This window comes from Pseudomonas sp., from assembly GCF_046581935.1.
Classification (GTDB): domain Bacteria; phylum Pseudomonadota; class Gammaproteobacteria; order Pseudomonadales; family Pseudomonadaceae; genus Aquipseudomonas.
Window position 1 is genome coordinate 459179 of sequence record NZ_JAYGFK010000012.1, and the last position, 115343, is coordinate 574521.

The 115343-nt window shown below is 58.7% G+C and carries 93 protein-coding genes (2 of these 93 running past the window's edge); 57 read left to right on the forward strand and 36 right to left on the reverse strand.

Annotated features, from left to right (window positions below; genetic code table 11):
* The 10 genes from algG to VCA57_RS10020 form a co-directional block, all read left to right on the forward strand.
* Nucleotides 1-308, forward strand: partial view of a mannuronan 5-epimerase AlgG gene (gene algG / locus VCA57_RS09975; RefSeq protein WP_411184836.1) — the final stretch only. Its footprint begins 1282 nt before the window's first position; 308 of the gene's 1590 nt are visible here — the last part of the coding sequence; its start codon lies beyond the left edge, outside the window; the stop codon is at nucleotides 306-308.
* Between the two features lie 11 nt (nucleotides 309-319).
* Nucleotides 320-1747, forward strand: coding sequence for an alginate O-acetyltransferase (locus tag VCA57_RS09980; RefSeq protein WP_411184837.1), 1428 nt, complete (start codon nucleotides 320-322; stop codon nucleotides 1745-1747).
* A gap of 17 nt (nucleotides 1748-1764) precedes the next feature.
* Nucleotides 1765-2865: a mannuronate-specific alginate lyase gene (locus VCA57_RS09985; RefSeq protein ID WP_411184838.1), complete on the forward strand. Its 1101-nt coding sequence runs from the start codon at nucleotides 1765-1767 to the stop codon at nucleotides 2863-2865.
* Nucleotides 2866-3008: 143 nt separating this feature from the next.
* Nucleotides 3009-4496 carry an MBOAT family O-acyltransferase gene (locus tag VCA57_RS09990; protein WP_411184839.1) on the forward strand — a complete coding sequence of 496 codons (1488 nt, stop codon included), beginning with the start codon at nucleotides 3009-3011 and terminating at the stop codon, nucleotides 4494-4496.
* A gap of 11 nt (nucleotides 4497-4507) precedes the next feature.
* Nucleotides 4508-5647: an alginate O-acetyltransferase gene (locus VCA57_RS09995; protein WP_411184840.1), complete on the forward strand. Its 1140-nt coding sequence runs from the start codon at nucleotides 4508-4510 to the stop codon at nucleotides 5645-5647.
* A 96-nt stretch (nucleotides 5648-5743) separates the two neighbouring features.
* Complete coding sequence (locus VCA57_RS10000) at nucleotides 5744-6361, forward strand: alginate O-acetyltransferase AlgF (protein ID WP_411184954.1); 618 nt, start codon at nucleotides 5744-5746, stop codon at nucleotides 6359-6361.
* A gap of 166 nt (nucleotides 6362-6527) precedes the next feature.
* A complete protein-coding gene (locus VCA57_RS10005) occupies nucleotides 6528-7967 on the forward strand; it encodes a mannose-1-phosphate guanylyltransferase/mannose-6-phosphate isomerase (RefSeq protein ID WP_411184841.1) in 1440 nt (479 codons plus the stop codon).
* A gap of 109 nt (nucleotides 7968-8076) precedes the next feature.
* Nucleotides 8077-8541, forward strand: coding sequence for a multidrug transporter (locus tag VCA57_RS10010; RefSeq protein ID WP_411184842.1), 465 nt, complete (start codon nucleotides 8077-8079; stop codon nucleotides 8539-8541).
* A 30-nt stretch (nucleotides 8542-8571) separates the two neighbouring features.
* Nucleotides 8572-9402 carry an SDR family oxidoreductase gene (locus VCA57_RS10015; protein WP_411184843.1) on the forward strand — a complete coding sequence of 277 codons (831 nt, stop codon included), beginning with the start codon at nucleotides 8572-8574 and terminating at the stop codon, nucleotides 9400-9402.
* Between the two features lie 10 nt (nucleotides 9403-9412).
* Nucleotides 9413-9799, forward strand: a complete 387-nt coding sequence (locus tag VCA57_RS10020; protein ID WP_411184844.1) for a hypothetical protein — start codon at nucleotides 9413-9415, stop codon at nucleotides 9797-9799.
* Between the two features lie 25 nt (nucleotides 9800-9824).
* On the opposite strand, the gene bchE is transcribed toward VCA57_RS10020, so the two are convergent.
* Both bchE and VCA57_RS10030 read right to left on the reverse strand, forming a co-directional pair.
* Complete coding sequence (gene bchE / locus VCA57_RS10025) at nucleotides 9825-11402, reverse strand: magnesium-protoporphyrin IX monomethyl ester anaerobic oxidative cyclase (protein WP_411184845.1); 1578 nt, start codon at nucleotides 11400-11402, stop codon at nucleotides 9825-9827.
* Between the two features lie 230 nt (nucleotides 11403-11632).
* On the reverse strand, nucleotides 11633-13630 hold the full coding sequence (locus tag VCA57_RS10030; RefSeq protein ID WP_411184955.1) for a peptidase U32 family protein: 1998 nt from the start codon (nucleotides 13628-13630) through the stop codon (nucleotides 11633-11635).
* Between the two features lie 416 nt (nucleotides 13631-14046).
* Between VCA57_RS10030 and VCA57_RS10035 the strand changes: the two genes are divergently transcribed.
* Entirely contained in the window at nucleotides 14047-16410 is a 2364-nt protein-coding gene (locus VCA57_RS10035; protein WP_411184846.1) for a DNA polymerase II, read from the forward strand.
* Between the two features lie 265 nt (nucleotides 16411-16675).
* Nucleotides 16676-17857, forward strand: a complete 1182-nt coding sequence (locus VCA57_RS10040) for an AAA family ATPase (protein WP_411184847.1) — start codon at nucleotides 16676-16678, stop codon at nucleotides 17855-17857.
* On the opposite strand, the gene VCA57_RS10045 is transcribed toward VCA57_RS10040, so the two are convergent.
* From VCA57_RS10045 to VCA57_RS10065, 5 genes are all read right to left on the reverse strand, one after another.
* Nucleotides 17854-18759 carry a DMT family transporter gene (locus VCA57_RS10045; protein WP_411184848.1) on the reverse strand — a complete coding sequence of 302 codons (906 nt, stop codon included), beginning with the start codon at nucleotides 18757-18759 and terminating at the stop codon, nucleotides 17854-17856. The genes VCA57_RS10040 and VCA57_RS10045 overlap by 4 nt on opposite strands.
* A 195-nt stretch (nucleotides 18760-18954) precedes the next feature.
* Nucleotides 18955-20181 (reverse strand): organoarsenical effux MFS transporter ArsJ, encoded by a 1227-nt coding sequence (gene arsJ / locus VCA57_RS10050; RefSeq protein WP_411184849.1) that lies wholly within the window; start codon nucleotides 20179-20181, stop codon nucleotides 18955-18957.
* 139 nt (nucleotides 20182-20320) lie between these two features.
* Nucleotides 20321-21325 carry an ArsJ-associated glyceraldehyde-3-phosphate dehydrogenase gene (locus VCA57_RS10055; RefSeq protein ID WP_411184850.1) on the reverse strand — a complete coding sequence of 335 codons (1005 nt, stop codon included), beginning with the start codon at nucleotides 21323-21325 and terminating at the stop codon, nucleotides 20321-20323.
* Between the two features lie 22 nt (nucleotides 21326-21347).
* Nucleotides 21348-21674 carry a YnfA family protein gene (locus tag VCA57_RS10060; protein WP_411184851.1) on the reverse strand — a complete coding sequence of 109 codons (327 nt, stop codon included), beginning with the start codon at nucleotides 21672-21674 and terminating at the stop codon, nucleotides 21348-21350.
* Nucleotides 21675-21731: 57 nt separating this feature from the next.
* Nucleotides 21732-22088, reverse strand: a complete 357-nt coding sequence (locus VCA57_RS10065; protein WP_411184852.1) for a metalloregulator ArsR/SmtB family transcription factor — start codon at nucleotides 22086-22088, stop codon at nucleotides 21732-21734.
* A gap of 139 nt (nucleotides 22089-22227) precedes the next feature.
* Between VCA57_RS10065 and VCA57_RS10070 the strand changes: the two genes are divergently transcribed.
* The 4 genes from VCA57_RS10070 to VCA57_RS10085 all read left to right on the forward strand — a co-directional run bounded on the left by VCA57_RS10070 (nucleotide 22228) and on the right by VCA57_RS10085 (nucleotide 27255).
* Complete coding sequence (locus VCA57_RS10070; RefSeq protein ID WP_411184853.1) at nucleotides 22228-23232, forward strand: permease; 1005 nt, start codon at nucleotides 22228-22230, stop codon at nucleotides 23230-23232.
* Nucleotides 23233-23247: 15 nt separating this feature from the next.
* Entirely contained in the window at nucleotides 23248-23481 is a 234-nt protein-coding gene (locus VCA57_RS10075; RefSeq protein ID WP_411184854.1) for a thioredoxin family protein, read from the forward strand.
* A 92-nt stretch (nucleotides 23482-23573) separates the two neighbouring features.
* Nucleotides 23574-24467 carry a helix-turn-helix domain-containing protein gene (locus tag VCA57_RS10080; protein ID WP_411184855.1) on the forward strand — a complete coding sequence of 298 codons (894 nt, stop codon included), beginning with the start codon at nucleotides 23574-23576 and terminating at the stop codon, nucleotides 24465-24467.
* A gap of 151 nt (nucleotides 24468-24618) precedes the next feature.
* Complete coding sequence (locus VCA57_RS10085; protein ID WP_411184856.1) at nucleotides 24619-27255, forward strand: DEAD/DEAH box helicase; 2637 nt, start codon at nucleotides 24619-24621, stop codon at nucleotides 27253-27255.
* A 6-nt stretch (nucleotides 27256-27261) separates the two neighbouring features.
* Here the strand turns inward: VCA57_RS10085 and VCA57_RS10090 are convergent, their stop codons facing one another.
* Nucleotides 27262-27768, reverse strand: coding sequence for a phosphate-starvation-inducible protein PsiE (locus VCA57_RS10090; protein WP_411184857.1), 507 nt, complete (start codon nucleotides 27766-27768; stop codon nucleotides 27262-27264).
* Between the two features lie 271 nt (nucleotides 27769-28039).
* On the opposite strand from VCA57_RS10090, the gene VCA57_RS10095 reads away from it, so the two are divergent.
* Nucleotides 28040-29041 carry an MBL fold metallo-hydrolase gene (locus tag VCA57_RS10095; protein WP_411184858.1) on the forward strand — a complete coding sequence of 334 codons (1002 nt, stop codon included), beginning with the start codon at nucleotides 28040-28042 and terminating at the stop codon, nucleotides 29039-29041.
* Nucleotides 29042-29234: 193 nt separating this feature from the next.
* On the forward strand, nucleotides 29235-29495 hold the full coding sequence (locus VCA57_RS10100) for a YebG family protein (protein WP_411184859.1): 261 nt from the start codon (nucleotides 29235-29237) through the stop codon (nucleotides 29493-29495).
* Between the two features lie 195 nt (nucleotides 29496-29690).
* On the opposite strand, the gene VCA57_RS10105 is transcribed toward VCA57_RS10100, so the two are convergent.
* Complete coding sequence (locus VCA57_RS10105) at nucleotides 29691-30710, reverse strand: Leu/Phe/Val dehydrogenase (RefSeq protein WP_411184860.1); 1020 nt, start codon at nucleotides 30708-30710, stop codon at nucleotides 29691-29693.
* Between the two features lie 176 nt (nucleotides 30711-30886).
* Here VCA57_RS10105 and VCA57_RS10110 point away from each other — a divergent pair, with 176 nt between their 5' ends.
* Nucleotides 30887-31690, forward strand: a complete 804-nt coding sequence (locus tag VCA57_RS10110; protein WP_411184861.1) for a SirB1 family protein — start codon at nucleotides 30887-30889, stop codon at nucleotides 31688-31690.
* A gap of 1 nt (nucleotide 31691) precedes the next feature.
* Here the strand turns inward: VCA57_RS10110 and VCA57_RS10115 are convergent, their stop codons facing one another.
* The 3 genes from VCA57_RS10115 to VCA57_RS10125 form a co-directional block, all read right to left on the reverse strand.
* On the reverse strand, nucleotides 31692-34229 hold the full coding sequence (locus VCA57_RS10115; RefSeq protein ID WP_411184863.1) for a LuxR C-terminal-related transcriptional regulator: 2538 nt from the start codon (nucleotides 34227-34229) through the stop codon (nucleotides 31692-31694).
* Between the two features lie 153 nt (nucleotides 34230-34382).
* Complete coding sequence (locus VCA57_RS10120) at nucleotides 34383-35753, reverse strand: DUF1329 domain-containing protein (protein ID WP_411184864.1); 1371 nt, start codon at nucleotides 35751-35753, stop codon at nucleotides 34383-34385.
* A 29-nt stretch (nucleotides 35754-35782) separates the two neighbouring features.
* Nucleotides 35783-37555, reverse strand: a complete 1773-nt coding sequence (locus VCA57_RS10125; RefSeq protein WP_411184865.1) for a DUF1302 domain-containing protein — start codon at nucleotides 37553-37555, stop codon at nucleotides 35783-35785.
* 540 nt (nucleotides 37556-38095) lie between these two features.
* Between VCA57_RS10125 and gcvH the strand changes: the two genes are divergently transcribed.
* From gcvH to gcvT, 4 genes are all read left to right on the forward strand, one after another.
* Nucleotides 38096-38479, forward strand: a complete 384-nt coding sequence (gene gcvH / locus VCA57_RS10130; protein ID WP_411184866.1) for a glycine cleavage system protein GcvH — start codon at nucleotides 38096-38098, stop codon at nucleotides 38477-38479.
* 9 nt (nucleotides 38480-38488) lie between these two features.
* Complete coding sequence (gene gcvP / locus VCA57_RS10135) at nucleotides 38489-41341, forward strand: aminomethyl-transferring glycine dehydrogenase (RefSeq protein WP_411184867.1); 2853 nt, start codon at nucleotides 38489-38491, stop codon at nucleotides 41339-41341.
* Nucleotides 41342-41675: 334 nt separating this feature from the next.
* A complete protein-coding gene (locus VCA57_RS10140) occupies nucleotides 41676-43052 on the forward strand; it encodes an L-serine ammonia-lyase (RefSeq protein WP_411184868.1) in 1377 nt (458 codons plus the stop codon).
* Nucleotides 43053-43160: 108 nt separating this feature from the next.
* Complete coding sequence (gene gcvT / locus VCA57_RS10145) at nucleotides 43161-44285, forward strand: glycine cleavage system aminomethyltransferase GcvT (protein ID WP_411184869.1); 1125 nt, start codon at nucleotides 43161-43163, stop codon at nucleotides 44283-44285.
* Between the two features lie 103 nt (nucleotides 44286-44388).
* Here gcvT and VCA57_RS10150 read toward each other — a convergent pair whose 3' ends face one another.
* Nucleotides 44389-44745 carry a 5-carboxymethyl-2-hydroxymuconate Delta-isomerase gene (locus VCA57_RS10150; protein WP_411184870.1) on the reverse strand — a complete coding sequence of 119 codons (357 nt, stop codon included), beginning with the start codon at nucleotides 44743-44745 and terminating at the stop codon, nucleotides 44389-44391.
* A gap of 603 nt (nucleotides 44746-45348) precedes the next feature.
* On the opposite strand from VCA57_RS10150, the gene VCA57_RS10155 reads away from it, so the two are divergent.
* Both VCA57_RS10155 and VCA57_RS10160 read left to right on the forward strand, forming a co-directional pair.
* On the forward strand, nucleotides 45349-46635 hold the full coding sequence (locus VCA57_RS10155; RefSeq protein WP_411184871.1) for an OprD family porin: 1287 nt from the start codon (nucleotides 45349-45351) through the stop codon (nucleotides 46633-46635).
* A gap of 190 nt (nucleotides 46636-46825) precedes the next feature.
* Complete coding sequence (locus VCA57_RS10160; RefSeq protein WP_411184872.1) at nucleotides 46826-47221, forward strand: GFA family protein; 396 nt, start codon at nucleotides 46826-46828, stop codon at nucleotides 47219-47221.
* Nucleotides 47222-47243: 22 nt separating this feature from the next.
* On the opposite strand, the gene VCA57_RS10165 is transcribed toward VCA57_RS10160, so the two are convergent.
* Nucleotides 47244-48374 carry a M14-type cytosolic carboxypeptidase gene (locus VCA57_RS10165; RefSeq protein WP_411184873.1) on the reverse strand — a complete coding sequence of 377 codons (1131 nt, stop codon included), beginning with the start codon at nucleotides 48372-48374 and terminating at the stop codon, nucleotides 47244-47246.
* Nucleotides 48375-48592: 218 nt separating this feature from the next.
* Between VCA57_RS10165 and VCA57_RS10170 the strand changes: the two genes are divergently transcribed.
* Complete coding sequence (locus VCA57_RS10170; protein ID WP_411184874.1) at nucleotides 48593-49138, forward strand: tetratricopeptide repeat protein; 546 nt, start codon at nucleotides 48593-48595, stop codon at nucleotides 49136-49138.
* 208 nt (nucleotides 49139-49346) lie between these two features.
* Here VCA57_RS10170 and VCA57_RS10175 read toward each other — a convergent pair whose 3' ends face one another.
* The 7 genes from VCA57_RS10175 to kdgD form a co-directional block, all read right to left on the reverse strand.
* Nucleotides 49347-50285 carry a 2-hydroxyacid dehydrogenase gene (locus VCA57_RS10175; protein ID WP_411184875.1) on the reverse strand — a complete coding sequence of 313 codons (939 nt, stop codon included), beginning with the start codon at nucleotides 50283-50285 and terminating at the stop codon, nucleotides 49347-49349.
* A 21-nt stretch (nucleotides 50286-50306) separates the two neighbouring features.
* Complete coding sequence (locus VCA57_RS10180; protein WP_411184876.1) at nucleotides 50307-51725, reverse strand: FAD-binding oxidoreductase; 1419 nt, start codon at nucleotides 51723-51725, stop codon at nucleotides 50307-50309.
* Between the two features lies 1 nt (nucleotide 51726).
* Entirely contained in the window at nucleotides 51727-53283 is a 1557-nt protein-coding gene (garD, locus tag VCA57_RS10185) for a galactarate dehydratase (RefSeq protein WP_411184877.1), read from the reverse strand.
* A gap of 24 nt (nucleotides 53284-53307) precedes the next feature.
* Entirely contained in the window at nucleotides 53308-54654 is a 1347-nt protein-coding gene (locus VCA57_RS10190) for an MFS transporter (RefSeq protein WP_411184878.1), read from the reverse strand.
* Nucleotides 54655-54735: 81 nt separating this feature from the next.
* The gene (gene gudD / locus VCA57_RS10195; RefSeq protein WP_411184879.1) at nucleotides 54736-56082 is read right to left on the reverse strand and encodes a glucarate dehydratase; all 1347 of its coding nucleotides are present in this window, start codon (nucleotides 56080-56082) and stop codon (nucleotides 54736-54738) included.
* A gap of 385 nt (nucleotides 56083-56467) precedes the next feature.
* Nucleotides 56468-57910: an aldehyde dehydrogenase family protein gene (locus VCA57_RS10200; RefSeq protein WP_411184880.1), complete on the reverse strand. Its 1443-nt coding sequence runs from the start codon at nucleotides 57908-57910 to the stop codon at nucleotides 56468-56470.
* Between the two features lie 56 nt (nucleotides 57911-57966).
* Entirely contained in the window at nucleotides 57967-58878 is a 912-nt protein-coding gene (kdgD, locus tag VCA57_RS10205) for a 5-dehydro-4-deoxyglucarate dehydratase (RefSeq protein WP_411184881.1), read from the reverse strand.
* 538 nt (nucleotides 58879-59416) lie between these two features.
* Here kdgD and VCA57_RS10210 point away from each other — a divergent pair.
* The 4 genes from VCA57_RS10210 (at nucleotide 59417) to VCA57_RS10225 (ending at nucleotide 63909) form a co-directional block, all read left to right on the forward strand.
* The gene (locus tag VCA57_RS10210) at nucleotides 59417-60814 is read left to right on the forward strand and encodes an enolase C-terminal domain-like protein (RefSeq protein WP_411184882.1); all 1398 of its coding nucleotides are present in this window, start codon (nucleotides 59417-59419) and stop codon (nucleotides 60812-60814) included.
* A 28-nt stretch (nucleotides 60815-60842) separates the two neighbouring features.
* Nucleotides 60843-61823 carry a tripartite tricarboxylate transporter substrate binding protein gene (locus VCA57_RS10215; protein ID WP_411184883.1) on the forward strand — a complete coding sequence of 327 codons (981 nt, stop codon included), beginning with the start codon at nucleotides 60843-60845 and terminating at the stop codon, nucleotides 61821-61823.
* A gap of 61 nt (nucleotides 61824-61884) precedes the next feature.
* Nucleotides 61885-62376, forward strand: a complete 492-nt coding sequence (locus VCA57_RS10220) for a tripartite tricarboxylate transporter TctB family protein (RefSeq protein WP_411184884.1) — start codon at nucleotides 61885-61887, stop codon at nucleotides 62374-62376.
* Between the two features lie 12 nt (nucleotides 62377-62388).
* A complete protein-coding gene (locus VCA57_RS10225; protein ID WP_411184885.1) occupies nucleotides 62389-63909 on the forward strand; it encodes a tripartite tricarboxylate transporter permease in 1521 nt (506 codons plus the stop codon).
* 112 nt (nucleotides 63910-64021) lie between these two features.
* On the opposite strand, the gene VCA57_RS10230 is transcribed toward VCA57_RS10225, so the two are convergent.
* Nucleotides 64022-64717 (reverse strand): tRNA (adenine(22)-N(1))-methyltransferase, encoded by a 696-nt coding sequence (locus tag VCA57_RS10230; protein ID WP_411184886.1) that lies wholly within the window; start codon nucleotides 64715-64717, stop codon nucleotides 64022-64024.
* A 1201-nt stretch (nucleotides 64718-65918) separates the two neighbouring features.
* Here VCA57_RS10230 and VCA57_RS10235 point away from each other — a divergent pair.
* The 6 genes from VCA57_RS10235 to VCA57_RS10260 all read left to right on the forward strand — a co-directional run bounded on the left by VCA57_RS10235 (nucleotide 65919) and on the right by VCA57_RS10260 (nucleotide 71580).
* Entirely contained in the window at nucleotides 65919-66737 is an 819-nt protein-coding gene (locus VCA57_RS10235) for an NAD-dependent epimerase/dehydratase family protein (protein ID WP_411184887.1), read from the forward strand.
* Between the two features lie 57 nt (nucleotides 66738-66794).
* Nucleotides 66795-67685 (forward strand): glucurono-1,5-lactonase, encoded by an 891-nt coding sequence (locus VCA57_RS10240; RefSeq protein WP_411184888.1) that lies wholly within the window; start codon nucleotides 66795-66797, stop codon nucleotides 67683-67685.
* Nucleotides 67686-67753: 68 nt separating this feature from the next.
* A complete protein-coding gene (locus VCA57_RS10245) occupies nucleotides 67754-68728 on the forward strand; it encodes a TRAP transporter substrate-binding protein (protein WP_411184889.1) in 975 nt (324 codons plus the stop codon).
* Nucleotides 68729-68793: 65 nt separating this feature from the next.
* Nucleotides 68794-69321 carry a TRAP transporter small permease gene (locus VCA57_RS10250; RefSeq protein ID WP_411184890.1) on the forward strand — a complete coding sequence of 176 codons (528 nt, stop codon included), beginning with the start codon at nucleotides 68794-68796 and terminating at the stop codon, nucleotides 69319-69321.
* Nucleotides 69322-70602 carry a TRAP transporter large permease gene (locus tag VCA57_RS10255; RefSeq protein ID WP_411184891.1) on the forward strand — a complete coding sequence of 427 codons (1281 nt, stop codon included), beginning with the start codon at nucleotides 69322-69324 and terminating at the stop codon, nucleotides 70600-70602.
* 69 nt (nucleotides 70603-70671) lie between these two features.
* Nucleotides 70672-71580 (forward strand): EamA family transporter, encoded by a 909-nt coding sequence (locus VCA57_RS10260; protein ID WP_411184892.1) that lies wholly within the window; start codon nucleotides 70672-70674, stop codon nucleotides 71578-71580.
* A 21-nt stretch (nucleotides 71581-71601) separates the two neighbouring features.
* Here VCA57_RS10260 and VCA57_RS10265 read toward each other — a convergent pair whose 3' ends face one another.
* Nucleotides 71602-72357 (reverse strand): FadR/GntR family transcriptional regulator, encoded by a 756-nt coding sequence (locus VCA57_RS10265; protein WP_411184893.1) that lies wholly within the window; start codon nucleotides 72355-72357, stop codon nucleotides 71602-71604.
* A 139-nt stretch (nucleotides 72358-72496) separates the two neighbouring features.
* Here VCA57_RS10265 and VCA57_RS10270 point away from each other — a divergent pair, with 139 nt between their 5' ends.
* The gene (locus VCA57_RS10270; RefSeq protein ID WP_411184894.1) at nucleotides 72497-73375 is read left to right on the forward strand and encodes an aldose 1-epimerase; all 879 of its coding nucleotides are present in this window, start codon (nucleotides 72497-72499) and stop codon (nucleotides 73373-73375) included.
* 181 nt (nucleotides 73376-73556) lie between these two features.
* On the opposite strand, the gene VCA57_RS10275 is transcribed toward VCA57_RS10270, so the two are convergent.
* Entirely contained in the window at nucleotides 73557-74318 is a 762-nt protein-coding gene (locus VCA57_RS10275) for a 3-oxoacyl-ACP reductase family protein (RefSeq protein WP_411184895.1), read from the reverse strand.
* Nucleotides 74319-74438: 120 nt separating this feature from the next.
* Here VCA57_RS10275 and VCA57_RS10280 point away from each other — a divergent pair, with 120 nt between their 5' ends.
* Both VCA57_RS10280 and VCA57_RS10285 read left to right on the forward strand, forming a co-directional pair.
* Nucleotides 74439-75365, forward strand: a complete 927-nt coding sequence (locus VCA57_RS10280; RefSeq protein ID WP_411184896.1) for a LysR family transcriptional regulator — start codon at nucleotides 74439-74441, stop codon at nucleotides 75363-75365.
* 405 nt (nucleotides 75366-75770) lie between these two features.
* Complete coding sequence (locus VCA57_RS10285) at nucleotides 75771-75983, forward strand: hypothetical protein (protein ID WP_411184956.1); 213 nt, start codon at nucleotides 75771-75773, stop codon at nucleotides 75981-75983.
* Nucleotides 75984-76031: 48 nt separating this feature from the next.
* On the opposite strand, the gene VCA57_RS10290 is transcribed toward VCA57_RS10285, so the two are convergent.
* The 4 genes from VCA57_RS10290 to purU all read right to left on the reverse strand — a co-directional run bounded on the left by VCA57_RS10290 (nucleotide 76032) and on the right by purU (nucleotide 79177).
* A complete protein-coding gene (locus tag VCA57_RS10290) occupies nucleotides 76032-77513 on the reverse strand; it encodes a helicase HerA-like domain-containing protein (RefSeq protein ID WP_411184897.1) in 1482 nt (493 codons plus the stop codon).
* Nucleotides 77514-77671: 158 nt separating this feature from the next.
* Nucleotides 77672-77842, reverse strand: a complete 171-nt coding sequence (locus VCA57_RS10295) for a hypothetical protein (RefSeq protein WP_411184898.1) — start codon at nucleotides 77840-77842, stop codon at nucleotides 77672-77674.
* A gap of 11 nt (nucleotides 77843-77853) precedes the next feature.
* Complete coding sequence (locus VCA57_RS10300) at nucleotides 77854-78279, reverse strand: CBS domain-containing protein (RefSeq protein WP_411184899.1); 426 nt, start codon at nucleotides 78277-78279, stop codon at nucleotides 77854-77856.
* 46 nt (nucleotides 78280-78325) lie between these two features.
* Complete coding sequence (purU, locus tag VCA57_RS10305; protein ID WP_411184900.1) at nucleotides 78326-79177, reverse strand: formyltetrahydrofolate deformylase; 852 nt, start codon at nucleotides 79175-79177, stop codon at nucleotides 78326-78328.
* Between the two features lie 304 nt (nucleotides 79178-79481).
* Between purU and mvaT the strand changes: the two genes are divergently transcribed.
* Nucleotides 79482-79856: a histone-like nucleoid-structuring protein MvaT gene (gene mvaT, locus VCA57_RS10310; protein WP_411184901.1), complete on the forward strand. Its 375-nt coding sequence runs from the start codon at nucleotides 79482-79484 to the stop codon at nucleotides 79854-79856.
* Nucleotides 79857-79954: 98 nt separating this feature from the next.
* On the opposite strand, the gene sbcB is transcribed toward mvaT, so the two are convergent.
* On the reverse strand, nucleotides 79955-81388 hold the full coding sequence (gene sbcB, locus VCA57_RS10315; protein ID WP_411184902.1) for an exodeoxyribonuclease I: 1434 nt from the start codon (nucleotides 81386-81388) through the stop codon (nucleotides 79955-79957).
* Nucleotides 81389-81560: 172 nt separating this feature from the next.
* Between sbcB and VCA57_RS10320 the strand changes: the two genes are divergently transcribed.
* The 7 genes from VCA57_RS10320 to VCA57_RS10350 all read left to right on the forward strand — a co-directional run bounded on the left by VCA57_RS10320 (nucleotide 81561) and on the right by VCA57_RS10350 (nucleotide 89383).
* Entirely contained in the window at nucleotides 81561-82322 is a 762-nt protein-coding gene (locus VCA57_RS10320; protein ID WP_411184903.1) for a hypothetical protein, read from the forward strand.
* 90 nt (nucleotides 82323-82412) lie between these two features.
* Nucleotides 82413-83135: an RDD family protein gene (locus VCA57_RS10325; RefSeq protein ID WP_411184905.1), complete on the forward strand. Its 723-nt coding sequence runs from the start codon at nucleotides 82413-82415 to the stop codon at nucleotides 83133-83135.
* Nucleotides 83132-84112: a stage II sporulation protein M gene (locus tag VCA57_RS10330; protein WP_411184906.1), complete on the forward strand. Its 981-nt coding sequence runs from the start codon at nucleotides 83132-83134 to the stop codon at nucleotides 84110-84112. Before VCA57_RS10325 ends, VCA57_RS10330 begins: the two co-directional genes overlap by 4 nt.
* Nucleotides 84099-85670: a DUF4129 domain-containing protein gene (locus tag VCA57_RS10335; RefSeq protein ID WP_411184907.1), complete on the forward strand. Its 1572-nt coding sequence runs from the start codon at nucleotides 84099-84101 to the stop codon at nucleotides 85668-85670. Before VCA57_RS10330 ends, VCA57_RS10335 begins: the two co-directional genes overlap by 14 nt.
* Nucleotides 85667-86920, forward strand: coding sequence for a DUF4350 domain-containing protein (locus VCA57_RS10340; protein WP_411184908.1), 1254 nt, complete (start codon nucleotides 85667-85669; stop codon nucleotides 86918-86920). The genes VCA57_RS10335 and VCA57_RS10340 overlap by 4 nt, the downstream gene beginning before the upstream one ends.
* Nucleotides 86917-88011 carry an AAA family ATPase gene (locus VCA57_RS10345; RefSeq protein ID WP_411184909.1) on the forward strand — a complete coding sequence of 365 codons (1095 nt, stop codon included), beginning with the start codon at nucleotides 86917-86919 and terminating at the stop codon, nucleotides 88009-88011. Before VCA57_RS10340 ends, VCA57_RS10345 begins: the two co-directional genes overlap by 4 nt.
* A 40-nt stretch (nucleotides 88012-88051) precedes the next feature.
* Nucleotides 88052-89383 carry a DUF58 domain-containing protein gene (locus tag VCA57_RS10350; RefSeq protein ID WP_411184910.1) on the forward strand — a complete coding sequence of 444 codons (1332 nt, stop codon included), beginning with the start codon at nucleotides 88052-88054 and terminating at the stop codon, nucleotides 89381-89383.
* 57 nt (nucleotides 89384-89440) lie between these two features.
* Here VCA57_RS10350 and VCA57_RS10355 read toward each other — a convergent pair whose 3' ends face one another.
* The 3 genes from VCA57_RS10355 to VCA57_RS10365 all read right to left on the reverse strand — a co-directional run bounded on the left by VCA57_RS10355 (nucleotide 89441) and on the right by VCA57_RS10365 (nucleotide 91598).
* Entirely contained in the window at nucleotides 89441-90178 is a 738-nt protein-coding gene (locus VCA57_RS10355) for a nitroreductase family protein (RefSeq protein ID WP_411184911.1), read from the reverse strand.
* Between the two features lie 228 nt (nucleotides 90179-90406).
* Entirely contained in the window at nucleotides 90407-90889 is a 483-nt protein-coding gene (locus VCA57_RS10360; RefSeq protein ID WP_411184912.1) for a glutathione peroxidase, read from the reverse strand.
* Between the two features lie 223 nt (nucleotides 90890-91112).
* On the reverse strand, nucleotides 91113-91598 hold the full coding sequence (locus tag VCA57_RS10365; protein WP_411184913.1) for an FKBP-type peptidyl-prolyl cis-trans isomerase: 486 nt from the start codon (nucleotides 91596-91598) through the stop codon (nucleotides 91113-91115).
* Here VCA57_RS10365 and VCA57_RS10370 point away from each other — a divergent pair.
* From VCA57_RS10370 to VCA57_RS10385, 4 genes are all read left to right on the forward strand, one after another.
* Nucleotides 91567-91893, forward strand: a complete 327-nt coding sequence (locus VCA57_RS10370; RefSeq protein WP_411184914.1) for a DUF3565 domain-containing protein — start codon at nucleotides 91567-91569, stop codon at nucleotides 91891-91893. The two genes, VCA57_RS10365 and VCA57_RS10370, sit on opposite strands and share 32 nt — an antisense overlap.
* Before the next feature lie 48 nt (nucleotides 91894-91941).
* Nucleotides 91942-93129 (forward strand): acetate kinase, encoded by a 1188-nt coding sequence (locus tag VCA57_RS10375; protein ID WP_411184915.1) that lies wholly within the window; start codon nucleotides 91942-91944, stop codon nucleotides 93127-93129.
* Nucleotides 93130-93148: 19 nt separating this feature from the next.
* The gene (gene pta, locus VCA57_RS10380) at nucleotides 93149-95275 is read left to right on the forward strand and encodes a phosphate acetyltransferase (RefSeq protein ID WP_411184916.1); all 2127 of its coding nucleotides are present in this window, start codon (nucleotides 93149-93151) and stop codon (nucleotides 95273-95275) included.
* A 150-nt stretch (nucleotides 95276-95425) separates the two neighbouring features.
* Complete coding sequence (locus VCA57_RS10385) at nucleotides 95426-96331, forward strand: acyltransferase (protein ID WP_411184917.1); 906 nt, start codon at nucleotides 95426-95428, stop codon at nucleotides 96329-96331.
* Nucleotides 96332-96352: 21 nt separating this feature from the next.
* On the opposite strand, the gene VCA57_RS10390 is transcribed toward VCA57_RS10385, so the two are convergent.
* The 4 genes from VCA57_RS10390 to VCA57_RS10405 all read right to left on the reverse strand — a co-directional run bounded on the left by VCA57_RS10390 (nucleotide 96353) and on the right by VCA57_RS10405 (nucleotide 104022).
* Nucleotides 96353-98497 (reverse strand): putative bifunctional diguanylate cyclase/phosphodiesterase, encoded by a 2145-nt coding sequence (locus VCA57_RS10390; RefSeq protein ID WP_411184918.1) that lies wholly within the window; start codon nucleotides 98495-98497, stop codon nucleotides 96353-96355.
* 88 nt (nucleotides 98498-98585) lie between these two features.
* On the reverse strand, nucleotides 98586-102296 hold the full coding sequence (locus VCA57_RS10395; protein ID WP_411184919.1) for a response regulator: 3711 nt from the start codon (nucleotides 102294-102296) through the stop codon (nucleotides 98586-98588).
* A gap of 317 nt (nucleotides 102297-102613) precedes the next feature.
* Complete coding sequence (locus VCA57_RS10400) at nucleotides 102614-103270, reverse strand: OmpA family protein (protein ID WP_411184920.1); 657 nt, start codon at nucleotides 103268-103270, stop codon at nucleotides 102614-102616.
* A gap of 104 nt (nucleotides 103271-103374) precedes the next feature.
* Entirely contained in the window at nucleotides 103375-104022 is a 648-nt protein-coding gene (locus VCA57_RS10405) for an MBL fold metallo-hydrolase (protein ID WP_411184921.1), read from the reverse strand.
* Nucleotides 104023-104189: 167 nt separating this feature from the next.
* On the opposite strand from VCA57_RS10405, the gene VCA57_RS10410 reads away from it, so the two are divergent.
* The 6 genes from VCA57_RS10410 to VCA57_RS10435 form a co-directional block, all read left to right on the forward strand.
* Nucleotides 104190-105185 (forward strand): tyrosine-type recombinase/integrase, encoded by a 996-nt coding sequence (locus VCA57_RS10410; protein ID WP_411184922.1) that lies wholly within the window; start codon nucleotides 104190-104192, stop codon nucleotides 105183-105185.
* A 293-nt stretch (nucleotides 105186-105478) separates the two neighbouring features.
* A complete protein-coding gene (locus VCA57_RS10415; RefSeq protein WP_411184923.1) occupies nucleotides 105479-107560 on the forward strand; it encodes an N-6 DNA methylase in 2082 nt (693 codons plus the stop codon).
* Entirely contained in the window at nucleotides 107557-108717 is a 1161-nt protein-coding gene (locus VCA57_RS10420; protein ID WP_411184924.1) for a restriction endonuclease subunit S, read from the forward strand. Before VCA57_RS10415 ends, VCA57_RS10420 begins: the two co-directional genes overlap by 4 nt.
* Nucleotides 108718-108735: 18 nt before the next feature.
* On the forward strand, nucleotides 108736-110445 hold the full coding sequence (locus VCA57_RS10425; protein WP_411184925.1) for a DUF262 domain-containing protein: 1710 nt from the start codon (nucleotides 108736-108738) through the stop codon (nucleotides 110443-110445).
* On the forward strand, nucleotides 110442-112088 hold the full coding sequence (locus tag VCA57_RS10430) for an ATP-binding protein (protein ID WP_411184926.1): 1647 nt from the start codon (nucleotides 110442-110444) through the stop codon (nucleotides 112086-112088). Before VCA57_RS10425 ends, VCA57_RS10430 begins: the two co-directional genes overlap by 4 nt.
* Nucleotides 112089-112419: 331 nt before the next feature.
* Nucleotides 112420-115343 carry the 5' portion of a type I restriction endonuclease subunit R gene (locus VCA57_RS10435; RefSeq protein ID WP_411184927.1) on the forward strand. 262 nt of this gene lie beyond the right edge of the window, so 2924 of the gene's 3186 nt are visible here — the first part of the coding sequence; its start codon is at nucleotides 112420-112422; its stop codon lies beyond the right edge, outside the window.

The following is a 115343-nucleotide window of genomic DNA, read 5'->3' on the forward strand; positions in this document are numbered from 1 at the left end:
TGTACGGGCACATCAAGGATCTCTCCAACACCGACCGCGACATGCAGCTCGACCCCTTCGACGCCGAAGTGTCGATGATTGTGGTCGGCGGCACCCTCGCGGCCAATGGCTCTGGGCCGCTGTCCATCGACTCGCCACTCTCGGTTGAGCTGTATCGCGTGGACATGCTCGCACCGAGCAAAAGCACCGGTATCAGCTTCAGCGGCATCCTCGGCGAAAAGCAGGAAGAAATCCTCGACCTGATGGTACGCCGCGAGCTGGCGGTGCTGATTTCTCCCGCAGAAAGCCAAGCCGAACTCCAGGATTAAGGAACGACAACGTGAGCACATTGCCCTTTAATTTTCGTCACCTGGCCCTCGCTGGCTCCCTGCTGGCCGCCGCTGCTAGCACGCAGGCGGCAGAGCCGCAGTATCAGGTGCAACGGGTCGGCCCGCTGTGCCCCGCCGCGCAGGACCCAAGCCAGTACAACACCAAATACCTGAGCTTTTTCACCGCCTTGGTGCAAGGCCAAGGTGACTGGTTGTTCCGCAGCCGGTATGACCTGCGCACCGACTTTGGCACCACTGCCGAGGGCTTGCGCCAGTTCAAACGGCTGCGCGATGCGCTCAAGCGCAAAGGCGTGGAACTGCTGATCGTCTATCAACCGACGCGCGGCCTGGTCAACCGCGAAAAACTCACCGCTGAAGAGAAAGCCTCGTTCAACTTCGACCTGGCCAAACAGAACTACCTAAAGGCCATCAATGACTTTCGCCAGGCAGGGATCTGGACCACCGACCTGTCACCGCTGTTTGATGAGCAAGGCCAGGATATCGATTACTACTTCAAAGCCGACCACCACTGGACGCCCGCCGGTGCCGAACGCACCGCCAAACTGGTGGCGCAGACGCTCAAGGAAATCCCCGCCTTCGCCGAGATTCCTCAGCAGGAGTTTGAAAGCAGCGTCACCGGCCTGCTGCCCAAGGCCGGCACATTGCACAAAACCGCGGCTAACTTCTGCGGCACCAGCTATGCCACGCAATATGTCCCGCGTGTAGAAACCAGCCTGAAGGGTGAGGCCGATAGCGACAGCCTGTTCGGTGATGAAGCCGACCCGCAGGTTGCCCTGGTTGGCACCAGTAACAGCGGCCCGGCTTATAACTTCGCCGGTTTTCTGCAGCAGTACAGCCATGCCGAAGTGCTCAACCGCTCGGTCAGCGGCGGTGGTTTCGACAGCGCCTTGCTGCAGTACATGAGCAGCCAGGACTTCCACGACAACCCGCCGAAAGTGCTCATCTGGGAGTTCGCCACCCACTACGACCTGGCGCAAGCCAGCTTCTACCGCCAAGCCGTGCCCTTGGTAGACAACGGCTGCGACGGTCGCCCGGCCGTGCTGCACAACAAGGTGAAGCTAAAACCGGGAGCCAATCAGGTGCTGGTTAACGGTGAAAAAAGCCCCGTGCGCGACCTGCGCGGCGGCGACTACCTGGTCGACCTGACTTTTAGCGACGCCAGCGTACATCAGGCCCAAGCCACCGTTTGGTACCTCACGGGCCGCCGCGAAAACTTCAAGCTGGAACAGAGCGACCGCGCGCCAACCGACGGCCGCTATGTCTTTGAGTTGCGCAACGACGCCGACTGGATCGACCTCAACGTACTGGGCCTGGACATCCACAGCCCGGAGCAGATGCCCGCCAACCTCAGTGTCGAAGCCACCCTGTGCAAGCGCCCTGCCCCTGCGGGTAAAGCCCTCACGGCGCAAACCAACTGAGCGCACAAGGAGCCGCCATGAAACGCCACATCTGGATACTCAGCCCCCTGCTACTCGGCTCAGCCTTACTCGTCCAGCCCGTGCTGGCCAGCAATCTGCTGCCGCCAGCAGGTTACTTTGCCGCCGCCCACACAGAAACCGCCAAGCCGCGCAGTTGCGCAGCGCCGCCCAAGCCGTACACCGCCAAGCTGGAATTTCGCAGTAAATACGAAGGCTCGGACAAAGCCCGCGCCACCCTTAACACCCGTGCGGAAAAAGCCTTCCGTGACAGCACCGCCGATATCACCGAACTGGAGCGCGGAGTAAACCAGCAAGTGATGCGTTACATGCAGGACGGCGACCGCCAGCAGCTTGATTGCGCGCTGAACTGGCTAACTACCTGGGCCAAAGCCGATGCCTTGCTCAGCGAGGAGTACAACCACACCGGCAAATCGATCCGCAAATGGGCGCTGGGCAGCCTGTCATCGGCCTACCTACGGCTGAAATTTTCCGCGTCGCAGCCACTGGCAGCCTATCCGCAGCAAGCGCAAGTGATCGAAGCCTGGTTCAGCAAGTTGGCCGAGCACACCGTGCACGACTGGAGCAATCTGCCGCTGAAAAAAATCAACAACCACAGCTATTGGTCAGCCTGGTCGGTGATGGCCACCGCTGTGGTCACCAATCGCCGCGACCTGTTCGACTGGTCGGTTAAGCAGTTCCGCGTGGCGGCTAATCAAGTCGATCAAGACGGCTACCTGCCCAATGAACTGAAGCGCCGCCAGCGCGCCCTGGCCTACCACAACTACAGCCTGCCGCCGCTGGCGATGATCGCCGCCTTCGCCCAAGCCAACGGCGTCGACCTGCGTGCGGAAAACCATGGTGCCCTGCAACGCCTGGCCGAACGTGTATTGCGCGGGGCGGATAACCCCAGCGACTTCCGCAGTAAAACCGGCAACAAACAAGACATGGGCGAGCTTGCAAAACCCAGCAAATACGCCTGGCTCGCGCCCTACTGCTCACTCTACAGCTGCTCAGCCAGCACCCAGGCGCTGCAGAAAAACATGGGCCCGTTCAAAACCTTCCGCCTCGGCGGCGATGTGAGCCAGGTGTTCGAGGGTAAAGACAAGCAAGGCAGTTAATTCGCAGTACTTAGCGTCACTCGCAGGCCTGCAGCAGTGCCTGCAACAACCGTCTACGGACGTGTGCAACAACCGCCCGCTTGCGGGGGGGTAAGGGGGGGCTGTGAGCCCCGGAAGAGTTGCTACTCAACGGAGATCTACGGATGGTGTTTTCATCCAACGTATTCCTGTTCTTGTTTCTGCCGATATTTCTCGGTTTGTATTACTTGAGCAGTAATCGCTATCGCAACCTGCTGATCCTGATTGGCAGCTACACCTTCTACGCGTGGTGGCGGGTGGATTTCCTCCTGTTATTCGTCGCCGTCACCCTGTGGAACTACATCTTCGGCCTGCGCATTTATCAGGCAGGGGTTAAGTCAAAACTCGCGCAACGCTGGGTGCTCTGGGGCGTGGTCGGCAACCTGGCGACCCTGGGTTATTTCAAGTACGCCAACTTCGGCATGGCGAACCTCAACAAAGCACTGGAAAGCGCCGGACTTGAGCCGTTCCTGCTGACCCAGGTGATCCTGCCGATTGGCATTTCCTTTTACATATTCCAGTCACTCAGCTACCTGATTGACGTGTATCGCGGCGACACCAAACCCACGGAAAACCTGATCAACTTTGCCGCGTTTATTGCCCTGTTCCCGCAACTGATTGCCGGCCCGGTGCTGCGTTATAAAGACCTGGCCGACCAGTTCACCGAACGCAGCCACAGCCTCGACAAGTTCAGCGAGGGCGCTACGCGCTTTATGCAGGGCTTCGTCAAAAAGGTGTTTATCGCTGACAGCCTGGCACCGCTGGTTGACCACATCTTCGCCCTGCAAAACCCCAGCACCGGTGACGCCTGGCTGGGCATGCTGGCCTATACCGCGCAGCTGTATTTTGACTTCTCCGGTTACAGCGACATGGCCATCGGCCTGGGCCTGATGATGGGTTTCCGCTTTATGGAAAACTTCAACCAGCCCTATATCAGCCAGTCGATCACCGAATTCTGGCGGCGCTGGCACATCAGCCTGTCCACCTGGCTGCGCGACTACCTGTATGTGCCACTGGGCGGCAACCGCAAAGGCACCTTCAACACCTACCGCAACCTGTTTTTGACCATGCTGCTGGGCGGCTTCTGGCACGGCGCGAACTGGACCTTTCTGGTCTGGGGGGCGTGGCATGGCACCTGGCTGGCCATCGAGCGGGCTTGTGGAGTAAATGCCGCGCCGAAGGTGATCAACCCGCTGAAATGGGCCTTTACCTTCCTCCTGGTCATGCTCGGCTGGGTGATCTTCCGCGCCGAGAACCTCGACGTGGCCTGGCGCATGTACAGCGCCATGTTCAGCCCGGCGCTGTTCAGCAGCCAAGGCTGGGCGTTGAGTGAGCTGAACCGCGCGAGCATCAGCAACCTGCAAATCGCCACCCTGTTGCTGGCCTACGCGGTAATGGCCTTCTGCGGCATGCGCCAGTTCTACCGGCAGCGTGCGACAACCGCTGGTCCTGGGCTGTTCCCCAACAGCGCGGCACTGCTGATGTCCCCTACCAGCGCCAGCATCGCCCTGCCCCGCTACCTGGTGCGCGGCGCATTGCTGCTGTTGTTCTGCGCCTCAATCCTCAAGCTCTCGGCACAAAGCTACTCGCCGTTTCTCTACTTCCAGTTTTAAGGAGGACGACCATGACGCGCCCGTTACGCACACTCTATGTCGCCTTGTTTATTGGCGTGCTGAGCCTGTTGTTTGCCTGGTCCATGCGCGGGGTGCTGAGTTATCAGCTGCCCAAGCAATTCAGCGTTATTGATGGCGGCCTGGCCAAGACCTTTGAAAGCCACTACGACGAAAACTTCCCCGTCAAAACCCTCGGCACCAGCCTGTGGGCCGGTCTGGATTACCTGCTGTTCAATGAAGGCCGCCCCGGCGTGCTGATTGGCGAGCACGATTGGTTGTTCTCCAACGAGGAGTTCAAAGCCGAAGTCGACGGCCCACAACAGGTGCGCGAGAACCTGGCGTTGATCAAGGGCATCCGCGATCAGTTGGCGCAGCACAACGTACAGCTGCTGATGGCCGTGGTGCCAAGCAAGTCGCGCCTGTACCCGGAGTTTGTCGGCGACAACACGACCAGCCAGCTGCGTCAGGGGCTTTACCAGCGCTTTCTGGATGAACTGCACAACGCCGAGATCAGTGCACCGGATCTGCTCAGCACCTTGCGCAAGGGTAAAGCCAACACGGCCATGTTCCTGCGCACCGATACGCACTGGACACCAGAGGGCGCAGACCTGGCCGCTCAACAACTGAGCAACAGCCTCACCGACGGCACTCTGGATGGTGAACCACAGCGCTATATCACCACGCCAGGTGTAGCCAAACCCTACACCGGCGACCTCACGCGCTTTCTGCCGCTGGAACCGTTGTTCGGCTACCTGCTGCCGCCGCCCGACCAGTTGCGCCGCAACCAAACCCAGGCGGCCGAGCAGGTGATTGGTGACGACGCGTTGTTCGGTGACAGCGACATGCCCGTGGCCCTGGTCGGCACCAGCTACAGCGCCAACCCAGCGTGGAATTTTGCCGGCGCGCTGCGCCAACACCTGCAACGCGACCTCAGCAACCACGCCGAAGATGGCCAAGGGCCGCTGATACCCATGCTCAAGTACCTGCAAAGCGACGAGTTCAAGAACGCGCCGCCGCAACTGGTGATCTGGGAATTCCCCGAGCGTTACCTGCCCATGGCCAGCGACCTCAGCGACTTCGATGCGCAGTGGCTGAGCGCGCTTAAACAGCCTAACGACAACCGCCATTTCGCGGCTAACGCCAGGCCCTGAGCCTGACGCCGCAACCGCTGTATGACCTGGTCAAGAGACCGTTTTGCTAACCCATTGGGAGTTCTAACCATGCCTCAAGTAACCACCAAACGCTGGATGTCCTACGCCTGCACGGTCGCCCTGAGTCTGACCTGCCTCAACGCCACAGCCGGTGAAGGCGGCCTGTATGCGCCAACCGCGCCGAAGGGTTCGACCTTTATTCGCGGCTACAACGCCAGTAACAGCGAGCTTAGTTTCAGCGTCGGCAACACCGAACTCAGCGACATTGCCCCGCTGGCATCGAGTGACTTCAGCTTTCTCCCGGCCGGCAGTTACAGCGCCCAAGTCGGCAACCAGCACCTGCCGGTAAAACTCGAAGCGGAACACTTCTACACCCTAGTCAGCCAGGCCGGCCAAGACCCCAAGCTGGTGGCCGAAGCGCCCTTTAACAACAAGCGCAAAGCGCTGCTGCGGGTACAGAACCTCTCCGACAGCACCCTTAGCCTGAAAACCGCCGACGGCAAACCGGTGGTCGACGCCGTAGCGCCAGACGCCAACGGTCAGCGTGAAGTCAATCCGGTCAAGGTCAGCCTGGCGCTGTTCGACGGCTCACGCAAAGTCAGCGACCTCAAACCCGTGAGTCTGGCCCGTGGCGAAGTGGTCTCGCTGTACATCACCGGCAGCGGCAATGCGCTCTCGCCGGTCTGGGTCAAGCGCCCAGCACAAACCGAATAACCCCAAACAATTAAACGTGCTGGCACTGACCAGCACGAAGAAGCAGCGTCTTCAGTAGACGTTTTGGAGTGATACCCCCAGTGCACTAAACGCCTGGGTAACAGGGCATATCCGGCCTGATGGCGGCAACCCAACCAAACCAAACGTGCTTTAGGAGTACAACGCAATGATTCCAGTAATTCTTTCCGGCGGTAGCGGTTCGCGACTCTGGCCCCTCTCGCGCAAACAGTACCCCAAGCAGTTCCTCGCCCTCACCGGCAGCGACACGTTGTTCCAGCAAACCATCAAGCGCCTGCGCTTCGCCGGTATGCAGCCGCCCGTATTGGTGTGCAACCTGGAGCACCGCTTTATCGTGCAGGAGCAACTGAACAGCCAACAGCTGGAAACACAAACCCTGCTGCTGGAGCCCTTTGGCCGCAACACTGCACCAGCGGTGGCCATTGCCGCCATGCAGCTACTCGCCGAAGGCCGCGACGAACTGCTGCTGATTCTCCCTGCCGACCACGTTATCAGCGACCAGCAGGCCTTCCAGACAGCCTTGCAACTGGCTAGCCATGCGGCGGAAAAGGGTGAAATGGTGCTGTTTGGCATCCCGGCCAGCCGCCCAGAAACAGGCTACGGCTACATCAAGTCGGCAGCCGACGACAGCCTGCCCGCCGGCATTATTCGCGTGGCGCAGTTCGTGGAAAAACCCGACGAGGCTCGTGCCCGCGAATTCGTCGCCAGCGGTGACTATTACTGGAACAGTGGCATGTTCCTGTTCCGCGCCAGCCGTTACCTCGAAGAGCTGAAAAAACATGACGCAGACATCTATGACACCTGCCTGCTGGCGCTAGAGCGCAGCCAGATCGACGGCAGCCAGATCAACATTGATGCCGCCACCTTCTCCTGCTGCCCGGACAACTCCATCGACTACAGCGTGATGGAGAAAACCACCCGCGCCTGCGTGGTGCCGCTGGATGCCGGCTGGAACGATGTGGGCAGCTGGTCATCGATCTGGGACGTGCACCCCAAGGACAAAAACGGCAACGTACTCTCCGGCGACGTGGTGGTGCACGACAGCCATAACTGTCTGATACACGGCAACGGCAAGCTGGTCTCGGTGATCGGGGTTGAAGACCTGGTCGTGGTGGAAACCAAAGACGCCACCATGATCACCCACAAAGACCGCGTGCAAGACGTCAAGGCCATGGTCAATCAGCTCGATGCCGAAGGCCGTAGCGAAACCCAAAACCACTGCCAGGTTTATCGCCCGTGGGGCTCGTATGACTCGGTGGACATGGGCGGGCGCTTCCAGGTTAAACACATCACGGTCAACCCCGGCGCCACCCTCTCCCTGCAGATGCACCACCACCGCGCCGAACACTGGATCGTGGTGTCCGGCACCGCCGAAGTGACCTGTGATGACAAGGTCTTCCTGCTCACCGAAAACCAGTCCACCTACATCCCCATGACCGCCGTGCATCGCCTGAGCAACCCGGGCAAGATTCCTCTGGAAATCATCGAGGTGCAATCGGGCAGCTACCTGGGTGAAGACGACATTCAGCGTCTGGATGATGTCTACGGCCGCAGCGAAGCCACAACACTCAGCCTCACCGCCGGTTGACGCAAAAACCGCCAGTCCCAACCCCGGGGCTGGCGGCCAAAGCATGTACCCCGCCACCCGGCCTTGTGTAGGATGAACGTCTGTTTATCGACCAAGGCCATCTTCCCCCATGCTATTCGGCGCAATCCTGGTACTGAGCTGGCTGATCCTGCTGATCCGCTACCCGAGCAAAGCGCTGCCAATTTCCCTCGCCGCCCTGATCGGCCTCGGCCTGGTGTCCAGCTGGGTACTCTGGGAAGAAAGCCGCGAAAACCGCCACCTGGCGCATCTAGAGCTGCGCATCGACTACGCGCCCAATAGCTGCCCGGCGGACCTCCCGTTGGCCATAAACCTAAAAAACAACAGCGAAGCCGTGCTGCTTGAGCTGCAATGGCAAATCGCTGCCTACCGCCCTGGCGACCGCATCAACCTGGCCGAGCGCCTGTATGAAACCCCGCGCTACAGCGGCCCCGGTGATTTACAGCCGGGTGCCGAATGGCAAACCTGCCTGCCACTGCCGACCCTGCGCAGCGGCTACCGCGCCAGTACCCTGGAATTCCGCGCCGAGCGCCTGCAAGGCAGCTTTAGCCATTAAGACCGTTCATATAACAACAAGGAATCCTGCATGACCCAGCCCAGCGTATTGATCACTGGATGTTCCAGCGGCATTGGCCGCGCCCTGGCCGAGGTGTTCCAGCAGGCCGGCTATCAGGTCTGGGCCACTGCGCGCAAAGCAGAAGACCTCGCCGCGCTGAGCGAAGCCGGCTTTCATGCCGTGCAGCTGGACGTCAACGATGGCCTGGCCTTGGGCCAACTGGCCGAGCGTCTGAAGGGCGAAATCGGCGGCCTCGACGTACTGATCAACAACGCCGGCTACGGGGCCATGGGGCCGCTGCTCGATGGCGGCGTTGAAGCCATGCGCAAGCAATTCGAAACCAACGTGTTCTCGCTCATCGGCGTCACCCGCGCGCTGTTCCCGCTACTGCGGCAGAACAAAGGCATGGTGGTGAATATCGGCAGCGTCTCCGGCGTGCTGGTCACGCCTTTCGCCGGTGCGTACTGCGCCTCCAAAGCCGCCGTGCATGCACTGACCGACGCCCTGCGCTTGGAACTGGCTCCCTTTGCCATCGAGGTAATGGAAGTGCAGCCCGGCGCGATTGCCTCCAGCTTCGGTGCCAATGCCAGCCAACAGGCCGAACAACTGATCGACGAAGCCTCACCCTGGTGGCCGATTCGCGAAGGCATCCGCGCCCGCGCCAACGCCTCACAAGACAACCCCACCCCCACCAGCCACTTCGCCCGTAACCTGCTGGCCGCCGTACAGAGCAAATCCCGACCGAATCTGCTGCGCTTAGGCAACGGTAGCCACAGCATGCCGCTAATCGCCGCCCTGGTGCCCAAGCGCCTGCTGGAAAGCGTGCTGAAAAAACGCTTCGGCCTCAATCGCAGCTTATAGGACGCCTCCCATGCACGCAGACAGCCCCCACAACGTACCGATCACCCACCTGGCAATCGGCGGCGTGGTGGCAGTATGTGTTCTCAACCTGGTGGTGCGTACCTTCGTCAAACTTGGCAGCGTACCCAGCACGTTGCTAGTTGCCGCCCTGGTGGCCGGCGGCATGGCCCTATGGTTCCACTGGCAACACAACCGCCGCCCCCTGCCCAGTGAACGCCGCCGCCTGGTCGCCCTATACGGCGGCATCCTCGCCCTGCTCTACCTAGGCCTGCTCGGCCTGATGTGGTTAAAAGACGAACCCGGCACTGTGGGGTTGTTGATCTTTGGCCTGCATTACTTTTGTTATCCGCTGCTGGCGTGGTTGGTGCTTGCCAAGGGGTTTAGCAAACATCAGTAGCTCTGCGGGCATGCGCATAAAGCCGCTAAGACGACTTGATAATTACTCTCTCTCCGACGCTATCAGCCTGCTGTGTAAGCTTGGTTTTACGCTTATCCAACGCGTATTCGGTATCGGCCAATGAATGGCCTAAAAACTCGCGAAGACTTGGCCCCGACTTCACCAATCGTGTATTACCGATGAACTCGGCCACTTCGTGAAACCACACCCGCCGGCCCATTTGCGTATACCAGCGCATGGCATGCCGAAAATCTGCGTCACGGTGAAAGAGCAACCGGCCCAGTGCCTTAGGTCGGGCCTGCATACAGACTTCGATCAATTTGAACCAGAGAAACACGCGCCAAGCAGGCACGCGTTTCACCTCCAATACCTGATGTTTGTAATCCCAACGGCGGGTGTCTGTTTGGATCACACGACGGTGCTCAGCCGTCTCATAAAAGGGCGTCCAGCGGTGTGGCGTCACGTAAAGCAACTGGATCTGATCAGGGTCGTAGCGCAGCAGATGTTTGAGCGACCTCCAATAGTCACGGTCCGTTTCTTCCTGAAAACCGACCACATAGGTTGCCATGGAAACAATGCCATGCTGACGCAGCAGCTCGATGGCCCGCTGGTCCTCCTTGACGCTGCCACCTTTGCGAATGGCCGCAAGTGTCGCCTCATCGTAGCTTTCAATACCGAGCAAGAAGCGGATCCCCCCCGCTTGACGATACAAATGCAGAATATCCGCATCGCGCACTATGTCACCGGCCCGGGTCGACCCTACCAATAACAACGGCACATTTTCGGCAATCAATGCTTCAAGAAACTGCTTCCAGAGCTTGCGCGACCCAGTAGGCAGCTCGTCAGCAAAATTGATTAACTCGACCCCGTCCTCACGGTGCAAGCGCGCCAGCTCCTGTGCCAGCTTCACCGGATCGCGGTGCCTCCACTGGGTCCAGAAGCCCCGCTGCCCACAGTAATTACATAAGTGCGGGCACCCCCGTGAAAACTGCACGACCACCGCACGTTTTCCTCCCCAGTAGGAATACTGGGCATGATCTATCAGCTCCCAACCAACCCGGTACTCATCAAGGTTGCGCAGCATTGCCGCTGCCGGCGTCGCGATCACCTGCTGTGCATAGCGTAATGCTATCCCCTGCACCTCTATTAAAGGCTCTCCGCGCTGCAAGGCCTGCAACAGCGACAACGCCGTCTGCTCGCCCTCCCCGCGGACGATAAAGTCGATCTCTGGGCAAGCCTGCAATATCTCCCGCCAATGGTAGGTCGGGTGAACCCCACCATAGATAATCGTCAAGCCCGGCAGCGACTGTTTGAGCAGCCTACAAAGTTTCAGCACAGTGGCATGTACCGAACTCGAACCGGAATGGCCGAGCAATACAACATCCGGCGCCGCTCCACGCACACGAGCCACTATCTGCGGTAATTCCAACGCCTCCCGGTCCGCATCCAACAATTCCACCCGGAACCCCGCATCGAGTAACGGACCACCGACGCAGAGCAAGCCAAGCGGGGGCAAATGCTCGCCGGGAATGCGGCTGCCTATGGCGGTATGCGGGGGATTGATCAAGACGACCTTGAACGGCAGCGCAGATAAAGAAGGCATTCCATGTCCTTGGATAGATGGGAAGTGACGAATTTATAGCGTCGCGAGGTGTGCGCACGATGGAGAGCAGATGGAGTTTGTGTGGGTATTTCGAGGAAGTAGAGCCAGTAGGATGGGTTGAGCAGCGCGATACCCATCGGCAATCGCGCACTCAACAACATCAGCCGTCCTGCTGAGGAACTTGATGGGTATCGCTGAGCTCAACCCAGCCTACGTGTGACTGATCAGCTTTAGCGCTTGATGGTCTTGAGCAAATCTTCCGGCGAGATATAGCCGACCATTCCGGCGTTGCTGGCGGCGCTGCCCGGTTGTGGTTGATGGAGGATATGGCCCTTCATCTTGCCGATGATGTGCATCTCACAAGGTTTACAGTCGAACTTCAGGGTCAGCACTTCGTCCTGATGGATTAGCTGCATATCCGAGACTTTGGTACGCACGCCGGTAACGCCTTTGGCCTGTTTCGGGCACAGGTTGAAGGAGAAGCGCAGACAGTGTTTGGTGATCATCACCGGCACTTCACCTGCTTCTTCATGGGCCTCGTAGGCCGCATCAATCAGCTGCACACCGTAACGTTTGTAAAAAGTGCGGGCCTTGTCGTTGTAGACGTTAGCGAGGAAGGTCAGGTGCGACTCCGGGTACACCGGTGCAGGCACGCTAACCGGCTTGCGCCCGCCACGCGGATGGACGGCGACGCGGGCCTGGGTCAGCGCGTCAATGGCTTCGCGACGCAGGGCTTTGAGCTGCGAGCCAGGGATAAACGGCACGGCCTCACAGTCGATCTGCACAGCGGTGCTGAAGTACATCGTGGTGCCCAGTTTGCTCAAGGTATCAGCCAGTTGCTCGCGGGACTGCTCGGCATCCTTGGCGGCGGCGAACGGCCCATCCAGGCTGACCTTGGCGACTACGCCCTCTTCGCTGCTCACGCTCAGCTGTAACTGATCCCCTAGCAACGCCACATGCCAGCTGACCGCGACGCGGCGCTCGGCTGAAGTCTTCTGCAGGGCCTGTTGCCAGTTATGGTCGAGGTTGCGATTAAGCGGGTGTTGCGGACGCACGCGCTGCATGGCCTCGGGCATTTCATTGGGCTCGACACGGTAGCGGTAGCGCTTCTCGCCGTCTTCCTCGAACTCGCCTTTCAGTTCGCAGATGTTGCTGCGAAAACCCACCACTTCGCGCTTGATTAACACGTTCAAACCATCGCCGTTGGACAGCGGCGTGTCGGTGACGGCAATCAGATCACGCTTGCCGACTTTCTCGACATAACCCACAGAAAGCCCGGTAAAAGTAGGCGAATCGAACGCGCCGATATCCACTTTGCGATCCGTCACGAAGTAGTCGGTACTGCCACGGTGGAAGGTTTTGTCGGTATCCGGGGTGAAGAAGTGCTCGGTGCGACCACTGGCAGCGCGGGCCAGGTGCGGGCGCTGTTCGAGAATCGCGTCGAGCTCGCGGCGGTAGTGCGCGGTGATGTTCTTCACGTAGCTCATGTCTTTGTAACGCCCTTCGATCTTGAACGAGCGCACGCCGGCATCCACCAGGTAGATCAGGTTGTCGGTCTGGTTGTTGTCCTTCATCGACAGCAGGTGCTTATCAAACGCCACCACGCGGCCCTGATCGTCTTTCAGGGTGTAGGGCAATCGGCAGGCCTGCGAGCAGTCACCGCGGTTGGCGCTACGCCCGGTCTGCGCGTGGGAGATATTGCACTGCCCGGAGAACGCCACACACAGCGCGCCGTGGATAAAGAACTCGACCGCCGAATCGACGTTCTTGCAGATATTGCTGATCTCTTCCAGGTTGAGCTCACGGGCCAACACCAGCTGGGAGAAGCCAGCTTTGTCGAGGAAACGGGCTTTCTCCAAGGTGCGGATATCACACTGGGTGCTGGCGTGGATTTCGATGGGCGGCAGGTCCATCTCCATCACGCCCATGTCCTGCACGATCAGCGCATCGATGCCGGCCTCGTACAGCTGCCAGATCATCTGCCGCGCCGGCTCCAGCTCATCCTCATGCAGGATGGTGTTGAGGGTGACAAACACCCGCGCATGGAACAGGTGGGCAAACTGCACCAGCTCGGCAATATCCGCCACGCTGTTGCTGGCGTTGTGCCGCGCGCCAAAGCCGGGGCCACCGATGTACACCGCGTCGGCCCCATGCAGGATGGCTTCCTTGGCAATAGCGGTATCGCGCGCAGGGCTGAGCAGTTCGAGGTGGTGCTTGGGCAGGGACATGGCGTGGGCATCGGGGCAGTCAATCAAGCCGGGCATTTTACTCTTAAATGAGGGTCTGTTCCCGTTTCATTCGCGGGCGCGCCGGAGCCTGCTTTTGCGCGAGGCAAGGCACGAGGAGCGCGGTTTGGTTGTTCCAAATAAGCGACGAGAAACGCTGCATCGCGCAAAAGCAGGCCCGGCCCGCAGGGTTGCGCGGGAAATGGCCCCCGCTGTTGTTGCAGGACTTGCCAAGGGAACACCATTACCTGCGTCCTGCGCCTAATCGGGGGCCATTTCTCGCAGCAACGCGCCTCGCGAATGAAACGGGAACAGACCCTGCTGTCTGTGCCCGCTGAGCAGCCGCTCTAACACTGTATAGGCATACAGACAAAAGCCCGCGTAGAATTGCCCGATCAACACAACCTGAGAACAACACGGTGGATTTACAACAGGGCTTTATCCTAACCCGCCACTGGCGTGATACGCCGGCCGGGACGCAGGTGGAGTTCTGGCTGGCCACCGACCACGGCCCGCGACATATCCGCTTGCCGCTGCAACCCTCGGTGGCGTTTATCCCGGCCGAGCAACGCGCCCAGGCCGAGGCGCTATTGGCCAACGAAAGCGGCGCGGAGCTGCGCCCGCTGGCGCTCAAGGACTTTCAGCAGCGCCCGGTGCTGGGCCTGTATTGCCAGCAGCATCGCCAGTTGATCGAGCTCGACAAACGCCTGCGCCGCGCTGGCGTAACGGTGTACGAGGCCGATGTACGCCCGCCGGAGCGCTTCCTAATGGAGCGCTTTATCACCGCGCCGGTGCTGTTCGCCGGCACGCCCGATGTGAACGGCATGCTGCTGGATGCGCAGATCAAGCCCTGCGTGGATTTCCGCCCCACCCTCAAGCTGGCCTCGCTGGATATCGAAACCAATGCCTTCGGCGAGCTGTACTCCATCGCCATCGAAGGCTGCGGCCAGCGTAACGTGTATATGCTCGGCCGCGCGCCCGAACAGCCGCCAGCCGTGGATTTTCAGCTGGAGTACTGCATCAGCCGTGAGCAGTTGCTCGAACGCCTCAACCACTGGATGGCGCAGCACGACCCGGACGCGATCATCGGCTGGAACCTGGTGCAGTTCGACCTGCGTGTGCTGCATGAACACGCGCGCCGCCTGGCCATCCCGCTGCGTCTGGGCCGCGCTGGCAGTGAAATGCAGTGGCGCGAGCATGGCAGCGGCAACGGCCACTTCTTCGCCGATGCAGCGGGCCGGCTGATTATTGATGGCATCGAAACACTGCGCTCGGCGACCTGGAGCTTCCCCTCGTTCAGTCTGGAAAACGTCGCGCAAACCCTGCTCGGCGAGGGCAAGGACATCTCCACGCCCTACCAACGCATGGACGAAATCGACCGTATGTTCCGCGAGGACAAACCCGCCCTGGCGCGCTACAACCTGCGCGACTGTGAGCTGGTGACGCGGATATTCGGCAAAACCGGCATCCTCGACTTCCTCTTGGAGCGCGCCACGGTTACCGGCCTGCCCGCCGACCGTAACGGCGGCTCGGTGGCGGCCTTCGAGCACCTGTATATGCCGCTGATGCACCGCAGGGGTTTTGTTGCGCCAAACCTCGGTGACAACCCGCCGCAAGCCAGCCCCGGCGGTTTTGTCATGGACTCGCAGCCAGGGCTATACGAGTCGGTGCTGGTGCTCGACTACAAGAGCCTGTATCCGTCGATTATTCGCAGCTTTCTGATCGACCCGGTGGGGCTGATCGAAGGCCTGCGCCAGCCGGATGACGCCCATTCGGTGCAGGGCTTTCGTGGTGCGCGCTTCTCGCGCAGCGAGCATTGCCTGCCAGCGATTGTCGAACGCGTGTGGCAGGGCCGCGAAGCCGCCAAACGCGAGCACAACGCGCCGCTTTCGCAAGCGCTAAAGATCATCATGAACGCCTTTTACGGCGTGCTCGGCTCCAGCGGCTGCCGCTTTTTCGACACGCGCCTGGCCTCCTCCATCACCCTGCGCGGCCACGAGATCATGGCCCGCACCCGCGCACTGATCGAGGCCGAAGGCTACGCAGTGATCTACGGCGATACCGACTCCACCTTTGTCTGGCTGCAACGCCTGCATGACGAAGCCGATGCAGCGCAGATCGGCCGCGCTCTGGTGGCCAAGGTCAATGCCTGGTGGGCTGAACATCTACAGAGCGAGTACGGCTTGAGCAGCGCCCTGGAACTGCAATACGAAACCCACTACAGCCGCTTTCTGATGCCGACTATTCGCGGTGCTGAAGAAGGCAGCAAAAAGCGCTATGCCGGGATGATCAGCCGCGCCGACGGCAGCCACGAGATGGTCTACAAAGGTCTGGAAACCGTACGCAGCGACTGGTCGCCGCTGGCTCAGCAGTTTCAGCGCGAGCTGTATGAACGGATCTTCCTCAACCAGCCCTACCAAGGGTATATCCGCGACTATGTCGAACGCACACTGAATGGCGAACTGGATGAGCTGCTGGTCTACCGCAAGCGCTTGCGCCGCACACTCACCGACTACGAACGCAACGTGCCACCGCATGTACGCGCCGCGCGCCTGGCCGACGAATACAACGCCGCGCACGGCCGACCGCTGCAATACCAACGCGGCGGCTGGATCAGCTACGTAATCACCACCGCCGGCCCACAACCGCTGGAAGCACGTAATGCCGCCATCGATTACGACCACTACCTGACCCGCCAATTACAGCCGGTGGCCGACGCCATCCTGCCGTTTGTCGATGACGACTTCGCTACCTTGATTGGTGGGCAGCTGGGCTTGTTTTGAGGATGACGCTCCCCCACCCTGGAACCCAAGTCGCAGCGCAAGGCCCTTGTAGGGTGGGTTAGCGCCGCCATGCCAGGTTATCCCAAAAGCACAGAAGAACAGACGCGGCGCGTAACCCACCAAGCGGTATTGGATAAACCAAAGCTGGTGGGTTACGGGGCGCACAACTACTACGGCGTCCACCCGATCAAGGTCAACGCCCCTAACCCACCCTACCCGGTTACCCGGCTAAAATTCTTCCCTTCAACCGTCAGGACGACATCGTATGCTGCACACCCTCGCCGTCGCCAACTACCGCTCAATCAACACTCTGGTGCTGCCATTGGGCAGGCTCAATCTGGTGACCGGGGCCAATGGCAGCGGCAAGTCGAATCTCTATCGCGCCCTGCGTCTGCTGGCGGAAACAGCCCAAGGCGGCGTGGTCAATGCCCTGGCCCGTGAAGGAGGGCTGGACTCCACATTCTGGGCCGGGCCAGAAACCATCAGCCGACGCATGCTCAGCGGCGAGGTACCGGTCCAAGGCGGCCCGCGCAAGGAGGCCAGACGCCTGCGCCTGGGTTTTGCCGGCGATGATTTCAGCTATGCCATTTCCCTAGGGCTGCCGGATTCCAACTCTGGTGAGAGCCGCGACATACCTAGCGCCTTCGCTCTCGACCCCGAGATCAAACGCGAATGTATCTGGGCCGGGGCCAGCTATCGCCCCGCCTCGCTACTGGTGGATCGCGCCGGGGCGATGGTGCGCATGCGTGAGGGACGAAACTGGCAGGTCATGGCGCAGCACTTGCCGAGCTTCGACAGCCTGTATGACCAGATCGGCAGTGACTCTGCCTGCCCAGAGGTTTCCCATCTGCGCGAACATATCCGCCGCTGGCGCTTCTACGATCACTTTCGCAGCGATGCCGAAGCACCGGCACGTCAACCGCAGCTGGGCACCCGTACGCCGGTACTGCACCACGACGGTCGCGACCTGGCGGCCGCGCTGCAGACCATTCGCGAAATCGGCGACCCGGCTGCGCTGGATGCGGCAATCAGCGACGCCTTTCCCGGCGCGCGTCTACGTATCGACTTCCAGCAAGGCGGGCGCTTTGCCGTGGAGTTACAACAGGAGGGACTACTGCGACCGTTGTCAGCCAGTGAGCTATCGGATGGCACCCTGCGTTATCTGCTGCTGGTCGCCGCCCTGCTTACCCCAAGGCCACCCTCGCTGATGGTGCTGAACGAGCCGGAAACCAGCCTGCACCCCGACCTGCTGCCCGCCCTTGGCCGGCTGATCATCGCGGCCTCGCAGCACACCCAGGTCTGGGTGGTATCCCACGCCAGCCGGCTGATCGCCACCCTGGAGCAACACCCTGAGTGCAACGCCATCGTCCTAGAAAAACAGCTGGGGCAAACCGTTATTCAGGGTCAGGGCATGCTTGATGAGCCGGCCTGGAAGTGGCCGAGTTAAGCCTTAGCGGCCAGTGCAGCCGCTGCCGGTAGCGCCTTGGGCTTACGAAATACCAGCACGTTACCCAACATCACCAGCACCAAGCCGAACAGCGCCGGGGCCGTCCACTGATAGCCTTCGACAAACACCGAAATATTCAGCGCCACTACCGGGAACAGCACGGTGCAGTAGGCGGCGCGCTCCGGGCCCATGCGCCCGACCAGGGTTAGGTAGGCGGTAAAGCCGATCACCGAACCGGGAATCGCCAGGTACAGCAGAGTGCCGATATACCGGCTATTCCACTCGAAGCCGAACGGCGTACCACTGACCAGACAGATTGCCACCAGCATCAGCGCGCCATACAACATGCCCCAGGCATTGGTGGTCAGCGGCTTGAGGCCAGCCTTCTGTTGCAAGCTGGAGAGCATATTGCCGGCGGAGAAAAACAGCGTACCCATTAGCGCCAGACCGATGCCCAGCAGCGTTTCATGGCTGGCCTCCTGCCCGGCCAGTTCCGGCCAAAACAGCAAGGCCAAACCGCCCAAGCCCAACGCGCCGCCGACCAACACATTCGCGGCGATCTTTTGCTTAAAGAACAGCCGCGCGTTAATCGCATTCCACAGCGTTGCAGTGGAGAAAATCACCGCCACCAGACCGCTGGGTATCCACTGGCTGGCGGTGTAGAAGCACAAGAAATTCAGACAGAACAGACACAGCCCCTGCACCAGGCAGATCAACTGGCCGCGCTTGTCGACTTTTTGCAGACGGCCGCTGAGTAGCAGAATGGTAAACAGCACCAGCGAGGCCAAGGCAAAGCGATAGGCAATGGACGCGGCAATTGCCACCTCGCCCAGTTGCAGCTTGAGGGCGATCCAGGTGGTGCCCCAGATCAGTACGGTCAATAGATAGAGCGACAGGTTCATCAACAGACTCCCGATAGATGCTAAAGAGTCTGCGCCTGATCAGCCCTACAACTCTTGCAAAAACTTGCGCTTTTGTACGGCCTGCCATCCCTGAATGCTATCGGGTCAGGCAAAGACCTGTAGGAGCGGCCTTGGCCGCGATATTTTTGGAGTTGACGTCGATTCGCGTGCAAGGACTAGGCGTCCCCACCGTTCCTACAAGGGCTGAGCCAGTCGATGCCGTGGCAAGCCAAGAGAAATCAGTGCTGCCAGCAGTACAAAGGCCGAGGACACCCACAAACATGCCTCCAGGCCATACGCCTGATACACCCAGCCCGAGAGTAGCGTGCCAATCAGTCGGCCGAGGGCGTTGGACATGTAATAGAAACCCACGTCCAGCGACACACCGTCCTCTTTGGCGTAGCTGACGATCAGATAGCTGTGCAGCGAAGAATTCACCGCAAACAGTGCGCCGAATATCAGCAGCCCGCCGAGCAAGATCCACTGCGCCGACAACCCGCTGCTCAGACCAAGGGCGATAGCAGCTGGCACACCGGCCAGCACAGCAGCCCAGGCGAATGCCGCGCGACCATCCGGCAACTGGCCGCTGGTTTTGCTGGTGATGGCTGGGGCAAAGGACTGCACCATGCCGTAGCCAATCACCCAGGCAGCGAGAAAGCCGCCGACCATCCAGAAATCCCAACCAAACACGCTGGACAGGTAAACCGGCAGCGCCACCACAAACCATACATCGCGAGCGCCAAATAAGAACAAGCGTGCGGCCGAGAGAATATTGATCGCCCGACTCTTGGACAGAATGTCGCGAAACTTTGGCTTGGCCTTCGCCTTGCCCAGATCCTTTTGTAACAGCAGCAAACTGGCCAGCCAGACCAGCGCCAGCACAGCGGCCATGGCCAGTACCGCGCGGCTAAAGCCGAGCAGCGCCAGCAGTGCACCGCCCATAAAGAAGCCAACGCCTTTCAGCGCATTCTTCGAGCCGGTCAGGATCGCCACCCATTTGTACAAGGTGCCTTGCTGATTGTTCGGCACCAGCAACTTGATCGAGCTCTTGGCGCTCATCTTGTTCAGGTCTTTGGCGATACCCGACAGTGCTTGCGCGCCCATTACCCAAGGGATGGTCAGCCAAGCGGCCGGCACGGTGAGCATCAGCAAGGCCGCCACCTGCAGACCCAGGCCGATATTCATGGTGCGATTAAGCCCCAACCTTGCGCCCAAATAGCCGCCGACCAGATTGGTGACTACGCCGAAAATCTCATAGAACAGAAACAGCGCGGCGATCTGCAGCGGCGTGTAACCGAGGCTGTGGAAATGCAGCACCACCAGCATGCGCAGCGCGCCGTCGGTGAGGGTAAATGCCCAGTAATTGCCGGTGACCAGCAGGTATTGGCGCACCTCGGGCGCGAAGCGGGATAAGGCGTGCATCGAATGATGTCCTGTTGTTGCGCGAGTTATTTGATGGGTATCGCTGCGCTCAACCCATCCTACGAACCTCTGGCGTGAACGTAGGGTGGGTTAGCCGAAGGCGTAACCCACCAACCGGCCGCGAGGCCGGCCATCGCGATCATTCGGCCAACCCCACCATCCGCGCCAACTCAACAGTGCGGTTGGCGTAGCCCCATTCGTTGTCGTACCAGGCGTAGAGCTTCACCTGGGTGCCGTTGACCACCATGGTCGACAGCGCATCGATGATCGAGGAGCGCGGGTCGGTGCGGTAGTCGATGGACACCAGTGGCCGTTCCTCATAGCCGAGAATCCCAGCCAGCGGTCCAGCGGCGGCAGCTTTGAGCAAGGTATTGACCTCCTCCACCGTGGTGGCGCGATCGACCTCAAACACGCAGTCGGTCAGCGAGGCGTTAGCCAGGGGTACACGAACAGCGTGGCCATTCAGCTTGCCGCGCAGCTCGGGGAATATCTCGGCAATCGCTGTGGCCGAACCGGTACTGGTGGGAATCAGGCTCATGCCGCTGGCGCGGGCGCGACGCAGATCCTTGTGCGGCGTATCGAGGATGCTCTGGGTGTTGGTCAGGTCGTGGATGGTGGTGATCGAGCCGTGACGGATACCGAGGTTTTCGTGGATCACCTTGACCACCGGGGCCAGGCAGTTGGTGGTACAGGACGCCGCGGTGACAATGCGGTGCTGCGCCGGGTCGAACAGCTGCTGGTTAACGCCCATGACGATATTCAGCGCGCCCGGCTCTTTGACTGGCGCACAGACCACCACGCGCTTAACGCCTTGGTCGAGATAGGCCTGCAGCACCGCGACGGTTTTCATCTTGCCGCTGGCCTCGATCACCAGATCGCAACCGCTCCAGTCGGTCTCGCTGATGGATTTGTTAGCCGTGACCTGAATGCGCTTGCCGTCGATCACCACCGCATCGCCGTCGCTACCGGCCTCGTGCTGCCAGCGGCCATGCACCGAGTCAAAATTCAGCAGATGCGCATGGGTTGCCGCATCGCCGGCCGGATCATTGATCTGCACGAATTCCAGTTCCGGCCAGCCCCAGGCGGCACGCAGCGCCAGACGACCGATACGACCGAAACCGTTGATGCCTACTTTGATAGCCATAAAAGATCTTCTCGCTAAATGATTAAACCGAACGCGGGGCGAACATGATGATTGCCATGCCGAGCAGCGCCACGGCGGCCCCTAGCAGGTCCCAATGACTCGGACGAATACCATCCACCAGCCACAACCAGACAATCGCCGTCGCCACATAAACCCCGCCATAAGCGGCATACACCCGCCCAGTCGCCGTCGGGTGCAGGCTTAACAGCCAAACAAACAAGGCCAACGACGCAGCGGCTGGCAGCAACAGCCAGATGCTTTTGCCCTGTTTAAGCCACAGGTACGGCAGGTAGCAGCCGAGTATCTCGGCCAATGCAGTCAGAGCAAATAACCCCAGGATATTGAGCATGCTTACCTCAATAATCTTGCAATACGAAGAAACGGCCAGGCAGCAACGAGCGACGACTCAACCGCACAGGCTCTGTCGCTCAGGGCGATTGCGCATGCGTTGCAGCTTGTCGGTGTTGGCGGCAAGCCAGGTTTGGTTGGCCTGCAGGGTCACTTGCAGCAACTGCTGCGCCCACTCAGGCAGCTGCGGATGCAGGCGGTAGTACACCCATTGGCCACGCCGCTGATCTTCCAGCAGGCCGCAGTTGCGCAACTGCGCCAGGTGGCGGGAGATCTTCGGCTGGCTGTCCTCCAGCGCGGTGGTCAGCTCACATACACACAGCTCGCCTTCGGCCGTGATCAGCAAGGTCATGCGTGCGCGGGTTTCATCCGCCAGGCATTTGAAAACAGTCGCGGGGTTTAAGGGTTCAAGCATGCTCACCTCTGCTGCTGCGCGCAGGCATCGCCGCGCCACAGAAATACGATTCGGCGAATATATTTAAATCCATATATCTTGTAAAACGAATATCCTGCAAACACAGCGCTGTGTCAGTGCCGCCACTTAAGGACAGCAGATGCAATGGTTCACATGGCTAAATGATCAAGTGCTGCGCATGGATTGGCTGGCCTGGTTGGTGCGTGCGCTGCTGGAGGACGGCTTCGGTCTAGACATGAGCAGCCGCGTCGGTGCCAGCCTGCACTTCTTCATCTACGACGTGATCAAGATATTCATCCTGCTCGCCGTGCTGATTTTCAGTATCTCCTGGGTGCAGAGTTATTTCCCGCCGGAGCGCACCCGGCGCATTCTCGGCAACATGAGCGGCTTCAAGGCCAAGCTCACTGGGGCGCTGCTGGGCACCATCACACCCTTTTGTTCCTGCTCGTCGATCCCGCTGTTTATCGGCTTTACCAGCTCCGGCCTGCCGCTGGGGGTGACCTTTGCCTTTCTGATCTCCTCGCCACTGGTGGACCTGGCCTCGGTGATTCTGCTGGCGAGCATCTTCAATTGGTCGATTGCCATTGCCTACGTGCTGATCGGCCTGGTGCTGGCAGTGCTCGGTGGCACGCTGATCGGCCGGGCGAAGATGGAGCGCTATGTCGAAGCCTTTGTGATGCACAACCCGGTGCTCGACATTCCGCAAGAACAACTGACGCGCCGCGATCGCGCGCAATTCGCCTGGGCGCAGGTCAGCGATATTTTCACCCGTGTGTGGCTGTACGTATTGATCGGCGTCGGCATTGGCGCGGCCATTCACAACTGGATTCCCGCCGGCTGGATCGAAGCGCTGCTAGGCCAGGAAAACTGGTGGTCGGTACCGCTGGCGACTGTGCTCGGCATCCCGATGTATGCCGATATTTTTGGCACCCTGCCGATTGCCGAAGCGCTGGTTGGCCAAGGCGTCGGCCTGGGTACGGCGCTGGCGTTCATGATGGCGGTTACCGCGCTATCACTGCCCTCGCTGATCATGCTCAAGAAAGTCGTCAAAGCGCCGCTGCTGGCGTTGTTCTTCGGCATCGTGGCCGTTGGCATTGTGTTGATTGGCTACCTGTTTAACGCGTTCGCCTACCTGTTTATCTGACTGATGGAGCACAGCATGATCATTAAAATCCTCGGTTCCGGCTGTAAGAAATGCATCGCCTTGGGCGACAACACTCAAGCGGCGCTAACGAACCTCGGCCGCGAGGCACAGATACTCAAGGTGACCGACATCGCCGAAATTGCCGCCCATGGCGTGATGTCGACTCCCGCGCTGGTGATTGACGACAAAGTGGTATCGGTCGGCAAAGTGCTGAGCACCGGCGATGTGGAGAAACTGCTCGGCGCCTGACTCATGCGCCGCCTTGCACAATCTTGCGCTTTTCTACGCGCAGGGGCTGGCACAGCAAAACACCAGGCGTAGCATGGGGCGACGGAGGATTTATGTCGCAACTTGAGCACTTACAGGTTTTCCAAAGCATGCACAGCTCACCGCACACTCGCCTGCACCGCAGCGCCGAGTTGGGCGATGGGCTGGCTGCGGCTGTGTGGAGCAACCGCCACGATGCCCGCGACTATGAAGCCCCCAGCCACCACACGCTGTCCTGCTACCTGGCCGGCGGCACTGGCACCTTCCGCCGCGAAAGCCCGCACAGCAAAGGTGCGCCGAACAAGCTGTGCGTTCTACCGGCCGGACACCAGTCAGCCTGGGTGATCAATGGTGAAATCCAGCTGGCGCACCTGTACACCAGCCAAGAGCAGTTCGCCCTCGCCGCCGTCCATCTGCTGGATAGTGAGCCACGTGAATTAGAACTGCGCGAAGGCACCTTCCTCGATGATGCGCAGCAGGCCCAACGTTTTCGCCAGCTTATCCAGCTCGATTGGAGCGAACCGGGCGAACGCATGCTCAGCAGCAGCCTGGCTCATGGCCTGATCAGCCATGCCCTGTTGTCCCAGGTCGGCCGGCGCGAAGGGTTGCGCCTTAAGGGAGGGCTTGCGCCCAGCCAGCGCCGGCGGGTGCGCGAATTTATCCAGGCCAATCTCAGTGAGCCACTTAGCCTGGGAACCCTGGCCGGCTTGTGCGCCCTCTCCGAGTACCACTTCGCCAGAATGTTCCAGCTCAGTTTTGGCGTACCGCCTCATCGTTATGTGCTGGCGCAGCGCTTGCGCCATGGCCAGCAATTATTGCAACACAGCCATTTGCCACTGTCGGAGGTCGCTCTGGCCTGCGGCTTTGCCAGCGCCAGCCACTTCAGCAACCGTTTCCGCCAGGCCTTCAGCGCCACACCAGGGCTATACCGCACGGTGCTGCAACAACCCGCAGGCCGCAAGCGTTAATGCAGCGCCCCGCCCAGCAGAGACACAACTGATCACAACCTGAAACCGCAAACCATCTGCTAATCCCTTGCTGGCTGTGCAAGAATCATCGGCTGCCCTTGAGAAAGCTGCCCATGTCACGACTCATTTGCTCGCCAATGCGGTGCCACTGATGCCCCTCGACATCCTCCATCTGCGCTTGGAAGACTGGCGCGCGGAGTTTGGCGTGGGCGATCTACAGCGCGGCCAAGGCTATGCCGCGCAAGGCCGCAGCCGCTTGCTCAGCCTCAAGGACAGCACCCTGTTGGCCAGTTGCCGTGGCTCTGGCGCGCAAACCTATCAGCAACGCATCACCCTGCACCATTACGGCCAGGGCTGGGGCGTGACGGGCAATTGCAGCTGCCCGGTGGGCTTCAACTGCAAGCATGTGGCCAGCGCCCTGCTCACCCTGCAAACCCAGCAAGAGCAAGGCGTCGACCTCTCGCCACTGATCATCAGCAGCCCAGAAGCCCGCGAAGAACGCCTGGAGAACCTGCAACCGAGCCCAGTTCTGAGCCTTGGCAGCCTGGTGCGTGTGCACTTCGATGCGCGCAAGGGCCGCATGCAAGAACAAACCCAACACCGCGCGGCACTGGCCTTCGAGTATCAGGGCCACCTGGCCTCAGGCAAAAATGGCAAAGACCTGCTGGTCAAACAAAGTCCCAGCCGCAGCCTGCGTATCGTGCGTGACTTCGACACAGAGGCGCAGCTGCGCAAGCGCCTGCAACAGACCGGCATGCAGGTTTCCCTCAGACAAAGCGAAGCCCTGCCAGAAAGCGCCGGCGAAGCCTTTGAGCAAGCCAACGAAGCCGCCTGGCTGTTGTTTGTGCGTGAGCAACTGCCGTTGCTGCGCGAGGAAGGCTGGCAGATTCGCATGCAGGCGGATTTCCAATACAACCTGGCGCAGGTCGATGACTGGTACGCAGAGGTTGAGGAAGACCCCGAGCAAACCTGGTTCGACCTGGAGCTGGGCATTGAGGTCGAAGGTCAGCGCATCAGCCTGCTGCCGATTCTCCTGCAGGCCATCCGCCACAAGCCCTGGCTGCTCAATGGCGAAGCCCTGAACAAGCGCGATGACGATGAAATGCTGCTGGTCAGCCTGCCGCACAACCACAAACGCGTAGCCTTGCCACTGGCCCGACTAAAGCCGCTGCTGGCCACCCTTGGCGAATTGTTCGTGCGCGAGCCCGGCGAATCCAGCCAACGCCTGCGCCTGTCACGCATGGATGCCGCACGACTGAGTCACCTGGAACAAGGCCCTGCATTAAGTTGGCAAGGCGGCAGCCAGTTGCGCGACTTCGCCCAGCGTCTGCAACAGCTGGACAGCGCTACCTTGCAAGCACCCGCTGGTTTGCAGGCCGAGCTACGGCCCTATCAACTGCAAGGCCTGGCCTGGATGCAAGGGCTGGCCGAGCTACAAGTCGGCGGCCTGCTGGCCGATGACATGGGCCTGGGCAAAACCTTGCAGACCCTTGGGCATATCCTCTGCGAGTACAACGCCGGACGTTTGCAGCAGCCGGCGCTGATCGTCATGCCCACCAGCCTGATCCCCAATTGGCAGGACGAAGCTGCACGCTTCACCCCACAGCTCAAGGTGCTGGCGTTGCACGGGCCAAAGCGTCGTGCGCTGTTCAAGCAAATTGCCGAACAGCAGATCATCCTCACCACCTATGCCCTGCTGCCACGCGACCTCAAGGCCTTATCCGCACACAGCTACCGCCTGCTGATCCTCGATGAAGCACAAAACATCAAGAACCCGCGCAGCAAAGCCGCCATTGCCGCCGGACAAATACAGGCTGGGCAGCGCCTGTGCCTTACTGGTACTCCGCTGGAAAATCACCTGGGCGAGCTGTGGTCGCTGTTCAACTTCCTTATGCCCGGTTGGTTGGGTGACGGCAAAAGCTTTACCCGCGACTACCGCACGCCGATTGAAAAAAACGCCAACGAACAGCGCCTGGCGCACCTCAACGGTCGCATAAAACCCTTTATCCTGCGCCGCACCAAAGAGCAGGTGGCCAGCGAACTGCCACCGAAAACCGAGATAACCCAATGGGTTGAACTTAGCGCGGCGCAGCGCGACCGCTACGAAACCCTGCGCCTGGCCATGGATAAAAAGGTGCGCGACGAGATCGCCCGGCAAGGCCTGGCGCGCAGCCAGATCGTGATTCTCGAAGCGCTGCTGCGCCTGCGTCAGGCCTGCTGTGACCTGCGTTTGCTCGGTGATGAAGGTGACAGCAACCTGACCAGTGCCGACTCGGGCAAACTCAGCGGCCTGCTGGATATGCTGGAAGAGCTGTTCGCCGAGGGTCGGCGGGTGCTGTTGTTCTCACAGTTCACCTCGATGCTGGCACTGATCGAAGCCGAGCTGAAAAGCCGTGGCATCGCCTACGCCAAACTCACCGGCAGCACCCAGGACCGACGCACCCCGGTGCAGCAGTTCCAGGCCGGTGAGTTGCCGATCTTCCTGATCAGCCTGAAAGCCGGTGGCGCGGGCCTGAACCTCACCGCCGCCGACACCGTAATCCACTTCGATCCCTGGTGGAACCCAGCCGCAGAAGCCCAGGCCAGCGACCGCGCCTACCGCATCGGCCAGGACAAACCGGTGTTCGTCTACAAGCTGATTGCGCGCGGCAGCGTTGAAGAGAAGATCCAGCAACTGCAGCAGGCCAAAGCCAACCTGGCCCGTGGCGTACTGGAAGGCGGTAGCCAGACCCAACTGCAACTCAACGAAGATGACCTGCAGGCGCTGTTTGCTCCGCTAAACGACTAAGTTCCGTTAGTCGTCGCTTTGCGTGTCGTCCCTCTCCGCCGCATCGTCCTCCACGTTGCGTTTGCGCCGTGGGCCAACGGCCTGCACCGAGGGGAAGCGCGCGGATGCATAACGCACCACCAAAATCGCCAGCGCCAGCAGCAGAATCGCCCCGGAGACCATCACCACGCCCATGTCAGGTTTATGGTTGTGCGAAATGTCGGAAATCATCAGGCGAGTCAGCGCGGTAATCGCCACATAAATCATGAAGCGAATTGGCATATGGTTGGTCTTGAAATAGATCCCCACCATCGCCGCCAATTCCAGGTAGATAAACAGCAGCAGGATGTCATCGACGCTGATATGGCCCTTTTCCAGCATGCCGATAAAAGCCATCACCGCCGCCCAGGCCGTGACCGCCCCGATGGCAAACAATGCCAGGTAGTGAAACCCCTCCATCAACAGATTGCCCAGCGACCCCGCCAAGCCATGCATGTATTCACGCATCTGCTCAGCCCAGTTTGGCTTACCCATGAAATCTCCTTGAACCCAACAAACGACAAGCGCCCCATGCGACCAGCCTCTGGCACTCGCGCATGGAACTGCAGTAGAAGAAGCTTCGCGCTCGGTAAAAAGCACTTGCAACAGATACGCCAGCAACCGACAGCGCAGGATAAATAGTTTTCCATATAGCCATGACACTCTATGGCTATTGCACAAGCCGGGTCATACACGCCATAAGCACTGTTTTACCCTTACGCGTTATGCCGTTCGCTTTAACGCAGGCCCTCACCGGAGATCACCCATGGCTCTATCACTATCGCTCGCACGCCAAACATTGCGTGCCGCTGCCGTAATCAGCTGCACCGCCTTCGCCGCACTTATTCCCCTGAGCGCCAGCGCCGCCCCGGTGGCCATGCAGCAAACTCAGGTGCCTGGCTACTACCGCATGGCCGTGGGCGACTTTGAAGTAACGGCGCTATACGACGGCTACATTGACCTCGATAAAAAGATCCTCAGCGGCGCCAGTGCTGAAGATATTCAAAGCCTGCTGACGAAAATGTTTATCGACTCCAGCAACGGCGTACAAACGGCGGTAAACGCTTACTTGATCAATACCGGCACTAACCTGTTGCTGATCGATACCGGTGCAGCAAAATGCTTCGGCTCCACCTTGGGCATGGTACAGAGCAACCTGAAAGCGTCGGGATACAGCCCTGAGCAGGTCGACAGCGTACTCCTCACGCACCTGCACCCTGACCATGCTTGCGGCCTGCTCAGCGCCGACGGTAAAGCGGCATACCCCAATGCCACGGTGTATGTACCGCAAGCCGACGCCGATTTCTGGCTCAGTGATAAAGCCGCCAGCCAAGCGCCCCAGGCATCGCGCGGGATGTTCAAGATGTCGCAACAGTCGGTTGCGCCTTACATCGCCCAGCAACGACTCAAGCGCTACAGCCCCGATAGCCAACTGTTCGCTGGCGTCAGCGTCATCGCCAGTAACGGCCACACCCCTGGCCACAGCTCCTATCTGCTCAGCTCAAAAAACCAGAGCATGCTGGTCTGGGGCGATATTGTGCACAGCTATGCCGTGCAGTTCGCCAAACCAGAGGTGGTCATCGAATTTGATACGGACAGCGCCAAAGCACTAGAGGCGCGTAAGAAGCTCTTCGCCGAAGCCGCACGCGACAAACTCTGGGTGGCCGGAGCGCACCTGCCCTTCCCAGGTATCGGCCATGTACGCACTGAAGGCAGCGGCTATGCTTGGGTCCCAGTGGAGTTTGGCCCGATCCGTAGCGATCGCTAAGTTCACTCACGGCCAGTCAGTTGCTCATTCGGCAACCTGACTGGCTGCCATAAAACAGCAGCGAATCGCGTGTAAGGTTATCCGGCAAGGAAATTGCTGCTGTTCAAATGCCCGCGAGTTCTTTATGCTCGCAACCACTGTACAAATAAACAGTTTATTGCAACTTATCAGCGTGAAGGCGTAGAGGTGATGAATGGCCGTCGAAGTGGTGTACCGCAGCAGCCGGGATTTGGAGCGTTTATTCATGGATAAAGCCGAAGCCGATCGTCATGACAAAATGCTCGAACTGGCCGAATTACTGACCGATGTACTGCAAAAAGCAGTGCCTACGCTCAATGAAACCCAGGGTGAAGAACTGGGGATTTACATGGCCAAGAACCGTGAAATCTTCGCCAAGGCCTTCAAGAATCAACCCGATGCCTTGAGTGAACTGAGCGGAACCGCTGCTGAGTAATCTAGGGTCTGTTGCCGTTTCATCGCGAGCCGCGTTGCTGCGAGAAACGACAACAGCCGCTAACGGCAGTCAACAAAACCCCAGTCCGTGACTGGGGTTTTGCATTTCTGGCGCATGCCACTGCCCTGTAGGAGGCGCTTCAGCGGCGAGTTTTTAGTCGGTTAAAGCCCCTAACACAGGCGGCTTCGCCAAAAATCAGCCATACAGCAAGCGCTCGGCAATAGTATCGGCGACCCGTGCCGGTGAGCGTTTGTCCGCTTGGGCATGACCGAATACCTCCGTTAACCGCCGGCTGATTTGCGTCAGGTGGGCGGTGATCGCCACTAGGCTTTCGCCCTGATGCTTCAACGCCACATAGATCAGCCCGCCAGCATTGATCACATAATCCGGCGCATAGAGAATTCCCCGGGCCTGCAAGCTGTCCGAGATATCGGCACTGGCCAGCTGGTTGTTCGCCGCCCCCGCCACGGCCGAGCAGCGCAGTTGCCCGACCGTTACGTGGTTCAACACCCCACCCAGACCACAGGGCGCGAGGATATCGCACGGCGTGGCAAGCAAGGCCTCACTGGCTACTGGTCGTGCGCCTAGCTGCTCAACCGCCAGCTGAACGCGGCCGGGGTCCAAATCGCTGACCAATAATTCGGCGCCCGCAGCGTGCAGTTGCTCGGCCAAGGCATAGCCAACATTACCCAAGCCCTGGATGGCCACGCGCAGGCCTTCCAGATTGTCACTGCCCAAGCGTGCCAGCGCAGTGGCGCGGATACCGGCAAACACGCCCATGGCTGTGTGCGGCGATGGGTCACCTTCGGCCGTGGTACTGGTGACGTGCTGGGTAAATTGCGCGATGCAATCCATATCGACGCTGGAAGTGCCGCTGTCCATGGCGGTGATGTAGCGACCGTTGAGTGTTTCGATAAACCGGCCAAAGGCCTCGAACAGCGCACCACGGTTCTCAACATGCGCGGGCCGGATGATCACCGCCTTGCCGCCGCCCTGCTGCAAGCCGGCCAACGCGGCCTTGTAACTCATGCCTCTGGCCAGACGCAGCGCGTCCTCCACGGCGCTCTGCTCATCGACATAATTCAGGTAACGGCAACCGCCCAAGGCCGGCCCCAAGCGGCAATTATGGATGGCGATAATCGCCTTGAGACCGCTGTGCGGGTCCTCGGCAAAGTGCAGCGACTCTAGCCGGGCGTTTTCCATCATGGCGAACATGTTGTGGCTCCCGTACTGATTTGCAGATCAGTATAGGCAGCAACCCAGTCGCCCACTTCCCGGCGGTCAGTTCGCCAATCCCGCGCCTTGCAGCGGATTGCTCGTACGCGCGAAAACACAGCACTGGACTCAGTACCGTAACTTGACTACAAAGCCAGAGACACCGGGAGACTGCCATGGACCCACGCGCTGCCTGCCTCGCTTGTTTGGAGCAACAACCACCCGCATTGTTCGAGGCGGCGCTGTGGATTGCCGTGGAACATCAACCGCATCTGCAGCCCACGGAGCTGCTGCGCCAGCTCGACAGTTTGCAATTACAGGTGCGCCAGGGCTTGCCCAACCTCCCCGCGCGGGAGCTGGCGCAACCGCTGCTACGCCGGCTTAGCGAACTGGACTTCCACGAAGACGAGCAATACCCGCTACGCCCGCAGGCCGCCTTACTCAACCTGGTGCTGCAGCGACGCCGAGGCCAGCCGCTGTCCCTTGCGTTGATCGCCATCGAACTGGCCAGACGCCTGGAAATCCCCCTGCAGGGCGTGAATTTCCCGGGGCGCTTTCTCGTGCGTGTACCGGGGGCCGACCACCTGCTCGACCCTTGCAGCGGCAGACGCCTGCATACCCGCGAATGCCGCGAACTGCTGCAACGCCAGCATGGTCCCAACGCCGAGTTGAGCGCCAGCCACCTGCATGCCTGCGACGCCCGCAGGATGCTGCAGCGGCTCTCGCGTAACCTGCGCCAGCTGCACCAGCAAGCAGATGAACCACTGGCCGCCCTGCGCGATGCCGAACGCGTGCTATTGCTCGGCCCGCCGACGCTGCATGACCACCTGGCCCGCGCCGACATTTATCAACAACTGGAGTGCCCGCAAGGCGAACGCTTCGATCTGCAGCGCGCCTTGCTGCTCAGCGATGACCCGGCGCAGCACCTGCAACTCAGCCAGCGTCTGCGCCAACTCAGCGCCAGCCCGGCGCGGCATTGAGCTAAAAGAAACCCAGCGCCTTGGCCTTAGCCACTGCCTGGGTACGCCGCGCCACGCCCAACTTGCCGTTGATCCGCCGGGCGTGGGTCTTAACCGTATGCAGCGAGATAAACAACTGCTCGGCGACTTCCTGATTGGAACAACCTTGGGCGATTAAACGCAACACGGCGAGCTCACGCTGGCTCAGTGCATTGGCTGGTGCTGCCGGCACCCCGGCGCACTCACCGACGGGTTTGGCGACCGTGAACCAGAGATGCTGATAACCCAAACGACGACGCAGTAGCTGCCCTGCCTCGCGCGCACGCTCAGCCGCTGCCTTATCAGCAAACGCCGCACAGGCTTCGGCATAAATAAGCCAAAGCTCACTCGCAAGCGCCTGCCGGCCCTGGTTCAAGGCCTGATCCAGCAACTGCTGCAAGTCCTCGCGCACATCTTCGCCCTGGGCCAGATCCATTTGTAGCAACAGCAGCTGCAAACGGGGAATTAGCTCGGGAAAGTTAGGGGTTGGCAGAATAGCCTTGACCCGCTGCGAGTAAGCCAATACCCGGCCAACCGCCATGCGCGCTCGTGCATGGTGTCCTTGGGCAACCCAAAGGTGGCTGCTGGCCAATAACAGTGTGCCGCGATAGAGGGTTTCACTGACGTGCTGGCGTTGCATCCACCGCTCACCCTCACCGAGATGAGCAAAAGCGCCAGCAAAATCGCCTTGGGCCATGGCCAACTCAGCCAAACCAAGATAACCGTGAAATGCCCCCGGATCGCCACAACTAAGCGCATTTTCAAGGCCTATTGGCAACCAGTGCGCAGCTTCTTCCGGTCGCCCCTGACGCAACTGCACGCGTGCCAAACGCAGCTGCAGGCGTGCCAAAACCGGGGTACTGCGTAATGCAGCGGGGTTGGTTGCCGTCAGCACCCGCTGCAACAGCGCCTCCGCGCGGGCAAACTCGCCGCGCGCTTCCAGCAACAGGGCATGGTCCAGCTCCAGCAGCGCCTCGAATACTGAATTACCGTGCAAGCGCGCTTGCTTCAATGCCTCGAAACTAAGCTTTTGTGCCAGTTCAAGATTGCCTTCGCCAATAGCCACCAGGGTCAGCGCCGAACGGCACAGCAAAGACTGCGCCCAGGCACTTTCCGGCAAGCCCTGCAGCGCCTCAAGCAGGTGGCTGCGGGCACCGACCGCACACACCCGGCCATAGGCGATGATGCCCTGGATAGCCTGCCAATGAGAAAACAGCTCGCGCGTGCGCGCACCATCACTGCGCGGCTGAAACCTGGCCAACTGATCGATACAGGCCTGCGCCTCATCCAAGCGCCCCACCAACAACAATACCCAGGCATTGAGCAAAATCAGCCTTGGCGTGCTGCACAACAGGCTTTCTGGCAGCTCGCTGCGCCAACGCAGAATCAGCGCCAGATCCTGTCCTTGCAGCACCTGCTCTTCGGTAAAGCGCTCAAGAAAACTACTGGCCACCTCTGGTTGCCCGGCCAATAGCGCGTGCTCAACCGCCGCACGAATGTCGCCCTGACTGGCAAACCACTGGCTGGCATGCACATGCAGAGCACAGCTAGGAATACTCAAGGTGAGCCGCTGCAACAGCCTGGCAAATGGTGCAAACAAGACAAACCAGCCTTTGGCTGCTTCATCCTCCTGAATAAATAGGCCACGTTCGATCAGCATGCGCAGCCAGTCCGCACCCTCACCCACACCAAACAAGTGATCACATAACGCTGGGTTGAAGCGTGGCAGTTGGGCGAGCTGATAAAGCATCTGCAGCAGTTCATGCGGCAGCCCTTGCAACACCTCGCGCTCAACATACTCAGCGAGCAAATGATCGTGCAGCCCATCCCCAAGCGCAGCAACCTCGCCAGGCTCAGCTTGAGCGGCCAACAACCGTAGGCGCAACGCTGCCGGCCAGCCGAGGGTATACGCATGCAGCTCATGCGCCCAAGCACTGTGCGCTGGATCTAGCTGTTGCAACCAGTCGGCCACCTCAGTCTCGTTAAACGACAGATCAGTCGCTGCCAGTTCAAGTAACTCGCCCTCCAACAATAAGCGCGACAGATTGCAGACTGGACGACGACGGCTAGCCACCCACCAGCAAACGCTGGCAGGCGTCTGCATAAGTAATTGATTGAGGTAATCGTCTAGAGCGTTATCGGGCTGGGCCGGGTAATCGTTGAGCATGACCCATAGCTCACGCGGCTCCTGCGCCAGGGCCATCAATACCTCATCAGGCGTCAGTTGTGCCGCGTAACCCAGCAACCGCCCTAACTGCTGGGCGAATTGCTCGACCGGCATACCGTCAGCGGCGCAATTAAGCCAAACCACGTGGCAGCCTGCTGGACATTCACGGGCGCAGTCGGCCAGCAGTACGGTCTTGCCAAAGCCGGCAGGCGCGATCAGCAAGCGCAGCCGCCAGTCTTCGCCGAGTAGGCGTTGCTGCAGGGCTATACGGGAAATATGCCCGGGTGGTGGGCGCTTAACGCTACCGCAGGATGGCCCTGCGACGCTCAGCGAGAAAGGCGCTAATGCGTTCATGGCGGCTCGTTTTATTGTTCTACGGGAACCGGATCCTTGCAGGCTAAACCTCAACGCCTGTGGTTTACAGCTCTATCACGCTAGGTTATGCGCAGCGATAAAAAAAGCGGCCCGAAGGCCGCCCAATCATGGAGTAACAGGTGCTGTATTGGCTTAGCGAACGCCGGAGCTACGAAGGGCGGCTGGGGTGTAGTCTGCAGCCGAGGCTTTAAAGCCAAAGTTGTACGCTGACTTTTCTTCGTTTTTCATGCCCAGAGCCAAGTAACGACCGGCCACCAGGTCATACAGTGCTTCAAGGGTGTAACCCGGTACTTGATGGTTGTAGTACTGCTGCGCATGGCCTTCGGCAACACGCCAAAGCTGGCCACGGCCGTCGTAATGATCAACCAGGGCAATTTGCCAGCTGTCCTCGTCGACATACATATGACGCTTGGCATAGATATGCCGCTCACCGCTCTTCAGGGTGGCAACCACTTCCCAAACCCGATGCAGCTCGTAACGAGTCAGGTCTTGATTGATATGCCCGGCCTTGAGCACGTCGTCGTATTTCAGCGACGGCGAATCAAGCTTGTAGCTGTTATAGGGAATGTACATTTCCTTCTTGCCAACCAACTGCCAGTCGTAGCGATCAGGCGCGCCGGAGAACAAGTCGAAGTTATCGGCCGTACGCATACCATCAGCGGCGGTGCCCGGCCCGTCGTAAGCCACCTGCGGCGCGCGCCTTACCCGGCGCTGACCGGCGTTATAGATCCACGCCAAGCGCGGTTCTTTAACCTGATCGATGGTTTCGTGAACCAGCAGCACGTTACCGGCCAGACGTGATGGTGCGGTTACTCGCTGCTTGAAATACAGCAGCACATTACTGCCCTTGGCCGGATCAAGGTCTGGCATATCCGCCGGGAAGGCCACCTCATCCTCGAACTTCACCAAGCTGTAAGAGCCATTGGTCTGGGGGGTAGCCTGCGTGACCACACGACGGGTGTTACCACCGCGGTAACGGGTGATGTGGTTCCAGACCACCTCAACGCCAGTCTTGGGAATGGGGAAGGCGTAGTAGCGGCTGGCATTAAAGTTCTGCAAGCCGTTACCGCCATCAACAGGCGTAGTGTTCAGCGCACTGACCTTGGCCGCATCACCAATCGCCGCAGGCACGGACGTGGTTCGATGAGTGGGGTAAACCGGGATTTTATAACTGTCGGCATAGCGCTTAAGCATGGCCATCTGACCATCTGACAGCTTGTCTTTGTACTGCTCGGCATTGGCCGCAGTAATGGTGAAGAGAGGCTTCTCGCTGGCATACGGGTCGGCGAGAAAGCCCTTGTCATCAACAGCCGCCGCGTTGGTCGCTAGACCGCCATCCCAGGCCGGAATACTGCCATCAGCATTACCCGCCATTTCACCACCCAGTGGCGTCAGGCTGGTGCCCAATTGAGCCGCTTCTTGTTCGGAGACTGCGGCCATCACGCTGCTGGCTAACAAAGTCAGCGCCAGCGCCCCAGCCTGCAGGATTCTTGTATTTTTCATTGTGTACGGATCCTTTTGCACTGCGTTGATCAGAAGTTCACACCAAAACTCAGGGCGACAAAGTCACGGTCGACGCTGGTGTTGTAATCACCACCGAAGAAGTCGGTGTAACTGAGGCTGGCGGTGTAGGTGTTCTGGTAGTCGGCGTTCAGACCAAGACTGACGGCCTTGCTACCCTCGTTGAAGTTCGGCCCGTAACCGTCGACGTCATGCGACCAAGCGATACTTGGCGAAAGGTTGACCCCGGCGAAAACGTTGCTGTAATCGGCACTGGCGCGCAGGCGATAGCCCCAAGAACTCGTGGTGAAGAAGCCATCGTTATTACACTGATCTGGGTTGGCGGTATTGAGTGCTGCCGTACAGGTTGCATTTGTGCCCAGTTCACCAAGGCCATAAACCGGATCGCGGCCAAAGCGCAGCTCACCAACATCATCGCTAATGCCGCTGATGTGGTTGTAACCCACCTCGCCAACCACGGTCAGGCGGCTGGCACCCAATACCCGGTCAAAGAATTGCACGGCACTGATCTGAGCTTGGGTAACTGGCTTGCGTACATAACCGGCAATTTCCTCGCCAGCGACATTTTGCGCATGACCACTGGTAAACACCGGTGAGTTGGGCAGCCCGACAGAGGCAAGCGTCAGATCTGTGGAGTTGATTGAAATCGGCATATTCGGCCGATAACTCAGCTCACCAGACAAGGCCGTTCCGTTGACGTTGGTTTGAAAGCTCACGCCATAGAGACGGATATCCTCGGGGTACTCAAGAAAGTAACGCGCGTTCGGCGCGCCGGGAATAAGGAAAGGCGATGGCGTTGTAGTGCGTATGAAGCTGCCGCTCGGGGTACGGCTGTGGTAGTTCATGGCATACAGACCGAACTCGGTATCGTTCAGCGACTCAGCAAACCAGCGCAGCGCCACACCGAACTGGCCACTGTCGCGCGCATCGCGGTCACCGGCACGCGGCACATAAAGTGGATTACCAGCGCTACCAGTATTGTTGGACTCACCAGGCGCCACATCAGCCCCAGCTACCGCCAAGCGGTCTTCACAGCCATCGGCAGCGGTGTCGCCGTTGGAAAAGAAAGTGCCGCAGTTATCGATAACCGTCTGATCCCACTCCAGTTGGTAAAACGCCTCCATGCTCACGCTGTCGGTCAGGCTCTGTGACACGTAAAGCATATTGACCGGGATCAGGCCCTCTTTAATCTCAGCCCCTGGCCGGCGGAAAGCGGCAGCATCGACGGGGTTAATCGAGTTAATCGAGTTACCGATAAAGGTACTTTCACCCCAACTAACCACTTGCTTACCGACCCGCACACTGCCCGGCATGCTGCCCAGGTTGTAGTTGTGATAGATGAAGGCATCGAGGATTTCCGCGCCAGAGGCCTGCGCTGCAGTCTTGCGATTGTGGTCATCGATGTCATACAGCAAGCGGCTTTCGTCCTTGGTCTCAAAGTCGTACCAGTACTTGCCGCGAATAAATACGCCGGTATCGCCGTACTTCAACTCAAGGTCGTGGATACCTTTGAAGATCTTCGAGAAGGTTTCACCTTTCTTGAAGTTCAGGCGGCCGTCATCGTTGGTCTGAGAAGACGCCTTGCCGCCGTTGCGCGTACCGATCAAGTCCGGATCGGCACCGCGAACGCTCCAACTGGCCCCCACAGAAAGGGATGAGTCGAACTGTGCTTCGACCTCACCAATATTGAACGTGACGGCCTGGACAGGCGCGACGCAGCCAACCGCAATGGCTACAGCCAATACGCTGGGCTGGAAGATGGCATGTCTTGTTGTTGTTCTCATGCGGCTCTCCTGGAGCGGGGTTCGTGTTGAGGCCCCAAGCTACCCAGCCGCCTTGAGCGGGATAAGCGCCCGAAAGAGGTATTTACCGTGTCAGCCGAAAGAGTGAATAGCGCTCTGCGGTGAACAGCTCCGCTGCCCTTATGGACCAATGCAATGGCGCGGCATAGCGTGGATGAATACCCAACCACACCCTTTGCCGAGCGTGTTTAGCAGCCTGTTGCGCAGAACATCACGCGTTATCGGGCAAGCATCGTAACGCTTTCAATACATCGTATTGAAAGCGACACAAACCATTCAACCCACGACAGCCGTGTCTTTACCCTGCAATTGCACGCCTGGCCCGCAGCTAGCGTATCGAATTCGCTACAGAGGCGATAAAGGCAACTCCGCTAAAAACTTATAAGTCATTGTTTTAATTAGTAAAAAATATAATGGCACCTACCTTGCTATGGTCTTTGGATCTTTCGTCCGCCGCCTGCGCGGACGCCCAGCACATCGCCCCCAGCAGAAAGGGCGAGTCATCACCCTTGAGGAGTTCACATGAGCGAATTGCGTTTTACCGTTGAGCACGAATGGCTGCGTCAGGATGCCGATGGCCTGGTTACCGTGGGCATCACCGCCTATGCCCAGGAAGCCTTGGGTGATGTGGTGTTTATCCAGCTACCAGAAGCCCAGAGCTACGCCGAGGGTGACGAAGTGGCCGTGCTGGAATCGGTAAAAGCCGCAAGCAACATCGCCATGCCGCTGGACGGTGAGGTGGTTGAAGTCAATGGCGAGCTAGAATCCAGCCCTGAGTTGGTCAACGAAGATCCCCTGGGCAAGGGCTGGTTCTTCCGCTTCCGTCCAGTCAATGCCAGTGCAGTTGCCGACCTGCTCGACCAGGCCGCTTACGAGCGCCTGCTCAACGCCAATGCTGACGCCTGAGAGATTGCAATGACCAAGCTGACCACCCAAAACGAATTTATCGCCCGGCACATTGGCCCACGTGAAGCCGATACCGCCGCCATGCTCGAACTGCTCGGCTACGCCAGCATCGACGCGCTGACCGACAAAGTCATCCCCGAGAGCATCAAGGGCTCCAGCGTCCTGGGCTCCCTGCCGGGCCTGTCGGAAGCCGACGCGCTGGCCAAGATCAAGGCCATTGCCGGCAATAACCAGCAATTCAAAACCTATATTGGTCAGGGCTATCACGGCACCCACACGCCGAGTCCGATCCTACGCAACCTGCTGGAAAATCCAGCTTGGTACACCGCTTACACCCCGTATCAGCCAGAGATTTCCCAGGGCCGCCTGGAGTCTTTGCTGAATTTCCAGACGCTGATTAGCGACCTCACCGGTATGCAGATCGCCAACGCTTCGCTGTTGGATGAAGCCACCGCTGCCGCCGAAGCCATGACCTTCTGCAAACGCCTGTCGAAGAACAAGGCCAGCAACGCCTTCTTCGCCTCGCAGCATTGCCACCCACAAACCCTCGACGTGCTGCGCACCCGTGCCGAACCGTTGGGTATTGAAGTGGTGGTTGGTGACGAAGCCGCAATTACTGATGCCAGCGCCTACTTCGGCGCGCTGCTGCAGTACCCGGCGAGCAATGGCGATATCTTCGATTACCGCGAACTGGTTGAACGCTTCCACGCCGCCAACGCGCTGGTTGCCGTCGCCGCTGACCTACTGGCCTTGACCCTGCTCACCCCACCCGGCGAGTTCGGTGCCGACGTCGCCCTGGGCAGCGCTCAGCGTTTTGGCGTGCCACTGGGCTTCGGTGGCCCACATGCCGCCTACTTCGCCACCCGCGATGCATTCAAGCGCGACATGCCGGGCCGCTTGGTCGGCATGTCCATCGACCGTTTCGGCAAGCCGGCCCTGCGCCTGGCCATGCAGACCCGCGAGCAACATATCCGCCGCGAGAAGGCCACCAGTAACATCTGTACCGCGCAAGTGCTGCTGGCCAACATCGCCAGCATGTATGCCGTGTACCACGGCCCGAAAGGCCTGACGCAGATTGCCCAGCGCACTCACCAGTTCACCGCAATCCTGGCCAAGGGCCTGCGCGCCCTGGGTTACAGCGTTGAGCAGGAATTCTTCTTCGACACCCTGAGCCTGGCCACCGGCGGCAAAACTGCCGAGCTGCACGGCAAAGCCCGTGCTGCCGGGATCAATCTGCGTGAAATCGATGGCGAGCGCCTGGGCCTGTCCCTGGACGAAACCACCGACCAAGCCGCCATTGAAGCGCTGCTGGCAGTGTTCGCCGACGGCAAAGCCTTACCGGCCTTCGCTGAACTGGCTGCTGGTGTGGCGGCGCAACTGCCGCAAGGTCTGCTGCGCCAAAGCGAAATCCTCATCCACCCAGTGTTCAATCGCTACCACAGCGAAACCGAGCTGATGCGCTACCTGCGCAAACTGGCCGACAAAGACCTGGCACTGGACCGCAGCATGATCCCGCTGGGTTCCTGCACCATGAAGCTCAACGCCGCCAGCGAAATGATCCCGGTGACTTGGGCTGAATTTGGCAACCTGCACCCCTTCGCTCCAGCAGAACAGAGCCAGGGTTACACCCAACTGACAACCGAACTGGAAGCCATGCTCTGCGCGGCCACCGGTTACGACGGCATTTCCCTGCAGCCAAACGCCGGCTCCCAGGGCGAGTACGCCGGTCTGCTGGCCATCCGTGCTTACCACCACAGTCGCGGCGACGATCAGCGCGACATCTGCCTGATCCCGCAGTCGGCCCACGGCACCAACCCGGCGACCGCCAGCATGGCCGGTATGCGCGTGGTGGTAACCGCGTGCGACAGCAGCGGTAACGTCGATATCGCCGACCTCAAGGCCAAGGCCGAAGAGCACAAGGATCGTCTCGCCGCACTGATGATCACCTACCCCTCGACCCACGGCGTGTTTGAGGAAGGCATCCGCGAAATCTGCCAGATCATTCATGACAACGGCGGCCAGGTGTACATCGACGGCGCCAACATGAATGCCATGGTCGGCCTCTGTGCCCCTGGTCAGTTCGGCGGCGACGTCTCGCACCTGAACCTGCACAAAACCTTCTGCATTCCGCACGGCGGTGGCGGCCCAGGTGTTGGCCCGATTGGCGTCAAAGCCCACCTGATTCCGTTCCTGCCCGGTCACGGCCATATGGCCCGCAAAGAAGGTGCGGTCAGCGCCGCGCCGTTCGGCAGCGCCAGCATCCTGCCGATCACCTGGATGTACATCAGCATGATGGGCGGCGAAGGTCTCAAGCTGGCCTCGCAGATGGCCATTCTGAATGCCAACTACATCGCCCGCCGCCTTGAAGAGCACTACCCCGTGCTGTATTCGGGCAGCAACGGCCTGGTGGCGCACGAATGCATCCTCGATATCCGTCCGGTTAAAGACAGCAGCGGCATCAGCGTTGACGATGTGGCCAAGCGCCTGATCGACTTCGGCTTCCACGCGCCGACCATGTCCTTCCCGGTGGCCGGCACGCTGATGATCGAGCCGACCGAAAGCGAATCCAAGGAAGAACTGGACCGCTTCTGCGACGCCATGATCGCCATCCGCGAAGAGATTCGTGCGGTGGAGCGCGGTGAGCTGGATGCCAACGACAACCCACTGAAAAACGCCCCGCACACCGCCCAGGAGCTGGTCGGCGAGTGGACGCATGCCTACAGCCGCGAACAGGCCGTGTATCCAGTGGCCAACCTGATCGAAGCCAAGTACTGGCCACCGGTCGGTCGTGTGGACAATGTGTTCGGCGACCGCAACCTGATCTGCGCCTGCCCGTCTATCGAGGCGTATCAGGACGCTTAAGGCGATGTAAACGTAGGATGGGTTGAGCGCAGCGATACCCATCACGCCGCTGGCCATCATCGATGGGTTACGCGGCGCTCAAGAGTGGTGTTGTCGGCATGTTCAGTGCCATGCACCGCTAACCCATCCTACGGTTTTGCTTACCCCAAGAATTTCGACTCACCTCTAACCGAGGCAAGTTTGCTGCACCCACAAGAACAACAAGCCTATCCAGACGTCCCTTCGCGATGCAGCTCTAGCAAGGGTCTAAGCTGTATGCAGAAGCGACGTAAAGCCTCTGATCATTACGAACCAAGGCTGGCAACAGGGTAAACAGCACACCCCGGAGCGAATCATGTCACTTAGCGTTTTTGACCTCTTCAAGATCGGCATTGGCCCGTCCAGTTCGCACACGGTGGGCCCGATGCTCGCAGCCCTGCGCTTTGCCGAAGGCCTGCGCCGCGATGATTTACTGAGCAGTACCGACAGCATCAAGGTCGAGCTATACGGCTCCCTAGGCGCCACCGGCAAAGGCCACGGCAGCGATAAAGCCGTGCTGCTGGGCCTGGAAGGCGAACAACCGGACACGGTCGACACCAATAGCGTCGACGCCCGCCTGGCGGCGATTCGCAGCAGCAGCGAGCTGAATCTGCTTGGCGAAAAGCCGATCCGCTTTGTCGAAAAGCAGCACCTGGCGATGATTCGCAAGCCACTGCCCTTTCACCCCAATGGCATGATCTTTCGTGCCTTCGATGCCGCCGGTTTGCAGATTCGCTCACGCGAGTACTACTCGGTGGGCGGCGGTTTTGTGGTGGATGAGCAAGCTGCCGGGGCGGACCGCATCGTCGAAGACAACACCGTTCTGCAATACCCCTTTACCACCGGTAAACAACTGCTGGCGCATTGCGCCGAGCACAACCTGTCCATCAGCCAGGTGATGCTCGCTAATGAGTCCGCCTGGCGGCCGGAAGCAGAAACCCGCAGCCGCCTGCTGCATATCTGGCAAGTGATGCAGGATTGCGTCGAGGCCGGTTGCCGCAACGAGGGCATCATGCCCGGCGGGCTCAAGGTCAAACGCCGCGCAGCGATCCTCTACCGCCAGCTGTGCAAACACCCGGAAGCCAGCCTGCGCGATGCCTTGAGCGTGCTCGACTGGGTCAACCTCTACGCGTTGGCGGTCAATGAGGAAAACGCTAGCGGCGGCCGCGTGGTCACTGCGCCGACCAATGGCGCGGCCGGTATCGTCCCGGCCGTGCTGCATTACTACAGCCGCTTTATTCCCAGCTCTAACGACGACGGCATCGTGCGCTTTTTGCTCACCGCCGCGGCCATCGGCATCCTTTACAAAGAAAACGCCTCGATCTCCGGCGCTGAAGTCGGCTGCCAAGGCGAGGTCGGCGTGGCCTGTTCGATGGCCGCCGGGGCGCTCTGTGAAGTGCTCGGCGGTAACGTCAATCAGGTGGAGAACGCCGCCGAGATCGGCATGGAACATAACCTCGGCCTGACCTGCGACCCCATCGGTGGCCTGGTGCAGGTGCCGTGCATAGAACGCAACGCCATGGGCTCGGTGAAAGCCATCAACGCCGCGCGCATGGCCCTGCGCGGCGACGGCCAGCACTTTGTCTCGCTGGATAAAGTGATCCGCACCATGCGCCAGACCGGTGCGGACATGAACAACAAATACAAGGAAACCGCCCGTGGCGGCCTGGCCGTGAATATTGTCGAGTGCTGATCCCGGCAACCCAAACAACCCTGCAGTTGCGCAGTGGCCGACTGTTCCGGCTCACGAGGCGTTCAGCCCGCTGCTGCCCACCTAACCGTTACCGACTTGGAGAAACGCATGACCACTGAAACCCTGGCGAAAACCCCGCTACACGCCCTGCATATCGGACTCGGCGCACGCATGGTGCCGTTCGCGGGTTATGACATGCCGGTGCAATACCCGCTCGGCGTGATGAAAGAGCACCTGCACACCCGCGCCGCTGCCGGCCTGTTCGACGTATCGCACATGGGCCAGATCGTCCTGCGTGGTGCAAATGCCGCTAAAGCGCTGGAAAGCCTGGTGCCGGTGGACATCATTGATCTGCCGGTCGGCATGCAGCGCTACGCCATGTTCACCGATGAAAACGGCGGCATCCTCGACGACCTGATGGTCGCCAACCTGGGTGACGACACCCTGTTCCTGGTGGTCAATGCCGCCTGCAAAGACCAAGACCTGGCGCACCTGCAACAACACATTGGCAGCCAGTGCGAAATCGAAAGCCTGTTCGAAGACCGCGCCCTGCTCGCCCTACAAGGTCCGCAAGCCGTCGACGTACTGATGCGCCTGGCACCAGAAGTGGCGAAGATGACCTTTATGCAATTCGCCCCGCTGCGCCTGCTCGGTGTCGATTGTTATGTCAGCCGCTCTGGCTACACCGGTGAAGACGGTTTCGAAATTTCGGTACCCGCCGAACACACCGAAACCCTGGCACGCAGCCTGTTGGCCGAGCCGGAAGTCGAGGCCATTGGCCTTGGGGCGCGTGATTCGCTGCGCCTGGAAGCCGGTCTGTGCCTGTATGGCCACGACATGAGCACATCCACCACGCCTATCGAAGCCGGCCTGCTGTGGGCCATCTCCAAGCCACGCCGCGCTGATGGCGCACGCGCTGGCGGCTTCCCGGGTGCCGAGCGGATCTTCGCCCAGCAGCAGGAAGGCGTCGCCAGCAAACGCGTCGGGCTGCTGCCACAGGAACGCGTGCCGGTGCGTGAAGGCGCAGAAATCGTCGATGCCGACGGCGCGGTGATTGGCTCGGTGTGCAGTGGCGGCTTCGGCCCTAGCCTCGCCGCGCCGGTGGCGATGGGCTATGTAAAGAGCAGCCATATCGCCCTAGACAGTGACGTGTGGGCCATTGTGCGTGGCAAACGCGTAGCGATGAAAGTGGCCAAAACCCCATTCGTAGCCCAGCGTTATTACCGCGGCTAACGCTTACAGTACTGCGCCAAACGCCAGGTTGGCGCAGCCTGATCCGCGCGGTGATACCGCGCGGATTTCACTTAGGCTCTGTTGCCGTTTCGTCGCGAGCCACTCAGTCAGGCAACAAGCAACTGCGCTTGTTACTGAACACCTCGCGGTCAATATCGCGCACGTCCAACGACAGCGCATTGACACTCGGCAAGCGCTCCACCAGCGCACGCACAACCTGCCGAGACAACAAGCGCTTCTGCTCATCCGTGCGCCCGGCCAGGATGTAGAAGATCAGGTGGACAAAATCCTCCTGCGTACCGCCCACGCTGAAGTGCTCATACAGACTCAGACGTAACTTGACCTCACCCGGCTGGAATAACTGCGTGGCGGCCGCCGCCTGTTCGACCAGCGCCAGTAATTCCGACGGTGCGATCAGTCGCGTCAGGGTTAGCGAGCCTTCAATCAGGCAGTGCGGCATGGGCGGCTCCGGAAATGCTGTTGAGTAAAACGCTTAATTTGTCATACGTTGTCGCACAACCAAAGCCAAATAATAGGCTGTACGCCTCCATAGGTAGAGGCTTACACAGCACGACTCACCGGCCCAGCGCAGCTTTTTCGATGCTAAAGCACTGCCACATGCCTTTAACCATAAGACATACAGCCTCAACCTCGATAACCAGCAGCGTTTTACCTATTCAACTTTGGTCTAGGCATACGTTGACAAACCCAGCAGAGGCTGTCGATAATCCGACCAATGTTGTATGACAACATACAACAAATCATAAAAACAAAAATCAAGGTCTCCGCATGATGACTGTCGCCCACGCCACATCGGCGTACCAGCACCCAAGCTCAGCCAACCTGTATGTGCAGCGCAAGCATTTGCGCGCCAACAGGGTGCTCCGACGACCCTCGTCCACCCCTACCGAATTCGCCGACGGCTAAGCCCGAAGCAGCAGCGTGCCCCTACTGAGGGTGCGCTGGTCGCCCTGGCATGGGGCAACTCACTCGTTCCTTACGCGCAGCTGGCAACTCAGCCTGGCAAGGGAACGGCTTGTTAAAAAATGGGAGCACAACAACAATGACTGCACGTACCGCCCTCTCACTCGCCCTGCTCAGCGCTGGCTGCATGGCCCTTGCCACACCACTCAGCAGCCAGGCTGCAGGTTTTGTCGACGACGCTAAGGTCACCGTCGGCCTGCGCAACTACTACTTCAACCGTAACTTTATTAACCACACCGGCGGCCAGGTTCAGGGGAATGACCAGGGCGAGGCCGCCGAGTGGACGCAGAGCCTGATCCTCGACGCGCGCTCCGGCTTTACCGAAGGCACCGTAGGCTTTGGCCTGGATGTACTGTCCATGGGCGCTATCAAGCTCGATGGCGGCAAAGGCACAATCGGCTCCGGCTCGCTGCCGGTTCATGACCTCAGTTCTGGGACTGGCGTTAACAGCAATCGCCATGCGCCTGACAGCTTCGGCCGCACCGCCGTAGCCGCCAAAGCTCGCCTGTCGAAGACTGAACTGAAAGTTGGTGAGTGGTTCGCCGTCCTGCCAATCCTGCGTGCGGACGACGGTCGCGCTGTACCGCAAACCTTCCAGGGCGCGCAGATCACCTCCGGTGAAATCGATGGCCTAACCGTGTACGGCGGACAGTTCTGGAAGAACAGCCAGCGTAACGATGCCAGCCGTGAAGAAATGAGCTTCGGCGGTATCGAAGGCGATGATTTCAACTTCGCCGGCGGTGAATACAAGTTCAACGGCAACAACACCATGGTCGGCGTCTGGCATGCCCGCCTGGAAGATGTTTATCAGCAGAGCTACGTGCAACTGACCCATAGCCAACCGGTCGGCGACTGGGTGCTCAGCACCAACCTCGGCTACGTCGACGGTAAGGACGAAGGCGCATCCAAGGCCGGCAAGCTGGACAACAAGGTCTATCAGGGCAGCTTCACCGCCAAGACCGGCAACAACGCGTTTACCCTGGCCTATCAGCACTTGGATGGCGACACCAAGTTCATGCGCATCGACGGTGCTAGCGGCGGCACATTGGTCAACGACGGTTTCATGTCCAGCTATGACAACCCTGAAGAGCGCTCCTGGCAGCTGCGTCATGACTACAACTTTGCTGGCCTCGGCATCCCTGGCCTGACCTTGATGAACCGCTACGTTAGCGGCGACAACATCCATACCGGCACACGCACTGACGCCGAAGAATGGGGCCGTGAATCAGAGCTGGCATACACCGTACAAAGCGGCGTGCTGAAAAACCTCAACGTGAAATGGCGCAACTCCGACATCCGTCGCGACGTAGGCGCCGATGCTAACGAGAACCGCCTGATCATCAACTACCCGCTGTCCCTGCTGTAATCCACCGCAACACCGGCATTGATTACTCCTTGTGTGTGAAACTTTCAGCCCGTCCTTGCGACGGGCTTTTTTCTACCCGCATTCACGGCAGTGTTCATACCATTCCCGCATATTCTTGTAGAGTCCCCCACGGCACCTAAACGTGCCGCTTACCGAAGCCTTTAACCACGAAACCAGCAGGAGATATTGCATGCATAAGGGCAGCTGTCTATGTGGCGCAATCCACTATGAGATCAACCACGAAATCGACAGCGTGCTGCTGTGCCACTGCTCGCGCTGCCGCAAAGCCAACGGTTCGGCATTCGCGGCCAATGCACCGGTGCCTGCCAAGGATTTTCGGATTGTTCAAGGCGAAGCGCAGTTGAGCGTTTTTCGCACCGCTGAGGGCGTACAACGGCTGTTCTGCTCGGTATGCGCCTCACCCATCATCAGCCGCCGTGAAAACGCGCCAGAGGTTGTCAGATTGCGTATCGGCACCCTGGATACACCTTTAGACATCAAGCCCTCGGCGCATATATTCACCGCGTCGAAAGCCGAGTGGCTGTGCATCCATGATGACCTCCCGCAGTACGCGGAACGCCCCTAGCTAGATAGTCCCAAGCAGGCGCTTAGCGCAAATCATCAACCATCGCGGCGACCACGCTGAGCACGTCCTTACCCAGTTGCATCGAGCGCTCGCCGTTCCAACCAGTGCATGGATCAGGCCGATCATCGTGGTCCTTAAAGGGCATCTCGATGGTGAAGGCCAGGCAATCAAACTCCATCCCAACGGCATTGCAAGCCAAGGTCGTGTTGGCCTGGCCGAACTGGTCGGGGGTATAACCGAAGGTGGTCTGAAACTCAGCACCGTTATCAATCAGCAACTGCCTGAACTGATGTTCAAGGCGCTCCAGGCGCGGGCTAAAGCCCGGATTGCCTTCGCAGCCGGCAGTAAATACATGGGGGATTTCTTCATCACCATGGATATCCAGAAACAGATCAACCCCGACCGCGCGCATCTGCTGCTGGACGAAATACACCTCGGGAGTTTCTGCCTCGCTGGCTGACTGCCAGGCACGGTTGAGGTCACGCCCAGCGAAATTGGTGCGCAGGTGACCACGGAAGGCGCCGTCCGGGTTCATATTCGGCACCAAGTACAGATCAGCCTTTTCCAACAGAGCATTCAGCTCGGCATCATCAGGGTTTTGCAGGCGCTCAATCAGTCCTTGCATAAACCACTCGGCCATATGCTCACCGGGATGCTGCTGGGCGATCAGCCAGATCTTGCGCTGTGCCTGTGAGGTGCGGCTGATGCGCAACAACTCGATAGCACGTCCCTCAAGGCTTGTGCCGCATGCAAACAACTCAGCACCGGCCAAGCGCTGCGCGTCCTTAATCAGCTGCGCATGGCGCTCGCGGCTGTAAGGCTCGAAGTAGGCGAACCAGATTTGCGCATGCAGCGGCTCAACGTCGAAATTCAGCGCCCCCTCTTCAAAGCGGCTGGGCACGCGAAACCAGGTGCGTTGATCGTAGGACGCCACGGCGTGATAACCCGACCAGGCATGGGGATAGGACGACTGCCCAGCATTACCCAGACTGAAGCCGTAGCGCTGCCCTGGTTGCAACCCAGCAACCTTGAAGTGAAACCACTGAAAATGCCCACTATTGAAATCAGGACGAATCGCCAGTCGCACCTGCTGCGGGTTGCTGGCGTCGATGACCTCGATATTGCCGCTGTCGAAGTTGGAGCTGATCTGCATGGGAACCTCAAAGCTCTGGGTAACGCAAAGATGGCCAAGAATCGCAGCTCCAGCGCTTATGCGAAACGCCGGAGACGACAAATCGATACGGATACTAGCGAATCAACACGGCGGATTGCTCGACGGCGGCGCAACTTGCATGCGAGCCTGCAGTCTTGTGTTTACCCGCCAGCTGTTCGGCGGCGCACTCACGATCACCCAAGGGAGCAACACTTCGCATGAACATTGCGCCATTACGTCATCGCTCACTGGCCTTATTGCTTTGTGGCGGCCTAATGTTAGGCGGCTGCGCGAGCAAGCCGGAAAACCAACCAGTAGAAAACCCCACGCAAGCAAGCGCCGGGCAAACTGTAGACGCTAGCACCGAAGCCAACCTACGCAGCCAGGCCAATCGCGGCGACCTCGACAGCCAGTTCCAGCTCGGTAGTCTGTACTTCGTGGGTAAACCGACAAAGGACCTCAAGCAAGCCGAATACTGGTGGAAACTGGCCGCCGACAAAGGTCACGCCATGGCCGCCGTCAGCCTGGCCTACCTGTACACCGGCCGTGACAACCCCGAGTTCAACAATCCAACGCAAATGCTCAAGTACCTCAACCAGTCGGCGGCCGGCGGCAACCCGATGGCCCAGCATATTCTCGGCAACCTTTACCTGCGTGGCCAACAAGGTGTACCGCAGGACGCCAACCAGGCCAGACGCCTGTTTACCAGCGCCTGCCAGCAGAACTACAGCGCCAGCTGTGAAGCGCTGAAAACGCTGCCCTGAGCAACAAAAAACGGCGCACTTGTGGTGCGCCGCTACAGCCAAGGTGTCAGTAAAACAGACGTAAGAGACCGAATCAGCGCTTGTGGCGCTGACCCGGATATGAGAACCAGTTTACGACCTAGCGAGCTAGAGTCAGGCTAGGCAAAAGCAGGTCGTAAACTGGTTCTGACGGATGCGCCGCACATGGCGCGCCCTCATATTGGGTGGGTCAGAGCGGTGTCAGCATCTCGCCCTTATCGATAAAAGCCTGCAGATTGGCCAGCACCAGCTCTTCCATCTGCAAGCGGGTCTCGTGCGTGCCGCTACCGACATGCGGCAGCAGCACCACGTTGGGCAGCCCGAACAGCGCTTCTGGCACAGCCGGCTCAGCCTCGAAGACATCCAACCCAGCACCGCCCAGAGCGCCGTCGAGCAAAGCAGTGACCAGCGCCGCTTGGTCGACCACGCTGCCACGCGCGATATTCACCAAAATGCCCGTCGCGCCTAACGCGGCCAACACATCGGCATTGATCAGGTGATGGGTGGCCGCACCACCCGGGCAGGCCACCACCAAAAAATCCGCCCAGCGCGCCAGTTCCTGCAGATCCGCCGCATAGCCATAAGGGCTGCTCAGATCCTCAGAGCGCTTGTGATAACGCACCGGCATGGCAAAACCTTCAGCACGCTGAGCAATGGCCTGACCAATGCGCCCGAGGCCGACAATGCCGAGCTTCTTGCCGCTGACTTTACGCGTTAGCGGGTAGTTACCGGTGAGCCATTGCCCGTCCCGCACGAAACGGTCAGATGCAGCCAACTGACGCGCGGTGTCGATGATCAAGCCCATGGCCAGGTCGGCCACGCAATCATTGAGCACGTCAGGCGTGGTGCTGATGGCAATGCCACGATCACGCAGCAACTCCAGCGGATAAGGGTCATAGCCCACGCCAAAACTGCAGATCGCCCGCAGATTTGGCAGGCATGCCAGTTGCTCAGCGCTACAGCCAAAACGCGCCGAAGACACCACTAACTCGAAGGCCGCGCCCTGCTCCTTGAGAAACTGCTGAGGGTCCGCCTGCTGCCACAGTGCGCTGACTTCATAGCGCTCAGCCAGCGCCTGATTGAAGCGCTCGCTCAACGCGCCGATCTGCAATACCTGGGGTTTGCTCATGGGGGCTCCTTGATAAATGGGTTACAGCAACTTGCCGGGGTTCATCAGGCCTGCCGGGTCTAAGGTTTGTTTGATGCTGCGCATCAACTCCAGCTCCAGAGGGTCCTTGTAATGGCGAGCCGCGTCGCGTTTCGACTGGCCCAGGCCATGCTCGGCGCTGATGCTACCGGCAAAGCTGGCAGTGACATCGAAGATCACGTGCATGATTGCCTGCGCCTGCGCCTTAAAACCAGCATCCTCAGCGCCCAGCGGTTTGCTGATGTTGTAATGCAGATTTCCGTCGCCGACATGCCCGTAAGCCACAATACGCACACCGGGAAAGGCCTGCTGCAAGCGCTTATCGGCCTCCGCGACGAAGGCCGCAATGCTGCTCACCGGCACGCTGATGTCGTGTTTGAGGCTCGGCCCCTCATGGTTCTGCGCTTCCGAAATACCTTCGCGTAGCGCCCACAGCGCGGCGACCTGGGACTGGCTGGAAGCAACAACTGCGTCGAGGACAGTTCCCTGCTCGAACGCCTCAGCCAAGCCGCGCTCCAACATGTCGTTCAACGGCGCATCGAACAAGGTGTCACTGAGTTCGATCAGCACATACCAGGAATGCACCTCGGCAAACAGGTCATTGCAGCCGGCCACATGGCGCAGAACAAACTCCAGGCTCTGCCGCGACATCAGCTCGAAGCCAGTCAAGCGGTCGCCACACAGGCTGCGCATCTGCCCGAGCAACTCGACCGCTGCCTGCGGGCTGGGCAAGGCCACCCAAGCCGTGGTCAGGCTGCGTACAGCGGGAAACAACTTGAGCACGGCGGCCGTGATAATCCCCAGCGTGCCTTCGGCACCAATAAAAAGCTGCTTGAGGTCATAACCGGTGTTGTCTTTACGCAAGCCGCGCAGGCCATTCCAGATGCGCCCGTTGGGCAACACCACTTCCAAGCCAAGGGCCAGGTCGCGCATGTTGCCGTAACGCAGCACGGCGGTGCCGCCAGCATTGGTCGCCAGGTTGCCGCCGACCGTGCAACTGCCTTCGGCACCCAGTGACAGCGGGAACAAGCGCCCCACCTCGGCCGCCGCTTCCTGCAGACGCTGGAGAACTACCCCAGCCTCGACGGTAATGGTTTCGTTGCCCACGTCGACATCGCGAATGCGTGTCATGCGGGTCAGCGACAGCACCACCTGAGCACCCGACTCATCGGGAATCGAGCCACCGCACAAACCGGTATTGCCACCCTGCGGCACCAGCGCAACGCCCGCTTCGCTGCACAAACGCACCGCCGCCGCGACTTCTTCAGTCGAGGCCGGACGCAGCACCAGTGCAGCCTGACCTTTGTAGGCATTGCGCCAGTCACTGAGGTAGCTGTGCATGCGCTCGGCGTCGCGGATCAGGCCGGCGTCGCCGAGCACCGCGTGCAGCGCCTGCAACAGGGAATTGGGCAAAACGCTCATATCAGGTCACTGGCGCCGGGTTGAATAGAGTCAGGTCGTTGTGCAGCTTGTGCTTTTCGGTCCAGGTGTGTTTTTTGCCGCTGGCAATGTCCAGATAGAGCCGGAAGATGTGCCAGCCCATTTCATCCAGGGTCATGCGCCCGGAAGTGATCTGCCCGGCATCGACATCGATCAGATCCGGCCAGCGCTCAGCCAGTTGGGTACGCGTGGCCACCTTGATGACCGGCACCATGGCCAAGCCGTAAGGTGTACCGCGCCCGGTGGTGAAGATGTGCAGGTTCATGCCCGCCGCCAGTTGCAGGGTGCCGCAGATAAAGTCGCTGGCCGGTGTGGCGCAAAACCACAGGCCCTTGCCACGAATCCGCTCGCCCGGTGAAACCACCCCGGCAATGCTGCTGGAGCCGGACTTGGCGATTGAACCCATGGCCTTTTCGACAATATTGTTCAGCCCGCCCTTCTTGTTGCCCGGCGTGGTGTTGGCGCTGCGGTCGGCCATGCCGCGCTGCAAGTAACTGTCGTACCAATCCATCTCACGGATCAGCGCATCGGCCACCTCCACCGTGGCGGCGCGCGGCGTGAGCAAGTGAATGCCATCGCGCACTTCGGTGTTCTCCGAGAACATCACCGTGGCCCCGGCGCGCACCAGCAGGTCCGCGGCCACGCCCAAAGCCGGGTTGGCGGTGATACCGGAAAACGCATCGCTACCGCCGCACTGCATGCCGACGCTCAGCTCGGAGGCCGGCACCGTCTCGCGGCGTCGCTCATTCAGCACCTGCAAGCGCGCCTCGATCATCTGCATGATCTGCTCGACCATGCCGGCGAAGCCGTTGCTGGAATCTTGCAGGCGGAACAGCCATTCCTCCTCGTCCATGCCATTGGTCAGCTGGTCGCCATCCATCAACTGGCTGGCTTGCAGCTTCTCGCAGCCGAGGCTGATCACCAGCGCCTGACCACCGAGGTTAGGGTTACGGCTGATGTTGTACAGCGTGCGGATCGGCACCACGGCATCTGGCGCGTTGATCGCCACGCCGCAGCCATAGCTGTGCGACAGCGCCACCACATCGTCAACATGCGGGTACTTAGGCAGCAGCTCCTTGCGCACCCGTTCCACGCAATGGCCGAGCACGCCGACCACGCACTGCACCGTGGTGGTCACGCCAAGGATATTGCGCGTACCGACCGTGCCATCCGGGTTACGAAAACCCTCGAAGGTGTAGCCTTCAAGCGGCTCAACCAGCGGGGCTGGCAAGGTGGCCTTGGGCAGATTGTCCAGCGCTGGCGGCTCGGGCATGCGCAGCTGCGCCTCGGTGACCCAACGCCCAGCGGCGATGGGTTCCAGGGCATAACCGATAACTTCGCCATAACGCACCACGTCGCCATTCAGGGCGATGTCTTGCAGCGATACCTTGTGGCTCTGCGGGATGCCTTCGATAGCCACGAGGCCATCGGCAAACTGGCCACCCGTGGCCACGCCCTGCTCATTGACCACCACACCGACGTTGTCGGCTGGGTGCAGGCGGATATAACGAGGCGAATCCTGATGGGGAATCAACTGCATGGATAAGTGCTCCTCTCGTACCAATCAGGCTGACGACTTAGGCGTGACCACGGGATCACCTGACAGGTCATCCAGCTCGATCCGTTGAATACGACCAACGATAAACAGGTAACTGATTACCGCCAGCAAAGCGTTAGCGCCGACATACACCAGCGCCGCATCAAATGAGCCCGTGCGGCTGACCAAATAGCCCACCACGATAGGCGTGGTAATCGCCGCCAGGTTGCCGAAGGTGTTGAACAGCCCGCCGGACAAGCCAACGATCTGCCGGGGCGAGGTGTCGGCCACCAGCGTCCAGCCGAGCGAACCAAAGCCCTTGCCGAAAAATGCCAGGGCCATCAAGGCCATCACTGCGCTGTCGCGTTCAACATAGTTGCTCAGCACAATGCAGCTCGCCAGCAGCATGCCAACGACGATAGGCAGCTTGCGCGCCAGGCTCAGGGAGTAGCCGCTACGTAGCAAACCATCCGACACCAGGCCACCGAGCACACCGCCAACAAAACCACTGATCGCCGGCAGCGAAGCGGCAAAACCGGCGTTGAGAATGCTCATGCCGCGTGCCTGCACCAGGTACACGGGAAACCAGGTGAGGAAGAAATAGGTGATCGCGTTATTGCAGTACTGACCCAGGTACAGACCGACTAGCGTGCGTTGCGTCAGCAACAATTTCAGGTAGCGCCACTGCGAACCACCCGCGCCGGCTGGTCGCGGGGCCAGGTCGATCAGGCCGCCGCCGTCTTCGATATGGACGAACTCGGCGGCACCAATATGTGGGTGTTCACGCGGGCTGTACATCCGCTTAAGCAACACGCCACAGAGCAGCAGGCCCAAGCCACCCAGCACAAAGAACACATACTGCCAGCCCATGTCCTGCACCACCCAGCCCATCAGCGGTGCAAATACCGCAGTGGCGGCATACTGCGCCGACGTGGACATGGCGGTGGCGGTGGCTCGCTCGCGGGTGGGGAACCAGGCCGCGATGATCCGCGCATTGCCGGGAAAGCACGGAGCCCCGGCAAAGCCTACCGCCAGGCGCAGCCCAAACAGGCTAACGATGGTCCAGGCCAGCGGCAGCATATCGACCAAGCCCTGCAACAGGGTGAACAACGACCAGCACAACAGCGTGATGAAATACACACGCTTGGCACCAAAACGGTCGAACAGCCAGCCACCGGGAATCTGCCCGATGACATAAGCCCAACCGAAGGCCGAGAAGATATAGCCGAGCGTGACGGCGTCGATGCCCAAATCCGCCTGCAGCGCTGCGCCAGCAATCGACAGGCTGGAACGGTCGGCAAAGGTAACGGTGGTAACGAGGAACAGTATCAGCAGGATGGAGTAGCGCACCTTGCCTGGTTTGGCTGCATGCATCTGGCGAACTCAACGGAAGATTCGAGTGAGACGGAGCCAGCGCTAACGGCGGCAAAACCACCGCAGCGCCGGCTCGTCGGTTCAGCGCACCATGCAGGGACGCTTATTGTCGAAACTCCAATTGGGGATCAGGTACTGCATGGCGATGGCATCGTCACGCGCGCCCAGCCCCTTGGCCTTGTACAGCTCGTGCGCCTTGGCCAGCGCGTCCCAATCCAGCTCGACGCCCAGGCCTGGGGTTTTCGGCACTTGTACCAAGCCACCCTCGATTTGCAGCGGGTTGTGCGTCAGGTACTGGCCGTCCTGCCAGATCCAGTGAGTGTCGATGGCGGTAACCTTACCCGGTGCGGCAGCCGCCACGTGGGTAAACATGGCCAACGAGATATCGAAGTGGTTATTCGAATGCGAACCCCAGGTCAGGCCCCAGTCGTTGCACATTTGCGCCACTCGCACGGAGCCGGCCATGGTCCAGAAGTGCGGATCGGCCAGGGGAATATCCACCGATTGCAGGGAGATGGTGTGGCCCATCTGCCGCCAGTCGGTGGCGATCATATTGGTGGCGGTCGGCAGGCCAGTGGCGCGGCGGAACTCGGCCATCACCTCACGACCGGAGTAACCGTTCTCGGCACCACAGGGGTCTTCGGCATACGCCAGCACGCCATGCAGATCACGGCACAGTGACACCGCTTCTTTTAGCGACCAACCACCATTGGGGTCGAGGGTGACGCGGGCATCAGGGAAGCGCGCGGCCAGCGCACGAATCGCCTCGACCTCAGCCTCGCCATGCAGCACGCCGCCTTTAAGCTTGAAGTCGTTGAAGCCATAACGCGCATGCGCGGCCTCGGCCTGACGGACGATGGATTCCGGAGTCATCGCGGCTTCGTTGCGCACGCGGCACCAGGCATCGTCGGCATCACGTTCGTTGCGGTAATCGAGGTCGGTCTGCTCGCGGTCAGCGATAAAGAACAGGTAGCCGAGCATTTCCACCGCGTCGCGTTGCTGGCCTTCGCCAAGCAGAGCAGCGACTGGTACGCCAAGATGCTGGCCGAGCAGATCGAGCAGCGCGGCTTCCAGGGCGGTAACCGCGTGAATGGCGATGCGCAGGTCAAAGGTCTGCAGGCCGCGGCCGCCGACGTCGCGGTCAGCAAAGGCGCGACGTGCCTGGTTGAGCAGCGCGTTGTAGTCGCCAACTGGCTTGCCGACCAGCATGGCGCGGGCGTCTTCCAGAGTCTGGCGGATGGCTTCGCCACCGGGGACTTCGCCGACACCAATATGGCCGGCGCTGTCCTTGAGAATTAGGATGTTACGGGTGAAATACGGGCCGTGAGCGCCGCTCAGGTTGAGCAGCATGCTGTCCTGGCCAGCGACAGGTACCACTTGCAGCTCGGTGATCAGGGGTGTGTTACCAGCAGTGTTCTGAGAATTCATGACCATTACCCTGTTGTTTTTATACATGTGTAACGACGGGTGTAAGTACGTGTGTAACGACGGGCGGTAATCGTGTTGCGTGAAACCGTAGGGTGGATGACGCTTTTTGCATCCACCGCTCTGACGCCACGGTGGATCGGTGAAACCTGATCCACCCTACCCAGCTGTGCGGGAGGGGCCGGGCGGCGAACCGCTTTAGCCGCGAGCTTTTTCGCAAACTAACAACAGCTCGCGGCTAAAGCCCCTCCTACGAATACCTGTAGCGTCATCTACCACACCAATGCCATGTTGGATCGATGCAGCGTTATCCACCCTACGCGGTTAAGACCGTAGCCTGGACGCAGTCCGGGATGGCTATTCCCGTCATGCATCCGAGCACAGGCTATTAACCGATATAGGTGGTCTTCACGGTGGTGTAGAACTCGGCCGCATAACGGCCTTGCTCACGCGAACCATAGGACGAACCTTTACGGCCACCGAACGGTACGTGGTAATCCACCCCGGCAGTCGGCAAGTTGACCATGACCATGCCCGCCTGTGAATGACGCTTGAAGTGGTTAGCGTACTTCAGCGACGTGGTGCAGATACCGGCAGACAAACCAAACTCGGTATCGTTGGCCATCGCCAGGGCGGCTTCGTAGTCGGCAACTTTCACAATGTTGGCAACCGGGCCGAAGATTTCTTCACGGCTGATACGCATATCGGCAGTGCTGTCGGCAAACAGTGTTGGGGCCAGGTAGTAACCGTCCTCCTCACAGCTCACACGCTCGCCGCCACACACCAGGCGCGCGCCTTCTTGCTTGCCAATCTCGATGTAGCTGAGGTCTTGATCAAGCTGAGCTTGCGACACGACCGGGCCGATATCCACGCCCTTTTCCTGGGCGTTACCCACCTTGATCGACTTCATCCGCTCGGCCATGGCCGCAACGAACTGGTCATAAATACCGGCAGTAACGATCAGGCGGCTGGACGCCGTGCAACGCTGGCCAGTGGAGTAGAACGCGCTCTGCACCGACAGCTCGACAGCGGTTTTCAGGTCGGCGTCATCAAGGATCACTTGCGGGTTTTTACCGCCCATTTCCAGCTGCACTTTGGCGCCACGGGCCACGCAGTTGGCGGCGATAGTGCGACCGACACCGACCGAGCCGGTGAAGCTGACGCCATCAACACGCTTGTCGCCGACGATGGCCTCACCGACCACACGGCCGCTGCCCATCACCAGGTTGAACACCCCGGCCGGGAAACCCGCGCGGGAGATAATTTCGGCAATCGCCCAGGCGCAACCCGGCACCAGGTCGGCAGGTTTCAATACCACGCAGTTGCCGTAGGCCAGCGCTGGCGCGACCTTCCAGGCAGGAATGGCGATAGGGAAGTTCCATGGCGTGATCAGGCCAATCACACCCAGTGGCTCACGAGTCACTTCAACGGACACACCAGGGCGCACCGAGGCCAGTAGCTCACCAGCCTGACGCAGGCATTCACCGGCGAAGAACTTGAAGATGTTACCGGCACGCCCAACTTCGCCGATGGCTTCCGGCAAGGTCTTGCCTTCTTCGCGCGCCAACAGAGCACCCAGCTCTTCACGGCGGGCAAGAATTTCCGTGCCGACTTTATCCAGCGCATCGCTACGCGCCTGGATACCGGACGTCGACCACGCCGGGAAAGCCGCGCGAGCAGCTGCAATGGCTTGGCCTACCTGCTCGGCGTCGGCCTGAGCGAACTCGCCGACCACATCAGACAGATCCGATGGGTTGATATTGCTTGAGTACTTGGCAGCAGCGACCCATTGGCCGTTGATGTAGTTGTCGTAACGCTGTGGATTGGCCACGAGTAGCCTCCTGATTGCGAAGCGGCGCACAAGGCACCGCTATGGAATGATGCGGCTTATTGCGCGCCCTGAGCTTCAATCAGTGCGGCGAGCATTTCGTACTCTTCCGGCAGCAAGTCGGTCAGCGGGGTACGTACTGGACCCGCGTCATACCCAACAATTTTCGCACCGGCTTTGATGATGCTGACGCCATAACCGGCGCAGCGATTGCGAATGGCCAAGTAAGGCAGGAAGAACTCGTCGATGTACTTGCCAACGGTGGCGTGGTCGTCACGGGCCATGGCGTTGTAGAAGCTCATCGCAGTTTTCGGAATAAAGTTGAACACCGCCGAGGAGTAAACCGGAACGCCCAGCGCCTTGTAGGCAGCGGCGTAAACTTCTGCCGTTTGCAGGCCGCCGAGGTAGCTGAGGCGATCACCCAGACGGCGACGGATGGAAACCATCAGCTCGATATCGCCGATGCCATCTTTGTAGCCAATCAGGTTCGGGCAACGATCCGCCACTTGCTCCAGCAGCGCTGCAGTCAAACGGCACACGCTACGGTTGTAGACGACCACACCAATATTCACCGACTTGCACACCGCCTCAACGTGCAGAGCAACGCCTTCCTGGCTGGCTTCAGTCAGGTAATGCGGCAGCAGCAACAGGCCTTTGGCACCCAGACGCTCGGCCTCTTGAGCCATTTCAATCGCCTGACGGGTCGGGCCACCGACGCCAGCCAGAATCGGCACGCTACCGGCGCAGGTGTCGACGGCAGTTTTGATTACGGCCGAATACTCTTTACCGGTCAGGGAGAAAAACTCACCTGTACCACCGGCAGCGAACAGTGCCGAAGCGCCGTAAGGCGCTAACCACTCAAGGCGACGGGCATAGGTATCAGGGCGAAAATCGCCAGCAGCATCAAAGTCGGTCACGGGGAAAGACAGCAGACCGGAAGAGAGGATGGACTTCAGTTCTTGTGGATTCATTATGCGAACACCCTATTAAAGCGAGTTGTGAGAAATAGCGTCAGCCGAAGCTGTAGAGATACGTTATCGTACAACAATAAAAAAAACACCACCTTTCCACATCACTTGCCTGTCAAAAATTTGCTTATGCGCTTTTCAGCCCTATCCTCGAAAAGCCTCATGAAGCCAATAAACCATTGATTTAAATATATTTAAATCGTCTATAAAAGCCCAAAAATGCTTACGACCATGATAATTCATCGCGAATTAAACACGCTCGCGACCATCGTATGCGTTGACAGTGAAAAGTACGGCTGGTACTAATTTAGCAAAGTCATACGACAACATATGACATCCAATAATAACAACAGCGAGATCCAGGTCATGTCACCGACCTCACCTGCCCAAGGCAGCGCCAGCGTGCGCCGCCCTCTGCCCGACAGCGACTCAGCGTGCTCGGCGCACCCTCTATACCAGCGCCCCACCTGCGAACCGCGAGCGGCGGCTGGCATTGCATCGACCTCGCCCCGCCATCTCTCTGCTTGGAGCTCCCGCCACGATGTATGACGCCACCTCAAGTGCAACGCCGCGCGTAGTCGATATGCAAGTCATCCCGGTCGCCGGCCATGACAGCATGCTGCTCAACCTGTGCGGTGCTCACGCGCCCTACTTCACCCGCAACCTGGTGTTGCTCAAAGACAGTGCAGGCAACACCGGCTGCGGCGAAGTACCCGGCGGCGAAGGTATTCGCCAGGCGCTGGAGCGCTGCCGCGACTTGGTCATCGGCAAGCCAATCGGGCGCTACAACCACACGTTGAATATTTTGCGCCAGGCGATTGCCGGGCGCGGTAACGGCCCGCAAACCACCCAGCACCAGGTCACCTCAGAGTCGGAAGCGCGCGTGCTGAAGCAGCCGCACGAGATCAACCTACGCCTGGATAACGTGATTACTGCCGTCGAGGCTGCCCTGCTCGACCTGCTCGGCCAGTACCTCGACGTACCAGTGGCCGAACTACTCGGTAGCGGCAAGCAACGTGACCAGGTGCCGATGCTCGCGTACCTCTTCTATATAGGTGAGCGCCAGCGTACCGACCTGCCCTACCTCGCCGGCCAAGGTACAAGCGATGATTGGTACAACCTGCGCCACCAGGCCGCACTAACGCCTGAAGCCATCGCCCGCTTGGCCGAAGCCGCGCACGCACGCTATGGCTTTAATGATTTCAAGTTGAAGGGCGGCGTAATGCACGGCGAGGACGAAATGGCAGCGATCCGCGCGATCAAGGCCAGCTTCCCCGACGCCCGCGTGACCCTCGACCCCAACGGCGCGTGGTCACTGGATGAAGCCATTGCCCTGTGCAAAGGCCAGGGCCACGTGCTGGCTTACGCCGAAGACCCCTGCGGTCCCGAGAACGGTTACTCCGGTCGCGAGATCATGGCGGAGTTCAAGCGTGCCACCGGCATTCCCACCGCCACCAATATGGTCGCCACCGACTGGCGGCAGATGGGCCATTCGTTACGCCTGGAAGCCGTGGACATCCCCCTGGCCGACCCGCACTTCTGGACCATGCAAGGCGCCGTGCGTCTCGGCCAGATGTGTGAAGAGTTCGGCCTGATTTGGGGCTCACACTCCAACAATCACTTCGATATTTCCCTGGCCATGTTCACCCACGCGGCGGCAGCCGTGCCGGGCCGCATCACCGCCATCGACACCCACTGGATCTGGCAGGAAGGCGAAGAACGCCTGACCCGCGAACCGCTGCAAATCGTCGGTGGCCAGGTTCAGGTGCCTGATAAACCCGGCCTCGGTATCGAGCCGGACATGCAGCGGATCATGGCCGCACACGAGCTGTACAAAAAAGTCGCCAATGGTGCCCGCGACGACGCTATGGCTATGCAGTACCTGGTTCCAGGTTGGCAGTACAACCCCAAACGTCCAAGCCTAGGACGCAGCAACTAACACCACACATTCACCCCGGAGAACTCCAATGACAAAAACAATCCGCGCCACCCTACTTTCTGCCCTGGTCGGCATGGGTGGCATTGCCGCTCAGTCGACCGCCTTCGCGGCTGATGCCAGCAACTGGCCAAATCGCCCAATCCAGGTCGTGGTCATCGCCAACCCTGGCGGCGACACCGACTTCAACGCCCGCATGATGGCTAAGTACTTCAACCAGATCACCGGCAAAAACATGGTCGTGACCAACGTCGCTGGCGGCGGTGGCACCCTGGCGGCCGAACAAGTGAAAGGCGCTGCAGCGGATGGCAACACCATCCTCTTCACCCACCCGGGCCAATTGATCGTCAATGAAGTCGCCGGCCTGTCCGATGACAGCTTTGAAGCCTTCGATATCGCCTGCATTGCCGGCGTCGATAAAGGCGCGGCATTCGTCGCCGCTACCGAGTCGGGTATAACCAGCGTTCAAGACCTGGTCGCCAAAGCCAAAGCCAAGCCGGAAAGCGTCACCTACGGCACCGAGATGGGCAGCTTCTCGCATATCCAGGGCCTGATGTTCGAGCAAATTACCGGCGCCAAGTTGAAGATGGTCGACGCCGGCACCGTATCGGAGAAGGTCGTCGCTCTGCTTGGTGGTCGTATCGACCTCGGCGCAATCAGCTATGGCTCCGTGCAGGACTACGTCAACGGCGGGCAAATGGTTGCCCTGGGCCAACCCAACGCCGAGCGCAACGCACTGCTGGGTGACGTACCAACCTTCAAGGAACAAGGCGTCGACTTCATCATCGACAAGCCCTACGTCGTAGCTTTCCCGAAAGGCACCGACGCGGCGATCGTGGCCAAGATGGCTGACATCATGAAGCAGATCACCGAACAGCCTGAATACGCTGAAGAGCTGAAGAAATTCAAGCAACCAGTGGCCTATTACGGCACCGCCGATGCCAAGGCAATCCTGACCAAAACCCGCAATGACTTTATGCAATTCAAGGACGTTTTGCGCCAGTCCAAATAAGTGATGCTGCTGGCCGGCCTGAGCGCCGGCCAGCACCTGGCCAACTCCCCGAGGTTCCCTGATGGCTACCTGCAAGAAAAAAGAGCTATTGATCGGCGTCGCCATGCTCGGCGCCGGGCTCACCTACTTAGTCCTTACGCTCAAGCTGCCGGGCCACTCCGGCATCGACGCGGCCTTCGTCCCCACCCTGCTCTCGGTACTACTCTGCATACTCGCCAGCATGCAGTTGTTCAGCGCGTTCTCAGCGCTAGAGCCCACGGCAAACGACGCCTCCACTGCCGATACCACTGCACCAGTGATTGGCAGCGACATAAAAACCGTGGTCAAAACCCTCGCCCTAATCGTCGGCTATATCGCGCTGCTGAACCCGGTCGGATTTCCAATCATGACCGTGATCTACCTGTACGTGCAGTTCGTGGTGCTGACCCCTGTCGACCACAAGGTCAACCACCTGACCTATGCACTGATTGCACTGATTTCCTCGGCCAGCATTTACCTGCTGTTCCGCGAGGCCTTCGACCTGATGCTGCCCGCTGGGCTGCTGAATTTTTAAAGAGGATCGACCATGCTCGATTTACTGCAGCAAGGCTTCGGTGCCGTCTTTTCAATCCACATCATGCTGCTGATGGCGATTGGCGTCGCCGTGGGCATCGTCTTCGGTGCGGTGCCCGGTTTGTCGGCCACGATGGCCGTAGCGCTGTGCCTGCCACTGACATTTACCATGGGCCCGCAAGCCGGTCTTTCGCTGCTGGTCTCCTTGTTTATCGGCGCCACGTCGGGCGGCCTGATCTCGGCGATTCTGCTGAAGATACCGGGGACGCCCTCCTCGATCGCCACGGTGTTCGACGGCGGCCCACTGATGGAGCAAGGCCATGGCGTTAAGGCGCTCGGCATTGGCATCGTGTTCTCCTTCCTCGGCACCATTTTCAGCATCGCCGCGCTGATGTTTATCGCCCCGCAATTGGCCAAGGTGGCGCTGCGTTTCGGCCCCCACGAATACTTCGCCATCGCCGTGTTCTCGCTCACCCTGATCGCCACGCTTTCGGCTGGCTCGATGGTTAAAGGCCTGTTTGCCGGCGCGCTGGGCTTCGCTGTGTCCACCGTCGGCATCGCCCCGGTCGAGGCCGTGCGCCGCTTCACCTTTAATATCACCGAGCTCAACGGCGGCTTCGCCATGCTCACGGTGATGATCGGCATGTTCGCCGTTGCCGAAATCATCAAGGTTGCCGAAACCGGCCGCCAAGCCCGTCAGGGCAAGGCTCAATCGGTGAGCATGAAGAACATCAAAGGCTTTGGTTTCTCGCTCAAGGAGTTCCGCGAGCAACTGCCCAACGCCGGCCGCTCTGGGCTAATCGGCCTGGCCATCGGCATTTTGCCGGGCATCGGTGCTGGCACCTCGAACTTAGTCGCCTACATCATTTCGAAGAAACGCGCCAAAGACCCGGACTCCTACGGCAAGGGCAACATCGGCGGCGTGGTCGCCAGTGAAACTGCCAACAACGCTGGTATCGGTGGGGCCATGCTGCCGCTGATGACCCTCGGCATCCCCGGCGACACCGTTACTGCGATTCTGCTTGGCGGCTTTCTGATCCATGGCATCCAACCAGGGCCACTGCTGTTTATCAGCCAAGGTCCGCTGGTGTACACCATCTTCGCCGCGCTGATCGTCGCCACGTTCATGATGCTGTTTATGGAGTTCTACGGCCTGCGCCTGTTTATCAAGCTGCTCGATGTGCCCAAGCACATCCTTCTGCCGATCATCCTGGTGCTCTGTGTGGTCGGGGCCTTTGGCTTGTCCAGCCGCCTGTTCGACGTCTGGTCGATCCTGCTGTTTGGGCTGCTCGGCTATGGCTTCGTTAAAGCCGGCATGCCTGCCGCGCCGTTTATCATCGGCTTTATCCTCGGGCCGATGGCCGAAACCAACCTGCGCCGTGGCCTGATGCTCTCGGATGGCAACTTTATGGCCTTCCTCAGCAACCCGATTGCCGCGTGCTTCCTCGGTTTGGCGGCAGCCTTTATTGCCTGGCAGATCTACAGCGCCACCCGGCCGAAACACAACGCACTGAACGAGATCCTGCGCACCTGACGCAGCACGCCGCCCTCTCCCGCAACGGGAGAGGGCTTTGCGAGGCACCGGTTATAACTCGCTTGCCAGGCAATCGGCCCTGCGCATCAAGCCGTCTTCTTTAAGCCTGCGCTCAAGCCAGTAGCTGGGTGATCCAGCGGATCTGCTGGGCAAGTTCTTGCACCTTATCCTCGGGCACAGGCTGCTGCGCTCGGGCGACGTTGGCCAGGGTGCGCTGCTTCAGGCGCAACATGCGCTGCCACTTACCGAGGAACGCCGGGCTGCGCTGCACCAGATTCAGCGGACCGAAATACAACTGCTCTGCGCTATAGCGCACTGGCTCCATGCACTCAGCGACGATGATTTCGTAGTTGAAGCGGTTCTCCCGCAGTACCTCTTCGCAGAGGATGCCGTAGCCATTGTCCATCAGCCATTGGCGCAGTGGCTGCTCGCCGCCATTGGGCTGCAGGATCAGACGTTCATCGCCGCTCAGGCGGGCCTTGCCGCTATCGAGAATGTCGCGAATCCGCTCGCCGCCCATGCCGCACAGGCTGACCGCCGTGACCCCATCGCCCGGTTCGATTACCGCCAAGCCATCGGCGAGGCGCACGCTAATGCGCTGGCCCAGGGCGTTGTCACGCACGGTGCGTTCAGCCGCGAGAAACGGCGTCAACGCCACCTCACCAGCCACTGCAGTCGTGATTAGACCGCGGCACATCAACGCCACGGGCAGGTAGCCGTGATCCGAACCAATATCGGCCAGCCGCGCACCTAGCGGTACATACGCAGCTACGCGCTCTAGACGCATGGACAATGTCCGCTCGTTCACTTCAACCTCTTTCACCACAAGCGTCCGGCACGCAGGGCCGGATCGGCGCAAGAGTCTGCCGAGCAAGACGATGTAAGGCAAATGTTTGCGAGCGCAGCTGCGGATTGGGCTGCGCCTGAGAAACGAAGGGCCATGCGCGGTCGCCTTTGGTCATAGGGTGCAATCGACCAGAAGCGGTCGGTTACTAAGGGCAGCATCGACGCGGAATGATGATCGGCAGCATCGATATCCAGGTCTACTCCGATCATTCTTTCTCCCCCACCGCATCATTAAATCCCATTGGAGCTTTAGTTCATTTGACGCCTCGGCAGCACTATGTGACTTCTGACAATATCAGTGGTGTAAAGCAATGGATGAAGCCACTTAAGGCAAAGATCTCTAAGTGATCACAGACCTTCAAGAAACACATTTCCCTGCGACCTATGCTCGGTTTGTCGAACTACTCCAAGGAAAGCCTTGGCTGAAAACGACGGAAAAACATAAGCTGCAGATCAAAGCCAGTCCGCTCTCTCAAGACCAGATCTACAGAGATAACCGAGTTGCTTACGGACTATCTGAAGCGACCCTCGTTATGTAGGCATTCGATGACCGCTTTGACCAACAGCAGCCTGTTATTAGGATTTGTACGTCCCTAATCCATCACTGAACCATCAAGCCTCGTTAAGCCGAGAATGACTACGCAGCTTCGATTTTCAGCAAAGCGCTGCTCTGGCTATATAGAGCAGCGCTTTGCGCGCGACAGTTTTTTCCTCATACCCTCGTGAGTCAGTGGCAATCCTCAAGCTCTCAATCCCCATCCGGCGTAACAACCACTGCCTGAGCAGAAAGCAGTGCAGCGCCAGCGGCGTATTTTTCAGCGGCGGATATGTGGACAAAACCAATGAGATACGTTGTCGTACAACATTAGTCGTATATCAATACCGCCTAAGTCCCCGCCCAACACCCACAACACTCATTCGCCCCTTCGCATCGCCGCTATATAAGTCGCTGAAACTATTGATTTAGAGCCTCTACCACGTAAATATGGCAGCCTGCAAGCAACTATCTGTGTACAGTGGATCACTCAATTAAAACCGCAAAAAAACTGAATTTCCCACTTATGTCGCGTTGACATAAAGGCCAAGGGATGTCGATAATCCAATCAAGTCATACGACAACAGATGACAACCCAATAACAACAAGCAGAGAATCTGAGACTGCCATGACCACAACCTACACACCCTTCAATCGCCTGCTGCTCACCGGTGCAGCAGGCGGCCTCGGCAAGGTACTGCGGGAAAGCCTGCGTCCTTACGCCAACGTACTTCGCGTTTCTGATATTGCAGCCATGAGCCCAGCCACGGGCGAGCATGAAGAAGTCGAGGTCTGTGACCTTGCCGATAAAGCCGCCGTGCACCAGTTAGTCGAAGGCGTGGATGCGATCCTGCACTTTGGTGGTGTCTCCGTGGAGCGGCCCTTTGAGGAGATTCTCGGGGCCAATATCTGCGGCGTGTTTCATATCTACGAAGCGGCGCGCCGGCATGGCGTAAAGCGGGTGATCTTCGCCAGCTCCAACCACGTGATCGGTTTTTATAAGCAGGACGAAAGCATCGACGCCAACTGCCCTCGCCGCCCAGACAGCTATTACGGTTTGTCCAAGTCCTACGGCGAAGACATGGCCAGCTTCTACTTCGATCGCTACGGCATCGAGACCGTCAGTATCCGCATCGGCTCATCATTCCCTGAGCCACACAACCGCCGCATGATGAGCACCTGGTTGAGCTTTGCCGACCTGACGCAACTGCTCGAACGCGCCCTGTACACCCCGAACGTTGGCCATACAGTGGTTTACGGCGTGTCGGACAACAAGGACGTGTGGTGGGACAACCACCTGGCCGCGAACCTGGGCTTTAAGCCGCAGGACAGCTCTGAAGTATTCCGCGCGCAGATCGATGCACAGCCAATGCCTGCCACCGATGACCCGGCGATGGTTTATCAGGGTGGCGCTTTTGTCGCCTCGGGACCGTTCGGCGACGACTGATCGCACCACAGCAACACGCTACGCCCATAACAAAAACAAACCAGAGAACGAGCTGCCATGCATGCTGAATTGATTCTCGACGCCCGTAATGCCACTGGCGAAAGCCCGGTGTGGAGCGCTGCAGAACAGGCGCTGTATTGGGTTGATATCCCCGCCAAGCGCCTGCACCGCTGGAGTGCCGCCGACGGCCAGACGCAGAGCTGGGTTGCGCCGCAAATGCTTGCCTGCATTGCTCGCAGCCACAGCGGCGGCTGGATTGCCGGCATGCAGGATGGCCTGTATCACCTACAACCACAGGCTGATGGCCAACTGATCAGCAGCCTGCTCAGCGAGGTTGCGCACGCTCGCCCTGGCATGCGTTTCAATGATGGCCGTTGCGACCGCCAGGGCCGTTTCTGGGCCGGCAGCATGCTACTCGACATGAGTGCAGCCGCGCCGGTCGGTGCGATGTACCGTTACAGCGCCGAGCAAACCGAGCCACTGAGCGCGCAACTGAGTGACTTTATCGTGCCTAACGGCCTGGCATTCAGCCCGGACGGCCGCACCATGTACCTCTCCGACTCACACCCGCTGGTGCAGGCGATTTGGGCATTCGACTACGACATCGACAGCGGCACCCCACATAACCGCCGGCTGTTCGTTGACATGAACATCCATCCCGGCCGCCCAGACGGTGCGGCAATCGATGTCGATGGCTGCTATTGGATCTGCGGCAATGATGCCGGCTTGATCCATCGCTTCAGCCCAGATGGTCGCCTGGACCGCTCCCTCGCCGTGCCGGTGAAAAAGCCGAGCATGTGCGCCTTTGGCGGGCCAAACCTGGACACCCTCTACGTCACCTCGATCCGCCCGGACGGTATTGACCTTTCTGACCAGCCGCTGGCCGGCGGTGTATTCGCCGTCAACCCCGGTGTTTGCGGCCTGGAGGAGCCCCATTTCAATGGCTGAGGCGTACTTCTAACGCCTCAGCCCTCGCAACGCTGCACTCCCAACAACAACAAGACTGGAGATTTACCATGACCTTCAAACGCAAGTTGCTTGTCGCCGCCCTCCCCTTTGCCTTTTGCCTGTCAGGGCTGGCGCAGGCCACTACGACCCTGAAAATCGCCGAAATTCATCCGGCCGGTTACCCGACCGTGGTGGCTCAGGAAGCCATGGGTAAGAAGATCGAAGCGGCTACAAATGGCGAACTAAAATTCAATATGTTCTCAGGTGGCGTGCTGGGCTCGGAAAAAGAAGTGGTCGAGCAAGTGCAGATCGGTGCCGTGCAAATGACCCGCGTCAGCCTGGGCACCGTTGGTCCGGTAGTACCGGACGTTAACGTGTTCAACATGCCGTTTATCTTCCGTGACACCGCACACATGCGTGCAGTCATCGACGGTGAAATTGGCCAGGAAATCCTCGACAAGATCACCAATTCCGAATTCAACATGGTCGGTCTGGCGTGGATGGATGGCGGCGTACGCAACCTCTACACCAAGAAGCCAGTGCGCACCATTGAAGACCTCAAAGGCATGAAGATTCGTGTGATGGGCAACCCCCTGTTCATCGAAACCTTCAACGCCATGGGCGCCAATGGCGTGGCCATGGATACCGGCGAAATCTTCAGCGCCTTGCAAACCGGCGTGGTCGATGGCGCAGAGAACAACCCGCCGACCATGCTTGAGCACAACCACTACCGCAACGCCAAGTACTACAGCTTGACCGGTCACTTGATCCTGCCTGAGCCACTGGTGATGTCCAAAACCACGTGGAACAAGCTCACCCCAGAGCAGCAGGCCATCGTCAAGAAGTACGCCCGCGAAGCACAGTTTGACGAGCGCAAACTGTGGGATGAAAAGTCCGCCAGCAGCGAAGCCAAACTGAAAGAAGCCGGCGTTGAGTTCATCGAAGTCGACAAAAAGCCCTTCTTCGACGCAACCGCTCCGATCCGTGAGAAGTACGGCGCGCCTTACGCTGACCTGATCAAGCGTATCGAAGCAGTCAAGTAATCCGCTATCTCTGAAGAACCCCGTGGTGGCGGCTTAGGCCGTCGCCACGCGCGTGGTGAAGTCTCATGAAAAATTTGCTGTTACGCGTCAACGACGTGATTTACCAGGCCTGCATCTGGGTCGCGGGCACCGCCATCGTCGTTATGGCGCTGATCATTCCATGGGGCATTTTCGCCCGTTACGTACTGGGCAGCGGCGCTGGATGGCCGGAGCCAGTCTCGATCATGCTGATGGTGCTGTTCACCTTTATCGGTGCGGCCGCCAGTTACCGAGCTGGAGCGCACATGGCCGTAACCACCTTTACCGATCGCCTGCCAGCCGCCTGGCAACCCAGCATCAGCCTGTTGGTTCAGCTGCTTATGGCGGCCATTAGCCTGTTTATGGCCATCTGGGGCGTCAAGTTGTGCATTGCCACCTGGAATCAGTTCATGAGTACGCTGCCGACACTGCGTGTAGGCATCAGCTACGCACCTATTCCGATTGGCGGTTTTGTCACCCTGATCTTCGTACTTGAGCGCCTGTTTCTCGGCGACCAAAGCCACCGCCGGGTGGTCAACTTCGAGCTGGTTGAAGACAGCAAGGAGGCCGTGTAAATGGATGCCTTAATTCTACTTGGCAGCTTTATCGTATTGATTCTGCTGCGCGTACCCGTGGCTTACTCGCTGGGCCTCTCGGCCCTGGCCGGCGCTTGGTACATCGATATTCCGTTTCACGCCATCATGATTCAGATCAGCGGCGGCGTGAGCAAATTCTCCCTGCTGGCCATCCCATTCTTCGTTCTGGCTGGCGCGATCATGGCCGAAGGTGGCATGTCGCGGCGCCTGGTGAACTTCGCCAACGTGCTTGTGGGTTTCGTTCGCGGCGGTTTGTCGTTGGTGAACATCCTCGCCTCAACCTTCTTCGGTGCGATCTCTGGCTCATCCCTGGCAGACACCGCCTCGGTCGGCTCGGTGTTGATTCCCGAAATGGAAAAGAAGGGCTACCCACGCGAGTACTCAACAGCGGTAACCGTCAGCGGCTCGGTGCAAGCACTGCTGACACCACCGAGCCACAACTCGGTGCTGTACTCGCTGGCAGCAGGTGGCACGGTGTCCATCGCGTCGCTGTTTATCGCGGGCATCGGCCCGGGCCTGTTACTTAGCGCCGTAATGATGGGCATGTGCCTGTATTTCGCACGCAAACGTAACTACCCCAAAGGCGAGGTTATTCCGCTCAAAGAAGCGCTGAAGATCTGCGTGGATGCACTGTGGGGCCTGTTCACCATGGTGATCATCCTCGGCGGCATTCTCTCGGGCATTTTCACGGCCACCGAGTCGGCGTCTATCGCGGTGGTCTGGGCGTTCTTCGTGACCATGTTCATCTACCGCGATTACAAGTGGCACGAGCTACCGAAGCTGCTGCACCGCACCGTGCGGACCCTGTCGATCGTGATGATCCTGATCGCCTTCGCCGCCAGCTTCGGCTACATCATGACCCTGATGCAGATTCCGTCGAAGATCACCGCGCTGTTCCTGACCCTGTCAGATAACCGCTACGTGATCCTGATGTGCATCAACTTCATGCTGCTGGCCCTCGGCACGCTGATGGACATGGCCCCGCTGATCCTGATCCTCACCCCTATCCTGCTGCCTGTAGTGGTGGATATTGGCGTCGATCCGGTGCACTTCGGCATGATCATGCTGGTTAACCTGGGCATCGGCCTGATTACCCCGCCGGTAGGTGCGGTACTATTCGTCGGCGCGGCCGTTGGTAAGGTGACCATCGAAAACACCATCAAGGCCCTGCTGCCGTTCTACGCGGCACTGTTTATGGTGCTGATGGCAGTGACTTACATTCCAGCTATCTCGCTATGGCTGCCGAGCGTAGTCCTGTAACGACCAACAACGCGTCATGATCCCCTGGAGCCGCCGACCTGGCGGCTTCTTGATTTATAAGGACATAGCATGCCTGCTGCGCTCTTCCCTCGGCACATCGCCGCACTGATTATTGCCACCATCGCCTGCTCGTTCGCCGGCGGGCATATCGCCGCCCGTATTGCCTTCGACCACGACACCGGCCTGCTGCTGGCGATGCTCTGCCGCTCAGGGGTAACCATGCTGGCATTGATGGCACTGGTCCTGTGGCGCAGCGAATCAATGCGACTGAAGCCACAAACCTGGAGTTGGCAACTGCTGCTCGGCCTGTTAATTGCGGTACAGAGTTTTTGCATCTATTCGGCGGTGGCGCGCATTCCCGTGGCCCTTGCCCTACTGGTAGTGAATCTCGCGCCGATCATGCTGGCTCTATTGACCTGGGCACTCGGCGGGCCGCGCCCCACTGCCCGGGCGGCGCTACTGATGGGGCTGATTTTGTTCGGCCTGGTGTTGGTACTCGATCTACCTGCGCGGCTGTCCGGTGACACGCCGATAGATGCCACCTGGATTGATGGCGTGCTCTTCAGCCTTACCGGGGCGGCTGTATTTGCCTGCGCCTTGTGGATTACCGAGCACCGCTTGAGCGTGATGCCCGGCACGGTGCGCAGCATGTTGACGATGGTGGTGGTGTTTATCGCCTCGGCGCTGGCTGGCTCCGCTGGCCTGCTACCCGGCGGCATGGGCTTACCTTCCGCTAACGCCGGCTGGATCGCCCTCGCCTGCTTGGTGCTGCTGTACGGCACAGCCTTTTCCACCCTGTTCATCCTGGTAACGCGGCTGAACCTGGCGCGCAATGCGCCAGTGATGAACATCGAGCCAGTGGCAGGGCTGCTGTTTGGCTGGTTGATTCTTGATCAACTACTGGGCGGGATACAGATCATCGGCGGGCTGATCGTCATCAGCGGCATCATTCTACTGACCTACCGCCGACAAGCCTGACGTGCTTCAGGCTAATGAAGCTCAGCCCTGCTGAGCTTCTGCCTCGGCCGCTTCGTGGGCCTGACGCAAACGCTCGCGGCTGTTGGTCAGGTGCAGGCGCATGGCGGCACGCGCGGCATCAGAATCCTGGCGTGCAATGGCTTCAAAAATTTGCTCATGCTCACGGCTCAAGCGCGCCATGTAGTGCTCTTGATCATCATGGGCAATACGCGCCGAGTTCAGCCGGGTCCGCGGGATGATGCTGGTTCCCAGGTGGCTCATGATGTCAGTGAAATAACGATTACCAGTGGACTCGGCAATCAGCAGGTGAAACTGGAAATCCGAAGCCACCGCATCGCCGCTCTGCGTCACACTCTGGTGCAGCGCATCGAGCACTTCACGCATGGCCGCCAACTGCTCGGCGCTACGGCGCTGCGCCGCCAAACCCGCTGATTCGACTTCCAGGCTGATGCGTAATTCGAGAATCGCCAGCACATCGCGCAAGGTCACGATGGTTGCCGGGTCGATGCGGAAGCCGCTCGGGCTCGGCGTATCCAGTACAAAGGTGCCGATGCCATGCCGTGTTTCCACCAGGCCGGAGGCCTGCAGCCGTGACAGCGCTTCACGCACTACGGTACGGCTAACGCCTTGTTCTTCCATGATCGCCGACTCAGTCGGCAACTTGTCGCCACGCTTGATCACCCCGTCACGGATGCGTTGGGACAGTTCAGTCACCAGCTCCTGGGCCAGGCTGCGATGCTTGCGGCGGGCACGTGGCGGGCTGTGTGGTGTATCCATATGAAGGTCTTTCTCGGTTGACGGCTAAAAAGCAATCATAGCCCAGGGAGTTGTACGATGACATACTCCTTGAGTAGCAAGCCCATAATAAAAGTAGTGTTATGAATAACCGTAGCCCCTGCGCACGAGAGCAACTGGCATGACTGCAGAACTGCTGATACTCGAAGATAAACTGACTCGCCTGACCCTTGCTCCCGAGCTGGGTGGCAGCATCGTCAACTGGACGTTGCACAACAGCGGCCACGCCTTACTGCGTCACAGCGACCAACAAGCGCTGCAGGCAAGCAGCCCTCGCCGTCTGGCCTGTTACCCGCTAGTGCCGTGGTCCAACCGCATTGGTCAGGGCGGCTTTAGCAGCCCTGATGGCTGGTTTGACCTGCCTGCCAACAGCGCCACTGACCCACTGCCAATCCATGGCAGCGCCTGGCAACAGCCCTGGCAGGTGATAGAACAGAGCGCCAGCGAGATCTGCCTGCAACTGGATAGTCACCTGCCCTTTGCCTATCGCGCACAACAACGCTTTCGCCTGCACGACGGCTGCCTGCAGATGCACTTGCAGGTTACCCATTTGGATGCGCGTGCGGCCTGGCATGGCTTGGGCTGGCACCCCTACTTCCCGCGCACAGCACACACTCGCCTGCGCGCCGCAGCGCAGCAGTTTTGGCAATGCGACCAGTCACGCCTATCCAGCCAACTAGCGCCGCTGCCTAGCAGCTGGAATTTCACTCAAGCGCAAGACTTACCCAGCGAGCAGATCGACCACGCCTTTACCGGTTGGGATGGCAGTTGCCAGATCATCCAGGAAGACGCCGGCTACCAACTGCAATGCAACAGCCAGGGCGCCGATTACTTCATTCTCTTTACCCCAAGCGAACAGAACTTCTTCTGCTTCGAGCCCGTTAGCCATCCGGTCAACGCACACCACCTTCCAGGGCAACCGGGTTTACGCCTGCTGCGCCAAGGGCAAACCTGCCAATTGTCATTCAGCCTGCAGTATCAAGCCTTACCGCTGGGCTGAGTTCGGCTGTTCGGCAGCGCCCCGCCACAACCATTCGACTTTCAGCGCCGATTTCCCACAACTAGCCCAGCTTAAGCAGCCCCCAAAGTACAAGCGGAAGACGCTAGGCCGGCACTCAATGACTAAAAACACATACCGCAAAGCCCAGAGCGCGAGTTCGGGGCTTGCGTAGCAAGCGTTTTTAGGCCGCAAAACCACCATCAATGGTCAGGCTGGCACCGGTCACATAACCGGCCTCCGGACCTGCCAAATAGGCAACGAATGCCGCAATTTCTTCGGCGCGGCCATAACGACCGACCGCCATCAGTCCCATCAAGCTCTCAGCGAATTCGCTGTTTTGCGGGTTCATGTCAGTATCCACCGGACCTGGCTGCACGTTGTTCACCGTGATCCCACGTGGACCTAGGTCGCGTGCCATGCCGCGGGTCAGGCCGACGATCGCCGACTTGCTCATGGCGTACACGCTGCCACCGGCGAACGGCATACGCTCAGCATTGGTGCTGCCAATGGTAATGATGCGCCCGCCATCACTCATGTGCCGCGCGGCTTCCTGGCTGGCAACAAATACACTACGCACATTGACGGCCAAGGTCCGGTCGAAATCCTCCAGGCTAAACTCTTCGATAGGCGCGACCGCCAGCACACCAGCGTTGTTGACCAGAATATCGATCCGGCCAAAGTGCTCCACAGCACGGCTGACGGCTGCCCGCACAGCAACGGCATCGGCGCTATCGGCCTTGATAGCGAGGGCACGACCACCAGCGCTCTCGATGCTCAGAACAACATCAGCCGCCTGCTCGGCCGAACTGATATAGGTAATTACTACCGCCGCGCCTTCTGCGGCCAGGCGCTTGGCGATGGCGGCACCGATGCCGCGCGAACCGCCCTGGATCAGGGCTACTTTGTTGCTCAGCTTGAGGGTATTGCTAGTCAAGATCGACATGTTCGTGCTCCGAAGTAACGGGCGACTTGCCCGGTGTGAGCTGAGTATCTGCCGCAGATTGCATGCCGATAAGCCTGTAATTGCTATATTCAGTCGATCCAAAAAGTTTACGGAGTGCTTATGCAAACCCTCGCCAGTCTGGAGTGCTTCGTCCGCAGCGCAGAAGCTTCCAGCTTTGCCGAAGCAGCGCGCCGCCTTGGTTTGACGCCTGCCGCTGTGGGCAAGAACGTGGCCAAACTGGAAGCCAGCCTCGGCGTACGGTTGTTCCAGCGCAGCACTCGGCGCCTGACACTGACCGAGGCAGGTGAGCGCTTTCTATTGGAAGTACGCGGCGGGCTTAGCAGTATTCAGCATGCCATGGCCAACCTGGCCAGCACTGCCGGGCAACCGGCTGGCACGCTGAAAGTGAGCATGGGCGTGACCTTTGGTCGCGACTATGTGCTGCCAATGCTTGGTGAATTTCTCCAGCGTTACCCGGCCATCTCACCAGACTGGCACTTCGACAACAGCCCGGCGGATCTAATCGGCCAGGGCTTCGACGCTGCTATCAGTGGCGCCATGGAGTTGTCTCCGGGCGTGGTGGCGCGCAAGCTGGCACCGGCCCATCGCATTCTCGTGGCATCTAGCGCCTACCTTGCCAGTCAATCGACGCCTCAAGTACCAAGCGACTTGATGCAGCACTTAGGTATTCTGATTCGCTCCCCCCAGACGGGACGTGTGCGCCCCTGGACTCTGCACAATCGTGACCACGCACAAGCATCCCTCGAACTGCCGGTACGCATGACCATGAGTGATCCAGACGCTGCCTGCCGTGCCGCCGAAATGGGCCTTGGTATTGCCTTGGTCAGCCTGCCACATGCTTTGCCCTACTTGGAGCGAGGCAGCCTACAGCGGGTGCTGCATGATTGGTATGTGGACGCGGGGCATGTCTCGGTATACTTCTCCGCGCACAACCTGTTACCGGCAAAAACTCGCGCGTTTATCGACAGTTTGGTCGAACACTTCCAAGCGCAAAAACTACCCACACGGTTCTCTGCCCTCAGCTGAATACCCCGTCGCAGGGTTAATAATGTCGCGCACTTAGCCAAATATGCTCGAAGTAACTCGCGCAATACATACGCGTAACTTAGGCGTATTGATGGGTAAATCATGTTAGCGTTTGTCGCCCGGCGCGCGTGACATACACCAAGCTGACCATGCCGGTCACCTAGCGCTGCACTGGACATTTAACTCAGCTTCGCCATAATTGCCCAGCGCAGCCTAGTTAGCCCTTTAACAAGCCTGATAATTTACTCAGGCCGTATCAATTAAAGGGCAAACCATCGACGGTAATAGTCTCTGAAACTATTCACAGCCTCGACTAGGTGCGCGGATAACTGTTTGGTGTCGCAGATGCCCAGGTCACATGCCAGGCATCGAGCCAACATTCTTTTCAATACCATGGGTAACTACGTGACGAAAGACGAACTGCGCGCCGAACTCGAGCGCCAGGCGCAGCGTTACAAGGATGTATATGGCGGGGAAGTCATTACCTACGCCGCTCAACCGGATCCCGAGCGCAAGCCATGGCGCAAGAAGGCCAACCTTCTCGACCAAGCGTTTGACAAAGAACTAGAACGAATCGAAAAAGAGCTGCTCAGTAAAGCCGACGCAGCATCTGGCTGACACTGCATAGCGAGCAAGAGGCCATCCCCATGAGGGATGGCCCCTGCTTCAACGCTTCTTGCCACCCATCAGCGAGCCCAGCAGTCCGCGCACCAATTGCCGGCCAATCTGGTTGGCCGCCTGACGCATGGCCGTTTTCATCACCTGACTGGCAAGACCACCGAACAATTCACCTGCCGCACTGCCGAAGCTGCTCTCGTCCTTTTTCTCGGTAGCGCTAGGCTTGCTTGGCGCTGCCTGCTCGGTACGTGCGGTCAGCAGTTCATAGGCTGACTCACGATCAAACGGCTTGTCGTAGCGCCCACGCAAAGGCGATTGCTGGATCAGCGCTGCACGCTCCACTTCACTCAGCGGCCCGATACGTGACTGTGGCGGCGCAACTGCCACGCGCTGCACCATGGCAGGCGTGCCCTTGGCCTCCAGCGTACCCACCAGCGCTTCACCAATACCCAGCTCGGTCAGTACCGCGAGCGTGTCGATGCTGGGGTTTGGGCGAAAACCATCTGCCACTGCACGCAAGGACTTCTGCTCTTTCGCGGTAAAGGCACGCAAGCCATGCTGGATGCGCAACCCCAGCTGAGCGAGCACATCATCAGGCAGATCGCCGGGTGATTGCGTGACGAAGTAGACCCCAACACCTTTCGAGCGAATCAACCGTACGACCTGCCCCAGACGTTCCTGTAACGCCTTTGGGGTATCGGCGAACAGCAGGTGCGCTTCATCGAAGAACAGCGCTAACAGCGGTTTTTCGGCATCACCACGTTCTGGCAGTTGCTCGAACAACTCAGCCAACAGCCAGAGCAGGAAGGTCGCATACACCTTGGGGGCCTCATGCACCAGGCGACTCGCATCAAGCAAATGGATGCGCCCGCGCCCATCGCGATCCGGGTGCAGAATATCTTCCAGTTGCAGCGCCGGCTCGCCAAACAGGGCTTCAGCGCCCTGCTGCTCAAGACCAGCCAGCTTGCGCAACAAGGCCTGCGCGGAGGTGGAAGTAAACAATGCGCTGTCTTCCCCGAGCACTTCGGGGTGGCTTTTCAGGTGCGCCAGCAGCGCCTTGAGGTCTTTCAAGTCGAGCAGCAACAGCCCTTCACGGTCCGCGACCTTAAAAGCCGCGTAGAGCGCCGCCTGCTGGCTGTCGGTCAATTCCAGCAATGAGCCCAGCAATAGCGGCCCCATTTCACTCAAGGTTGTGCGCAGCGGGTGGCCACTTTTGCCATGCACGTCCCACAACGTCACGGGATAGGCTGTCGGCGTGTGATTAAGCCAAGGCATGCTGGCGATCCGTTCGGCGACCTTGCCTTGTGGAGCTCCAGCCGCACCAAGACCGCAGAGATCACCCTTGATATCAGCGGCAAATACCGCCACACCAGCATCGCTGAACGTTTCAATCAATCGCTGCAAGGTCACGGTTTTGCCCGTGCCCGTCGCACCGGCAATCAGCCCATGACGATTAGCCAGGCGCAGCGCCTGGCCTACTGGCAAGCCCTGCACATCGGCCCCTATAACAAACAGCTCGGGTTCCGCCATCGTGTTATCTCCGTGGTTATCGCGTAACTGCAATGACGCCCAAAATATTGGCCTGCACTGCCATTCATGCCCGCCGCATAAAGCTGATCACAGAACTTATGCCGCCACATCTATGCCGCAAAATAATGAGGCGCTCAGTGAGCGCCTCATTATTATGGCTACTTATCAGTTGTTTCTGGCGGTTGTTGCAATTGTTGCCACAACTCAGCGGCACCAGCAAATTCGGTGCCGTCATCAGAATTGAGCGCTTGCGGATCATAACGTTGCGTGCAGCCTTCGCCGACTATCGGTGGCGCTGTAGCGGTGCAACGCTCATGCGGATCAGCCATGGTTTAACACCTCAGTTAAGCACCGCATGACCTTGATCATGCTGGGCAAATTCCTTGACCGCGCGCAACACATCACTGCGGCTGACCTGGCCGACCAAACGCCCGCCTTCGACAACCGGCAAACGCCGACGGCGGCTGCGTAGAAATCGCTCGGATATCTCAATGATGTCAGCCTCAGGAGATATCACCTCAACCTCCGTGGTCATATACGTGCTGACATCGCCACCTGCCGACTCGTAATACGCACCGGAAAGAATACCGCGCAAACAGTCGCCCTCAGACAAAAGGCCCACTAGATGCCCCTGCCCATCCACCACCGGAGCACCTGAAATGCGATGCTCCAGCAAACGATTGATGGCCGTAAACAGGTCCATTTCTGGGCGAAAGGTCACCAGGTTGCGGGTCATGTAGTCACGTACCTTGATTGACTTGAGCATCAGCAAATCCTCTTGTCATGCACTGAACCGAACCGCAGCCTACACCTCAGTCGAACACCACTGTCTTGTTATCGTGCACCAGCACTCGGTCTTCTAAGTGATAGCGTAGACCACGCGACAGGACCATTTTCTCGACGTCCTTACCCAACCGCACCATCTCTTCAATACTGTCGCGATGGCTGATACGCACCACGTCTTGCTCGATGATCGGCCCGGCATCCAGTTCTTCGGTGACGTAGTGCGAGGTCGCGCCAATTAGCTTTACCCCACGCAGCGAAGCCTGGTGGTAAGGCTTGGCCCCGACAAAGGACGGCAAAAAGCTGTGATGGATGTTGATCACCCGCTGGGAAAATTCCTCACACAGCTCGGCCGGTAGAATTTGCATGTAGCGCGCCAAGACAATGACATCCGCGCTGTGCGCCCTGACCAACCGCGCGACCTCATCGAAAGCCGGCTGCTTGTCTTGCGGATTGACCGGCACATGGAAATACGGAATACCGTGCCACTCAACCATGCTACGCAGGTCATCGTGGTTGGAGATCACGCAGGGGATTTCACAATCCAATTCATTGCTGTGCCAGCGGTGCAGCAGATCAGCCAGGCAATGCGACTCGCGGCTGGCCATCAAAATCACGCGCTTCTTCTGCGCAGAGTCGGTAACTCGCCAGACCATGGAAAACTCGCGGGCAATCGGCGCGAAGGCTTGGTGAAAACCGTCCAGATCGAACGGCAGTGAGTCAGCACGAATTTCGTGACGCATAAAAAACCAGCCACTCTGATTGTCCGAGTGGTGGCTTGCCTCAGTTATCCAACCGTTGTAAGTGGCCAGAAAATTACTGACCTTGGCCACGATCCCGACCCGGTCTGGACAGGCTATGACCAATCGAAAAGTACGCATCAGCAGCTCCAGCACTCAAATAAAGTCGGCCATTCTAGTCACTGCGCAGAAAAACTGCAGTACCCACTAAGCGCGCAGGGTGACCGTCTAGAACAGTGCAGTGGCCTGACACATGTAACGGCAGCTCCCGTACAGAACTAACCTGCTTCCACACTGAATAATTAGTTGAGCGCATTAAGCAACGTAAGCGCGTGTAACTTAACAGTGCAATTTATAAAAAATACCAATAAAGCGGTTTACTTGTGAAAAGTGCCTGACTACTATTGCTACCACTTAATTATCAAATCAGATACAGGTAACTCTCATGTCGTTGATCAACGAATACCGCGCCACCGAAGAAGCCATCAAAGAACTGCAAGAACGCCTGAAGAACATGTCGCAAGACGACAAGCTGAAAAAAGAGCTGGAGTTCGAAGGCAAACTGCGCACACTCATGGGCGAATACCAGAAGTCGCTGCGTGACATCATTGCCATGCTCGACCCAGAAGCCAAGAGCAGCAAAGCAACCCGCGCCAGCAAACCTACCGGCACCAAGCGCGCACGCAAAGTTAAGCAGTACAAAAACCCGAATACCGGTGAAGTGATTGAAACCAAAGGTGGCAACCACAAAACCTTGAAAGAATGGAAAGCTAAATGGGGCGGCGACGTAGTTGAAGGCTGGGCAACCCTGCTCGACTAAGCTGCCCGCTAGCAACACCGCTTCCATTTAAAAACGCCAGCATAGCTGGCGTTTTTAATGCGTGTTATTTCTACAAACCGCGAGGCATTTAACCTTATTTACTGCAGGGTATATTGCTGGCGTAGCCGCTCGGCATACTCGCGCCATTCAAGCAGTACCGCCTGCTGCTCGGCAGTCACACCGTCCACCACCTCAGCCAATGCCAGCTCGAACTGTTCAAGGGTGTTTGGCGCACCATATTCAGCACGGCTCAAGCGCTGCTGGCAGAACGTTCGCCAGCGCTGCTGCTCCTCAATATTCAGGGTCGCCGGAAAGTTGCGCGCCCGGTAACGAAAGAGCAACTCGGGCAAACGACCATCATCAAATGACCATTCGCTATCAGCCAAGCGCTGCGGGTCAGCTCGACGCACTTGTTCACACAAACGTCGATCACGGTCACCAATAAACCCTTCGTAAAGCTGTTGTTCCGGATCTTCATTGGCGGCGAATTGTTCTTCGCCATAAACCTCTACTAGCTTGTCCTGCCAAACAGCAGCGTTAGCCTGCAGTTGCTCGGCCTGCGCCTGACAAGCCGCGATATCGAGTTGCAGGCGCTGAATATCCTGCGCACGCAATACGTTCATCGGCGCGACAACTGGGCAACGGTTGATATGCAGCAATTTCAGCGGCACCGGCAATTCGCCCTCGGCCAATTGCTCACGACGCGTGTATAGGCGTGTGCGTAATGTTTCCGCAGACTCATTGAGTAGCGGCGCAATATCCGCCTGCAAATCACAGACAATTAGCGCATTGCGATTACGCGGATGCCAGGCCAACGGCAGCACCACAGCTAAATAATGTCGTGCACCAGCATAACGGCCTGAGATATGCACCAACGGCTGCAACAACCGCACCTGATCCTGCACTTTTTGTTTGCTGCGCAGGCGATACAAGTAGTCATACAACTTGGGCTGTTGACTGCGTAGCAAACGCGCCAAGGCAATGGTGGCACGCACATCGGACAGAGCGTCGTGGGCCTGGCCATGCTCAATACCATTAGCCGCAGTCAGCCTCTCTAACTTGAGCGTTACCCGCCCATCTTCTTCTGGCCAAACGATACCTTCAGGGCGCAATGCATAGGCCGTACGCACCATATCAATCAGGTCCCAACGGCTATTGCCCCCCTGCCACTCGCGCGCATAGGGATCATAAAAGTTGCGGTACAGGCTATAGCGCGTCACTTCATCATCGAAGCGCAGGCTGTTATAGCCAACCCCACAAGTACCGGGTGCCGACAGTTCGCTATGCACACGGCTCATAAACTCGGCTTCATCCAGACCATGCTGCGCCAAGGTGCTCGGCGTAATGCCGGTTACCAGGCAGGCGGCCGGGTGCGGCAGGATGTCGTCGCTGGGCTGACAGTAGATATTCAGCGGCTCACCGATTTCATTGAGTTGTTCATCGGTGCGGATTCCGGCGACCTGCAGCGGCCGGTCGCGGCGCGGATCAATACCGGTAGTTTCGTAGTCGTACCAAAAGAGGCTGGAAGTCACAGTGGCATCCTGATGCTGAGGCGTTGCCAGTCTAGCATTCCGCTGTCGCCACCGAGTCAAGCTCAGAACCTTGCACCAGCGCACGCCATAGGCCTCCATTGCGCCTTGTCGGGTGCCAAGGCGGCAATTAAAGTGTGCCCCCGATCTACCACTCCATGAACAAGGACGCCCCATGAGTGAGATAAGCGCCAACAATCCCTATGCAGCACCAGTCAGTGCCCTGCAGGAAGCGCCGCACAACAGCCAGATACCAAGCATCGAAGAAGCCTTAAGCCGTGGCTACGATTTCAGCATCGGTGCAGTCCTCCAAGAGAGCTGGCAGCGTGTGAAAGGCACTAAAGGCACCATCATCGGTGGCTTTTTGGTGTTCTACGTCGTGCTGCTCGCCGCCTCTTTCTTGATTGGTGGATTCTTCGGCCTGCTGGGTGTAATCAGCGACAGTCCGTTAATGGCAATTGCCGCCGAATTAATCATCGGTATTTTGGCCTCGGCACTGGCTTATCCATTTATGGCCGGAATCAACATGGTGGGTGTTCGTCGTGCGGCTGATCAACCGATCAACTTTAATGATATTTTCAGCCACTTCGGCCGCACCGTGCCGCTGGTGATCACCGCCATCCTAAGCATGCTGCTGATCTACCTCGGCTTCTTTCTGCTAGTCATTCCCGGCGTGTACTTGGCCGTCGCCTATATGCTGGCGGTACCACTGGTGGTTGAGCGTGGCCTTAGCCCCTGGCAAGCACTGGAAGCCTCGCGCAAAGCCATTACCCAGCATTGGTTCAAGGTTTTCGGCCTGTTCTTGCTGCTCGGCCTGATCACCGCTATCAGCGCCATCCCGCTGGGCATTGGTCTGGTCTGGACCATCCCGTTATTTGTCATTGCCATGGGCGTGCTTTACCGCACCATCTTCGGCGTGCTGCCAGCGCCGCAATAAAAAGCCTGCTGAACCGACTCAAATCATTGAGTCGGTTGCTTCCCTGCCCGCTGCTGGCTAGCATCGGGCTTTCCTCGACGCAGTCAGCCGATGCCGCTTACGTCAAACTCTGTTTCAGCTACCGACCGCACGCGACTGGACACCCGCTTTAAAGTGGAAACGCCGGAAGGGATCGACCTGATCCTGCGCCCAGCGGGTCTAGTACCGCGTGCCCTGGCGTTCAGCATCGATCTGATGATACGCGGTGCATTGCTCGGTGCGTTGTTTGCCGTTCTGGCGTTGCTCGGTCAGTTCGGTACGGGCTTGGGCACCATCCTGCTATTTCTCGTGACTTGGTGGTACATGGTGCTGTTTGAAGTGCTCAACCAGGGCCGCTCGCCAGGTAAGCAGGTGATGGGCCTGCGGGTGATTCATGATGACGGCACGCCGATTGGCTGGGCCGCCTCACTGACCCGCAACCTGCTGCGCTTCGTCGATATCCTGCCATTTGGCTACACCCTGGGCATTCTCAGCTGCCTTAATCACCCCGCATTCAAACGTCTCGGCGATATCGCCGCCGGCACGCTGGTGGTCTACCGCGATACACCGCCAGCCGCGCCAGAACTGCCGCAAGCCGACGCCTTGCGCGCACCGTTCAGCATGAACATCAACGAACAACACGCGCTGCTCGGTTTTGCCGAGCGCGCCCACAGCCTGTCCAGCGCACGCCGCCAGGAACTGGCGAGCATCCTTGCCGAGCCCTTGCAGGTGCCTGCCGAGCGCGCTGAACAGCAGATCCACGGCATCGCCCGTGGACTTTTAGGCCCGACATGAAACAAAGCCTGTTTGAGCATCAGCATCAGCACGACTGGCAAGCCTTTGCCACGCTGCTCGACGCCTTGGAGCGCGGCAAGGCTGATAGCCCGCAGTGCAAAGGCTTTGCCGCAGCTTATCGCAACCTGTGCCAGCACCTAGCGCTGGCACAGAGCCGTGGTTACAGCAGCTATTTAATCGAGCACCTGCAACAACTGGCCATGCGTGGTCATCAGCAGTTCTATCGCCATCGCAGCCCTCTGGGCGGCCAACTACTCGGGTTTATCCTGGCGGGTTTCCCGCGCCTGGTCAGAGCCGAGTGGCGCTTTGTCGCCGCTGCCAGCCTGCTGTTCTTCGGCAGCCTGGTGCTGATGGGCACACTGGTTTACCACTTCCCGGACCTGGTCTACGGCGTGATGGCCCCCGACCAAGTCGCCGAGATGGAAAAGATGTACGACCCCGATGCCAGGCGCATCGGCCGCTTCAGTGAGCGTGACTCCGGTGATGACTGGATGATGTTCGGCTACTACATCATGAACAACATCGGCATTGCCTTTCAGACCTTTGCCAGCGGCCTGCTGTTTGGCCTAGGCAGCCTGTTCTTCCTGCTGTTCAACGGTTTGATGATTGGCACAGTGGCCGGCCATTTGACGCAAATCGGCTATGGCGACACCTTCTGGTCATTCGTGGTGGGCCATGGTGCGTTCGAGCTAACGGCGATTGCCCTGGCCGGTGCCGCCGGCCTGAAGCTGGGCTGGGCACTGCTGGTGCCCGGTCGCTTACCGCGTGGTGAAGCCTTGCGAGTCGCCGCTGGCGTCAGCGTCCGCCTGGTCGGCGGAGTTATTGTGTTTCTGCTGCTGGCAGCCTTTATCGAGGCGTACTGGTCATCCATGAGCCTGGCCAGCCATAGCGTTAAATACGCTGTCGGCGGTGCACTCTGGCTGCTGGTTCTGGCCTATCTGCTGCTGGCAGGTCGAGGTACGCATGCGCCTGACTGATGCCAGCGTGGTAATCCGCCCACGCAGCGCCTGGGAAGCCGTTGACCTTGGGGTACTCCTGGCCAAGCAGCACGCGGGCTTGTTGATGCTCAGCTGGGCACTGGTGACAGTGCCGATCTTCGCCCTACTGTGCCTACTGCTGTGGGACTCACCGAGTATCGCCATGCTGATTTTCTGGTGGCTAAAACCGGCCTATGAGCGCCTGCCGCTGTACATCCTTTCGCATGCCCTGTTTGGCGCCACACCGAGCCTCAAGCAGGCGCTGAAGGCCTGGCCCGGCCTACTCAAACCGCAACTGCTGGCCAGCCTGACCTGGCGCAGGCTAAGCCCTACCCGCAGCTTCGACCTACCGGTGATGCAGCTCGAAGGTTTGTCGGGCAAAGCCCGCAGCCAGCGCTTGGTGGTACTCGGCCAGCGCGACGCAGGAGGCGCCACGTGGTTGACCGTGGTTGGCGTGCACCTGGAGATGGCGCTGTGGTTCGGCATGATCAGCCTGTTCTATATGCTCCTGCCGGCCCAGATCGAACTGAACTGGAGCTGGGCCAGCCTGATCAATGCGGCTACCGGGGAATGGATGTGGCTGGAGCACCTATCCAACCTGCTCTACGTGCTGCTGCTGATTATCTGGGAGCCGGTTTATGTGGCCTGCGGTTTCACCCTCTACCTGAACCGCCGTACCGCCCTCGAAGCCTGGGACATCGAACTGGTGTTCCGCCAGTTACGCCAGCGGCTTACCGGCGTGGCCTACGCCCTGCTGCTGGGCTGTGGCCTGTTGTTACTGCAAGTGCCAAACAGCGCCATGGCCGCTGCCAGCAGTTGCCCGCTGCCAATTGAAGACCCTATGGGGCCAAAGGCTGCGCGCCTGCTGAAACAATCCCTGACCAGCCAGCAAGCCCAGCAGAGCATCGCCCAATTGCTCGACCAGCCGCCCTTCGAGAACCGTGAAACCGTCACCAGTTGGCGCTTTGGTGAAGAGGCCAAGGAGCCCAGCGAAGCAGACACCAAGGCACTGAGCGATTGGCTAGAGAACCTCTTCGCACTCAACGATAAGTGGAAAAGCGTCGATGCACTGGCGCTGTTTTTCGAGGTACTGCTATGGGCCGTACTGTTCAGCCTGATTGCCTGGTTACTCTGGCGTTACCGCGACTGGCTGAATGCCTTTGCCGGCCGCTTGCGCCTGCCACAAAAACGCCAGTACCAGCCACCCGAGCAGCTGTTCGGCCTGGAAGTAGCCCCGCAGAGCCTGCCAACAGATATTCCCGGCGAGGTTGAACGACTCTGGGACGAACAGCCGCGAGCGGCCCTCGGCCTGCTTTACCGTGCCCTGCTCAGCCGCATGCTGCATGAACAACAACTGCCGCTGAAAAGCGCACACACCGAAGCTGAAGTGCTGCAACAGGTACAGACTCTGCAGCAGAGTAGCCTCAGCCAGTTCAGCCAAACCTTAACCCTTCACTGGCAAAACCTCGCTTACGGCCATCGGCTGCCACCCGCAGCACTCAAACATGACCTCTGCGCGGCATGGCGACAGCTGTTTGAGCAAGGAGCGCAGGCATGACCCGTCGCGTGCAGTTCTTGCTCGGTACAGGCCTACTGCTGGCCTTAGGACTATTGGGTATTTATCTGCTGGGCAAGCTCACGCCCTATCAGGAAACCGTGGAACACGGTCCTGCACCTGAAGCACAAGGCAATCCTTACCTGGCCGCCGAACAGTTCCTGCGCAAGCAGGGCCTACACGTGCAGCGCGCCGATGGCATGGATGTACTCAAAGACCTGCCAAGCGTCGGGCACACCCTGCTGCTGCTCGGCAATCGCAACCGCATGACGCCCAAGCAAACTGAACGCTTGCTGGCCTGGGCGAGCAAAGGGGGGCACCTGCTGTTTGTCGCCGAGCGCCTGTGGGATGAAGAAGAAGGTAAGAGTGGTGACCTGCTACTCGACAGCCTGGGCATCCAGCAATACCAGAGTGAAGACCTCGACGAAGACGACAGCGAAGCAACAGATGAAGACGCCCCCACCGAAGAGCAGCACGCTGCCGAACAACAAGCCGAGCCAACGCCAGATGATGAGGCACCAGCAAGCGCAGACGAAGCTAACAACTACCCGGAGCTGACCCAGCTCTATCTGGAAAATGAAGAAGCGCCGGCTTACTTCAACTTCGATACCGACTTCCACCTCTACGATGCTGAAAACCGTGCTCACGTCTGGGCCAACAGCGATGCCGCGACCCACCTGCTGCAGCTTTACCATGGCGACGGCTTGATCACCGTAGTCAGCGACAGCTGGATCTGGCAAAACCAGAACATCGCTGATTACGACAACGCCTGGCTGCTCTGGTACATGAGCCAAGACAGCCAGGTGACGCTGCTCTATCGCGCCGACCGTGACGACCTGTTCAGCCTATTGCTCGAACACTTCCCACAAGCGCTGGTCGCCCTGGCCCTGCTCGTGGCCTTTGGCCTGTGGCACCTGGGCATGCGCCAAGGCCCGCTGCAACTGCCTGCGAGCCGCAATCGCCGACAGTTACAGGAACACCTGCGCGGCAGCGCCGACTTCCTGCTGCGTCACAACGGTCAGCACAGCCTGCTGCAAGGCTTGCAACAGGATATTCAGCGCCGTGCTCGGCATCGCCACCCAGGTTTCGAGCGCCTCGCGGTGGCCGAACAATGGCAGGTACTCAGCCGCCTAACCCGTCAGCCTTCCAGCTTTATCAGTCAAGCCATGCGGCCGTCGCCCAAGCAGCGTCTGGCCGCCGCCGATTTCACCCGCCAGGTCGCCAACCTGCAAACCCTCAGGAATGCCCTATGAGCGAAAACACACCCGAACAGCCGGAAAGCGAAATCGAACCGACTGCCGTAACCGCCGAGCCCGCCACCAGCGAAGCACCGCTACAACCCACGGCACCTGTTGCCCCGGCAGCCGCTGCAGCAACCCCGAATAGCCAGCGGCAACGTGCAAGCCAGCTCGCTCAGGCGTTGCGCGCTGAACTGCAGAAAGCCCTGATCGGCCAAACGGCAGTGATCGATGATGTACTCAGCGCGCTGATAGCCGGCGGCCATGTGCTGGTTGAAGGTGTTCCCGGCCTGGGTAAAACCCTGCTGGTTCGCGCACTGGCTCGCTGCTTTGGCGGCGAGTTCGCCCGTATCCAATTCACCCCGGACCTGATGCCCAGTGACGTAACCGGCCATGCCGTGTACGACCTGCAGAGCGAGCAATTCAAACTGCGCAAAGGTCCGGTGTTCACCAACCTGCTGTTGGCAGACGAGATCAACCGTGCGCCAGCTAAAACCCAGGCCGCGCTGCTGGAGGTGATGCAAGAGCGCCAGGTCACCCTGGAAGGCCGTGCCCTGAATGTACCGCTGCCGTTTATGGTGCTGGCCACCCAGAACCCAATTGAGCAAGAAGGCACTTACCCGCTGCCAGAAGCAGAACTCGACCGTTTTATGCTCAAGCTGCGCATGGACTATCCCGAGCAGAGCGAAGAGCTGAACATGGTTCGCCAGGTGGCGCGCTCCAGCAAAGCCGACATGCTTGAAGTCACGCCGCTGCGCACCCTGCTGCAAGCCCGCGATGTACAGGCACTGCAGAAGATTGCCAGCGATCTGCCAATTGACGAGCAAGTGCTCGACTACGCCGTGCGCATCGCCCGCACCACCCGCACCTGGCCTGGCCTGGCCATCGGTGCTGGCCCGCGCGCCTCGATTGCCCTGGTCCGTTGCGGCCGCGCCCGGGCCCTGCTGCGCGGCGGCGATTTCGTGCTGCCGGATGACATCAAAGGCTGCGCCCTGGCCGTATTGCGCCACCGCGTGCGTCTGTCACCGGAGCTGGACATCGAAGGCCTGTCGGTCGATCAGGTGCTGCAACAACTGCTCGATCAGGTTCCGGCACCGCGCCTATGACATCCACACTGGAAAAGCCTGCATTGCAAGGCGCTACGGCATGAAACCCTCACGCGCGCTGCTGGCGCTGCTGGCCGGTCTTTTCGCCATTGGCATAGTTCTGGGCATCTGCAGCGCCTTGGGCATTGCCGTGCCGCAACGCTTCGGGCCGATTTACTGGGGCCTGCTGCTGGTATTGCTCGGCCTGACACTAATCGACGCCCTGCGCTTACGCCTGGTTGCCTCGCCGCACATCGAGCGGCAACTACCCGGCAACCTGCCACTGGGTCGCTGGAGCGAAGTGCGCCTGAGCCTGCGGCATAGCTACAGTCGTCCGCTACAGGTGGAAGTATTCGACCACCTGCCCGGCGAAATGGCCTTCGAGCACCTGCCGCTCAAGGTCGACTTACACCCAGGCGAGCAGACCCAAGTCAGCTACCGCGTTCGCCCTCTGCAACGTGGGCACTTTCGCTTCCCGCAGTGCGAGGTCAGCCTACCCAGCCCCATGGGTTTGTGGTGCGCCCGACGCTACCTGCCACTCGCCGGTGAAACCCGCGTCTATCCGGACTTCGCCCGCCTCTATGGCGCGCAACTGATGGCCGTGAATGACTGGCTCAGCCAGCTTGGTGTGCGCCAGCAGCAACGCCGTGGGCTCGGGCAGGAATTCCACCAACTGCGCGAGTTTCGTGACGGCGACACCTTACGCCAAATCGACTGGAAGGCGACAGCACGTAAACGCACGCCGATTGCCCGTGAATACCAGGATGAACGCGACCAGCAGATCGTCTTCTTGCTCGACTGTGGCCGGCGCATGCGCAGCCAGGACGGCGAGCTGTCACACTTCGATCACGCCCTCAACGCCAGCCTGCTGCTCAGCTACGTCGCGCTGCGTCAGGGCGATGCGGTGGGCCTGTCGACTTTTGCCGGCGAGCAGAACCGCTTCCTCGCGCCGGTCAAAGGCCAGGCGCAACTGAATGTATTGCTGAATGCGCTGTACGACCTGCGCAGCACCCAGCAACCCGCCGACTTCAACGCCGCCGTAGAAAACCTGCTCAGCCGCCAGCGCCGCCGCGCCCTTGTGGTACTGGTAACCAACCTGCGCGATGAGGATGATCAGGCGCTGCTCGGTGCCGTCAAACGCCTCGGCCGCCAGCATCGCGTGCTCGTCGCCAGCCTGCGTGAAGAAGTCCTGGATACCCTGCGCCACACCCCGGTACAGGACTTATCCAGCGCCCTGGATTACTGCGGCACCCTGGATTACCTGAATGCCCGCGCCGGCCTGCACGAGCGCTTGATCGCCAACAAAGTGCCGGTGCTGGATGCCCGCCCAAGCGAGTTAGGGCCGCAACTGGTGAGCAGTTATCTGGCCTGGAAAAAAGCCGGCGTACTGTAAGAGTCCGCCCAGGATCTGCTGCGCGTCGGCGCTACCGCGCTGACGCGAAGCATGACGCTATAGCCAGGTAACGTGCTGCTCCAACGGGAAACGCAGGCGCGGGTTGTACACGCCCTTCTCATCCTGCTTACCCACCGCAAGCAGCATGATCGGCAAGGCCTGGCGCGGGATGCTCAGGGTTTGGCGCAGGCGCACTTCATCAAAGCCTTCCATCGGGCAGGTGGCGTAGCCATGGCTCTGGAAGGCCAGCATCAGGTTCTGCGCCGCCAATGCCGTCGACTTCACGGCCCAGATACGCATCTGCGCGCGGCTGTTGGGCGCACGCATCAGCGGCTTGCGCCAAGCGGCTATGCGCAGCATCTGACGTTTGAACAGCCCCAGCAGACCGAACGGCCCCTGGTTGTACTGAAACGGTGCGGTCTTGCTGTAAAAGCTGCGAATCCGCGCGGGCACGTCCGGTTCAGGCCAGTAGTCGATGATGTTTTGGCAGGCCTGCTTCCAGGTATCTGGGCGGGCCAGCACAGCGATAATCAGTGGCGCCTTGGCCCCGTTCTGGCTCATGCATACCGGGTGCAAACGGGCCAACAGCTCTGCATCGCGAATCACCTGAAAGCTCCAGGGCTGCAAATTGCAGGAATTGGGTGCTAGCACCGCCAGTTCCAGGCAATCACGCACAATGTCATCGGGCACGGGTTCAGAAGTAAAACGGCGCACCGCCCGGCGGCTCTCGATAAGCTCACGTAGCGCAGCGGGTGTGGCAGGAGAAATAGCAGCTTCAGCGGGAAACAGGCTCATCGGCAAATCCTCGGCAGATCCCCGATTAAGCCGCGATGCCTGACCACGAACAAGCCGTATACGAGCTTAGTCCGCAGCCTTGGCGCAAATGACCTGTTCACGACCTGCTGCGCGTCGGCTGAACGGCGTTGAAAACGGCCTCGGAGTGCTCATTTACAGCTGTAAACTCCGCTTCCTCGGCCGCTTTCGCCACCGTTCATCTCTAGCTCGCAAGATCGTGAAAGACGATTAACCTAAAGCCTTTTCGATAGCCTGGATGATGCTCGGATCATCCGGCGTGGTGCGCGGCGAAAAGCGCGCCAGCACGCGGCCGTCATGGCCAACCAGAAACTTCTCGAAATTCCAGGTGATATCACCAGGGAACTCAGCACCCTCACCCGCCAACAAGCGGTACAGCGGATGGCGCTCCGGGCCATTCACCTCAAGCTTGCTACCCAATGGGAAGGTAACGCCGTAATTCAGGCTACAAAATGCGCGGATGGCTTCCTCGCTATCGGGTTCCTGCTCGGCAAACTGATTGCACGGCATGCCCAGCACGCTGAACCCACGGTCCTTGTACTGCTGATAGAGCTTTTCCAGGCCGGCATATTGCGGCGTCAAACCGCATTTCGACGCCACGTTGACGACCAACACCACCTGCCCCTTGAAAGGCGCCAGGGGTAAGTCTTGCCCATCCAGTGCACGCAAATTCAGGTCGTGAAAGGCGCTCATGGCTAACTCCTTGAGAACACACAGATTACGTGTAACGGACAAAAAAGGCGCCTCGATGAAGGCGCCTTTCTTTTGCTCTAGCTTAGCAGTCAAGCCGGCAACTGATACGACCATAAGTCGACTCGCGGCTACGACATAAGGCTAAACCTTAGAATCTGCTTGGATCTCGCGAGCCTGTTTGTAACACAACAGGGCCAACGCGCAGGAGATCCGAGAGAGATTCTTAGTGGTGGTGACCACCTTCGCCATGCACGTGGCCATGAGCAACTTCTTCTTCGCTGGCATCACGTACTTCAACAACCTTGACCTTGAAGTTCAGACGCTGGCCCGCCAGAGGGTGGTTGCCATCAACGATCACATCATCACCGTCCAGTTCACGGACAGTCACGATTTGCATACCGCCATCCGGGCCGGATGCATGGAACTGCATGCCGACTTCCAGCTCGTCCACACCTTCAAACATCGAACGGTTGAGCGTCGCGACCAGCTCAGCGCTGTATTCGCCGTAGGCATCTTCAGGCTCGACAGAAACGTCCAGCTCGTCGCCAACTTGCTTGCCCAGCAGGGCTTTTTCCAGGCCGCCGATGATGTTGCCGGCACCGTGCAGATAAACCAGCGGCGCGCCGCCTGCGGAACTATCGATCACCTCTCCGGCATCGTTAGTCAGGGTATAGTCGATGGAGACGGCCTTATTGGCGGCGATCAGCATGGGGCGAGACCTTTTGCGTGGAAATAAAGAGCGGGCAAGTTTACCCAAGGGCACGCCCGAAAGCGAACCGCACACAGACAAACGGCCACGCGCGGCATCAGTGCGTGTGCTTGATTTCCGTCAGGATGAGCACGGCGATTGGCTGGCAGTATTGTCCTGCGGCCATACGCAGCACCTGCGCCATCAGCCGCCCTGGCAGAATCGCGCCTGGGTGCTGGATGCCAAGCAACGCCAAATGCAGCTGGGCAAGACCTTCCCCTGTGGCTGGTGTGCGGCTGAACATGACGCCGACTAGGCAGTCGCAATGCAGTGACCTAAACACGATTTGAACAAGGAGCGGTAAATGCCCGCACGCAACATTCTGGTGGTCAACTGCGGCAGTTCGTCGATCAAATTTGCCCTGGTCAACGAGGACCACGAGCAATTCTCCCTCAACGTCATAGTTGAGCGACTGGGCGGCGCGGATGCGCAGATGCACTGGCAGCAGGATGGCAAGCAGCAAAGCCTGATGCTGCCCCACGCCGATCATAGCGTCGCACTGGCCCACGTATTCCCGCTCGTACAGGCGGCTGCTGACGGCCAGTTGCACGGTATTGGCCACCGCGTGGTGCATGGTGGCGAGCATTTCACGGCGGCCTGCCGGTTAGATCACGCTGCTATCGCCGGCATTCGCGCCATCGCGCCATTGGCACCGCTGCATAACCCAGCCAACCTGCAAGGCATCGAGGCAGCGATCACGCTGTTCCCGAGCCTGCCTCAGGTGGCCGTTTTCGATACCGCATTCCACCAGACCCTGCCCGAACACGCCTACCGCTATGCCCTACCCACGCCGCTGTATAGCGAGCACGGCGTGCGCCGTTATGGCTTTCACGGCACCAGCCACCGTTTTGTCAGCCAGCGCGCCGCCGCGATGACCGGTTTGCCAGTCAATGCCAGCAGTTGGCTAGTGGCACACCTTGGCAACGGCTGCTCGACCTGCGCCATCGTCAATGGCCAGAGTCGCGACACCAGCATGGGCCTGACACCGCTGGAAGGCGTGGTCATGGGCACGCGCAGCGGCGATGTCGACCCTAACTTGCACAGCCATCTGGCACGCACCCTAGGCTGGAGCCTGGAGCAGATCGAAACCATGCTCAATAAAGAGAGCGGCCTGCTCGGGCTGTCTGGCCTGTCCAATGACATGCGCACCCTGGAGCAGGCCCGCGAGCAGGGCCATGCCGGCGCGACCCTGGCCATCGAGGTGTTTTGCTACCGCCTGGCCAAATCCCTGGCAGCCATGAGCTGCGCCCTGCCACACCTTGATGGACTGATCTTCACCGGCGGTATTGGCGAGAACTCGCCACTGGTGCGCAGCAAGACCATTGCCCACCTCAAGCTGTTCAACCTGGCCATCGACGAACAAGCCAACGCCCGCACCGTGCGCGGTGCAGCCGGCTCAATCCAGGCGCAAGGTTACCCTCGCCTGCTGGTAGTACCGACCAACGAAGAACGACAGATTGCCCTCGACACCCTGGCGCTACTCGACGCCTGACTGCGACTACGGAGCACCTATGCACACCTTTTTTATCGCCCCCACCGGTTTTGGTGTCGGCCTAACCTCAATCAGCCTGGGTTTGGTTGGCGCGTTGGAACGCGCCGGGCTCAAGGTCGGCTTTTTCAAGCCCATCGCCCAGCCACACCCGGGTGACATCGGCCCGGAACGCTCCAGTGAACTGATTGCCCGCACCCATGGCCTGCACTCACCCAAACCGCTGTCGCTGGCCCATGTTGAACGCATGCTCGGTGACGGCCATCTGGATGAGCTGCTTGAAGAAATCATCAGCCTCTTTGAGCAAGCATCGGCCGACAAAGACGTCATCATCGTCGAGGGCATGGTGCCAACGCGCCAAGCCAGCTATGCCGCGCGAGTCAATTTGCACCTGGCGAAAAGCCTGGATGCCGAGGTGGTTCTGGTGTCCGCTCCAGAACAGGAAAGCCTAAGCGAACTGTGCGACCGGGTAGAAATCCAGGCACAGCTGTTCGGTGGACCCAAAGACGAGAAAGTGCTTGGAGTGATCCTCAACAAGGTGCGCAGCGAGGATGGCATCGAGGGCTTTACCAATCGCCTGAAAGAAACCTCGCCATTGCTCAAAAGTGATGATTTCCGTCTGCTTGGCTGTATCCCCTGGTTGGAGGAACTGAACGCGCCGCGTACCCGCGATATTGCTGATCTGCTCGGCGCACGCGTGCTGAATGCCGGCGACTATGAGCAACGGCGCATGATGAAGATCGTGCTCTGCGCCCGCGCGGTGGCCAATACCGTGCAACTGCTCAAACCTGGCACCCTGGTGGTCACGCCAGGCGACCGCGACGACATCATCCTCGCCGCCAGCCTCGCGGCCATGAATGGCATGCCACTGGCCGGCCTGCTGCTGTGCAGCGACTTCGCCCCCGACCCACGCATCATGGAATTGTGCCGTGGCGCACTGCAAAGCGGTTTGCCGGTGATGACTGTGAGTACCGGCTCTTACGACACGGCCACCAACCTCAACCGCATGAACAAGGAAATCCCGGTCGACGACAAGGAGCGCGCGGACAAAGTCGCCGACTTCGTTGCCAGCCATCTTGACCATGAATGGCTATTCACCCGCTGCGGTAGACCGCGTGAGCTGCACCTGTCGCCGTCGGCATTTCGTTATCAACTGGTACAACGCGCCAAGGCAGCCAACAAACGTATCGTTCTGCCGGAAGGCAGTGAGCCGCGCACCGTGCAGGCGGCGGCCATCTGCCAGGCGCGCGGCATCGCCCGCTGCGTACTACTGGCCAAACCAGAAGACGTTCACGCCGTTGCTAATGCCCACGGCATAACCCTGCCGGACGGGCTGGAGATTCTCGACCCGGACCTGATACGCGAGCGCTATGTCGACCCCATGGTCGAGCTGCGCAAGGGTAAAGGGCTGAATGCGCCGATGGCCGCCGCACAACTGGAAGACACCGTGGTACTGGGCACCATGATGCTCGCCCTGGATGAAGTCGACGGCCTGGTTTCCGGGGCGATCAACACCACCGCCAACACCATCCGACCCGCCCTGCAGCTGATCAAGACTGCGCCCGGTTATAAACTGGTGTCATCGATCTTCTTTATGCTGCTGCCCGACCAGGTTCTGGTCTATGGCGATTGCGCGGTAAACCCCGACCCGACGTCAGTGGAGTTAGCGGAAATTGCCCTGCAAAGCGCGGCATCGGCCAGCGCCTTTGGTATTCAGCCACGCGTGGCAATGCTCAGCTACTCCACTGGCGACTCGGGTAGCGGCGAGGAAGTGGAGAAAGTCCGCGAGGCCACGCGCCTGGCCCGAGCAAGCAACCCAGAGCTACTGCTCGACGGCCCCCTGCAGTACGACGCGGCGGCTATCGAAAGTGTCGGCCGCCAAAAAGCGCCCAACAGCCAGGTCGCCGGGCGCGCCACGGTGTTTATCTTCCCCGACCTGAACACTGGCAACACCACTTATAAGGCCGTGCAGCGCAGTGCCGACTGCGTCAGCGTCGGGCCAATGCTGCAAGGTTTGCGCAAACCGGTGAATGACCTGTCACGCGGCGCCTTGGTCGATGACATCGTTTTTACCATCGCCCTAACTGCCATTCAGGCCGACAACCTGCCGCACTCGGTAAGGACAATACTGCCCGGAGATCAGCGCTAAAAAACCGCGAACCGCGTCGATCACCAGCGTTTCGAGGGGGTTGCAGTTCGGTGCGCAAAAGGTAACCTGTGCGCCGAACGACCTATGGAGAGAAACCATAGGCACAAACAATCCGGGGCGTAAGCCCCTTTTTTGGAGGCGCCTGCCCCCATGCTGAAGATTCTGCCTGCCCCACTGCGCGGTCTGCTTGCCGGCCTGCTGCTCGCCCTCAACACGCTAATCTGTTGCTGGCCGCTGTTTGCCATATCGCTGCTCAAACTCGTCCTGCCGATTCCAGCAATCCAGCGCGTACTGCGTTTTGTAATGCACGGCATTGCCGAGTTCTGGATTAGCACGAACAAGTTCTGGATGAATCTGGTTGGTCATACCCATTGGAATGTGGCCGGGCTAAACGGCTTTGATAAGCAACACTCCTACCTGGTCACCAGCAACCACCAGAGCTGGGTGGATATTTTGGTATTGCAATACCAGTTCAATCATCGCATCCCATTTCTCAAGTTCTTTCTTAAACAAGAACTGATCTGGGTGCCGGTGATTGGCCTGTGCTGGTGGGCGCTGGAATTCCCGTTTATGAAGCGTTTCAGCAAGGAATACCTGGCCAAACACCCAGAAAAACGCGGCCAGGACCTGGCCACCACGCGTAAAGCCTGTGAGCGCTACAAAACCAACCCGGTGTCGGTATTCAACTTCCTGGAAGGCACGCGCCTATCGCCAGCCAAGCACGCGCAACAACAATCGCCTTTCAAGCACCTGCTCAAGCCCAAGGCTGGCGGTATTGCCTTTGTTCTAGACGCCATGGGCGAACAGCTGCATAGCTTGATCAACGTCACCATTCATTACCCGCAAGGTAATCCCGGCTTCTGGGACCTACTGTGCGGGCGCGTTAACCACGTGGTCGTACGCTTTGAGGAGCTGCCGATTCCGGCTGAATTTATCGGTGGTAACTACGACCAGGACGAGGCGTATCGCCTGCGGTTTCAGCAATGGGTCAATCAGTTGTGGCTAGACAAAGATGCACTACTGAGTGAGCTGAAGCAGCAATTCCCCGCCCGCTAAGCTCGCTTAAAACAAGCCCGCCTAGAGCTTGTCATTACGCAACGGTAGATTGTGCCAATCCACCGTTGCGGGGAAGGTTTTGGCCTGCTCGACACTCAGGCCGGGCGCAACCAGAAAGCCCTGCATAATCGCGCAGTCATGTTGCGCCAGCCAATCACGCTGGGCCATGGTTTCAACCCCTTCGGCAATTACCTCAAGCCCCAGGTGGCGACCCAGATCGATGATGGTGCTAACCACGGCGGCATCGCGCGGCGAGTCGAGCATATTGGTAATAAACAGGCGATCAATCTTCAACGTATCCAGCTCGAAATGACGCAGATAAGCCAGGGATGAGTAGCCAGTACCAAAATCGTCGATGGCAATTTTCACCCCCAGCAGGCGCAGTTGGCGCAGTTGTTCACGGCTGGTATCAAGGTCCTGCATCAGCGCACTTTCAGTTACCTCTACCTCCAATTGATGCGCTGCCAGTTGCTGCTCATCCAGTACCCGGCGCAGGTCCTCGACCAGCTGCGGCATGCTGAACTGCACAGGGCTGACATTCAGGCTGATCACCAGCTCAGTGCCATACAGCTGACTCATCTGCCGACATTGCTCGACCCCGGCTTGGAATATCCAGCTACCCAAACGGTTGATCAGCCGCGTTTCCTCCAACAACGGGATAAACACCCCGGGCGCTATCGTGCCCGCCACTCGATGCTGCCAGCGCAGCAGCGCTTCAAATCCGCGTAACCGACCGCTGTCGAGGTAGATCTGTGGCTGATAAACCAGCAGGAAATCATTATTTTCGATGGCGCTACGCAGGCTTTCTTCAAGCATCAACCGCGAACGCGCACGCCCGTTCATCTCCGGTGAAAAGAAGCGGTACTGTTGCCGTCCGGCGCGCTTGGCCTCGTACATTGCCATGTCCGCTGCCCGTAGCAGGCCTTCCACGTTTTGCCCGCACTCCGGAAAGCAGGCAATGCCAACGCTCGCGCCCATGGTCACGTCGACACCATCAATGGTGTGCCGCACGGATACCTGCTCAATCAACTTTTCGGCTATGCGCGCCGCATCTTCCGGGTGCTCCAGGCTGTCGAGCAATGCAGTGAACTCATCGCCACCAATACGCGCGAGGCAGTCATAGGGGCGCAGGCTGGTCTTAAGTTGCTCGCCCACTCGTTTGAGCAACTGATCCCCGGCATCATGACCGAGTGAATCATTGATACGCTTGAAACCATCAAGATCGAGATAGAGCACTGCCATACGCTGGCCACTGCGATCAATACGCGCCAGCGCCGAATCCAACGCCTGATAAAAACCACGGCGATTGAGCAAACCCGTCAAAGAATCGGTGATGGCCTGTGACTCCAACTGCTGGTGCAGATTACGCACCACCGACATATCCAGCGCCATGACCACCATGGCGTGCTGCACGCGCGGTAAAGGCGAGCAAGACAACGCAACCGGCACCTGGCCACCGTTCAGGGTACGTAGGCTGGCATCATGCAAGCGGTAGGCTTCGCCACGTCGCCACTGCCGGTAGAACTCGGACATACGCCAGTCACACGTAACCTGGGGCGTGACCAGGTAAGAGAGCATTTCGCTACCCTCTAGATCACCGACCGAACCGACAAGCATGCGCGCCATGGCAGGATTGGCGAAGCTGATACGCCCGCTCTCCCCCACTACCATGATGCCCTCCGCAGCGTTGTCCAACACGGAGGCATTAAAGGCGCGAGCACTGTCCAGTTGCTGACTGAGTTGCAACAACTCGCTGCGGTTGCGTTCATGTTCAAGCAAAGCATGAATTTTATGGCGCAGCACATTCGAGTCGAACGGTTTGAGCATAAAGTCCACTGCGCCCGTGGCATAACCCTTTAGCACCGAGTCCTGGGTCTGAGCGATGGCCGATACAAAGATAATCGGGGTGTAGCGGGTACGCGGGTTACCACGCATCAGTCGGGCCACTTCAAAACCATCCATGTGCGGCATCTGCACATCCAACAGCACCAGCCCAACGTCTTCCTCTAACAGGCATTGCAGCGCTGCCTCGCCAGATGCCACACAGCGTAAGTGCCAGTCACCGTCTTCAAGCAAGGCCTGCATGGCCTCAAGGTTCTCCTGGCGATCATCGACCACCAGTAGCGTCTGGATGGTGGCCGCGATCTTCATCTGCACCTGTGCCATATTGCCTCCCTCGCCAAAACAGCTGCACTGCCTATGCTGTGGTTCAGATTAGCAGCCCCCAGAAAAACTACCGTGAGCCTCTTACGCACTAACCCAACCAGTGCAGCAGCAAGCTCAACAGAGATTCGCGACTAACCGGCTTGGCTAGGTAATCATCGGCACCCGCCGCGATACATTTCTCCCGATCACCTTTCATCGCATGGGCCGTCAGGGCAATGATCGGGATACTGCAGGCATGTTCGGTTTTCAGCAGGCGAGTGGCGGTATAGCCATCCATGATGGGCATGGACATATCCATCAGAATCAGATCAAAGGGTTCGCGCTCATAGCAGGCAATCGCCTCACGGCCGTCCTTGGCCGAACTGATGATCAGCCCGGCCTCATCAAGCAACGCACTCATCGCATAGACGTTACGTACATCATCATCGACCAGCAGCACACGGCGCCCCTCCAGCGGGTTGTCCAAGCGCGTGTCGCCCTGCTGCGCGGGGCCACGCACGCCATCCAAAAAGCCTTGTACAGCCTCACTGAGCGCCTGCATGTCCTCGCCATGCTTGTGCACGACTACAGCACTGAAACGGCGCAAGCGTTGCAACGCCTGCTGAGTAACATCGACGCCGGTGTTGACCACTACCCGCGTGCCATTTAGAGGACGGAGGCGGTCAAGGCTTTCCAGCAGTTCAAAACCATCCTGATCCGGCAGATCAAGGTCAATCACAAGTGCATTGAAAGCCTCATCCGCGTAAGCCGTGCGCGCGTCATCAGCGCTGGCACAGGCCTGCACGATAAAGCCCATCTGCTGCAGGTGCGCGCGATAGTGCTCACGCTCAACCTCAATATCCTCAACCAATAGCAGCCGCTGTACCGGCTGTTGACCTTGCTGTAGGTCGATAAATACCTGCTCAAGATCGGCGCGCTGAATAGGCTTGACCAGGTAGCGCGTACCGTCGTCATTCCAATCCTCCGGCTGCGGCACACTGGAAATAATGTGCACAGGGGTTAGCCGATGGTTCGCATGCCTGCGCAAACGCCGGAACAGCTGCCAACCGCTGATATCGGGCAGCATGATGTCCAAAATAACCGCGCTGAAACGCTCGTCATCCAGCAGGTTGAGCGCCTGCATGCCGCTACGGCACTGCACGCTGGAAAATCCGTGGGCATGCGCCTCTTCGGCCAGTACTGCCGCAAAATTCTCATCATCCTCAACGATCATTACCGTCGGGCCTGAACCGCTGCGCAGCGGGGCCTCTAACGTGGGAACCTCAGGCGTTTGAGGCATCACCCGCACAGGTAAACGCACGGTAAAACAGGAGCCCTCACCGGGAGCGCTCTGCAAACTAATTTCACCGTCCATGGCCAACACCAGCTGCCGGGTAATCGCTAGCCCCAGACCGGTGCCGCCAAAGCGCCGACTGGTTGAGCCATCAATCTGCTGAAAGGCCTGAAATATCTGCTCATGCTGCTCAGCGGCGATACCAATGCCGGTGTCACGCACACTGAAACTGAGCAGCTCATATGCCTCCTGCGGCCCATCGCTGTCGCAGGACACCGTTAGACTGACCTCGCCATGCTCGGTGAACTTCAAGGCATTCGATAGCAGGTTGCGCAGAATCTGATGCAGACGTATTCGATCACTGTGAATGACTCTCGGCACGCCCGCCTCAAGCTGCGTGTGCAAGCGCAAGCCCTTGATTTCAGCCATCGGCCGCAGGCTGGCATCCAGTTCCACCAGAATATCCTGCACGTTCAATGGCTCAAGCTTGAGCTGCATACGCCCAGACTCAACCTTGGACAAGTCCAGTACGTCGTTGATCAACTGCAATAAATCGCTGCCGGCGCGATGGACGATATCGGCATGTTTAGCCTGTTTTTCGGTCAAGTTGCCGGCACTGTTCTGCCGTAGTTGATCGCTGAGAATCAGGATGCTGTTGAGCGGCGTACGCAGCTCATGGGACATGTTGGCGAGAAACTCAGATTTGTAACGATTGGCCAGAGTCAACTGCTCCGCCTGATCCCGTAGGCGCTGCTCAGCGGCCTTGCGTTCGCTGATGTCGATGATGACCGCCTGCACTAAAGCATCTTCCCCCCCCAAGATGGGCGACAAGCCAACCTCCAAGGGAATCTGCCGACCATCACGGTGCTGGCCAAACAGCTCACGGTTATTACCCATGCGTCGCGGCTCGGGCTTACCCTGATAAGCCGTGCGCATCGGCACATGGCTAGCTCGCAGATCATTGGGCAACAGCACTTCCACAGGCTGCGACAACAAAAAATCACGGGTATAGCCGAACATCTGCTCAGTCTGCCGATTGACCATAGCAATGCAGCCTTTGTTATCCACCAGCACGATGGCATTCGGCGAGGCCTCAACGACCAGGCGGAAGCGCTCTTCGGCCCCTTTGCGGGCGCGCAGGTCGATCATATTGATCAAGTAGCTGACCCCAGAGGAGTCGGCCAATACGCTCAGACTCAAGGCCACAGGCAGCTCTTCGCCTAATTCGCAGCGCGCCTTGTACTCGCCGGTCAGTTCAGTAGTGCCGTCGCCGATGACCAATTCGCTCAATTGCTCAACGGCCGGTAGAAAGCGCTTCACCCGCTCGCCGACCAAGCCTTGCGCGGTAATACCGAGCAACTCGGCGGCACTGTGGTTAGCCATTTCGATACGGCCTTGTGCATTACACAACAAGGTCGCCACCGGCAGGCGCTCAATCAATAGCCGGAAACGCTCTTCACGCTCACGTATTTTTTCATTGATCAACTGACTGCTGCGCAGCTCGTGCTCACGCACGTACAAGTACCCCCCCACCAATAGCGCCAACAGTGCCGCCGCTGCCAAGCCAAGCCACAGGCTGAAGCTGCTACCACGATTGAACTGTGCCGCGTCATATACCGCCGTGCTGCTGACCGTCAGCAACCAGCTACGCCCATACATTGGCAGCTCAAGCACGTGACTAAATTCAGGTTGTTTCGTTGCGTCATGTGGCTCGCCACCGAGCAACAGAGCATCTGGGGCCTGTTTGTCCTTTAGAACAATATCGAAGCGGCTGGTCTGCGTACCGAGAATACCCGCCATCAGGTCATAGCTACGAAAGGCCGCATGCACAATGCCGAGCAAAGCAGCGCGACGCTCCTCAAGTGTGCCGAGTGGTTTTCCTGGCTGATACACCGGCAAGGACAACAGCACGCCCACTTGAGTATGTTCTTCAGTTTCCTGCCGCAGGATAAGTGGCGCGCTAAGCGTCGCTACGCCGCTATCAATCGCTTGCTCGAGAGCAGCCCTACGAACTGGCTCGCTGAGTAGGTCGTAGCCCAGCACTCGGCGATTACGCCAATCCAACGGGCTGATGTACTCGACCAGCAAGTACTGCCCTCGCTCGCCCGCAGGGGACAAGCGAAAATCGTTGCGTCCACGCGACTGCTCTTCGGCGATAAAGCCCGTAAGCTGCTCTTCGCTTTGCAGGTAGCGTGACCAGGCAAGGGCCTGGATGCCCGGATAGCGATCCTGCAATTGCAGCTGATCAAGCGCCTGCTCCCATTCAGCATTGGACACATACTCGCTACCCGTCATCAAACCCGAAACGCCCCGCAGAACCATTTCGTAGGCCTGCATACGGCTGACTATCCGCTGGCTGACATCTTGCGCGGCCAGCTCGAAGCGCTGCTGGCGCTGCTGCTCCTCTCGCTGATCCAGCGCTCGCCATTGCCAGAGTGACAAACCACCCAGGACGATCAGCAGAATCAAAGTCACCCACAGCGGCATCCAGGGTTTGCGAGCGAGAACAGCGGGCCGGTCATCCATGCGATCTCCAGTCATCATCCATGTCCGGCGCAGGCGAGCGCGCGGGGACAGTAGGGCTTAAGTGAACCACTTCCAGCAGTCTAGCCATGAATTGAATACATGACCGACTCGCTACAGCAGCACACCCAGCATCGTTCTGAATTTCCCATAACGCCGCCCGGCTGACGGCTAAGAAATCACCAGGACTGACGCGAACTTAGAAACGCAACGACTAGACGACAACAGCGGACAAAACAGCCAGATAAGCTGACTACCATGAATAGCGAGACACAAAAAAGCCGCGCATTCGGTCGGAATGCGCGGCTGGGGTTACAGCGTTATAGCGGGCGGAGGTTTATTTCAACACGACGGTTTTGCGCACGACCAGTTTCATTAGCATTGCTGGCAATCGGCTGACTTGAGCCCGCACCGTAGGACGACAAACGCGAAGCAGGCACACCATTAGCACTCAAGTACGACGCTACGCTCTGCGCACGACGATTAGAGAGGTTCTGGTTCAGCTCGAACGAGCCCGTGCTGTCGGTATGGCCGACGATATCCACGCCGTTCTTGTTGAACTCCTTAAACACCGTGACCAGGGAATTAAGGGTCGGATAAAAACTGCTAGAAATGTCCGATGAGTTGCTCGCGAAGGTGATATTGCCCGGCATGATCAGCTTCAGGTCATCGCCATTGCGCTGTACCTGAACACCAGTGCCTTGCAGGGTCTGACGCAGTTTGGCTTCTTGAGTATCAACGTAATAACCATAGCCACCGCCTGCTGCACCACCAACGGCGGCACCGATCAGGGCACCCTTGCCGCGGTCCTTCTTGCTCGATGTAGCTGCACCAATCACCGCACCAGTAACGGCACCAACGCCACCATAGATACCTGCTTTCCCGGCTTCACGTTCACCGGTATAGGGGTTGGTGGTACAGCCAGCGAGCATGCCAAGAACGAGGGTAACAACTGCCAAATTTCGCAAAAGATTCATGCGCACTTCCTTAAATTCATGATTTGGAACTGGTTTCCACCTCGGTTTTCGAGCCCGGTTCGCGATTAAAGTTCCCTTACTGCAAGGCTAAGCCGGCACCGGACTTACGAGGCGCGCACAAACGGATTCTCGCGCATCTCATCGCCCAACCGAGTATCAGCACCGTGACCGGTCACCACAACGGCGTCTTCATCCAAGCGATATAGACGCTGCTTAATAGAGCGCTCGATCGTCGGGTAGTCCCCGCCCCACAAGTCGGTACGACCAATGCCCCGCTTGAACAGCGTATCGCCGGCGATCAGCAACTTGGCGTCAGCAAACCAAAAACTCATTGAGCCTGGCGTATGTCCCGGCGTGTGCAACGCCACGCCACACCCACAAGCCAACTCCTCATCATCGGCCAACCACTGATCCGGCGCGGGCACCGGCGTGTAAGGCACGCCAAACATACGGCACTGCATCTCCAGGTTGTCCCAGAGAAACTGATCCTCTTTATGCAAATGCAACGTCGCGCCGGTCTTCTCTTTCATCTGCCCAGAGGCAAGAAAGTGATCCAGATGGGCGTGGGTGTGGATGATGCTCACCACCTTGAGGCCATGAGCCTCCAGACGCGCCATGATCAAATCGGGGTTACCACCCGGATCAACCACAATGGCCTTCTTGGTCAGTGGGTCACCAATAATCGTGCAGTTGCACTGCAAAGGCCCGACGGGGAAGGTTTCCCGTATTAGCTGGGGTTTTGCGGCTTCCATGGGTGCTCCTGTATGATTGATGGCACAATTTTGGCACAGTGCGGTTGAAGATGGCGACGTTCAGGAAGAAAGGCCCATACCAGTGGCACGCCCAAATCAGACGTAAAGGGTGGCCCCAACAGACCCGCACATTCAATACCCAGGCAGAGGCAAAAACCTGGGCGACTATGATCGAACGCGAAATGGATGCGGGCGTGTTCGTCAGCCGCAACGAAGCCGAGGCCACCTCGTTCTCCAGCGCACTGGAGTTGTACGCCAAGGAGGTGACCAGCAAGAAGCGCAGCAGCGCCTCCGAGCTATCGCGTATTCAGGCCATGCAACGCCACCCTCTCGCCCTTCGTTCGCTTGCGAGCATTCGTGGCTCCGACATGGCCACTTATCGCGACATGCGCCTCGAAGAGGGCCTGGCCCCCTCCACTGTGCGCCGTGAGCTGGCACTGATCTCTCACGTCTTCACCATCGCCCGCAAAGAGTGGCGCATGGAGTCACTGAGCAACCCCGTCGAACTGATCCGCCAACCGAGCGTTGATGACGCCCGCGAGCGACGCATCCTCAGTGCCGATGTATGGACACGCAAAGACGGGAAGCTGGTATGTGAGCACCTGGACGAGCTAGAAATGATCTGCCGCCACTCGCGCTCGGCCGAGCTGCCGAAGATCGTCGCCTTCGCTGTGGAAACGGCGATGCGCCGCAGTGAGATAACCAGCCTGCTAAGCGCCAACGTAAACCGGAGCAAGCGGGTCGCACTGTTGCCCATGACCAAGAACGGCTCCGCCCGTGGCGTACCCCTTTCCAGCAAGGCAGTGGAGATACTGGAAAGTCTCTCCGAACGTGACGATGGCCGCTGCTTTAAGAGCCAGCCAGACTCAATAACCAAGGCATTCGCGGACGCCATCGCCGATGCTCGCAGCGCCTACGCGGATGGGCTAAGCCTTCACCTCAAACAGAAAAAGCTTTCCCAGGGCAAGATCGACCAACACATCAGCGATGACCCGTTTCTGATGGACTTACGCTTTCATGACCTGCGCCATGAAGCCACCTCGCGACTGGCCGAAATCTTCCCGCTGCACGAACTGACCAAAATTACCGGGCATCAGGACACGCGGATGCTGATGCGCTACTACCACCCGAGGACAGAAGACCTTGCCAAAAAACTTCAGTGACGGCGGCCCTCGAAGGCTGAGCGACGAGGAAATTGATGAGCTGCGCCGAGATATGCAGGCCGCAAGCGCCTGGATGCGCGCAGAGCTAAAACGTCGACGCGTGCAACGGGAGCAACCCGAAGAGCAGCCCGAGGTGCCAAATTTTAGCCGCTAAAATTTTCGACCTATCTCTGCCAGAGATGCAGCAGGTCTGTAGAAAACACCAAGACCAATAACTTCTTTAAACTGCCCGCATTCTGCCTGGCACCACCAAGGCAACGGACAATCACTGATTCAGCAACGGACTACGCACCATGGCCCAATTGGAAAACATCGAGGCAATCGAAAAACGCCTCTGGTCTGCCGCCGACACCCTGCGCGCCAACTCCAACTACGCGGCCAATGAATACTTCATGCCCGTTATGGGCCTGATCTTTCTGCGCCATGCTTACAGCCGCTACCTGGCCGTGAAGGATGACATCATTGCCAGCCTGCCCAGCCGGGGCGGCAAAACGCGAGAAGTTACCAAAGAAGACTTTTCTCAGCGCGGCGCAATTTATCTGCAACCCCACGCCCAGTTCGACACACTGGTTGGCTTGCCGGATAGCGCAGACCGCGCCCAAGCCCTTATCAGCGCGATGGAAAGCATCGAATCCGACTACAGCTCTTTGGCTGGCGTTTTGCCCAAAGCGGAATACCAGCAGTTGGAAAATAGCGTGCTTGGCCAACTGCTGCGCACCCTCAATCCAGAGGAACTGAAAAAGGCTACCGGCGACATATTCGGCCGCATCTACGAATACTTCCTCACGGCCTTTGCTGACGTAGGCGCACACGATGGAGGCGAGTTTTTCACCCCTGTTTCCCTGGTTCGCATGATCACCAATATCATCGAACCCGACCACGGCAAGGTGCTCGACCCCGCCTGCGGCTCTGGCGGCATGTTTGTGCAGAGTGCGCATTTCGTAGAGCGCTTGAAGCAAAACCCTAGCGAGCTGTTGACCTTCTACGGCGCAGAGAAAAACGCCACCACCATCCGCCTGGCCAAGATGAACCTGGCCGTGCATGGCCTGAGTGGTGATATTCAGAAAGCCATCAGCTACTACGAAGACCCGCACGAACTGCTGCACAAGGCCGACTTCGTAATGGCCAACCCGCCGTTCAACGTTGATGAGGTGGACGCAGAGGCAGTCAAGAATGACCCGCGCCTGCCCTTCGGCTTACCCGGTGTAAACAAGGGCAACAAGGTCAGCAACGGTAACTACCTGTGGATTTCCTACTTCTACAGCTACCTGAACGACAAGGGTCGCGCCGGCTTCGTGATGTCATCCCAGGCTTCCAGCGCCGGCCGCGACGAGGCCCGTGTACGGCAGAAACTGGTGGAAACTGGCCATGTCGACGCCATGGTCTCGATTCGCTCTAATTTCTTTTACACCCGTACCGTACCGTGCGAGCTGTGGTTCTTCGATAAAGCCAAGCCTGCCGAGCACAAAGACCATGTACTGATGCTCGATGCGCGCAATACCTATCGCAAGGTCACGCGCAAGATCTATGACTTCGCCCCAGAGCAGCTGGCCAACCTTACTGCCATCGTCTGGCTGTATCGGGGCGAGCAGCAACGCTTCCTCGACCTGGTTGCAGACCACCTTGGTGAAACGGTTGCGGCAGCCTGCGACTGTGGTGAGCCCCTGATCGCCCTGCGCAACGCCATCGACGCCCTGACAGATCAAATCAAACCAGCAATCTTCGCAGCAGCTAATGCGGCACTTAACCAGTCCTTGGTTGAGCTGGAATCCGCCACCACCGACTACTGCGCCGAAGCAGGAGCCTTCGATAACGATGTCACAGCCTGCAACAGCTTCTGGCAGGGCGTAACCCCGTCTAATGCCCTGCTACTTGCCGCTGGAAACAAGTTCAAAAGCCTGGCTGAACATAGTCGCGATCTGATCAAGGATGCCGACCAACTCTACAAACTCGCCAGCCGCCTGATCGAAGACCTTGAAAAGGTTTCCGGTGAGACTGGCACTCCAAATCCCGCCGTTCGTGAACTAAATCGCAGCCGTAAAGCAGCTGAAGAATCGCGCAAAGCCTTAGTGGAAGCACTGAAAAAAGTACGCCACTACTGGAAGGCGGCCCACTGGCTGCAAGAGAAATTTCCAACTGCTGAACTCCGCGATATCCCTGGCTTGGTCAAATGCGTCAGCCTGGCAGAAATCGCCGCTAGCGACTGGTCGCTCGCCCCGAGTCGTTATGTAGGGGTTGCTCCGGAAGAGCAGGATGAAGATTTCGACTTCGAGCTAGCTTTGAGCGATATACATATCGAACTGCAAGGGCTCAATGAAGAGGCGGTCGACTTAGCCGCTCAGATCGCCAAAACCTTTAAGGAACTCGGGGTATGAGTTGGCACACCTGTCGGCTAGGAGACTTCTTAACCTTGAAGCGTGGGCACGACTTACCTGCCAATTTGCGCCAAGAGGGTGAGGTACCAGTTGTCTCTTCATCAGGAATCACGGGCTACCACTCCGAAAGCAAAGCTAGTGCCCCCGGCGTAGTAACTGGTCGATACGGCACTCTTGGCGAAGTTTTTTATCTTGAGAAAGATTATTGGCCGCTCAACACAGCCCTTTACATAGTTGACTTCAAAGGATGCTATCCAAGATTTGCAGCTTACTTCCTAAAGAACGCTCTAAAAAACTACCAGAGTGACAAGGCTGCAGTACCCGGAATAGATCGCAATGTTCTTCACGAACTAAAAGTTCGGGTGCCAACCTTAGCGATACAATTGCAGATAGCAGACACTCTTTGGGCATATGACAACCATATAGAAAATAACAGCCGCCGCATCCAGCTTCTGGAGGAGTCGACCCGTCTCCTCTACCGCGAGTGGTTCGTCCACTTGCGCTTTCCCGGTCATGAACAACTGAAAGTGCTTGATGGTGTTCCGCAAGGCTGGAGTCGCCAGGCTCTTGAGGCTATCTGCCTCCCCAAGGACGGTATTCAAACGGGCCCTTTCGGCAGTCAACTGCATCAATCTGATTACGCGGATGATGGCATTCCAGTGGTGATGCCCAAAGATATTGCTAGTCGCCGCGTGTCACTCCAATCCATTGCTCGCATCCCCGAGTCACTAGCCAACCAGCTAGGGCGACATCGCATGCAAATTGGCGATACCGTTTATGGCCGACGTGGGGACATTGGTAGACGCGCTTTTATCGGGCCTCGCCAGGACGGTTATTTTTGTGGCACCGGCTGCCTTCGCTTTAGGCCAGACCCGGTCATAGTTAATCCTCGATATCTATTTGACCAGCTGGGCGCTCCTGACACAGAGGGTTGCATTATCAATCGCGCCAAAGGCTCGACCATGCCAAACCTCAGCGCTGGAGCACTGAAAACAGTGCCTATTCTTCTGCCACCCAAGCGGATTCAGGACTCATATGCAGAAGCGGTGGAACCAACAAACAGCCTGATCGAAACACTTGTAGAGCAGAGCCAAAAGCTCGCCCAAGCCCGAGATTTAATTCTTCCACGTTTAATGAGCGGCGAGCTTTCAGTCTAAAACCAAGGATGATAATTCATGTCTAACAACCACACCGCTCAAGCTGACAAACCCGCTCTACTTCAGCCAGAGAACCATAACAAAAAATATGAATCTCTTTTTGTCGAGATTGATACCGGCCAGATCAAACTGCCGATGTTCCAGCGTGAGTTTGTGTGGGAAAAGGAACAGTCCGCAAAACTGATTGACTCCATCCTGAAAGGCTTCCCCATAGGAACCTTCATCTTCTGGAAAACAAAAGAAGAACTACGAAGCTACAAAGAGGTAGGTAACCACAAACTACCTGAAACGCCCAAGGGCGATTACGTACAGTACATCTTAGACGGCCAACAGCGAATCACCTCCCTTTATGCAATACGCAAGGGAATAAGAATAACAAAAGATGGTAAAGAGATAAATTATCAAGACATTTTCATTGATCTTGATAGCACCCCAGAAAGCGATGAGCCAATAGTAACCACTGAGAACCTGACCGAGCAAAATCCAGGAAAGTATATTTCAGTACACCGCTTACTAACTTGCCAGCTAACAGACCTTTTTGACGAATTCGAACGAGACAAACTCAAACAGATAGAGTTTTACAAAGGGAGGCTTGTAAATTACGACTTTTCAACAATAACAATCAAAGACTACCCTATAGAAATTGCCTGTGAAGTATTTTCGAGAATCAACACTGGCGGCAAAGCACTGACTGTTTTTGAAATAATGGTCGCAAAAACATACGACGAATCCAAGGGGTTTGATCTTGCCGAACGTTATGAAATTTTACGCGACGGCTCTGACGATGAGAAAGAATGCTTAACCTCGGCAAAGTTTGAAACACTACCTGAATCGCTAATTATGCAATGCGTATCCGCCATAACCCAAAGAGCTGTACGTGGACGCGACATATTAAAAATCAAACGTGAGGATTTCATTTCCAACTGGAAACCAATGACAGCCTCTCTATTTATGGCCATCGACTTTATTCGGTCAGAGCTACGAGTACCTGTCTCTCAATTACTGCCCTACCCAGCCCTACTAATCCCAATAACTTATTATTTTTATGCAACAAAAAACAAGAAACCCTCACTAAAACAAGCACGACTCCTAGAGCAGTTTTTCTACTGGGCAGGGCTTACTGAGCGCTACGGATCGTCCTCAGACTCAAAAATCAGTGAAGACTTTAACAAAATTGACAAAATCATAGAAAGCCAAGTTCCCGACTATCCAAAGCAAGAGTTATCAATATCACCTGACGACATTGCCGCCACTTATTTCACCTCTGGGAACTCTTACTGCAAATCTATTCTTTGCCTACTGGCATACAATCAGCCAAAATCATTTGACACCAACGGCAGTGTAATACTGGACAACAGCAATCTAAAAATTGCATCAAGCCGAAACTATCACCACTTTTTCCCAAAGAAATACATCGAGGAAAACCTTAAAAACTCAGAACCTAACCTCATCGCAAACATCACACTGATAGATGGATACTCCAACAAACACAGAATCGGAAAAAAGTCGCCCAGCACATATATCGGAGCCTTTTCAAAAGAAAATTTTTCAATTAGCGAGACACTTAAGAGCCACCTAATATTTAATTCAGTCAACTACGGCATCGACATGGATGATTACGATTTATTCATCGAAAAGCGCTCTAAGGCAATTGCCTTATCGTTGAATGTAAAGCTACTTTCGATGACTCCCGAGCAGGCTGAGACTGAAGAAAAAGCTGATATATGACTCTCGAAAACCAGCACCTCGACCGCAAGTCCCTGCGCAAGGTGACAGGCAAATCCGCCAATTGGCAGGAGCTGGCCTCTGATTGCGTCTGCTTCGCCAACAGCGCAGGCGGGAAGTTGCTGATCGGCATCGAGGACGGTGCCGAGCTTCCACCGCCTGAGCAACGAGTAGAGCCAGGACTGCTGGATACCCTGCGCCGCCGGGTTCAAGAGCGCACCGTCAACGTCATTGTTGCACCACGCCTGGTAACGGCCGAAAACGGCGGTCAGTTCGTCGAGCTGACGGTAGCCAAGGCCTTTGGCGTGGCATCAACCTCCGACGGCCGCTATTTCCTGCGCGTGGGCGACAGCTGCCAGCCGGTGCTAGGCGATGACGTGATGCGCTTGCTTAACGAGCGCCCCGGCGTGCCCTGGGAAGCGTTGAGTAACCTGCAGGTGCCACACACAGCCGTCGACGCAGGCAAACAGACTGAGTTAGTTCAGCGCCTGCGCGCTTCGGATCGGGTCAAGGCAAACACCAAAGAAAAAAGCGATCCCGAACTGCTTGATCACTACGGTTTAGCCGACGGTGAGTGGCTGACCAATCTCGGCGTACTGATCCTTGGTACAGCTCGTGATCGTGCCCGTCTAGGCACTGCGCCTATGGTGCAAGCGCTGAAATACGACGAGCATGGCGACAAGGTGAATAAGTGGCTGTGGGATGACTATCAACAGTCGCCCATCGAGCTGGTGGATGCCATCTGGCGCGAGGTGCCGGATTTCCGCGAAAGCTACGAACTGCCCGACGGCCTCTATCGGCAACACATCCCTGCTTTCGATGAGCGGGTGGTGCGTGAGCTATTGGTCAATGCCCTGGTACACCGCCCGTATACCCAGCGCGGTGACATCTACCTGAACCTGCATCCAGATCGGCTCGAAGTGGTAAACCCTGGCCGCCTGCCGTTTGGCGTAACCCCCGGCAATATCCTGCATGCCAGCCGACGTCGTAACGACCGGATGGCAGTGCTTTTCCACGACCTGAAAATGATGGAGAAGGAAGGCACCGGCTTCGATTTGATGTACGACGTGCAACTATCCCAGGGTCGCCCAGCACCGGAGACCAGCGAAGGGCCGGACTCCGTACGCGTCACCATCCGACGCCGCATCGTGCGCCCGGAAATGATCGGCTTACTGAAAACTGTTGATGAGCGCTTCCAGCCCACTCGCCGAGAACGCATCACTCTTGGGTTACTCGCCCAGCACGAAGGCATGACTGCCAGCGAGCTGGCATCCGCCCTGGAACTCAGCTCAGCCGATGATCTAAAGCCCTGGTTCGGTCGCTTGCGTGACTGGCATCTGGTGAGTGAAAGCGGACGCACCAAGGCAACCCGCTACTTCGTCGCACCTGAATGGCTTCGCGGTAGCGGCCTGGAAGGCAAAACCACCCTTACCCGTATTGAGCCGCATCGATTGCGAGCGCTGATTCTGGAAGATCTGCAACGCTACCCTGGCTCATCCTCCAGTGAAATCAACACCCGCATCGGAGGTGAGATTTCTGATCGCACGGTGAAGCGTGCGCTGGATGAGCTGATCGATCAGGAGCAGGTTCGGCCAGAAGGCGAGCGTCGCTGGCGGCGCTATTGGTTAGCCGACCACTCCAGCTGAAACAGCGCACCTCATAAAAGACAAAGCCGGGGCAATCCTGCCCACTTCTATCGGCTTTGTCTTTTAGGGCAACCCCAATGCCCCGAGAAATATACTTCCCGCTAATGGACACCTGTTGATGCGCGCCTGGCTATGTCCGATAGGAATACCAAGTAATGCCCTCCCAGACCCCTCTATGCCGAATGCCTTGTTATGCAAAAGAGTGCCAATCAGTGCACATTTGGGCGAAGATTAGGCCCAAGGATGAGCCCCGCAGGCTCAAGCACTGAAATGGGTTTCCTCCGGGGAATCGACCAGGCAATGGTCTGCTGCACACAGGGGAAGGGACTTAGTGAGCTACAACGAAGACACTTTGGTTCAGCAAACCACTGCTGACTATCTGCGTGACGAGCTTGGCTGGCAGTCTGTGCTGGCCTACAACGAAGAAACCTTTGGCCCCGAAGGCACCTTGGGGCGCTTGAGCGACCGCGAGATTGTGCTGACCCGCTACCTGGGCGAAGCCTTGCTTGACCTCAATCCAGGGCTGCCAACGACTGCGTACCGCGAAGCCATACGCATCATCGCCGAGCGCACTGCTACCCAATCTCAGATGCTCACCAATCGTGATAAGCATCATCAGCTGCTCGATGGCGTGCAGGTGAGCTTTCACAACGACAAGGGCGAGCTGAAAAAACAGCGCCTGCGCGTATTCAACTTCGACGAACCAGAGAAAAACCACTTCTTGGTGGTGCGAGAACTGTGGATACGTGGCGATCTCTACCGACGCCGCGCCGACATTGTGGGCTTTGTGAATGGCATCCCGTTGCTATTCATGGAGCTAAAAAATCTCAACAAAGATATTCGCGCCGCTTACGAGCAAAACCTGGCCGACTACCAGGACACCGTGCCGCATCTGTTCGATCACAACGCCTTCATCGTGTTAGCCAACGGGGTGGACGCCAAGATTGGTTCACTGGGTAGCAAGTTCGAGTACTTCCATGAATGGAAGCGCCTGGACGAATCAGAGCCTGGGGCGGTGGATATGGAAACCCTGCTCAAGGGGGTCTGTAGCAAGCGCAACCTACTCGATTTGTTCGAGAACTACATTCTGTTCGATGAGTCATCGGGCAAGCTGGTCAAAATCGTCGCTCGCAACCATCAATTCCTCGGCGTGAACAAAGCGATTCTAGCGGTACATAACCGTGAAGAACTGGAGCGACGACTGGGGGTTTTCTGGCATACCCAAGGGTCGGGCAAGAGTTATTCCATTGTCTTTTTCGTGCGCAAGGTACACCGCCTACTGGGCGGCAATTTCACCTTCCTGGTCTGCACTGATCGCGATGACCTGGACAGTCAGATCTACAAAACCTTTGCCGGCTGCGGGCTAGCGGACCACGACAAAGATCCCTGCCGTGCTGAAAGTGGCGACCACTTACAGGCACTGCTTGGACAGCACAAATCAGTGCTGTTCACCCTCATCCAGAAATTCAACAAAGATGTCGATCCGAGCAAGCCTTACTCGACCCGTGACGACATCATTGTGGTGACCGACGAAGCTCATCGCACTCAATACGGTCGCCTGTCCCTGAACCTGCGCAATGCCCTCCCCAATGCCAGCTTTATCGGCTTCACCGGCACCCCGCTGTTCAAGGACGACGAAATCACCCGGCGCGTATTTGGCGAATACCTGTCGACCTATGACTTCAAGCGTGCGGTCGACGATAAAGCCACCGTGCCCCTGTTCTATGACGCCAGGGGCGAAAAATTACAGATCGCCACCACTGACCTGAACGAACGCATCGCCGCCAAGCTGGAAGAGCTTGAGATTGATGACATTGACGTTCAGCAGCGGCTGGAGCGCGAACTAAAGCGCGAGTATCACATCATCACCGACGGCCATCGCCTGGAGCGCATAGCCGCCGACTTCGTAGAGCATTACTCAACGGGTTGGGAAACCGGCAAAGCCATGCTGGTGTGTATCGACAAAGTCACCTGTGCCCGCATGCACGCGCTGATTGCCGACCGCTGGCAGGAACGTATCAATCAGCTGGAAAAGCAGCTGAGCAGTGCGAGCGATGAACAAGAACTGATCTTCCGCGAGCGGCAATTGGCCTGGATGCGCGAAACCTTGATGGCCGTAGTGGTCAGCGAAGAACAAGGTGAGGTCGACAAGTTCAGCAAGTGGGGCATCGACATCAAGCCCCACCGCAAGCTGATGAAAGAAGGCTTTGAACTGGGCGACGGCAAACGCCTGGATATAGAGTCCGCCTTCAAGCGTGAGGCACACCCATTCCGCGTCGCGATCGTTTGTGCCATGTGGCTCACCGGCTTCGACGTGCCAAGCCTTTCCACGCTGTATCTGGACAAGCCTTTAAAGGCCCACACGCTGATGCAAGCCATTGCCCGCGCCAACCGGATCAATGAGGGCAAAAACAACGGTCTGATCGTCGACTACTGCGGCATCCTCAAGAACTTGCGCAAAGCACTCGCCACCTTCGCTACAGGCTCGGATGATGATGGCACTGAGGATGATCCCGCCCGCCCCAACGAAGAGTTATTAGCTGAGATGGCTGAGGCGATAGACCTGGTCAGAGACTACCTCAGTGAGCATGACTTCAAGCTAGCCGACATCACCGAGAAAACCGGCTTCGCCCGCAACGCCGCAATTGTTACCGCCAAGGAAGCGATCAACGATAACGACCAGACTCGCAAGCGCTTTGAAATCCAAGCGCGTGAGGTATTCAAGAAATTCAAAGCCTGCCTGACCATTCCCGGCGTTAACGACTTCCGCAACGATGTAGGTGCCATCAACATCATCTACAAAAGCCTGCAAAAAGACCGCGACCAGGCAGATATATCTGATCTTATCCGCCAGCTACACGAGGCTATGGATGGTGCAATCGCTAGCCAAGGCCTGCCGCAGAAGGAAGACCATACGGTCTACGACATCAGCAGCATCGACTTTGACCTGCTCCGTCGCGAGTTCGAACGAAGCCCCGCGAAGAAGACCACAGTACAGAACCTAAAACAGGTCATCGAAAACAAGCTGGCCAAGCTGCTCGCCCAGAACCCGCTGCGTACCAACTTCCAGCAGCACTATGAAGAAATTGTCGCCGCGTACAACAGCGAGAAAGATCAGCAGACTATTGAACACAGCTTCAACGTATTAAGTAAATTTCTCGAAGCCCTTACAGATGAAGAAAGTCGGGCCATACGCGAAGGTTTGGATCAGGAAACCCTCGCAATCTTCGATCTAATGAAGAAACCAGATCTCGA

Coding starts and splice junctions, on each gene's coding strand:
- VCA57_RS09985 (WP_411184838.1), top strand. CDS start 1,765: ATGAAACGCCACATCTGGATACTCAGCCCCCTGCTACTCGGCTCAGCC.
- VCA57_RS09990 (WP_411184839.1), top strand. CDS start 3,009: ATGGTGTTTTCATCCAACGTATTCCTGTTCTTGTTTCTGCCGATATTT.
- VCA57_RS09995 (WP_411184840.1), top strand. CDS start 4,508: ATGACGCGCCCGTTACGCACACTCTATGTCGCCTTGTTTATTGGCGTG.
- VCA57_RS10000 (WP_411184954.1), top strand. CDS start 5,744: ATGTCCTACGCCTGCACGGTCGCCCTGAGTCTGACCTGCCTCAACGCC.
- VCA57_RS10005 (WP_411184841.1), top strand. CDS start 6,528: ATGATTCCAGTAATTCTTTCCGGCGGTAGCGGTTCGCGACTCTGGCCC.
- VCA57_RS10010 (WP_411184842.1), top strand. CDS start 8,077: ATGCTATTCGGCGCAATCCTGGTACTGAGCTGGCTGATCCTGCTGATC.
- VCA57_RS10015 (WP_411184843.1), top strand. CDS start 8,572: ATGACCCAGCCCAGCGTATTGATCACTGGATGTTCCAGCGGCATTGGC.
- VCA57_RS10020 (WP_411184844.1), top strand. CDS start 9,413: ATGCACGCAGACAGCCCCCACAACGTACCGATCACCCACCTGGCAATC.
- bchE (WP_411184845.1), bottom strand. CDS start 11,402: ATGCCTTCTTTATCTGCGCTGCCGTTCAAGGTCGTCTTGATCAATCCC.
- VCA57_RS10030 (WP_411184955.1), bottom strand. CDS start 13,630: ATGTCCCTGCCCAAGCACCACCTCGAACTGCTCAGCCCTGCGCGCGAT.
- VCA57_RS10040 (WP_411184847.1), top strand. CDS start 16,676: ATGCTGCACACCCTCGCCGTCGCCAACTACCGCTCAATCAACACTCTG.
- VCA57_RS10045 (WP_411184848.1), bottom strand. CDS start 18,759: ATGAACCTGTCGCTCTATCTATTGACCGTACTGATCTGGGGCACCACC.
- arsJ (WP_411184849.1), bottom strand. CDS start 20,181: ATGCACGCCTTATCCCGCTTCGCGCCCGAGGTGCGCCAATACCTGCTG.
- VCA57_RS10055 (WP_411184850.1), bottom strand. CDS start 21,325: ATGGCTATCAAAGTAGGCATCAACGGTTTCGGTCGTATCGGTCGTCTG.
- VCA57_RS10060 (WP_411184851.1), bottom strand. CDS start 21,674: ATGCTCAATATCCTGGGGTTATTTGCTCTGACTGCATTGGCCGAGATA.
- VCA57_RS10065 (WP_411184852.1), bottom strand. CDS start 22,088: ATGCTTGAACCCTTAAACCCCGCGACTGTTTTCAAATGCCTGGCGGAT.
- VCA57_RS10070 (WP_411184853.1), top strand. CDS start 22,228: ATGCAATGGTTCACATGGCTAAATGATCAAGTGCTGCGCATGGATTGG.
- VCA57_RS10075 (WP_411184854.1), top strand. CDS start 23,248: ATGATCATTAAAATCCTCGGTTCCGGCTGTAAGAAATGCATCGCCTTG.
- VCA57_RS10080 (WP_411184855.1), top strand. CDS start 23,574: ATGTCGCAACTTGAGCACTTACAGGTTTTCCAAAGCATGCACAGCTCA.
- VCA57_RS10085 (WP_411184856.1), top strand. CDS start 24,619: ATGCCCCTCGACATCCTCCATCTGCGCTTGGAAGACTGGCGCGCGGAG.
- VCA57_RS10090 (WP_411184857.1), bottom strand. CDS start 27,768: ATGGGTAAGCCAAACTGGGCTGAGCAGATGCGTGAATACATGCATGGC.
- VCA57_RS10095 (WP_411184858.1), top strand. CDS start 28,040: ATGGCTCTATCACTATCGCTCGCACGCCAAACATTGCGTGCCGCTGCC.
- VCA57_RS10100 (WP_411184859.1), top strand. CDS start 29,235: ATGGCCGTCGAAGTGGTGTACCGCAGCAGCCGGGATTTGGAGCGTTTA.
- VCA57_RS10105 (WP_411184860.1), bottom strand. CDS start 30,710: ATGTTCGCCATGATGGAAAACGCCCGGCTAGAGTCGCTGCACTTTGCC.
- VCA57_RS10110 (WP_411184861.1), top strand. CDS start 30,887: ATGGACCCACGCGCTGCCTGCCTCGCTTGTTTGGAGCAACAACCACCC.
- VCA57_RS10115 (WP_411184863.1), bottom strand. CDS start 34,229: ATGAACGCATTAGCGCCTTTCTCGCTGAGCGTCGCAGGGCCATCCTGC.
- VCA57_RS10120 (WP_411184864.1), bottom strand. CDS start 35,753: ATGAAAAATACAAGAATCCTGCAGGCTGGGGCGCTGGCGCTGACTTTG.
- VCA57_RS10125 (WP_411184865.1), bottom strand. CDS start 37,555: ATGAGAACAACAACAAGACATGCCATCTTCCAGCCCAGCGTATTGGCT.
- gcvH (WP_411184866.1), top strand. CDS start 38,096: ATGAGCGAATTGCGTTTTACCGTTGAGCACGAATGGCTGCGTCAGGAT.
- gcvP (WP_411184867.1), top strand. CDS start 38,489: ATGACCAAGCTGACCACCCAAAACGAATTTATCGCCCGGCACATTGGC.
- VCA57_RS10140 (WP_411184868.1), top strand. CDS start 41,676: ATGTCACTTAGCGTTTTTGACCTCTTCAAGATCGGCATTGGCCCGTCC.
- gcvT (WP_411184869.1), top strand. CDS start 43,161: ATGACCACTGAAACCCTGGCGAAAACCCCGCTACACGCCCTGCATATC.
- VCA57_RS10150 (WP_411184870.1), bottom strand. CDS start 44,745: ATGCCGCACTGCCTGATTGAAGGCTCGCTAACCCTGACGCGACTGATC.
- VCA57_RS10155 (WP_411184871.1), top strand. CDS start 45,349: ATGACTGCACGTACCGCCCTCTCACTCGCCCTGCTCAGCGCTGGCTGC.
- VCA57_RS10160 (WP_411184872.1), top strand. CDS start 46,826: ATGCATAAGGGCAGCTGTCTATGTGGCGCAATCCACTATGAGATCAAC.
- VCA57_RS10165 (WP_411184873.1), bottom strand. CDS start 48,374: ATGCAGATCAGCTCCAACTTCGACAGCGGCAATATCGAGGTCATCGAC.
- VCA57_RS10170 (WP_411184874.1), top strand. CDS start 48,593: ATGAACATTGCGCCATTACGTCATCGCTCACTGGCCTTATTGCTTTGT.
- VCA57_RS10175 (WP_411184875.1), bottom strand. CDS start 50,285: ATGAGCAAACCCCAGGTATTGCAGATCGGCGCGTTGAGCGAGCGCTTC.
- VCA57_RS10180 (WP_411184876.1), bottom strand. CDS start 51,725: ATGAGCGTTTTGCCCAATTCCCTGTTGCAGGCGCTGCACGCGGTGCTC.
- garD (WP_411184877.1), bottom strand. CDS start 53,283: ATGCAGTTGATTCCCCATCAGGATTCGCCTCGTTATATCCGCCTGCAC.
- VCA57_RS10190 (WP_411184878.1), bottom strand. CDS start 54,654: ATGCATGCAGCCAAACCAGGCAAGGTGCGCTACTCCATCCTGCTGATA.
- gudD (WP_411184879.1), bottom strand. CDS start 56,082: ATGAATTCTCAGAACACTGCTGGTAACACACCCCTGATCACCGAGCTG.
- kdgD (WP_411184881.1), bottom strand. CDS start 58,878: ATGAATCCACAAGAACTGAAGTCCATCCTCTCTTCCGGTCTGCTGTCT.
- VCA57_RS10210 (WP_411184882.1), top strand. CDS start 59,417: ATGTATGACGCCACCTCAAGTGCAACGCCGCGCGTAGTCGATATGCAA.
- VCA57_RS10215 (WP_411184883.1), top strand. CDS start 60,843: ATGACAAAAACAATCCGCGCCACCCTACTTTCTGCCCTGGTCGGCATG.
- VCA57_RS10220 (WP_411184884.1), top strand. CDS start 61,885: ATGGCTACCTGCAAGAAAAAAGAGCTATTGATCGGCGTCGCCATGCTC.
- VCA57_RS10225 (WP_411184885.1), top strand. CDS start 62,389: ATGCTCGATTTACTGCAGCAAGGCTTCGGTGCCGTCTTTTCAATCCAC.
- VCA57_RS10235 (WP_411184887.1), top strand. CDS start 65,919: ATGACCACAACCTACACACCCTTCAATCGCCTGCTGCTCACCGGTGCA.
- VCA57_RS10240 (WP_411184888.1), top strand. CDS start 66,795: ATGCATGCTGAATTGATTCTCGACGCCCGTAATGCCACTGGCGAAAGC.
- VCA57_RS10245 (WP_411184889.1), top strand. CDS start 67,754: ATGACCTTCAAACGCAAGTTGCTTGTCGCCGCCCTCCCCTTTGCCTTT.
- VCA57_RS10250 (WP_411184890.1), top strand. CDS start 68,794: ATGAAAAATTTGCTGTTACGCGTCAACGACGTGATTTACCAGGCCTGC.
- VCA57_RS10255 (WP_411184891.1), top strand. CDS start 69,322: ATGGATGCCTTAATTCTACTTGGCAGCTTTATCGTATTGATTCTGCTG.
- VCA57_RS10260 (WP_411184892.1), top strand. CDS start 70,672: ATGCCTGCTGCGCTCTTCCCTCGGCACATCGCCGCACTGATTATTGCC.
- VCA57_RS10265 (WP_411184893.1), bottom strand. CDS start 72,357: ATGGATACACCACACAGCCCGCCACGTGCCCGCCGCAAGCATCGCAGC.
- VCA57_RS10270 (WP_411184894.1), top strand. CDS start 72,497: ATGACTGCAGAACTGCTGATACTCGAAGATAAACTGACTCGCCTGACC.
- VCA57_RS10275 (WP_411184895.1), bottom strand. CDS start 74,318: ATGTCGATCTTGACTAGCAATACCCTCAAGCTGAGCAACAAAGTAGCC.
- VCA57_RS10280 (WP_411184896.1), top strand. CDS start 74,439: ATGCAAACCCTCGCCAGTCTGGAGTGCTTCGTCCGCAGCGCAGAAGCT.
- VCA57_RS10290 (WP_411184897.1), bottom strand. CDS start 77,513: ATGGCGGAACCCGAGCTGTTTGTTATAGGGGCCGATGTGCAGGGCTTG.
- VCA57_RS10295 (WP_411184898.1), bottom strand. CDS start 77,842: ATGGCTGATCCGCATGAGCGTTGCACCGCTACAGCGCCACCGATAGTC.
- VCA57_RS10300 (WP_411184899.1), bottom strand. CDS start 78,279: ATGCTCAAGTCAATCAAGGTACGTGACTACATGACCCGCAACCTGGTG.
- purU (WP_411184900.1), bottom strand. CDS start 79,177: ATGCGTACTTTTCGATTGGTCATAGCCTGTCCAGACCGGGTCGGGATC.
- mvaT (WP_411184901.1), top strand. CDS start 79,482: ATGTCGTTGATCAACGAATACCGCGCCACCGAAGAAGCCATCAAAGAA.
- VCA57_RS10320 (WP_411184903.1), top strand. CDS start 81,561: ATGAGTGAGATAAGCGCCAACAATCCCTATGCAGCACCAGTCAGTGCC.
- VCA57_RS10325 (WP_411184905.1), top strand. CDS start 82,413: ATGCCGCTTACGTCAAACTCTGTTTCAGCTACCGACCGCACGCGACTG.
- VCA57_RS10330 (WP_411184906.1), top strand. CDS start 83,132: ATGAAACAAAGCCTGTTTGAGCATCAGCATCAGCACGACTGGCAAGCC.
- VCA57_RS10335 (WP_411184907.1), top strand. CDS start 84,099: ATGCGCCTGACTGATGCCAGCGTGGTAATCCGCCCACGCAGCGCCTGG.
- VCA57_RS10340 (WP_411184908.1), top strand. CDS start 85,667: ATGACCCGTCGCGTGCAGTTCTTGCTCGGTACAGGCCTACTGCTGGCC.
- VCA57_RS10345 (WP_411184909.1), top strand. CDS start 86,917: ATGAGCGAAAACACACCCGAACAGCCGGAAAGCGAAATCGAACCGACT.
- VCA57_RS10350 (WP_411184910.1), top strand. CDS start 88,052: ATGAAACCCTCACGCGCGCTGCTGGCGCTGCTGGCCGGTCTTTTCGCC.
- VCA57_RS10355 (WP_411184911.1), bottom strand. CDS start 90,178: ATGAGCCTGTTTCCCGCTGAAGCTGCTATTTCTCCTGCCACACCCGCT.
- VCA57_RS10360 (WP_411184912.1), bottom strand. CDS start 90,889: ATGAGCGCCTTTCACGACCTGAATTTGCGTGCACTGGATGGGCAAGAC.
- VCA57_RS10370 (WP_411184914.1), top strand. CDS start 91,567: ATGGAGACGGCCTTATTGGCGGCGATCAGCATGGGGCGAGACCTTTTG.
- VCA57_RS10365 (WP_411184913.1), bottom strand. CDS start 91,598: ATGCTGATCGCCGCCAATAAGGCCGTCTCCATCGACTATACCCTGACT.
- VCA57_RS10375 (WP_411184915.1), top strand. CDS start 91,942: ATGCCCGCACGCAACATTCTGGTGGTCAACTGCGGCAGTTCGTCGATC.
- pta (WP_411184916.1), top strand. CDS start 93,149: ATGCACACCTTTTTTATCGCCCCCACCGGTTTTGGTGTCGGCCTAACC.
- VCA57_RS10385 (WP_411184917.1), top strand. CDS start 95,426: ATGCTGAAGATTCTGCCTGCCCCACTGCGCGGTCTGCTTGCCGGCCTG.
- VCA57_RS10390 (WP_411184918.1), bottom strand. CDS start 98,497: ATGGCACAGGTGCAGATGAAGATCGCGGCCACCATCCAGACGCTACTG.
- VCA57_RS10395 (WP_411184919.1), bottom strand. CDS start 102,296: ATGGATGACCGGCCCGCTGTTCTCGCTCGCAAACCCTGGATGCCGCTG.
- VCA57_RS10400 (WP_411184920.1), bottom strand. CDS start 103,270: ATGAATCTTTTGCGAAATTTGGCAGTTGTTACCCTCGTTCTTGGCATG.
- VCA57_RS10405 (WP_411184921.1), bottom strand. CDS start 104,022: ATGGAAGCCGCAAAACCCCAGCTAATACGGGAAACCTTCCCCGTCGGG.
- VCA57_RS10410 (WP_411184922.1), top strand. CDS start 104,190: ATGATCGAACGCGAAATGGATGCGGGCGTGTTCGTCAGCCGCAACGAA.
- VCA57_RS10415 (WP_411184923.1), top strand. CDS start 105,479: ATGGCCCAATTGGAAAACATCGAGGCAATCGAAAAACGCCTCTGGTCT.
- VCA57_RS10420 (WP_411184924.1), top strand. CDS start 107,557: ATGAGTTGGCACACCTGTCGGCTAGGAGACTTCTTAACCTTGAAGCGT.
- VCA57_RS10425 (WP_411184925.1), top strand. CDS start 108,736: ATGTCTAACAACCACACCGCTCAAGCTGACAAACCCGCTCTACTTCAG.
- VCA57_RS10430 (WP_411184926.1), top strand. CDS start 110,442: ATGACTCTCGAAAACCAGCACCTCGACCGCAAGTCCCTGCGCAAGGTG.